This is a genomic window from Halobacillus sp. H74 (genome assembly GCF_052246715.1).
Classification (GTDB): domain Bacteria; phylum Bacillota; class Bacilli; order Bacillales; family Halobacillaceae; genus Halobacillus; species Halobacillus litoralis_A.
In genome coordinates, this window is sequence record NZ_JBQQCI010000011.1 from 1 (window position 1) to 103,091 (window position 103,091).

The following is a 103,091-nucleotide window of genomic DNA, read 5'->3' on the forward strand; positions in this document are numbered from 1 at the left end:
AATGAAAGTGAAGAAGCCCGGTTTTTTATACGGATTCGCGATCCCTGAGGCTGTGGTCGGGCTTCCTTTCACCTCTCACTATATCTTAAAAAAGAAATAGTGGGTAACGTCACCCGTCGATGACATTACCCACTAATCTTAGTATGTTTGTTATTCCGTTTGCATCTTTTGACCGCTTTTTTCTGTTTTGATGAGTTTAAGCACAAGCAATAGGAGAATGACACCGAACACTCCCCCTACAATGTAACTGATGTTCAGGTGGTCTTTCATAAGTAAAGACATTAAAGGAGGCCCTGCTGCTACTCCTATAAAGCGCGAAGAGCTGTAGAAGGATGTGATTGTTCCTCGCTCCTCTTTTTCAATCCCCTCTGTAATGAGAGCATCGAGCGTAGGCAGCATTGCCCCAATCGCTGTTCCAATAATACTCGTAACGATCAGTAACATTATTAACTTTTCACTTACATAGCCTACAAAAACCACACTACCAGCTATCATTATTAAAGCGGTGGTAATCACTTTTTTCATGACAGCTGTCTCTCCTTTGATCTTCTTCCCTGTGATGAAAGAGGCGACACACAGGGTGAACAAAGGAATCGCCAACACAAAGCCTTTTTTCACTCCATCAATACCGTGTCCTTTCTCCAGCACATCAGACATAAAGAATAGGACTGCAAACAAAATCAACATGGCATATACACCGAGAAGAAATACAGGATACAACCATTGTCCTTCTTTGTGAAAAATTTCCTTCGTTTTCTTTACGAATTGTTTCAAAGGTTGAGGCTTCTCCTGCTTCCCTTTAGGTACTTTTATGAAGAAGAAAACCAAGACAATTGAAATCAAACTGAAAAAAGAAATAGAGAAAAACGGTAAAAACCATAAAAAGGCCGCAAATAAAGAACCTAAAATCGGACTCAGCACTTTTCCGAATGTATTGGAAGTTTCGATAATGCCAAGACAGGAACTTGTCTTTTCATCATCATCCTTATAAAGATCTCCGACCAACGGTAATATGATTGGTGTAGCACCGGCGGCTCCGACTCCCTGTAAAACACGCCCGATAATAATCCAGAAGAAAGGGTCATCCACCTTCCAAGAGGCAAACCCAGCGATGATTCCACCTATCAAAGCCAATACCAAACTTGGTAAGATAACAACCTTACGTCCGTACCGGTCCGAAAGATACCCGGCAACAGGAATTAAGAATATGGCTGCCAAAGAATAACTCGTAATGATCGTGCTTGACTGGAATGATGAGATACCTACTTTCTTTTCAAAAATAGGTAAAACCGGAATCAACATAGAATTCCCAAGCGTCATGACGAGAGGGATGGAAGCCATGCTGACTAAACACCAACGACTGACTTTGTTTTCCATACTTACACCTCATTTGCATTCATATAGGTAGAATGTCCAAATCAGGTGGTTTCAACTACACTCTTTAATAAAAATGGATTTGAATTAATTGGAAGTTGGGAAATCAATGTTTAACAAAATTTTTTGATACGAAATACGCGACACTTGCTGAGATAACCATTAAAACGATAGGCATGGCCTCTTGAGCGAATAAAGAGGGGTCTGTGGGGTAAGTGGAGGAACCAGCAGTATAGGAAAGTGTCAAGAGCAGCCCGCTCACAAGTTCCAGTACTCCATAAGTCACTAAGAAAGTAATTATGAAAGTGATATATCCCTTCAACAAAATCACCTCCTCGCTCCTATACGATGTCGAAAGCCTCAAGTTTCAACACCAGAAGATGTAATTAGTGGAAAATGGATGCTCCCTTTTTAGAATGCGGTAGTTTTCACTTTTGCGGGTTGTGATGGAAGTAGAGGTGAGGAAGAAAATAATACGGAGGAACAGAAATCAGCGAAAACTGGGGCGGAATCTTAAGGTTTCTCCACAGCCAATGATCAATAATAACCTTTATGTAAGGCAACAATAGTAGTCAAAGATAACAAATATATTTCAAATCCCGCTCAGAATGAATTCTCTAAGCTTTGTCATGGTTTATTTGTGACTTAAAAAACATTCTTCACTTGATTCGCCACTTTGGACCAGAGACGGTTCGTGATTCTTTATCCATTCTAAGTGAAGATGAACAATTCGGACAAATGACCGCTTGAGTTGGAATCGGCATGCAGCAATAAGGGCATTCTTTTTTTGTCATTGATTGTAAAGGATGCTGGTGCGGCTTTTTCCACCTGTTAATTTGACGCACGACGATAAACACAGCGAAAAGAATAATCATGAACCTGACGGAGGCGGTAACAAACAACCCATAATTAATCGTAGCTGCTCCAGCCTCTTTCGCAGCGGACAAAGACGGGTAGACTGTCCCGTCCAAACTGAAAAACATATTTTCGAAATTCATTTTCATGTACAGCACACCTACGGGAGGTAAGAGAATATCTGTGACAAGAGAATCAATGAACCCACTGAACGCAGCCCCTAACACCATCCCCACTCCCATATCGACAGCATTACCACGGATAGTGAATTGTTTGAACTCATTTAATAACCCCATTGCCCTCCCCCTTCTCATCCATCATTCTATGAGACGATCGGACAAACTATTCGCGGGTACGTCCGGCATGCTTATGCAAACCTTTAAAGGAGCTTATTTCTCCAAAAACTGTTTTATAATTCCCTGAACATGAAAAAAACCTGGTCCTAGTCCCAGGTTTAACATTATAATATAGCTTTTTGACAAACTTCAGGAACCGCACCGAGTAAATCATATGTTAAGCAGACAGGCCGTTTCGTCCTTGGATCCTGTACAACTTCAGCGTCAATTTGAAACACTTCTTTCAAAACCTCTGCTTGTATGACTTGATCAGGAGCCCCTTCCTTGATGACGTTTCCATCTTTCAACGCAATAATATAATCAGCAAACCGGGCTGCATGATTTAAATCATGAATGACCATGACAATCGTACGTCCTTCTTGCCGGTTTAACTGTTCTAATAATTTCAGAACTTCTAATTGGTGTGCCAGATCAAGGTAAGTTGTCGGCTCATCCAGGATTAATAATTCTGTTTCCTGCGCTAGAGCCATCGCAATCCAAACACGCTGTCTCTGCCCACCTGATAAGGAGTCAATCGAGCGATCAGCAAACTCCTCGATTCCTGTAATCTCCATGGCCCATTGAATCGTATCACAATCGTGATCGTTCAGTTTTCCAAAACCTTTCTGGTGTGGGAAACGTCCGTAAGAAACAAGTTCAGAAACCGTTAAGCCGCTTGGAGCTTTTGGTGTTTGGGGTAGTACCCCCATTTTCTTAGCGATTTCTTTAGTTGATTCTTTTTTTATTGCCTTCCCGTCTAAGTAGACGCTTCCTGTTTGTACGGAATGAATTCTCGCTAAAGCTTTCAAGATCGTGGACTTCCCACACCCGTTCGGACCAATGATTGTTGTGATTTGGTTTTCGGGAATGTCTAAATCCAAACCTTGAACGACATGGTGGTCACCATATGAAATACCTACCTGCTCCGTCATTAGCTTAGCCATGCAAGAATCCTCCTAATAAAAAATAAAATTACAAACTCTTCAAAATCCGATAATGAAAATCATTATCATTATATCTGTCTCAACGCAATTTGGCAAGGTGTAGCATACTAGAATTCAGGTGCTTCTTTCAGCTATCATATTAGACAACCATCCTGAAAATTTCAGTATATCAGCTTCCTGTTGATCATGACTGAAGGAAATACGAATAAACGTACGAGCTTGCTCTTTTGTTATCCCCATCGCATGCAGAGTCGCAGATGTCCCTTCACTACGGGATTGACAAGCACTTCCTGTAGAAAAACGATACCCTTTCCGATTGCCTTCTAGCATGAGCCACTGCCCTTCAAAATCATGAACACACAAGCCGATGATGGGTATGGTGTTTACTTTGGAAGCACCGACAAGTGACCAACCATTCCTACTCAACTCGATCCTCCGGAAAAAATTTTCTTTTAATAGGAGAACCCGCTGTTGATTTTCCTGCAATCTCTGAACCATTTTCCCTGCTGCCACAATAAAAGCAGCTATGCCCGGTACGTTGACAGTACCGGCGCGGACTCCTCCCTCGTGTGAGCCTCCTGGAATTCTTGGAGCAAAGGTTAAATCAGGACGTATGTATACAGCGCCCACTCCTTTTGGTCCGTATACCTTGTGGCTGGAAATAGAGAGACTATCCACAAATGGACTCACTTCTTTAATATCCAACTTTCCGAAAGATTGGACACAATCACTATGAAACAAGACATTCTCCTTTCGACAAAGCTGGGAAATTTCCCTAAGCGGCTGAATGGTACCGATATCGGAGTTCACATGCTGAACAGAGACAAGTACTGTGTCCTTTCTGATCTCCTCCTGCAGTCTCGCCATATCCACTTCACCTTTCGACGACACAGGCACCCAGCTCACATCATAACCCTCAGATTGAAGTTTAGATGCCACATTATAAACCGAAGAATGTTCGGCTTCAGAAATAACCAGATGGCGTCCCTCTCCAGCTTTTACTAAAGCGTAAAGGGCAATTTCATTGCTTTCCGTGCCCCCGCTCGTAAAATAGACCCCTTTCATTTCCACTCCCAGAGCCGTTGCCAATTCTGTCCTGCAATGCTCTAATAACTTCTCTGCTTTAGTGCCTTCATCATGGAGACTGTGCGAATTTGCATAGTATTCTTTAGATGCTTGTACATAGGCTTCCAACGCTTCATCATCAATCGGACAAGTCGCCGCATAATCAAAATACATCACTCAGACATCCCCTCTCGTTTTTCACAAAAAACGCTTGTCATAAGCTTAATAGTATGTAAATATAGGTGTCAATACATGTGTATATAACGGAGGTCTGACATGAACAATTCAGATGTCATCATTGTAGGAAGTGGTGTGGCCGCCTTACAACTTGCCCGAAAATTAAGCAGGGATTTAAATGTGATCATTCTCACAAAATCCTTCATGAACCATGGCAATTCAGTTTTGGCTCAAGGGGGAATCGCAGCAGCATGGAAAGATTGTGACCACCCTATTTTCCATTTTATCGATACGATGGAAGCTGGCAGGGAAATGAACCACAGTACAGCAACTTTCCAGCTTACCCAAGAAGCACCCCAAACCATCCTCGATTTAATGAAAAGCGGTTGTGAATTTGATCTTGATGCTGACGGAAACCTTGCACTCGGTGTAGAAGGAGCCCACTCCCAGCACAGAATCGTTCATGGAGGTGGAGACCAGACAGGAAAAATAGTGATGGACTGCTTAAGTAAGAGCCTCCCGCCCAATGTAAAAGTTTTGGAGTACCAATTTGTCTATAAAATTCTTATGGCTGAAAATGGTTGCTGTTTTGGAGTGGAAAGTAGATCGAGTGATGGGGAAATGAACCGTTTTCTTGCCCCGCATATCATTTTATCTACGGGGGGTTGCGGCAACCTTTATTCACATACGTCGAACGCTGATACAGCCACAGGTGATGGAATCACACTCGCCTACTATGCTGGCGCAGAGGTTGCAGACATGGAATTCATTCAATTTCATCCTACCCTTGCCTATATCAATCAAGAATGTAAAGGATTAATATCGGAAGCTGTTCGTGGAGAAGGAGCTGTACTTGTTGATGAACTAGAAAAAGCGATTATGGAAGGGGTCCATCCATTTAAAGACTTAGCTCCAAGACACATTGTCGCGCAAACGATTTTCCATCATCGACAAAAAGGACATGAAATCTATTTAAATATAAGGGGAATTGAAAACTTCTCAGATAAGTTCCCTTCAATTACCAAAATGTGTGAATGGAACAGGATTGATTTAACACGGGGAATGATTCCGGTAACTCCCGGCTGTCATTTTTCAATGGGAGGAGTAAAAACAGACTCTCTCGGCAGAACCACACTGAAAGGGCTATATGCAATTGGAGAAGTCGCTTGCAACGGTGTTCACGGTGCCAACCGCCTAGCAAGTAATTCTTTGTTAGAAGGTCTTGTATTTGGAAGAAGATTAGCTGAACACTTGAATAGTCAATCAGGACTGCCCCGACCACCTTTCAAAAAAGACATGAAGAAAACATCTCCGTCAGCTGTCTCCCTCCCGCCTGTGGAAGAACTCCAAAAAAGGATGATGACTAACGTAGGAATCGCAAGAAAAAAAAGCGCACTTGAAAAACACTTGCAGTGGCTAGAATCCTATAATCTCATCAGCTGTAACCATCTTGACTTCACTTTGCTCACTAACGAACAAATCAAAGTTCTGTTTATGATGAAAACAGGCTGGTTAATTACAAAATCTGCTTTGGAGCGCGAAGAGAGCCGCGGTGGTCATTACCGCGAAGATTTTCCTGAAGAACTTCCTTTATGGCAAAGTAAGCAAATCATTCAGAAAAAAACATATGAAAGGAGGAAAACGAATGAACCGGTTGAAACTTAGACGTAGGATGGAAGCTTTTTTCATTGAAGATATTGGAGACCTAGACTTGAGTAGTGATTTTTTATTCCCAACCACACAAATTGGGAGAGTCGTTTTCACTTGTAAAGCATCCGGGGTTTTTTGCGGGGAGAGCATTATTGAAGAAGGTTACTCGATGATCGATCCAAGTATCCGGATTCATCTGCATAAAGAGGACGGCAATCCCCTCTTACCCGGTGATCCGATAGCAACAATAGAGGGGCCAGTGGCTGCACTTCTTAAAGGGGAAAGAGTTATATTGAATTTAATCCAACGATTAAGCGGGATCGCCACCCTGACCCAGAAGGCTGTGACTTGTTTAAATAGTCATCATACCCGGATTTGTGACACTAGAAAAACAACACCCGGCCTTCGCTTGTTTGAAAAATATGCCGTCAGAACCGGCGGCGGCTTCAATCACCGGAACGGCCTTTCCGATGCAGTCATGTTGAAGGATAACCACATTGAATTTTTTGGTTCGATTCAAGATGCCGTCGCTCAAGTGAAAGACCATGTAGGTCATATGGTGAAAATAGAAGTTGAAACAGAAAGGGAAATCCAGGTGGCCGAAGCGGTAGAAGCAGGTGTCGACTGCATTATGTTCGATAATTGCACCCCGGAACAGATTAAAAACTATTTAAGAATTGTCCCGCCCTTCATCACAACAGAGGCATCTGGAGGAATCACACTCGATACTTTGCAGCAATATCAAGGACTGGACCTTGATTACATCTCCCTTGGTTTCTTGACTCACTCCGCCCGATCTCTTGATATTAGTGCAAATGTGAAACTTTTAAAGGAGGAAATACAATGAACCTTTTTGAAACATTAGAAAAGAAGCATCCAACCTTACCTGCACGTTACCAGAAGATGAATGCAGACGAACTGGAAGAACGTATTAACAAAGTCAAAAAATCTATGGGGCGAAAGCTCTTCCTTCCTGGTCATCACTATCAAAAAGACGAGGTGATCCAATTCGCCGATGCGCGCGGAGATTCTTTAAAACTGGCACAACTTTCAGCTTCCCAGCATGAAGCGGAAGCGATTGTTTTCTGCGGAGTCCATTTCATGGCGGAAACCGCTGATATTTTATCAACAGAGGATCAGCATGTTTACTTGCCTGATATGCGAGCTGGTTGTTCCATGGCGGATATGGCGAACATCACTCAGACAGAAAAGGCATGGCAACAGCTATTGGATATTTTTGATGACACCATCCTCCCCCTTACATACGTCAACTCGACTGCAGCAATCAAAGCATTTGTCGGAAGAAACGGCGGTGCCACTGTAACGTCCTCCAATGCCGCCAAAATGATTCAATGGGCATTTTCTCAAAAGCAGAGAATCCTCTTTTTGCCAGACCAGCACCTGGGAAGGAACACAGCTTATGATTTAGGCATTCCATTAGACCAAATGGCAGTATGGGACCCTATTATGGAAGAACTGATTCACGAGGGGTCTATTGAGGATGTGAAGGTGATTCTATGGAAAGGACATTGCTCTGTCCATGAAAATTTCACTGTGAGAAATGTACAACAGGTACGTGCGGACTACCCTGATATGAAAATAATCGTCCACCCAGAATGCAGCCGGGAAGTCGTGGAGCTTGCGGATGTGGCCGGGTCGACGAACGCTATCATTTCTGCTATAGATCAAGCCCCCGCCGGCAGCTCTTGGGCAGTAGGGACAGAAATGAATCTCGTCAACCGGATCATCCACGAAAACCCGGATCAACACATCATTTCCTTGAATCCAAGCATGTGCCCATGCTTGACCATGAACAGGATCGACCTGCAACACTTAGCCTGGTCATTGGAATCATTGGCTGCAGGCGAACCCACAAATTTAATCAAGGTGGATGCTGGCATGGCTCATGATGCCAAACAAGCGCTGGAACGGATGTTGGATCGAGCATAACCCCTTTTCAAAAGATCCAAAAGTGAGTACACTCATAAATGAGTGTACTCACTTTTAATAGGAGCTGATTGTAATGGATCGGATAAAGAAAAAGCAAAAAACAAGAGAAACAATAATTGCCGTAGCCAAAAGGATTTTTAATCAAAAAGGATTCGAACAAACCACAACCTCCGAAATTGCAGAGCAGGCGAACATCGGGCACGGGACCCTGTTCAATTATTTTGATTCAAAAGCAGACTTGTTAATCGATGTTTTCACAGAGGAGTTCATCGATCGAATCGACAACTTGGATTACCACCTGACAGAAGAGGACCAAACTCGCTGTGCTGATGAAATCGTGTATTTATTTTTATATAGAAGAATTAAAAAGTACCTCCATTTAAGAAAAAGCATGTTCCGTGACATGATGGGGATTGCTCTCACATCTTTCCAGTCCGACCAAGAACGTATGAAACATTTCATAGGTCTTGATTTTATGCTTGTTGACGAGCTGATTGAATTACTGAATCATTTAAAAGAAGAAAAGAAATTAACACATGATTTTGATTCTAATGAAGCGGCCGAAATCATCTACAGCTCACTTGCTTTTGAATTCATCATGTTCCTTTACCAGCATGAGATGACCACAGAGCATTTTTTAACTGGTATCAGAAACAAGTTGAAGTTCATTATCCGCTAGAAAAGCAGTCAGATGTCATCAGTCTTCTCCTGGACACCTTACATGAATACAAATCACCATTTTTGAGAAAATTATATTCACAGAACAAAGGAGGTCTTGAAGAGATGAACAAAGAACGCGCCACAGAAATTTTCAACTCTCCAGAAATGATCAACGTCATGCATCAGGACAGAGAAGTTTATATTGAAGAGGTCATCGAAAGAAATGAAATGGCCCGCATTCACCCGGTGGATCAACCGAATATCGTACAAAAAGTGCCCCTTTACGAGTTAAAAGAGAATGTACACTGATAGAAAAAGACTGGGATAAAAGAATTTTTCCACTAGAAAACCCGAACGAAAAAATCGTTCGGGTTTTCTTTATGAAGCAATAAAGCATAAGCGCTCCGACAACATACTTCTCTTTCCGCTGGAGCCTTCCCCTTCCCCTACAACCCTAGCGATATGGTTTTCCCGAAATCGCTTGAGTGTTAACCTGCACCTTATGGGGTGGATGGCGACCACCCTCCAGCACTGTTCTCCCTCACTAACGCAAGAAGGTCCATCCTTAGTAACGGAAACCTTTATCAGTTATGAATATACTTTTCGAAAATATCCTGAAAATCTTTTCTTACATGCTCTCTGTGCTTCTTCGCAAACCAATCGTAAGCAAAGTTGACGACTTCATCGAACTCCTTAGAAATATCGTTATCATGGAAGCGGTTATCGCGAATTAGTTCTCGTGCTGTACCTATACTATCTTTAGCATACTCCGAGTGCTGCAAGTTTTCCTCTTGAATTTGGGAAATAGCTACAAGTGATTTGTACAAATCCGCAATGGCTTCTCCTTCATCCTTCGCTATATCAATATTCATACTTTTATTGCCCAAATTAAAATTAATCTCAAGATCCAAATCAATTGTCCCTGCTGTTTCAACAGAGACGTCACCAATCGGATGTTTGTAATAATCATAACGATAGATGTTGCGCTTACTACTAGAAGCCTTATCCCCATCAATATGAACAAGAGCTCTGTTCGTGAAGCAATATTCATCACTTTTAGATTTGATCAGGAAATGGATTTCTTCACCATCTTCGGTTAACACGAAATCATCGGACTGAGTCTTATCAAAGTCTTCTTTATTTATAATTTTCCCAATATCACTCAGCCCCAAAGCATCACTAGCTAATTTCTTGAACATAAAAAATACCTCCTCACAAATTTACTTTGTTAATGAATTCGACGAAATTAATGCATCCCCTCCTCTGGACATCATCCAAAATTTAGGTTTTATTAAAAGGGAAAGAACATTTTAGGGAGGTGCAAGAGGAGAACCATCACGGATAAGTACTTTTGATTGATAGTTAGGAGGATGGGATGAAAAAAATCATTTATCTGATATCTTTAATTGCCCTGGTACTCTCGGCATGCACAGAAGCTGAATCTGAAAAGCCGTACACAGTGGAAGATGCTAAAGAAAATGGTGATGTCATAGTACAGCACCAAAGTGAAAACTTCGATCAAATCGCCAAGGGCGCATTGGATGTTGAAAATATCCAACAAATCAACTCTTTAGTAGAAAAAGTAGAGCAGGGAAAAGAAGCTTCCGTCGATATTTCGATTTTCACCCCTAATGGGGATCATTACAAAAATAACATTAGTTTCGATGGCGAGGAAGTCACTTTTGAAAATAACTATGGGGGTTACAAGCAGTCTCCAGAAGGTACTTTTACGTGCAGGTATCTAATAAAAAGAGAACCGATGGTTTACGTAAGCGGCTGCCAGGGAGAGGATGGCACAGAATACACTACTTTACTTGGTTTTGTAGGAACGTTAACTGCCTTTAAGGAAGCAAAATTAGAGGATTCTTAAAGTAGAAAAAAGCGGGTGCAGCCTTTCAGTCTTGATAAGATTGAGCAAACATTTAAAGCGGTTTTATTTTGCTACAATAAAGGGCAGTTGTAAGCTATTTATCCATCACAAGATAACCACAGACGTGCATGTTATAAACTCCAACACCACAAAAAAGGCCTGAGCATCTTCTGCTCAGGCCTCCTTTCTTTATTTCTTAAGAGCAAGCTTCAGTTGGTTTTCACCGACCGTGTACTCTTTCATTGCTTCTTTTTCACCGACCGTAAGCTCTTTCACAAGAACATTTTCTCGGATCAGTCCTTCATTTTGTTTGATTGCTTCTTTTATGTCTGTATCTCCACCAAGAGCGATATCGACACGAAGATCAATCGGAAGGTCTTGTTTTTTACGTTCATCCTGGATGACGCGGATCACTTCACGTGCCAGCCCTTCTAGTCGCAGTTCTTCTGTAATTGTCGTATCAAGGATAACATGGAAGTCCTGGTTCGATCCCATAGATAATCCTGAATCAGCTACACGTTCAACATTTAAAAGGTCCATCGTCACTTCGACCTCTCCATCCCCTGTAGGTACAACGACTTTTTCATCTTGAACGACTTGAGCCGCTTGTTCATCAGAAAGCTTTTCAAGATAGCCTTTTACGGTCCCTACGTTCTTACCAAGCACAGGACCAGCCGCTCGGAAGTTCAGTTTCACTTCGTAACGAACAAGATCATCGGAAGATTGCTTAACGACCACTTCCTTAACGTTGATTTCATCACGAATGATACTGCTGTACTCTTCTAACGCTTTTCCTTGTTCTGGGTTTACCGGGATGACGACGAGCTCAGAAAGCGGTTGTTTCGTCTTGATGGCTTCTGTGTTACGGACGCCACGAGCAAGTTCAACCACTTGCAGGACAGCATCCATATCTTTTTCAAGCTGAGCATTGACTACACCCTCATCAACTTTCGGGAAGTAAGCCAAGTGGACACTTTCACCTGTCAGATTCTGATAGATGTCTTCAGCCAGGAACGGCGTGTATGGCGCCATCAACTGACTAAGCTGTACCAATACTTCATGAAGGGTATGGTAGGCTGCTTTCTTAGACTCTGTCATGCCCTCTTCCCAGAAACGGTCACGAGAGCGGCGGATATACCAGTTACTTACTTCATCCACATATTTCTCTAAAGCTTTTGCTGCTTTTGTGAAGTCGTAATCATCCAAGGCTTCACCCACGACTATGGTTACACTGTTGAGGCGGGAAAGGACCCAGCGATCAAGCAGCGTCTTTTCACCTGTCTCATTCTTATCAAACTTATAACCATCGATGTTGGCATAAAGGGTATAGAAGCCATGTGTGTTGACAAGTGTATCGATGACTTTGGATTTAGCTTCCACAACGACCCGTTCAGAGAAGCGTTTGTTGTTCCAAGGGGCACTATCAGCAAGTAATGCCCAACGGAAAGCATCTGCACCGAATTTACTTACAAGATCTGTCGGGTTCAGGGCGTTCCCTTTACTCTTGGACATCTTGCGGCCTTCCTCATCAAGGATGTGGCCGGTTGATAGGACACGTTTATAAGGAGCTTTTCCAGTAAACAGCGTAGACACAGCAAGCAGGCTGTAGAACCAACCGCGTGTCTGGTCGATTCCTTCACAAATCACATCTGCTGGGAATTGTTTTTCAAACTGATCTTTGTTTTCAAAAGGATAGTGCTGTTGTGCGAAAGGCATGGAACCACTATCGAACCAGACGTCGATGACTTCTGGCACACGGTCCATTGTGCCTTCACACTTCTCACACTGCAGCTGTACACGGTCCACATATGGCTTGTGCAATTCGACATCCCCGACATCACCAATAGCTTTTTCTTGAAGGTCTGCCTGACTATGAGGCGCATATTGGTGATCACAAGAATTACAGATCCAAATTGGGAGCGGTGTGCCCCAGAAACGGTTACGTCCAATATTCCAATCCACCATGTTTTCAAGGAAGTTACCGAAGCGACCGTCCTTGATGTGGCTTGGATGCCAATCAACTTGCTGATTGTTCTCAAGGAACTGATCCTTCAGTTGAGTTGTCTTGATGAACCAGCTCTCGATTGCGTAGTAAAGCAATGGTGAGTCACAACGCCAGCAGTGCGGGTAGCTATGCTCATATTTCTCTTTATGGAAAAGAAGGCCTTCATTAGCCAAATATTTCACGATGTCCACGTCACAATCTTTGACGAAACGTCCTTCAAATGGCGGGATGTCCTCTGTGTATCGACCTTGACCATCAACGACATTGAAGAAGGACAGGTTGTACTCTTTCACTAAGTTATAGTCATCTTCACCATAAGCAGGTGCAATGTGGACGACACCTGTACCACTATCAGCATTGACGAAATCTGCTTCGACAACGAAGTGACCGCGCTCAGGCTTCACGAATGGGAACGGTGCGACGTACTCTACATCTTTGAATTCGCTCCCTTTATGTTTGGAAATGACTTCATATTCTTCACCAAGGTTCTTCTCAGCCAAGGCTTCAGCGACGATAAACACTTCGCCGTCTTTCTTCGCCTTGATGTAATCAAGATCAGCGTGCACCGCTAATGTGACATTTGCCGGCAAAGTCCAGGGAGTTGTCGTCCAGCCAAGGAAAAATTCGTTCTCAGTCCCTTTCACTTTGAACTTCGCCGTTGCAGATAGATCCTTTACGTCCTCATATCCCTGAGCCACTTCGTGGGAACTCAATGTCGTCTGACAGCTCGGGCAATAAGGAGTGACGCGGTGTCCCTTAGACAGAAGATCCCGCTTATGAAGGTCACTTAAGATGTACCAAACACTTTCGATGTAACGATTTTGCAACGTGACATATGGATCATCCATGTCGAGCCAATAACCGATGGATTCTGTGAATTCTCGCCACTCTTTTTCGTAATTAAAAACACTTTCCTTACACTTTTCGATGAACTTTTCTACACCATACTCTTCAATTTGCTGCTTTCCGGAGATGCCAAGCTGCTTCTCTACTTCAAGCTCTACAGGCAGACCATGGGTATCCCAGCCACCCTTACGAAGTACCTGGTAGCCTTGCATCGTCTTGTAACGTCCAACAAAGTCCTTGATTACACGCCCGAGGACATGACCTGCGTGTGGGAGGCCGTTGGCTGTCGGAGGACCTTCATAAAAAACAAAAGTCTCTTTCCCTTCGCGCTCATCCATCGAGCGCTTGAATACGTCTTCTGAATTCCAGTAATCTTTGACACGGTTTTCGCGGTCTAAAGCCGCTTCTTTAGTATTCACACTACGCATTACTTCCACCTCTTACCCTTTTATATTTTTATATTGGCTTTGTACAACCGTTGGGACATATGCATTCCAGTAAGAAACACACTTCCATTATGCTTTTACGCTTGTCGAATCAAGCAAGTGCATTTCAATGCCACATAAATAAAAAAATCCGCCCCTGAAAAATTCAGGGACGGATGTCATTCCGCGGTACCACCCATATTCCGTGCGATAAAAGCACGACACTTGGTTCATAAAACGGATAACGGCCGCCAACCGGTTCTCCCTACTCTAATCATTTCAGCAGAACTTCTCAGAGATGATCTTCAGCAATAAGCTGTCATCGCTTTTCACCAACCAGCGACTCTCTATAGACAGAATTAAAGCATACTCTTCTCGTCAATGAAACTATACGTATCTTCTCCATATCGTACAATGTAATTTGTTGTATGTCAAAGCATTCCTGACTTCATCCTCGCCCATTTTCTGTCGTCCTATACATGATAAATATCCAATTCACTCTTCGAATCACTTTTGATTAAAATATGGTATTATCCCTTATCGCTTTTTATGCTTACAATAATAGTAATTCAATATATAGAAAGCAGGCGATCATATGTCAGAAGATATAAAGCGTGTCGTGAAAGAAGCTTTTTCTAAAAGTAAAGAATCTTATGTACAAAGCTCAACACATAAGAGTCAATCAGACCTAGACTTGATCACTGAATGGCTTGAACCAGAAAACAAATGGCAAGCTCTTGATATCGCAACTGGCGGCGGGCATGTAGCCAAAACTCTTAGTCGATTTGTCGAGACGGTATTTGCAACAGATCTCACTAAAGACATGCTGCAAAACACCGCCCGTCACCTGAAAGAGCAGCATAACATCTATTATGTCGTCGCAGATGCGGAAGAGTTGCCGTTTCTTGATGAAAGTTTTGATGTAGTTACATGTCGGATTGCTCCCCACCACTTCCCTTCTCCATCCAAATTCATAGAAGAAACGCATCGTGTTCTTAAACCAGGTGGACGGTTTTTGATGATTGATAATGTAGCACCAGAAGACGAACAACTCGATAATTTTTACAATACGTTTGAGAAAAGACGTGACCCCAGTCATGTGAGAGCTTTGAAAATTTCAGAATGGCAAAACTATTTAGAGAAACATAACCTTACGATAAATAAACAACTTTCTAGAAAAAAACGGCTCCCTTTCAGAGAATGGGTGACGCGGATTCTTTCTGCCACAGAGGAGCATCAGGCAGTGGAAATCCTTATGCGCCAAGCACCAAATACGTTCAAGACATACTTCTCTATCACCGAAAAGGAAGACTGTATTGAAAGTTTCTCGATTGACGAATGGATGGTCCTCGCCCAAAAAGATTCCTGATCAAGTATAATCCCACTTCACATAGGAAAAATAAGCTAGGTATTGAATTTGCTAGTGAGGTGGAAATCCATGGATATCGTTGTTATGGCCCGCGCCCTGTTTGGAACTTCTCTCGGCTTCCATATCATTTATGCTACTATCGGTGTCGGGTTACCTGTCATGATCATCATAGCAGAAGTCATGCACATGATTAAAAAAGATTCAGATTACGCTTTGATGGCGAAACGATGGACGAAAGGTTTTGCTATTTTGCTAGCTGTGTCTATTGCATCAGGAACCATTGTCGGTGTGATGATCTCCCTTTTATTTCCGGATTTCATGGAGATTGTCGGTCAAGTCATTGCCCTGCCTTTTCAAATGGAGATCTTTGCCTTCCTTATCGAAGCGGTCTTCATGTCCATCTATCTGTATGCTGCCGATCGCCTTCCACCCACCCTGCGTTTGATCAGCATCATTTCTGTAGCGCTGGGAGCGACCGCTTCGGCCATCCTTATCACAGACGTTCACGCTTGGATGAACACCCCTGCCGGCTTCTCAATCACTCCTGACGGGGAAGTGACGGACGTCAATACGTGGGCGGCTTTCTTCAACCCAAGCTTCGGGGTCACAGCTGTCCATGTGACTCTTTCCGCCTATATGACAGTAGCATTTTTGGTTGCTTCCATAGCGGCGCTAAGGCTAATGAAAAGAAGAATCTCCATAGCAGAGCGTAATTATCATAAAAAAGCGCTCACGATCGCTTTATATTTCGGTGCATTGATGTCTTTGGCGACAGCGATCAATGGTCATGAAACGGCCCAGATGCTGCACGAATATAACCCTCGTAAATTAGCAGCTGCTGAAGGACTGTTCGAAACGACCCGCTACGCTCCTCTTTCCATAGGCGGATATACCTCCCTTGAGGATCGGCGGGTCAAATACGCTGTCGAGGTCCCCTCTGGATTGAGTTTTTTAGCGGGTGACCGGTTTGATACAGAAGTGATCGGTTTGAATGAATATCCAGAAGAACTATGGCCTCCCCTTTATATACACATCCTTTTCAATGTGATGGTCGGCATCGGTTCTGTACTGATTCTCGTGGCATTTACAGCCCTGTTTTGGAAGCTTATCTTAAAAAAAGAGCTGCCGAACTGGTTACTCGCTACCCTTGTCGTCAGTGGTCCACTTGCAATGATCGCGATTGAAGCCGGCTGGTGTTTCAGCTGTATCGGACGACAGCCCTGGACAATCAACGACGTACTGCGTACAGAAGATGCCGCCACTAAATCAAATAGTGTGGGCTTCCTCTTCTATTTGTTCATGACTCTTTATATTACGCTATTATTTGTCACCGGATTTGTCATGAAGTACTACTTCAAACGGAACCCCGTGAGCAATGATTTGAGTTCCCAGACCAACTGAGAAAGGACAGACGTCTATGGAAGCATCTACTTTAGCCATCACCATATTATGGAGTTTACTTTTCGTGTACGCGATTCTGGGCTCCCTGGATTTCGGGGCAGGGTTTTGGGGAATGATTTATGGCAAAAACAACGAGACAGGTGCTTCGCAAATCGCTAACCGATTTCTCTCCCCGACATGGGAAGTGACGAACGTTTTCCTTGTTATTTTCGTGGTATCCGTAGTCATGTTTTTCCCCTTTGCAACGACGTTGTTAGGCAGCATCCTCTTAGTGCCGGTCGCCCTTGTCCTACTTTTACTGACGGTTCGGACAACATTCATGGTCTTCCAGCACCATGCTGATAAATATAAAGATACATTGAGGATCACTTCAGGATGCACTGGTTTGATCATCCCCGCCTTACTCGTCAGTATTTTACCTATTACCCTTGGAGGTTTCGTCAGCTTTGAAAACGAGTACCCGCGCTTACAATACGTGGAGCTTCTCACACATCCCACCCTGTATATGCACATCGCATTCGGACTCTCAACAGAGCTGTTCATTTCAGCCGTTTTTTTGATGGATTATGCAAAAGAAGCAGATGATTGGAGCGCATATCACACGTTTCGAAAACATGCCATTTGGCTGGGGCCAGTGAGTATAGCCGTGGCAATGTTGACAATTGGAACATTCCCTTCAGAAGCCTCATGGGTTGTTGAAAACATCCAAGAAAATTGGCTGTTGTTCGGTTTCTCGCTTTTGTTCTTTTTGATCGGCTATGCTTTTCTGTTTATCAAAAAAAAGGACAGGCAGCGGGGACAGGCGCGGATGGCAGTCATCTGCATCATTCTTCAATATGCTGTCGCTATCTATGCTTACGGATCGGCTCACCTTCCATATTTAATCTATCCTGATTTGACGGTGGAAGACGGATTTACAAGCCCGGACATTTTCTATCAAATGTTGATCGTCTATGGAGCAGGATTTGGAATTTTGATTCCTGCATTCATCCTTTTCTGGCGACTCTTCCTGAAAGACCGCCGTTACTTGAAACAAGAATGATTCAAATGTGGAAGCGCCTTGGGCAGCCTCGACAAGCTTAAGAACATTCATACCTTGAAGTGGTTTTTCTTCACGGGATGAATGGAATGTTATAGTTCCCCCAAAGCAGCAAACCCAGAAGAGGTTTGCTGCTTTTGTTATGAAAGTTACACGTACCTTCCAAAAGGGTACATACTACTACCTATTCATACAGGACAATAAGCAAGTGGCTTGCCACTGCGAGGTATTCAAGTAAACCTTTAAAGTGATTTTACGCCAAGATATTCCAGACCAAAATAAAGGAGAGAAACAATGCAGGAATTGACTAATGAATACCTGGAGGAAGCCATTGAAGACAGCAGGCCCTATGCCGCTAACGGGAACGTCAACATGAATATCCCCGAATACGATGAAACCATAAAAGATCATCTAGGCGTCTCTATCATTACGACAAATGGCGAATGCTATGCTGCTGGGGATACAAAACAGTATGTCCCGATGCAGAGCACTTCGAAAATCATCGGGTTGATGCTCGCCTTGCAAGACTTTGGAAAAGACCGGGTGTTTCAAACAGTTGGAATGGAGCCGATGGGCGACTTTTTCAACTCCATCAGCCAACTTGAATCCTACGATACGAGCAAACCATTCAATCCGATGATCAATGCGGGAGCAATTGCAGTGGCGGCGCTCATCAAAGGAAAAGACGTTGAGACACGATTTGAGCGATATATGAACTTTCTTCGGAAAATCACGAATCACGATCAGTTGGAAATAAGTGAAGAAGTTTATAAATCGGAAAAAGCAAATGGTGCGCGAAACCGTTCCCTTGCCTATTTCATGCAAAGTACCGGAACGTTAGTTACTAATGTAGAAGAAGCTCTCGACCTTTACTACCGGATGAATTCCGTCATGATGCGCTGTGAGGATTTCGCCCGTGTCGGCCTATTCCTCGCTAAGGGGGGTTACAATCCGGAAAGTGATGAACGGTTAATTCCCGCACACCATCTGCGTACAGTCAAAGCGATCATGATGTCTTCTGGCATGTACAACTCTTCCGGTCATTATGCGGTCGAAGCGGGTTTCCCTTGTAAAAGCGGAGTTTCTGGAAGCATCATCGGTACAATCCCAGGAAATATGGGTGTCGGCATAGTAGCACCGGCTATTGATGAAAAAGGCAATAGCACAGCAGGCGGTGCTTTAATCAAAAAACTTTCACAGGACTTGGAACTGAATATGTTTGGTCTTGAGAACACGGATGGAAGGTGAACGGAATATGCCTTTTAATTACGATATCGATTTTGAAAATACCGACTTTCGGATAAATCCGGAAAAATACCGAGTCGGCAGAGGAGAACAAGGTGTTTTACTTGTGGAACCCTATAAAAGTGAGATCCTCCCCCATTGGAGATTCAAAACACCTGAAATCGCAAAGGAGTCCTCTGAGAAAATTCATCAAATGTTTCTAGGGTATAAAGAAGAAAATGATTTCGTCGGCATGGACATGGCGCGGAAATTTTTGCAAATGGGGTACACACGTGCGCGCAGGTATGCCAACTATAAAGGCGGAAAAAAATACGATGATCACGGTGAAATCAGGAAGCGGGACATCAATGAAGAAAAAGCTGAATCCGCGTGCATTTTTGAAGAGAAATGGATAAAAGCCCGTGAAGATGACGTGTATTTGAAAAAGAAAAAAGCACACCTAAAACAGTACGGATAAGATTGACATTTTCGGTTTTCAAACGTAGGATAACATTAACCCGAGTGAACTTATCGGAATAATGTTAAACGAGGAGAACATCTTATGAAATCCTTCCCCCTATTCCTAAGTCTTATTTTTATGATCGTCTCCTGGGCAATGGGCTCCTACTTCCTTTCTGTCATCTATACTCCTACTATCATCGTTCCGCTCTTCAATGAATTTATTTGGATGAGAGATTACCAAGGAATGCTCGGTTTGACTACTTTCTTCTCTTTGCTTACAGTTCCTTTAATTACCTACATGTTCAAACAAAGGAACCGTATAACTAAAAGGAGAATGTGGTACAGTATCGCATTCACTACCCACATTTTCTGGCTTGGAACCATAGCTATCCAGTTGAAAACTGTCGCATTCAATTTAGGAATTTGTCATTGATTGGAAGGCATCCCCACTTCCTTATTGAATGTTAATTCAAATAAGGGGGATTCCACATATGACATTTGAAGAGTTCTTTAAAAAATTCAAAGAAAAAGCACGTCGGCAGGATTTGGACTTCTTAAAGGAGACAATCTCTAAAGAATTGAAAGCAAGGGAAATCCGTAGTGGTGAAATTGTTGATTACCATTATAATGATTCCATTGAGGGGTGGCGCCAGGCTTTTGATTATTTTGCCGACAAGGACATGGATTGGATCTATACCGATAACACGATCATTCCATTGAATCAAAATGAATGGCTTGCCTCATTCTGGGTATCGATAAGACTCGATGGTGAACTTTTGGAAACGTCCAACCTGTTCTTCAATACCTTTCAAAATCAAGATGGGAAATGGCAGCTCGTACGCACTTATATTGAAGCTGGTGTCAAAAACCCTGATTCAGCAAAAGTCTGCTCATAACGAGGAGGCTTTTTTACCATTTTCAAAATTATACAAAAAAATTCTTCTGACATATTGTCAAAACATTCTGAGTAGTGTAGAGTAGTCAGCAACATTAAATAAAAACACAATTGAATTTCTTATCAAGAGAGGCAGAGGGACTGGCCCTGTGAAGCCTCAGCAACCACTGGTATACCCAGAAAGGTGCTAACTCCAGCAAGTTGTCGATCAACTTGAAAGATAAGAAGAAGGACCGAAACCACAAAGTCTTCTTCTTAAAGAAGGCTTTTTTTATTTTATTTTTTGAATAATTCAATTTAACAGCCTTAGCTGGAACCACCTTCCTTATTCAACAATCGGGAATTGGTAGAAGCTCAACACTCTGACTCAACTATAAACATGAAGCGAAAAGGAGCATCCATATGTGTCCACATACTGATACGAAATTCGTCCAAACTGGCAATCAACGAGAGGAACCGACGGGGGCGATCAACCCGCCCGTCTATTTTTCCACCCCTTACCGTCACCCAGGGCTTGGTGAATCCACAGGGTTTGACTACACCAGAACAGGTAACCCGACAAGGAAAATACTCGAATCATCTATCGCCGATATTGAAAACGGAGAAGCGGGGTTCGCTTTCAGCTCTGGAATGGCCGCGATACAGACAGCTCTCTCCCTTTTCAAACAAGGCGATGAAATCCTTGTTTCTGAAGATTTATATGGAGGTACCTTCCGTCTTTTTGAACACGTACATGAACGTTATGGGATTGTCTTTCACTACTGTGACAGCAATCAATTACAAAATCTCAAAAACTATATAAATAGTAGAACCAAGGCTGTTTATATTGAAACACCTACAAATCCATTGATGCACACAGCTGATATCCAGGAAATCTCATCATTTGCAAAAGCGCATGACTTACTCCTTCTTGTAGACAACACCCTCTACACTCCAATGCTGCAAAAGCCTATTGAAGAAGGAGCGGATGTGGTGATCCATAGCGCTACAAAATATTTAGCCGGCCATAATGACGTACTGGCAGGATTACTGGTCAGTAAAGGTCAGGAAGTGAACGAAAAACTCGCCTTCCATCAAAATACGTCCGGGGCCGTCCTCTCCCCTTTCGATTCTTGGCTGGTAATGAGGGGAATGAAGACACTCCCGCTGAGGATGAGACAACATGAAAGCAATGCAAAAGCTGTCGTCCAGCACCTTGAAAAGCACCCTGCCATTACAGAAATCTTTTATCCAGGTAAAGGCGGAATGGTTTCTTTCAGGCTTAAGTCTGAAGCCTGGATCGACCCTTTTTTACGAAACTTAAACCTTATCAGCTTTGCAGAAAGTTTAGGAGGCGTGGAAAGTTTCATCACTTATCCGGCTTCTCAAACCCACGCGGATATTCCTGAAGAAATCCGGGTCAGTTACGGAGTATGCAACCGGCTGTTACGTTTTTCTGTAGGAATTGAGCATATCGATGACTTATTGCACGACCTCGATCAGACACTGAGTCAATTACCTAAGGAGGAGTTAGCCCAATGACCGATCATTCTTTGCAAACACGTTTGTTACACAGTGACTACAAGTTCGACCCCCACACAGGAGCCGTGAGTGTTCCGATTCAGCAAGCATCCACGTTCCACCAACAGGATTTTGATAATCCGGGGACTTATGATTACAGCCGGTCTGGCAATCCGACACGAAAAGCTTTGGAAGATACGATTGCCGGGCTTGAAAATGGCACCGACGGGTTCGCTTTCGCTTCAGGAATGGCTGCCATTTCAACTTCTTTCATGCTGCTATCTCAATGGGATCATGTGGTGATTTCAGAAGATGTGTATGGCGGGACATTCCGCATGATCAATGACGTTCTTCAAAGGTTTGGAATCGATCACACATTTGTAGATATGACCGACCTGCATGCTGTAGCGACGTCCATACGGCCGAATACAAAGCTTGTCTACATTGAGACCCCATCCAATCCGACATTAAAAATCACGGATATCAGAGCTGTCTCTAAGCTGGCCAAAGCCAACGACTGTTGGACTTTTGTCGACAACACTTTCATGACGCCAGCTCTGCAGCGTCCTTTGGAACTGGGGGCAGATCTTGTCCTTCACAGTGCAACAAAGTTCATCGCCGGTCACAGCGATGTCGTCGCAGGTTTGGCTGCCACTCATCAACCCGACCTCGCTGAACGACTATCCTTTTTACAAAATTCATTCGGTTCGATTCTTGGGGCACACGATTGTTGGCTCGTGTTACGCGGATTGAAGACATTGCATTGCCGTCTTGCCCAATCCTCCGCCTCTGCAGCGAAAATCGCCGAAGAACTTACCAAACACCCATTGATTGAGGAAGTTTTTTATCCTGGCTTTTCATCACATCCAGGAAACTCGATTCATTCTTATCAATCCGAGGGTGCAGGAGCGATCCTCTCCTTCCGTTTACGGGATGAAGATGCTGTTAGACAGTTCACTAATGCGGTAGAAATTCCTGTTTATGCTGTAAGCTTAGGTGCCGTTGAATCGATTCTCTCTTACCCAGCCCGTATGTCTCATGCTTCTATGCCTAAAGAGGAAAGAGAAAAACGGGGCATTACAGATGGATTACTCCGTTTATCAGTTGGACTGGAAAAACCTGAAGACCTCATCGAAGATTTTCAGCAGGCATTGAAGCAAATCCATCCTTACTCTTTTTTGACGAACAGGAGGGTGAATCATGAACTTACGTGATGCATTACAGCAAAAAACACTGATCGGCGATGGCGCAATGGGGACACTACTCTATTCTTATGGGATCGATCGTTGTTTTGAAGATCTCAACCTTTCCCATTCTGAAGAAGTGTTGAATGTTCACCGTGCCTACGTAAATGCTGGAGCCGATGTCATCCAGACCAACACCTATGGCGCTAATTATATAAAGCTGACCCGCTACGGACTACAAAACCAAGTCAAAGAAATCAACACCCAGGCAGTACGCTTAGCTAAACAGGCAGTGGGCCCCGAGCAATATGTGGTCGGCACGATGGGAGGAGTCCGTGGCATTCAAAAACAAGCAGTGCCCCTGGAAGAAATCAAGCGCAGCTTTCGAGAACAACTCTACTGTTTATTGTTCGAAGAAGTAGACGGGCTGCTGCTCGAAACCTTCTATGATTTAGAAGAAGTAACAACAGTTTTAGAGATTGTGAGAAAAGAAACCGATCTACCCGTCATTGCTCAAGTTTCGATGCATGAAGCAGGTGTGCTGCAAGATGGCACGCCCCTCACAGAAGCTTTGGGGCTTTTAGAGGAAAAAGGAGCGGATGTCGTAGGTGTCAATTGTCGTCTTGGTCCCTATCATATGATCCAATCATTAGAGGAGGTGCCACTCCCCGATAAAGCGGTCTTGTCTGCGTATCCGAATGCAAGTCTGCCAGCTTTCCAGGATGGCAGACTTGTTTATCCGACGGACCCTTCCTATTTTCAAAAGAGCGCGCAATCGCTATATGAACAAGGGGTGCATCTGATCGGGGGATGCTGCGGCACCACGCCCGAACACATCGAAGCAATTGCTGCGAGAGTAAAAGGGAAAAAGCCGATGCAAGAAAAAAAAGTTCCATTGAAAAAGAAAACGGATGTGAATGTTGCAAAGAAAGAAAAACAAACGCCCCACTTGCACGAATTAGCAAGGAAAGGGCGTTCAATTATCGTTGAGCTTGATCCACCAAAGAAATTGAACACCGAGCGTTTTCTAAAGGGCGCAAAAGCTTTGCAGGAAGCGGGCGTCGATTCCATCACCTTAGCCGATAACTCCCTCGCCTCCCCTAGAATAAGCAACTCGACGATGGCTTCCATCATCAAATCAAAATATAACGTCGATCCTCTCGTCCATATCGCCTGCCGTGACCGTAATTTAATCGGCTTACAGTCACATCTGTTAGGATTGCATACGCTGGGCATCCACCAAGTCCTTGCCGTCACAGGTGACCCTACGAAAATCGGAGACTTTCCTGGAGCGACATCTGTGTATGACTTGTCATCATTCGACTTGATCCATTACATCAAACAGCTGAACAAGGGCATTTCCTTTTCTGGGAAATCTTTAGGTGAGAACACTTCTTTCTCAGTAGCCGCCGCTTTTAACCCGAATGTGCGTAACTTGAACAGGGCCGTGGGACGGATGGAGAAAAAAATCAGTTATGGAGCGGATTATTTTATCAGCCAGCCCGTCTTTAACGAAAAACAACTCGTTGAAGTTTATGAAGCTACGAAGCACGTGGATGCGCCAATCTACATCGGAATCATGCCCCTCACCAGCGTACGCAACGCAGAATTTTTACACAATGAAGTACCAGGCATGACACTTTCTGCTGATATACTCGAACGAATGGAACAAGCAGGAGACAATAAAGCACAGGCGCAAGCCGAAGGCATCAGCATTGCCAAATCATTGATTGATACAGCAATGGATTTATTCAACGGAATCTATTTGATCACACCTTTCTTACGTTACGAAATGACCGTTGAACTGACCAACTATATCCATGAGAAAAGTGCATCAAAAGAAAGGAAGTTATCTGATGGGATCCACATTGTTTGATCAACACCTGCAGAAAAGAATCTTGGTTTTGGATGGAGCGATGGGCACGATGCTCCAAGAAGCAGACCTCTCCCCTGCTGATTTCGGTGGAGAAGCTTATGATGGATGTAATGAATACTTAAATTTGACTTACCCCAGTCTGCTGGATTCCATTCATTCCAGTTACTTAGAAGCAGGGGCAGACATCATCGAAACGAATACATTCGGGGCTACCGATCTCGTTCTTAATGATTACGATCTTGGTCATTTAGCAGGAGAAATCAATACCGAAGCTGCCAAAATTGCGAAGCAAGCCGCAGCTCGCTATACCACCGAAAACCGGCCTCGTTTTGTAGCTGGTGCAATGGGACCGACCACTAAAACATTATCCGTCACAGGTGGAACTACTTTTGAAGCTTTAACTCGCGCTTACGAGGAACAAGCAAGGGGATTGATCAAAGGCGAAGTCGATTTGTTATTGTTGGAAACTTCTCAAGACATGCTGAATGTGAAAGCTGCATTTCTCGGTATAACACGTGCGAGTGAAGGTTTACAAAAAAAATTACCCCTCTTCATATCGGGAACTATTGAACCGATGGGGACAACGCTCGCCGGCCAAAGCATCGAAGCATTTTATCTGTCCCTGGAGCATATGGAACCGAGCGCTGTCGGGTTGAACTGCGCAACAGGACCAGAATTCATGCGTGATCACCTCCGTTCTCTCTCTGATTTGGCTACGACAGCAGTGAGCTGTTATCCAAATGCCGGCTTGCCAGATGAAGAGGGTAACTATCATGAAACACCAGAATCGTTAGCTGCCAAAGTCGCCGGCTTTGCTGAAAAAGGCTGGCTGAATGTGGTTGGGGGCTGCTGTGGCACGACTCCCGCTCACATTAAAGCGATCGCAGAAGCAGTGAAGGGATGCCCTCCAAGAAAAGCACCGAAATCACATGCCCACGCAGTAACCGGAATCGAACCATTAATTTACGATGATCCCGGCGACCGTCCGATCCTCATCGGAGAGCGCACAAATGTAATTGGGTCACGGAAGTTCAAACGACTTATTGCAGAAGGAAAATTTGAAGAAGCTTCCGAAATCGCTCGAGCACAAGTGAAGAAAGGTGCACAAGTCATCGATATTTGCCTTGCTGACCCTGACAGGGATGAAGTCACGGATATGGAAGCGTTCATGAAACAAGTCGTCAACAAAGTGAAGGTACCACTCGTCATCGATTCCACAGATATGAATGTTATTGAAAAAGCACTCACTTTCTCTCAAGGGAAAGTGATTATCAACTCCATCAACTTGGAGGATGGAGTTGAGCGCTTCAAAGATGTCCTCCCGCTGGTAAAGCAATACGGAGCAGCACTCGTCGTCGGTACAATCGATGAAGAAGGTATGGCTGTTACAGCTGAGAGGAAGCTGGAGGTGGCTAAGCGGTCACATGACATTCTTGTCTTTGAATATGGTATGAACCCGCAAGATATCATATTCGATCCTCTCGTCTTTCCTGTCGGCACTGGTGATGAACAATATATCGGGTCAGCTGAGGCGACCATTGAAGGCATTCGACTGATTAAAGAACACCTCCCCCTATGTCAGACGGTTCTCGGTGTGAGCAACGTCTCGTTCGGTCTCCCTCCTGTGGGGCGTGAAGTGTTGAACGCGGTTTACCTATATCACTGCACCAAAGCGGGACTTGACTACGCAATTGTCAATACGGAAAAATTGGAGCGTTACGCCTCTATTGATGAAAAAGAAATCAAACAAGCGGACGAACTTTTGTTCAATACAAGTGATCAAACATTGGCTGCATTCACTGCTTTTTATCGTGGTAAGAAAAAAGAGAAAAAAGTACCCACATCGACCATGACTCTAGCTGAACGTCTTGCCCACTACGTTGTCGAGGGTACGAAAGAAGGACTTCTTCCTGATTTAGAAAAGGCCCTTGCTGAATATGACACGCCCCTGTTAATCATCAATGGCCCCTTGATGGACGGAATGGCAGAGGTAGGACGGCTATTCAATGACAATCAATTAATTGTAGCGGAGGTTTTACAAAGCGCCGAAGTAATGAAAGCTTCCGTCGCTTTTCTTGAACCCCATATGGAAAAAGGCGATACGTCCAACAAAAAAGGAAAAGTGCTGTTAGCTACCGTCAAAGGTGACGTCCATGATATAGGTAAAAATCTTGTTGAAATCATTTTAAGCAACAATGGATTTGAGGTGGTCGACCTTGGAATAAAGGTCACTCCTGCCGAACTGATTGCACAAATCAAACAGGAAAACCCGACAATCGTCGGCCTTTCCGGATTGCTCGTCAAATCTGCCCAACAAATGGTGTTGACCGCCCAAGACTTGGCACAGCAGAAAATATCGCTACCGATTCTTGTCGGGGGTGCAGCTTTATCAAGAAAGTTCACCCATACAAAAATATCCCCGGAATATGATGGCCCTGTTTTATATGCAAAAGATGCGATGGATGGTCTATCCATTTCCAACCAGTTAAGCACAGAGGAACAACGCGGCAAGTTTCTAGAAGATCACGCTCAAAAACAAGCGATAGCTTTATCAAGAGCAGCTACTCGAACAGAAGGCGATGGTGCCACGGCGGTAGCGACGAAAGCGAAGTCGAGAGTTTCAACAAAGGTCCCTGTTTTCAAACCTCATGACTTTGAAAAACACGTCATCCGCCGCCACCCTGTCGCCCATATCGAGCCCTATATCAACATGCAAATGCTTATTGGTCATCATTTAGGCTTGAAAGGAAAGTTCACAAAACTCCTTGAGCAGAAAAATGAAAAAGCACTCCATTTGAAAGAAGTGGTGGATGGGCTTATAACTCGGGCAAAAGCAGAGCAATGGGTTCAGCCATCATCCATGTACCGTTTCTTCCCTGCTCAATCGGATGGAGATGATGTCATCATTTACGACCCTGGCGATCATTCGACCATCGTAGAACGGTTCGCTTTTCCAAGACAGAATAAAGAGCCACACCTCTGTTTAGCTGATTATTTGCGCCCAGTTCATAGTGGAGAGATGGACTATGTGGGATTTTTCGCTGTCACTGCTGGAAAAGGCATACGAAAAAGAGCCGTTGAATTGAAAGAACAAGGTCATTACTTAGAAAGCCATGCCTTGCAAGCCTTAGCTTTAGAAACAGCTGAAGGTTTAGCAGAACAGATTCACCAACAAATACGTGATAAATGGGGATTTCCTGACCCTACAGATTTCTCAATGCAAGAACGCTTTTCAGCCAAATACCAGGGACAACGCTACTCTTTCGGTTATCCAGCCTGTCCTGAATTAGACGACCAGAAGAAGTTGTTCCAATTAATTCAACCTGAAGAAATAGGGATTGAGCTTACAGAAGAATGTATGATGGAACCAGAAGCCTCCGTTACAGCCATGGTTTTCGCCCATCCAGAAGCCCGATACTTTAATGTAAGATAAATGAGCGATGGACAGAACCCAGGCCGTTGAACTAGATCATTTTTTATCCGAATCAATGAACACAAAAACCCGAATCCCGGTCAGAATCCAGGGTTCGGGTTACTTCTATATCATTATTCAAGATGTTTATAAATTACTGTGCTGTACACTTGGCCTTTCGCTTTCGGATCAAGAAACACGGCTGCACTATTGACCGCTGCCATCGCCTCATTGAATCCCGAAGCGATCAACATCGTTTTACTTGGATAAATGGCTGCGTCTCCCGCTATAAACATTCCATCAATATTCGAGCACATGTCCGTCCCAACTGGAATCCGGCCTTTTTCTGTCTCCAATCCCCACTGATCATACAAGCTTTTCTCAATATTCAAGCCTTCATAAACAAGAATGTGATCAACTTCCAATTCCATTCCATCCTGTAAGACAACGCCGGTAAGTGTGACCCCATCTCCGACAAGTTCCTCAACCGCCTTGTTTTTATGAATATGGACAGAAGATGCTTCCAATTTCTCTAAATCCTGTTCATATACAGCTTTGAACTCCTTCCCCCTGTTGATGACATGGACTTCTTCTGCGACTTTTTCCAAAGCTAGAGACCAGTCGATTCCAACACGGTTTTGCGAAATGACGGCAACTTTTTTTCCGGTGTACTGCTTCAAGTTCCGAATTGTGTAGTGAATATGCTTCCCATCATAATGTGCACGTCCCAATACTTGTAATGGTTCCATTTCAAACGTTCCCAATCCTGAGGCAATGAGAACCGTCTTCGAAAAATGAGCTTCACCATCATCAGCAGTCAATACAAACGAACCATCATCCAGTTTTTCTATAGACTTGATCTTTTTACCTGTCACCAATTTCGGTTGGACGCTCAATGCTTGTTCTTCAACATTAGCAACCAAGTCCTCCCCTGAGACCCCAGGGAACCCGCCGACATCATAAATCTTTTTCTCAGGGTAGAAAAAGGAGACCTTTCCACCAAAGTCCGGCTGATACTCGATGACCTTTGTCTTTAAATCTCTCATTCCGCTATAAAAGGCAGAGTACAAACCTGTCGTTCCCCCACCAATGATGGTCACATCATACATATCCTTCATATTCGTCCTCCCCTTCTATTGGGTTTTCATAAGTAAGTAGATGAAATATGGCGTACTGACGATGGAGACAACAATTCCTACAGGGATCTCAGCAGGTGCAATGATATTCTTTCCGATCGTATCTGCTGCCAATAAAAACAAAGCGCCAGTCAAAGCTGCGACAGGGAGCATCTGCTCATGTCGCGGTCCAATCAACCTCCTCGCGATGTGTGGAGCGACCAGTCCAAGAAAAGCAATGCCGCCACCTGCAGCTACACATAACCCAGCCAAACCGACAGCTAATAGCAAGAGCGTTCGCCGCTCCTTTTCAACAGCAGCACCAAGTCCGATCGACATCTGATCACCGAGATTCAAAATATTCAATGTTGAAGATTTATAGATGGTATAAAGCATCATCAGAATAATAATCGGGACCACGGCTAAAACAAGATTCCAATTACTCATCCAAATATCCCCGGCCAGCCAAACGAGAGCTTGATTAAAGTCCTGGGGGTTCATTTTGACCTGAAAGATAATCAAGGCAGCACTGAAACCTGCATTGACACCGATCCCCACTAAAATCAACCGAACGGGATTGACCCCTTTTTTCCAAGCCAGCACATAAACGAGAATGGCAGCTACGAACGCGCCGACCAATGCGAAAACAGGAAGAATATAAAGACCTATGCCTGTGACCCTTGCCATCGATTCCTGGAAAAAGAAAATATACAAAATTACGGCAAAGCCTGCACCAGTATTAATACCCAGGATTCCAGGATCAGCCAGATCATTCTGTGCTACGCCTTGAAGGATGGCTCCGGAAATACCCAGACCTGCGCCGATCACTAGAGCGATGATCATTCCTGGGAGACGGAAATCAAACAGAACCAGGTTTTGCTTTTCCGTGCCTTGACCAAAAAATGTCCGCAGTACATCAAGCGGCGCAATCTTTACAACCCCCATATTCAAACTCAAGATGAACACGGTAATAAGGAGAATGATTAAAGCTCCGATTACAATGGGCAATCTTTTTTGATTCATCATATCCCCCTCCCTTCACCACGAGCAAGATAAAGGAAAAAAGGAACCCCGATACATGCCGTGATCGCTCCTACCGGTGTTTCATAAGGCGCATTCACTAACCGTGCTCCTATATCAGAGAGAACAAGTAGCAAGCTCCCGAACACCGCTGATACTGGGATAATCAAACGGTAATCCGTTCCAACGAAGAACCTTGTTACGTGAGGGATCACCAGACCGATGAATCCTACTGTCCCTGCCACAGAGACAGCTGCACCCGTCAAAACAAATACAACAATAATGCCCAGAGACTTAGCGACTAAGGTATTTTGCCCGAGCCCCTTAGAGACGTCCTCTCCTAAACTGAGAATCGTAACAGCACGCGAGATGATGAAAGCAAGGGTCAACCCAACGCCTCCTGCAATCAACAGGATTTTTACAGAAAGCCAATCGGTCGCTGCCAACCCGCCTGCATACCAAAAACTCATTTGCTTCGCCACTTGAAAGTGCAGGGAGATGGCAGATGATAAAGAACTGAGCATCCCGCCTACTGCCACTCCAGCAAGCGCTAACTTCACAGGAGTCAATCCACCTTTAGAAAATGAACCGACAGCAAAAACGAGAATGACACCAAGTCCAGCTCCTATAAATGCAGAAATCGTCATTCCGAAATTGCTGATGGTCGGAAAGAAGACAATGGCCACAATTAAAGCGAAAGCCGCTCCATGTGTCACTCCCATGATTGAAGGGGAAGCAAGTGGATTACGGGTCAATCCTTGCATTACCGCTCCTGACACAGCAAGGAAAGCACCGACAAGAGCAGCCCCCAATGCTCGGGGCAGACGCAGTTCCCAAATCACCTGGTGGTTCGTCAGGCTGGAATCAAAAGCGAAAACCGCTTCCCAAACCGTTTGTAATTGAATATCCGTCACCCCTAGAGAGATGGATACCCCTAATAGAAAGACCACTAAGAAACTGGCTATGATAAAAATGATCGTCGCTCGCAAATAACGGCTCGTTAAGCCTTCTAGTTGTTGTTTTTCGGAATGGTTTGCATGTTCACTCACAGTCAGCTACCCTCTCTTGATTCTTTTATCTATGTAATCATATAAAATGAGAATCATTATCACTACATCAGTATATCTATATATTCCTCATGATTCAAGATTTTAAATCTCGAAGGCTATTGACACTACTATTGAAAATGATTATCATTATCGTACAAACATCATTTTCTAGGGGGATACTTAAGTGTTAAAACAACGTTTTTTTGTTATGATCAGCCTTATATTTATACTTACACTGGCCACCGCTTGTAATAGTAGTGGTTCTGAAAATAGTGAAGATAGCGCAGATGAAAACACAGAAGAATCAAGTGAACGCACCTTAGAGCACGCCATGGGTGAAGTTACCATTCCTGCTGAACCTGATCGCATTTTAGCTCCATACTTAGAAGATTCATTAATCGCCTTAGGAGAGCAGCCTGTCGCTCAATGGTCTATTGGGAATACAGTTCTTGATTATTTACAGCCCCAACTTGAAGGGGTACCGAAAATCGGCTGGGATTTACCCATAGAACAAACGATTGAGCAGAATCCCGAACTGATTATCTTCAGTTCTCCATCCGCTTTACAAAATGGTAGTTATGAGGATTATCAAAGCATTGCTCCTACCTATGTTTTCGAGAAGGAGACTAATGCGGATTGGCGTAAACAATTAACGCAAATGGGTGAAATTTTGAATAAACAGGAAGAAGCAGAAAAAGTTCTTTCTGATTTTGATGAAAAAGTAAAAAAAGCTCAATCCAGTTTAAAAGAAAGCATTGGTGATGAATCGGTTGCTTTCATCTGGACAACTGGCGAACAATTCTACGTTTTTGACAATACGCGCTATGGAGCAGAAATCTTATATAATGAAATGGACGTCACCCAACCTGAATTCATTCAAAATCTGCCAGAGCCAGAAGAACAGTGGAACCCTATTGCCTTGGAGAAACTTGGACAAATGGATGCTGACCATGTTTTCTTAATCGGACTCGAAGGAGAGCCCGGCCTTGAAATTTTGAAAAACAGTTCTGTATGGCAAAATACAAAAGCTGCTCAAAATGATCAAGTCTATGTGATGAATGAACCGAGCCACTGGACAATCGATGGAGTCATCGCCCACGGAATGACCATCGATAAAGTAGTCGAAACACTAACAAAATAGTTGATTTGTAAAGAAACGCGCAGACTTTTGTAAAGTCTGCGCGTTTCTTATTGTATTTTCTTTATTGATATCGTATATTGATATCGAATTTCGATAATGGAGGTGCACATTCATGTTAAGAGATTTCTTCTTAGGTTCTATCAAAATACACATCCTCTATCATGCAAACGTAGAGCCTATTTATGGTGCCTATTTAATAGAGGAATTGGCTTCTCACGGCTATGATATCAGTCCCGGCACATTATATCCCACATTAAGACAGCTGCACTCTACTGGACTCCTTGAGAAATTCGAAGAAAACGTTGATGGTAAAGTACGAAAATACTACACCATCACCCCCAAAGGAAAACAGGTACTAAAAGAAGGAAAACACCAAGTCCGTGAATTGGCAGAAGAAGTTCTCGGAAAAGATTGGAGGAATATCGATCATGAGCAAACCTGAAGGTTCTTTATTAGAAATTTTCAAAGCCTCTACTAAACTCGGACTCACCTCTTTCGGCGGCCCTGTTGCCCACCTGGCTTATTTCAAAGAAGAATACATCGATCGCAAGAAATGGCTAGACGACAAAATGTATGCAGACATCATCGCTCTATGCCAGTTTCTTCCCGGCCCTGCCAGCAGCCAAGTGGGAATCGCCATCGGTATGTTGCGTGGAGGTTTATTAGGGGGGATCGTTTCCTGGATCGGCTTTACGGTCCCATCCATCCTCGTTTTAGTGATATTCGCGTTGTTGTATCAGTCATACGAACTCGGTGATGCAACTTTCATCCATAGCTTGAAGGTTGTCGCAGCAGCTGTCGTCCTTCACGCATTGATTGGTTTAGGAAAGAAGTTGACTCCTGACAAACCGCGGATCGCCATCGCCATGGTCTCTGCATTGATATTATTACTTTACCCCTCTGCGTGGATGCAAATCTTAATCATATTCGCGTGCGGGTTGTTTGGATGGAAGATGTTTTCCAGCCAAGCAGAATCGAAAATCCACCCCTTCCCGGTAACGTTTTCAAAAAAGTCCGGTCTCGCGTCACTCAGTATATTGGTTACGTTGCTTGTTGTGCTTCCGTTGATCGCAAAAAACACGGACAACATCCTTATTCAGTTATTTGACACCTTCTTCCGTGTTGGTTCCCTCGTATTCGGGGGTGGACATGTCGTTTTGCCAATGCTTGAACGTGAAGTCGTACCTACAGGGTGGCTGACGGCTAACGAATTTCTTGGTGGATACGGAATGGCCCAAGCGGTACCAGGACCTTTATTCACATTTTCCAGTTATCTAGGGACGATGATTGAAGGGTTTGGCGGTGCGATGGTCGCCACCGCTGGAATTTTCCTACCCTCCTTCTTATTTTTGATAGCGGCCTTACCTTTCTTAAATGAACTGAGAAAGCGTCCGGCTTTTCAAGGTATGCTTACAGGCGTAAATGCCAGTGTCGTCGGTATCCTGCTTGCTGCTTTCTACGACCCTGTTATAACGAGCTCGATTTTGGAACCGGCAGATTTCGCACTCGCTGCTGTCCTCTTCGCACTTTTACATTTTTTCAAAATCCCTGCATGGGCCATCGTATTGGTTGGTGTGGCAGCAGGTTCACTTCTTAATATCATGTAGAAATATGGAACAAAAGTGATCCTTTTGTTCCATATTTCCTTTTTCATTATAAAAAATTCAGTTCTTTTGCAGGAAGTTCATAATAATAGTCGAACATTATCAAAATATGACATCTGTGGGGGTTTTACAATGGCTGAAGAACAAACCAGATATTCTCGTCTCGCGCATATAACAAAGCTGATCAACACAAAGCTTGATTTACGCGAAGTATTAGAACACGTCGTAACAGCCATATCAGAAGAAATCGTGAGATGTGACTCCGTGGGCATTTATTTGCCCCGTGAAGATGGCACGTATCAAGGGTATGTTGGTAAACCCGCCCTCATTAATGGAATGTCCCTCGACATGCACATCGTCAATCCTCAATTCGACCTTTTAGCTAAAGAAGTCATCGAAACAGGAAAAGCGATTTACATTCCGGATACATCCAAAGATGACCGGCCTGACCAAAGAGCTGTTCAAGCATTCAAAATAAATTCCCTCCTGGTCGCACCTATTTCTTATGGGGACGAACTATATGGGCTTGTATTTTTATTTGATTATGGGGCTCCCATGAATTTGACCACCTCTGAAATAGAATCTGTCAAAGCCTATGTAAATATGGCTGCAGTGGCGATAAGAAACGCGAACAACCTTACGAGGAAGGAAAAGTTGATCTCCGAAAAACAATTATTACTGAATGTCACACGGGATTTGTCTCTCTGCTCTTCTCTCCAGGAAGCACTGGACAAATGTTTTTACTATTTAGGAAAAGTCCTCGACAATCCTGACATCGGCGCCCACTTCATCGACCCTGTTCTGACACACAACCTCACACCCGCCAGTCTCAGTAAGGAAAGCGACTGGTCAGAAGAGGAATGGAAAGAGACACACCAACGTGTAAAGTTCAAATATGAAGAAGACCTTGTTTTTCAGGAAGTCATTGAAACGAAACAATCGATTATGATCCCTGATGTGTATAAGGATCGCCGACCGAATCACGAGATTTGTAAAGATTTTGGTATCCAGGGACTATACATGATCCCTCTCGTGTCTATCGGCAAGGTTCTTGGCGCTGTGGCGATCGTCAACCTGAATAATACCGATCATGTCTACCCCGATTCAAGTCGTCAGCTTGCTGAGTCCATCGTAGATACGACGGCCCCTGTCCTTTTCAACCTTCTTTATATGGAAAAACAAGAAATGATCATCCAAGAACGCACTTCAGAAATCACTCATAAAAATACTGAACTTGAAGGTGCGATCGCTGACCTTAAACAACTCAGTCGTGAAAAGGCACTCATCTTGAATTCTGCGGGTGAAGGTATTTTCGGAATCGACCTGGATGGAGAAATCACTTTCGCCAACCCTTCGGCTACCGGCTTGCTTGGCTATGATAATGAAAAAGAAATCATCGGCTGCTCGTACAAGCAAATTTTCAACTGGGATGACCTGGTTACAGATGAGGATACGTTTATTAAATCCTTTGAACAAGTGCAGCATTATGATGGTAGTGACCATTTCTTCTCCACCAAAGAGGGGGGCTCCTTCCCGGTGGAATATGTCATTACCCCTCAAAAAGAAGATAACTTCACCGTCGGTTATGTGGTTACATTCAAGGATGTGACTTCGCGTAAGCAAATGGAGGAAAAGATTAAATACCACGCCTATTACGACAGTGTCACTAACATTCCGAACCGTGTTTTATTCCAGGATCGTCTAAACCAAGCGTTGAGGTATGCAGAACTGAATCAAAAGCCTGTCGCGATTATGTTCCTGGACCTTGACCGTTTTAAAAAAATCAATGATACATTCGGCCATAGCTTCGGAGATAAAGTATTAAAGATGGTCGCTGAACGCTTGCAACAAGCCATTCCGAAAGAGGCGACTGTATCCAGGCAAGGAGGCGATGAATTCATCATCCTTCTTCCTACAATTCAGCGGAAAGAGCATGCCGTCAACTGCGCGCAGCGTATTTTGCACACTTTTGATGAGCCTTTTACAGTAATGAATCAAGAAGTCGCGATTAAAACATCTATCGGGATCAGCTTATACCCTGAAAATGGAGAAAGTGCCGAAACATTGATCAAGCATGCAGATGTAGCCATGTACAAAGCAAAAGAAATGTCAGGTAACCAGTTCCAACTCTTTTTCCCTGACATTGAAAATAGAGCGGTAGAGCAAATACAGCTGGAAAATGATCTTTTTAAAGCTTTGCAGCACGACTGGGAATTCGAACTTTATTACCAGCCAAAATTTAATGTCCGAACCAATGAATTGATTGGTATGGAATCTTTGATTCGCTGGAATCATCCTCAGCTTGGGACACTTTCCCCCGCTCATTTCATCCCCTTGGCTGAAGAAACCGGATTGATCATCCCACTCGGTGAATGGGTCATCCGCAAAGCATGCTTACAAATGAAGAAATGGTATGAGGATGGGCATAAGAACTTGGTCATCTCCGCTAATTTATCTCCACATCAGTTTAGTCAAAAAAAACTTGTGCCAATGGTTAAAGAAATATTAATAGAAACCGGTCTGCCTCCTTTTCTTCTGGAATTGGAACTGACTGAGAACCTGATCATCCATAATACTGAACAAACATTGAAAACAATCGGGGAGTTGAAGGAATTGGGCGTCCAGATTTCCATAGATGATTTCGGGACTGGGTATTCTTCTTTAGGGTATTTAAAAGACTTCCCTGTAGATACGCTTAAGATCGATAAATCTTTCATCGATGACATCACGACCAATTCCAACAACGCGGCTATTACAAAGACGATCATCACCTTAGCGGATAGCTTACACTTGAATGTGATCGCAGAAGGAGTGGAGAAAGAAGAACAAGCGAAGTTTCTCGCTGATCATGGTTGTCATTGGATCCAAGGCTTTTATTATAGCCGGCCACTTCAGTCCAAAGCATTTGAACATCATTTTTTAAAAAAATTCACTCAAAGGGGCTATTAAAATGAAATCTGTTCGAGCTGTGTTGGACTATCTTGTTTCCGGGGGTGTGTCCTATATTTTTGGGATTCCTGCCGGATCTGTGAATGCTTTCTTCGATGAACTCTATGATACACCTTCCATCACGCCAGTCATCTCCAAACACGAAGGTGCGGCTTCTTATATGGCTGCTTCCTATGCTAAATACTCAAATTCGCTGGGGGTTTGTATTGGAAGTAGCGGTCCAGGGGCCACGAACTTAATAACAGGAGCCGCTAACGCCATGCGTGAACACCTTCCTGTGCTGTTCTTAACGGGATCCGTGCCGGTAAATACAGTCGGCTTGAACGCCTCGCAGGAATTGCATGCAGACCCACTCTATCAATCTGTCACCAAATATAGCCAGAGGGTCGACCATGCAGATGATTTACTTACTGAGGTCCATAAAGCTGTTGAAATTGCCCTGACTGGTGTACCCGGCCCAGTCCATATTGCTATGCCGATCGACGTTCAACTCCAAGACATTCCAGCACCTCCATTCCCCACGTTCCCTGAACGTGCCCCCTTGATTCCGAATGAGGAAGACATATTGGAAGCAGCGGAAAAGCTGGCTCGTTCAGAAAGTGGATATATTTTTGTCGGGCAAGGCACAAGAGGGTCCGTAGAAAGTGTCCTTGAATTAGCGGAAATGTTGAACTGGCCAATCGTAACCACACCACAGGCAAAAGGCTTCATTCCTGATACACATCCATTACTACGAGGGGTCTTCGGCTTTGCTGGACATGAAACAGCCTCTGCATTAATTAATGAGGAAGAAGCAGAAACTGTGCTCATCCTGGGTTCCAGTCTTGGTGAAACAGCCACCAACAACTGGAACCCGAATATTACGAAAAATAAAGAAGTCATCCAGGTCGATTATGATGCCGCCGTTTTCAATCGTAAATACCCTGTAGACCTTGCTCTACATGGAGATATGAATGTTACGGTCCCCTGTTTGATCAAAAGTTTGAACAGCATGGGACTAAACCGGCTGTCCCTCCCTTCTCTCGAACGTAATACACAGGTATTAACAGAAGAGTACAACTCCCACAACGTGCTGCTCGCTCTTCAGGAGAACCTCCCGATAGAAACAAGATTCACCATTGATATCGGGGAGTTCATGGCTTACGTTATTAATCATATGGCTGTCCAAACATCTGACTCTTTTGATATCAACGTCCACTTCGGAGCAATGGGAAGCGGAATCGCCAGCAGCATCGGTGCCAAACTCGCCGATCCTGAACGTCCAACTGTCAGCATAACGGGGGATGGCTGCTTTTTCATGCACGGTATGGAACTTCTGACTGCGAAAGAATATGATATTCCTGTACTGTTTGTCGTCATGAATAACGCCCGTCTTGGGATGGTCCATCATGGCCATTCTCTCCAATATGACCGTGCTCATGAGCGCTTTGCTCAAGAAAGTGTCGACATTTCACAAATGGCAGCAACACTAGGGGTGCCTAATGTGCGTATAAATTCCCTTGAAGACATCAACGATGAAAACCTTTCCGCTGTGCTTACTTCTGCCGGTCCAGCTGTCCTGGAAGTCGCTCTCGTTGATGAGAACATCCCGCCTATGGGCGATCGAGTCAAATTTCTATCTTCATTCGGAAAGTAAATGTGACTAATTGTTTAAACTTGCTTAAAAAGATTGATTCTTTTTCACCCCCTCTTTATGATAGAACTATTAAATCATAAAGGGTGTTTTATTATGAAAATAAGTTGGCTGCTTATTATCAGTCTCGTTCTCGGCAGCGGCTTGGCTGGCTGCTCCTCTCCTCAGGAAGAAGGAGGCCAACAGGACAGCGAAGAATCCCAAACTGAACACGTACATGGCGATATACGGGAAGAAACGGCTTCTCAAGACACATTACCAGCTTTCATGGAAGAAAAACCGGAAGAAATGCAAACACTTTATAAGGCTGTAGCCCAAAATAAAGACTTGTTAGAAAATATCCCTTGTTACTGTGGGTGCGGCGAGAGCGTCGGCCACCGCGATAACTACGATTGCTTTGTCCACGAGAACAAAAAAGATGGAAGCATCGTATGGGATGATCATGGAACGAAATGTGGCGTATGCCTGGAAATTGCTGCCCAATCCATCATTGATTATCAAGAAGGAAAATCCATAGAGCAGATTCGCAGAGATATCGATTCATCTTATGAAAATGGCTATGGTGAACCTACTCCCACTCCAGCTCTATAAACCTATAAAAAAGCAGGACTCATCATCTGAGAGTCCTGCTTTTTATTACGCTGTATAATAGTGCATCATTTCTTTACCGAATTTCCCCTTCATTACCTGTCTGGCACGGTGAAGTCTTGATTTAACAGCTGCTGGGGAAATATTCAGTTCCAGGGCAATTTCTTTTTCCTGCATCTCTCTAATGTAGCTCAATTGAAAGACAGCCCGAAGTTTGGGAGTTAAAGTAATGATTCGCTTTTTGACGTTTTCTTGTAAGTGATGATACTCACAAATCTGTTCTACGTCTGAAGACATATCCTCCCCGTTTGGCACAGGAAGCGGAAGCTCCTCTATAGGCAGAATCACCATCTTCTTCTCTTTCCTCAATAAGTCGATCGCTTTCCGGTGAGCAATCGTAGACAACCACGCTCCGACCTTCCCCACCTCCTGCACTTCATCAAGCTTGTCATAGGCTTTGATGAATGTTTCCTGCAGGATGTCTTCAGCAGAGCAATGGTTCTTGGTCACCTTCAAAGCTGTGTAATAAACACGTTGATAATACTGTTCGTACATATTACAAAAGTCCATGACTCATCCTCTTTCCCTTTATTCGAAATGTTCCTTGATAAAATCAGGGGCTTCTCCTGCATCGAAACTCAAGATTTGGTAATTGTCAGGATTATTTTCATCGAAGAAAAGGGCGATAATATATTCGCCTTCCTGTTGGCCATCTCTCCCCTTCAAGAGTTCTTCCACCTTAGGACTATCTGTTACAGTAAGAGGCTCTACTCCTTCACTTTTCAATTGGTTATAAGCAAAATGAGCACCATTGTGGCGGTACTGTATATCCATTTGCCAACGATATACTTCTGCTACTTCTACATCACCCGCCTGCACCATGAGATCTTCATAAAGCCCTTCACTTTTCAACCAATCCATTGTACGTGTATAGCTTGGATAGATCGAAATGCTTGGATATCCTTCATTCGCTTCGTGACCTTCTACCATGAATGCAACATTTGTATCCAGTCCTCTCGGTGCCACCATTTGGTCATAGGAAAGGTTATACAAATCTGCTTTCAATACTTCCATAAAAGAACCGATTTTTTCTGAATCCAGCACCGTTTGCTCCTGGCCATGATTTATTCTCGGGTGCATCATCACCTTTTGGATCTTTGCCGGATCCAGATTCATTGTTTGGTAGCGAATGTTTTTGTATTCATCCATTTCATAAACCTTTTTAAGAGAGTCCGTAACCTTTTCCCGATCCACTTGATACCTTCGCAGCACTTCTTCGCCATTGTCTAATTGATAGGCAATGAAAAAGGAAGCCCCGTTAGAATCAAGCGAAGATGAGTTTTCAATCAACTCGCCATGTAAGCTGCGGACCGCATCAATAGCTTCGGAGGAAGTAATGAATGAAAGGTCTTCCCCTTCACTCTCTTCTCCCGATTCATATTGATAATAACCATTTCCTACATAGACTTGTTTAATTTCACTTTGCGCTGGAATGTAAGCTTCATAGTTTTGCCAGAATAATGGTAGAATCGCAATTAAAATGCCTGCACCCAGACCATAGACGATCCAACCCTTCAAGTGTCTCCAATTGAATACACGCCATGTTTTTTCCAATAACATGACAGCGATCAAGTAACCGAAGGCACCTCCAATAACATATCCTGCAATCATCCAATCATGAGAATGCTGGGTACTTCCGAAATACATGCCCCAAAATAAAGCGAAACAAAAGGTTACACCATATTTGAAGAAAGGTTGTAAAGCAGTAACCGCAATCGCCTTAGATGCTGCTTCCAGTGGTCGTTTATTATATAAAACGAAAGAAGCGGCATATAAAACTCCAGCTGCTATTCCATAAATAATCAAAGTAGTCGGCTCAACAGGAGCCTCGATGTATTGGCCAAGCTCCCCTCCGCGTGGATATTCCACTACATTAATAAGCGGAGAATATTTCTCAAGGAAACGATTCAGCACAACATCGCCAGAAAAGCCATCGATATAGGAACTGATATGAAAAGCAACCAGTACATAGATACCTGCCGGGAACAGCAAAAATATATATGTCAGGAGGCCCTGTACGGCTGACAATCCAGTTAACGTACCAATGAATACACTGGACATGAAAATGAGAATGGTGATAAAGCTCATCAACCACAACCAATAGCTTAAATCTATGATTGAATAATAATCAGATACGTCCATAGTTATTGCAGAAATTAGTAAGATCAAATAATTCAATAGAATGGGCACCAAAAGCAGTACCAAACCAGCAATGATATGGTGATTGAATAAATTCCCTCTTTTTAATGGAAAGCTGTGGGCAAAATCAGAAGCTCCTCTTACATGCAAATAGCGGAATATGAAGATCGCCATTAACACAGGCAAAAGAAACAGGAATATAATTTGCATATCAAAACCGAATATCCCACCGAACGAGCCTCTATTGTAATTAGATAACTGTGGTTCCATCCGGCTTAAATCCATGAATAGCTGTAAAGGGGCTAAGAAAAAGATGCCAAGGAAGTAAACGATCCCGACCCAGCCGACATTCCTGAAATCCTGCTTGATGATTTCTTTATTAAACGAGGATGTTTTCGAACGCATAGCCGGCACCTCCCATCTCATAGATGAATATTTCTTCTAAAGTCAGTGGAAGGCGATCGTAGACAAGCGGTCTATAGCTATCCACCACTTCTGAAACATCCCCTTCCTTCCCTCTAACAATCAATAAATGAACACTTCCGCGTTTTTCCTGATGAAGGATATCCAACTCACTGTTTTCCACATCGAAAGAGTCCTCTTTGAATGCGACTTGAATTTTGTGGACGTCAGCTTTCAAGTCATCCAAATCCCTTTCCAAAAGAACCTCTCCTTTATGCAGAATACCAACGTGATCACATATATCTTCCACTTCTCTCAAGTTATGTGATGATATCAGGACCGTCATTTCATGATCAGCTACATCCTGGATGATCAAACTTCTTACTTTCTGCCTCATGACAGCATCCAGCCCGTCAAACGGTTCATCCAGAATGAGAACATCCGGCATCGCTGACATCGCTAACCAAAAGGCAACCTGCCGCTGCATCCCTTTGGAGAACTGATTAATCTTCTTCTTCTCATCCAACTGGAAAACGCCTTTTAATTTCTCATAACGTTCTTCATTCCAGTTGTCATACATTTCACGGTAATAATTAGCCATCTGCCTGGTTGTATATTGCGGAAGAAAGTATAGGGTGTCAGGCAGAAAAACAACTTTTTGCTTCACTGACTCATTTTCAAATATCGGTTCTTCTAAGACGCGCACCTGACCATCATTCTCTTGCAATATTCCTGCCAGTATACGCATCAATGTGGTTTTCCCCGCTCCGTTCGATCCTAGCAAACCATAGATCGAACCCTTTTTGACCGTAAAGGTAACATCATTCAAAATCACCGTCTTATCAAAAGATTTGTGAACACCACTCACCTCAATCATCCATCTTACCTCCTTCGACTTCATGGAGAAGAGCAGCGATCTCTTCTGAAGACATCCCAAGGTAAATGGCTTCTGCAAATAGTTTCTTCAACTCTTCTCTCACTTTTTTCAACTCCTCTTGATTATCCACCTTACTTGAAGGATGGACGAAGCTTCCCTTTCCCTTCAATGAATAGATATATCCTAGTGATTCTAATTCCCGGTACGCCTTTTGGATCGTATTCGGGTTAATGGTCAACTGTTGGGCCAGTTCTCTGACGGAAGGCAGTTTTTCGTCTTCCTTCAGGACATCATTGATGATCAGTTGCTTCAGCTTTTCAACCAATTGTTCGTAGATTGGCATTCGGCTCCTGATGTCCAACTCAAACATTCATCCACCTCCAAAGGTGTAGTCATCTGTATTAACTGTATTATTACTACTAATACAGTATTATATAGGAGTACTTTGCATTTGAGAAGACCTTTTTTATTTTTTTCCAAAAGAATAATCTTGCGAGTTCATGAATGAAGGCCGTTATGAATACCTATAGAGAGGATGATTCATAATTCGAGAGGGGATGAAAAGATGAAGCATTACAAAGATGGAGCGACATTCGAGCACCTCTTCTGGTTGCAAATTTTAGGTGATCATGCGCGATTCATTCGTGATTCTCTCTATCCTTCAGAGGTAGAAACGATAAAAAAAGCCAAAGAATACGTAACCTTATGGGACCGAAACCTTCAGAAAGTAAGAGAGGGAAACATACAGGACATGATCACCTTTTCCAAATCGGTAGGAGAAAAAGCCCGAGAATTCCACCGGTTTAAGCTGGATTTAATTGAAAGGTCTTTGTTTGGTAAGGTAAAAATCCACCTGAGTCCAACCTTCATGAACCATATGGTGAATGAACTAGAAGAATATCTGCTCGTGCTGGGCTTCTTAGGAAAAGGTGATCTTCCCCCACTCTTCCATGAACTCCATCATCACATGCTCTGGTTGATGGATGCATCCGGTCATGCAGGGGCTATTCATGATGAACTGGATGCAGTTGAAAAAAGGCTGAAAGAAAAAAGCCACTTATTTGTGAAACATTTCGATCAGTTCTACATAAAGGCCGTCGAAATGAAAGGGTATCTCAGAACGAATCGGCATTCCTTCCCTGCTCTCAACCGTTTCAATGATGAAGTTGAATTAGAGATGAAAATTTTTAAGACCTTTTTGGAAGAATTGGAAGAGATGGAATTGAGCGAAACGGTCCTTGGTACGTTTTCTGCTCTTATGGCGGACCACATGGCCCGAGAGGAATGTTACTATTTATACAAATTGGCAGAAACAACGAACGGGGAATATCCTGAATGCGATCCTACCCAACCCCGTATCGAATGAAAAATAGTCCGATAATAAAGTCATTCCACAAACATGTAGTTATCTGTAAGACGACTTGATTTCGAGATGTTTGTAGGAATTTAGGGGCGCCGGGGAAGGAGTCGTCCAGTTTCCATTGCCCAGACACTCGCGTCATAAGCAGAAATCAAAGGAATGAAAAAGCCGTGGGCTCATTGTGGGCCACACGGCTTTTTATCATTTCGCTAAATCTTCATTAGGGAGTGAGTAAAAGTCACGGATGTAGCTGTAATCCCCCGCCATTCTTCCTACCGGCTTCAACAGATGTGGGTCAACCTTATCGTTTTCTTGATAGATATCTTCTTGAAGGTGATAGCCTATCACCCTCCCTAAAACGAGGTGATTCGATCCAAGTGGCAAGATTCGATCAATCTCACACTCCATATGAACCGGAGAGGCTTTCACACGCGGCGCCTCAACATAAACGCTATCCTCCACTTCCGTTCCTGCCATTTCAAATTCATCGATTTCAGGAGCGTGCCCTTTGCTGCTTTCATGCATTTGATTCGCCAAAGACTCTGAAACGATATTGATTACGAACTGCCCTGTTTCTCTGATGTTCGCAAGTGTATCCTTTTCCCGTTCAGCCCCTCCTACTGAGAAACAAAGGGTAATTGGATCCATCGATGCGACCGTAAAAAAACTGAAGGGCGCTAGATTCCGGGTTCCGCTCTTACTAATTGTTGAGACCCATGCAATGGGACGAGGGACGACAGCCCCTTTAATCAACTTGCTCATACTATGCTTGCTAAATTCTTTTTCATGGATCATCATCTTCAAACTTCCTCCTCTCGACATTCTTACTATGAATGATACGCGAACCAACCTTCTTCTACACAAAAACTGCTCAATATACATAGTTTAACAATCAGTAATAAGGGAATATATGGGTAACTAAGTTAGTGGAAAGGAGCTTACCTATTGGAAGGTTTATGGATCACTTTCAAAGAAGAACTATCTAACGTATCTGACTTTTTATGGACCTACCCTCTCGCCATCATTTTGATTATTGGAGGTATCTTCCTTACATTTAGAATCAAGTTTTTTCAATTCCGATTCTTTGGGCACATCCTTCACCAAACCATCGGACAGATTTTCAAAAAGACGAAACAAAAAGGCACCATTACCCCCTTTCAAGCTTTCACTTCTGCCTTAGCTTCTACAGCTGGTGCGACGAACATCGTCGGTGTTCCTGTTGCCATTTCCCTGGGCGGTCCTGGAGCGCTTTTTTGGATGTGGATTATTGCCCTTATCGGCATGGCAACGAAGTATAGTGAAATTTTGCTCGGCATGAAATACAGGGAGAAAAATGATAAAAATATCTGGGTCGGCGGACCGCAGTATTACATAAAAAAAGCTCTTGGTTGGAAATGGGTATCCGCAGCATTCGCATTTTTCCTGATGATTGAGTTGATTCCGAGCACGATGGTGCAGGCAAACTCAATCGCCACCCAAACTGAAGGTGCATTTGGATGGCCGGTTTATGTTACAGGAGCTGTCATGTGTGCAGCTATAGCATTGGTCGTCTTCGGAGGAATTAAAAGGATTGCCAAGGTGACCGATAAGATGGTCCCTGGCATGGTACTCATTTACCTCACTGTATGTCTTTATGTCATTTTTGCAAATATCGATCAACTTCCAAATGTTTTCGGATTGATTTTCACCCACGCTTTTACGCCTATTTCAGCCGCTGGCGGATTTGCTGGGGCAGGAATAGCTCAAGCACTGCGTTGGGGTGTTGCCAGAGGTCTTTATTCCAATGAAGCTGGTCTGGGTACCGCCCCGATTGCGCACGCCGCGGCCAAAACCGACCACCCTTCCAGACAAGCCCTATGGGGAATCTTCAGTGTTTTTGTTGATACCATTGTCATCTGTACCATTTCAGGATTGACTGTTCTCGTCACAAACGCTTGGAGAGAGGTCGACGGGGAGAATGCTTCCAATATGATCAACGTCGCAATTGGGTCTGAATTCGGAGACGCTTTTGGCAGCAGTTTCATATCAGTCTTTCTACTGTTCTTCGTCATAACGACGATCGGAATCCTCGTGTTTTATGGTGAAAAACAAGCAGAATACCTATACGGTTTGAAAGTAGCAAAAGTCATGAGGGTTGTCTATATCGCCGCCGTTTTCGTCGGATCGATCGGCGGGCTCAAGTTCGTATGGAATTTCTTAGATTTGCTTCTTGCCTTCGTATTGCTCACAAACATCATTCCGTTACTGTTCTTGCATAAAGAAATCGCTTCATTGACTGATGACTATGTGAATCGCGTCATCAAAAAGAAGACTAAGAAACAAAAAGTGCAATTGTTCGATGAAGAAGATGCGAGTTGACCTAGTTTGATGATGAGTCTATTGATCTTTGGATATATTACAAAAAAGAGGGCAGACACTCATACACAAGTGCCTGCCCTCTTTTTTATTGACTTTACTTAACTCAATGTCGACTTTTTCCTATCAGTTCCCTGCTCAATCTTTATCTTAAGAATACGTGATTCCCTATAACAGTAGTCACTTCCTGGCTGCTTAGATAACTGCTTTGGGCTTTATCGGGATTATAGAAGAAGATAGAGCCCCGGTCATATCCTTGATAGGCCAAAGCTTCCTCGACAGCACGTTTGGATTCTTCGCCAGCTGGCTGATGGATCGTTCCATTCAAAACAGGTGAAAACTGATAACCATCATGAATGACACCATACAAGGAATCAGGAAATTGATCGCTTTCCACCCGGTTGAGCACAACGGTAGCTACAGCGACTTTTCCTGCATAACTTTCTCCTTTAGCTTCCGCTTCCACAAGTCGGGAAAGTAAATCTTTTTCTGACTCACCCGCAACCACCGGGAGCTTCAACTGTTCCCCAGGGTAAATATCAGCATTGGATTTATTGTTCATTGCCTCGACTTGTTTTGCTGACACCCCATATTTCATAGCGATTTCATATATAGACTCGCCCTTTTGGACGGTGTGCGTATTTGCATGAGCAGAACTTTGCATTGGAAATGAAAAGGCAAGGGCGCAAAAGACTGCAATTCCTGCCATCCACATCTTTTTAAACACTATTAACCTACCTCCCTGATTATTAATCAATTACAAAGTAACATAGGAGGCGGAATTTTTTCACTATTAATTCTTTCCAACCTTTCCAATACGGTTGATCCCCTCATGAAAGCCACTATCATAGGCGATCCGCTTTATTTATGGTTTGGACCAACTGCCGTGAAGAGTCCCCCTGCTGCTCACAGTTTGAAAAACTATGTTAATAAAGGGTTATTTTCTATATCATATATCTTTTCATAGTTTAATCTTTACATTTCTATATCTACATCCACCTATGCTATCGTCTAAATGGAATCTATTTAGGGTAAAGTATTACTAGACATTATTATCATTTATTAAAGCAGGTGTTATTATTGCTCGATACTCACGCTAGAAAATATGTCCAACCTTCTATTGAAAAAACAGCATCATTTTTTTTGAAAAAGAAGCGCACCCCTGATCAAATTACTATTCTCGCACTTGCAGCTGGCATCACTACGAGCGTTTTCTATGTGCTTGGTTATCCACTGATAGGAGTCCTTTTTTTATGGCTGTCAGGTTACCTGGATGCCGTAGATGGGACGATGGCACGCCATACAAAAACATCACCATTCGGTACCGTAATGGATATCACCTTCGACCGTATCGTTGAAATCGGTATGATCGTTGCCATCGCTTATATTCACCCTGAAGTTATTTGGCCGCTTCTTTTACTAAGTGTCTCGATCATCATTTCTATGACAATTTTTTTAGTTGTAGGAGCTGTATCCGAACACGCAGGTATCAAATCCTTTTATTATCAAGCGGGTCTTGCTGAACGTACAGAAGGGTTCATCCTCTTCACTATAATGTTGCTTTTCCCTGATATTTTAGTATGGTCCACATTGCTTTTCTTTGCGGTTGAACTTTTCACAGGTATCCAGCGGTTCACTGAAGCTAAGCGTATCTTACAATAAAAACCATCCAGGCTCTGTTTCAAGTGCCTGGATGGTTTTTATAAGTTCCTGGATGATAAATAAAAGGACTGCCGAGTTCCCAGACAGTCCTTCTTATTAGATGATTTTTCCTTTACCGCTTATTCATTTCAGATGGTTTTGGACCTTTACGTTCCCCACGATCCAGCTTGTTAATAGCAGCCATATCATCTGCAGTCAAATCGAAATCGAATACATCGAAGTTTTCTTCGATGCGGGAAGGTGTCACTGATTTCGGAATGACCACCGTATCGTTTTGCAAGTGCCAGCGAATGATGACTTGAGCTGACGTTTTGCCATGCTTTTCTGCGATGGATTGAATCGTATCATTTTTCAACACTTCTCCACCTTGCATTAATGGACTCCATGCTTCTAACAGGATTCCATTATCACGGCAAAAGTCCTTCAATTCATTTTGCGCCAAGTATGGATGACATTCAACTTGGTTGACGGCTGGTTTGACCTCACATTCGTCTATGAGGCGCTGCAGGTGATCGATATCAAAGTTACAAACACCAATCGCCTTCACTTTCCCGTCTTTTTGTAGTTGTTCAAGTGCTTTATAAGTTTCTATATATTCATCAAATTCAGGTGTCGGCCAGTGAATCAAATAAAGATCCACATAGTCTAACCCTAATTTATCAAGACTTGTATCGAGAGCTTTGATCGTATTTTCATATCCCTGATCAGAATTCCAGACTTTTGTTGTAATGAATAGTTCATCACGGGCCACACCGCTTTTGCGAATCGCTTCACCGACTTGTTTTTCATTGCCATAAATCGCAGCTGTATCAATGGCTCGGTATCCCGTTTCGATGGCTTTTGTCACAGCAGGAACAGCGTCCTTTTCTTCGACTTGCCATACACCAAACCCTAATTGAGGCATCTCAATCGTTCTATGCAGCGTAACTGTATTCATTATCAATTCTCCTTTTCTTGTAAAGGTTTACAGAATTAGTGTAGCACAATCATTTCTCTACTGGCTTCTATTCTGCTCATCAGTATTTCTCCGCCGTTTCCCGGTAAACTTCGACTGCCCGGTCAAAACCACAATTCATCAGATAAGTATCCTTTTCTTTTCTTATACTCTCACACGTTCTATTGATAATTTCTCCTGCAGCGTAACGATCCCTTCTGGTATCACGTTCATACAAAATATTGTTTCCATCATAGTTCAAAGTTGTATAAAGAGGGGCCCCCTCTGTCGTTCGTTGCACCACCCGAACTTCTGACGATACACCTTTTTCCACATCATCCATGAAAACATCCAATTTCTCTACATTCGTTACCCCCTCATGTCTATCCGGGATAGCATCTGTTTCCACGACCTTTTCGGGTGAATTTGAAGCACATCCTGCAAGGACAGCTAGAAAAAGTAATAATAACCACCGCATGATTTTCTCACCTCTATTTTATTAGTCGCAAGAAGCAATGAATGGTTACGAAAAAAACTTCCCGCCATTCAGCAGGAAGTTATTTATTAAAATGGATTTCCCAATTAGACCCCGTCCGTATGTCGTAAGCTTTTGCAAATGAACCTTGATTGATTGCCACACCTAAATTATCTAATGAGTTCACATAAACGAGAGGTTCCCCTTTATGTGTATCGGCAAATGATCGGCCGAACGTCATGGAATTGTGGTACACTTCCCGACCATTGTGTGAAATCGTAACTTTTAATGTGTCACCATAGCCTATCTCTAACTTTTTAAAAAAGTCCCGTGGGATATTCGTCCATAGATTCCCGAACCGGATATCTAAAATATCGATAATACCTTCAACAGCTTCATAACCAATCGCCGGTTCTTTTACCTGCAATTGTACCAGCGTCTCAGGCTCAATCAATGGACCGACTGTTTCGAAGCTAATAACTCCCGCAGCAAGCCTCGCTCCTGTATATGCATAGATATCGCGGCCATGAAACGTATAAGACTCACCTGATTTCGGCAGTCGATTCACTTTTTCATCAATTTCCCGGACTTCCAAGATACCCTCTGTACGCTGGATGTGCGTAAGAGTCCCATTGTCAGGGGTTATGACGAAGTGACCGGATCCAGTTTTGACACCAATACTTCTTCGTGTAGATCCTACTCCTGGATCGATGACAGACACAAAGACAGTCCCCTCTTTCCAGTAGGTCATCGTCTGCCACAGCCGATAAGAACCTTCCCAAATATTGAAAGGAGGAATATCATGGGTCAAATCGAAAATAGATAAACCAGGTTCCACGGAGTGGGCGACTCCATGCATAGCACTTACCGCCCCATCACTGATGCCGAAGTCTGACTGTAGTACGAGCGCTTGCGTCATAGAAACTCCTCCTCTTTCATTAAATAATGAATATTCTAAATAATTACCAAGAGAAAAGCAAATCTTATGTCATTTTTATTAACAAAAGGCTATGTTAACTTATGCAGCTTAAGCTCTAACCCGGCTTTTTTAACAACAAAAAAGCACCAGCGAAATCAAGGTTTCGTCGGCACTCTCGGGTAAACTACGATCATCCTGTACATGAAAAAAACGAATATCGAAATGAAAATCAGCGCACTGATCCCGTCAGGCACCGTTAGATATTTTAAAATTACACTTAAAATCAAAGGTAAAGTAGTAGTATATGCCGTTAGCTTCCATAATTGTTGATACGCCAACTTTCTTCCTAATGCTTTTCGCATCAGCAGACCACCACCAGCCAGGACCGAAACGCCTACAAGAATCAGGAAAACAATAAGCAATGGATAGAAAACAAGAAACTGGACGATATAACGACCACGGGAAACTTCCGTCAAGTTCGATTCCATATGAATGACAGTGGCAATCATATCCGGCATAAACAATATCAATAGCAAAAGGAACAGATACAGGATCGTATTCGTAATCCCTTTCCTGTTCAAATGGAACATCGCCTCTTTTTTCGGTAAACGCAAGCTATTCACTAGTGAATTAAAAAAGCCCATTTTCTTCTCCTACCTTAATCAGCGTATATCGCTAGTTCTTCTTCAATTTTTGCACGAATTTTTTCTAGAGCTGCTTCCGGTGTTTTAGCGAATACGCGATGGCCATTCACAATGGCATAAGGACGGACCGCGCACATCCCGCAAAAAGATAAACATTCGTTCATGAGTACCGCCACTTCAGGGTATTCGGACTCAATAATGCTTTCGATATCCAATTCATTGATCAAGTTTCCGTCACAAACTTCTACGACTACAATCCCCATGGTGAGTACTCCTTTCTATGATGTCATTTGTCTTATTTATCATAATCCCAAAATCGACCGGGCCTCCCGCTCGTCCTGGTTCATCTGTTCCACAAGCGCGTCCATTCCATCGAAATTCACTTCATCTCTTAAGTGACGCAGAAATTGGACACTGACTTTCCGGTTATAAAGATCGCCCGAAAAATCTAAAAGGTACGCTTCTACTTTATAAGAATCTCCATTTACTGTCGGGCGATAGCCCGCACTGATCAATGTGTAATAATACTCTGGCGCGTCTTGAACAATTTTGACAAGGCCAAGATAAACGGCTGGTTTCACATTAACGTAATCATCAATGTCCCCCATGTTCAATGTTGGAAAACCAAGTTCTCTTCCTAACTGCTCGCCTTTTTCAACTATCCCCGTCAATTCGAAAGGACGACCAAGCATCGCTTGCGCCGCTTCCATTCGTCCCTCCTTCACATGGGTACGTATGTCTGTGCTGCTCACCTTGGCCCCATTCAGCATCACCCCTGGCACAATGGAAACCTCTGCGCCAATTTGAGTGCATAATTCGGCCAACCCTTCTGCATCAGACCCTCTCCCTTTGCCGAAACGGAAGTCCTCACCTACTACGATATGGCGAACATTCAACCGGCTTAAGTGCTCAAGCACAAATTCCTCAGGAGATGTCTTTGCATATTCTTTTGTGAAATGGACGTGATAATAGCGATCTACACCGAAACCTTCGAGGCGTCTTTGTTTATCTTCTTCTTTAGAAAGCATATATTTGAATTCTTCGTCACCTTTTAACACCCACTTTGGATGATCAGAAAAACCGTATACTGCTATTTTATCCTCTGCAGAAGCAAGTCTTTCTGCTTCTCGAAGCAGTGATTGATGTCCTAAGTGTACACCATCCATCTTCCCGATTATCAAAACGAGGGGTTCTTTATTGTGAGGTGGTTGTCCATTAACTTCAATCGTTTCCATATTACAAAGCATCTCCTTCAGCCTGTTGATTAAACCTATTAATTATATAACATCCACCCTTATTTAATCAACCTTGCTTACTTTTTGCAATCATTCTGCCCCTTTCCTTTTTGAAAATGACAGTTATATGGAAGACATGATTTCAAGAGCTTTGTAGGAATCTGGATCGCTTTCCCAGTAACCCATCACCACTTACAAAAGTCTCGAAACAAAAGGTGAGATAAAATCATGGGGACTGACCCAGGCTTTTGGTATGATTAAGAAAAAAGAAAGAGGCGCTGTCTATGTTGGAAAAAGCAAAGGCATTTGCAGAGGATGCTCACAGAGGACAAAAACGAAAAAGTTCTAATGAGGATTATATCGTCCACCCGATCCGCGTAGCTGAAATACTGAAAGAAGCTGGTTATCGGGATGCCGTGATTTGCGCTGGCTATTTGCATGACGTCGCAGAAGATACTGAATTTAGCCTTGATGACATAGAAAATGAATTCGGGGTTACGGTCAAAGAGTTGGTTGCTTCCCACACAGAAGATAAAAGCAAGTCATGGCAGGAAAGGAAGCAACATACCATTGATACAGTGGCAAGTGGCTCCGAAGAAATTAAGGCTTTAATCATCGCGGACAAGCTAGACAACTTGCGTTCACTGAAGAAGGAGATGGACATCCACGGTGAGGTGGTGTGGAATTTTTTTAATGCAGGCTATGATTCACAAAAATGGTACAACGAATCAATAGCAAAAGCTATAGAAACAGGACATTCTAAAAGCGGGGCACCCCTGTTCTACTTTGACTACCGCAAACTTGTTGAACAAACGTTTGATTAAATGTCAGGAATCTACAAAACCACGCATGAAATCCAACCTTTAGATTCAAAAGCGCAAGCGCTTTGGTCAGACTCGACAAGCTTAAGCACCTCCGTATCATGAGGCGCTTTTCCTCCACAATAATGAAAGTCAGTCCCCGGGCGGAGGAGCGCTGACGCTAATATTAGATTCCATAGGGGTTATTTTATAAAGCCGTGGCGAACATTGAAATCCGGGTTCAGCTTATTGCGCCACAGGAGGAAAATGGCTTTCAATTATTTTCTCATCCGAATGGGGGATTTCTTCACCCCTGATAATTTGCGCATTGTTGATACAACCACTCGTCAGAAGGATGATATCCCCTTCCCTACCAAGGGTCATTGAACGGTGCACTCCGTCAGCCCGGCTCAGAGTTGGGTGAATATTAGGCGCATCCGGTTGTTTGAATCCAGTCAGCACTTGATTGACTATGATTTGAGGATCATGGTAGCCAGGATGATCGACAGTGACGATGATCTCATCCGCTTTTCCTTCAATTGCGGCTGCCATCTTCGGCATTTTATTGAAATCACGAATACCGATTCCTGCAATCATAACAATTAAACGGCGGTGTTCCAGTTTCTTCACTTCCTCCAATAAACGATTTAAAGCTACTGGTGTATGAGCATAATCTAAGATGACCTTCTGATCGTCAGGCACCTGGATCACCTGGAAACGACCTTCTGGACCCTCGAGTTCAGGTAGGACAGAAAGAATATGTCCCCATTCAAAGCCCAGGTGCAGGGCGGCAGCAATCGCGGAAAGTACATTCGCGACATTGTACGTGCCATATACAGGGACGAACACCTTCTCAGATTCACCTTTGTACCCCAAGTCGAACACTGATCCATTTTCCAACACATCAATGTTGGAAGCAATCAGGTCGGCATCTGGGTGATCTTCAGTACTATAGGTTAACAATCCCTTGGTCCCCATCTCCAACAGCTCTGCTGCCATTCCTTCATCATCGATATTGACAACACGATGCTCAGCTTGATGGAATAAACGCAATTTACACTCTCGATAATGCTCGACTGTACGGTGATATTCCAAGTGTTCTTCGGAAAAATTGGTGTGGACCGCCACATCAAATTGGATGCCCTCCACTCTACACTGGTCAAGAGCAATTGATGAAACTTCCATGACCATCCCTTGATCTCCGCTAGTTCTCATGTCACGAAAGATTTGGTGTAAATCCAAGGATTCAGGTGTAGTGGGCGTACTTTTTTTATATTCGATTTTTTTGCGGGAAGACCAGATGCCAGTTGTACCAATCGATCCTGTCGGCAAACGCAATAAGGTCAATAGAGATCGTACGTAGGCAGCAACAGTCGTTTTCCCATTCGTTCCTGTAACACCGACCGTTTTCAACTCTTCATCTGCTGACCCAAAGAAGAATTTAGAAAATACAGCCATTGCGGAACGGATATTTTCTACAACAAGAAAAGTAATCCACTCATATCTCGCCTGCAAATGGCTGAATAAAGAACTATCACTGCCAAATATGACCGTGGCACCACGTTCAATCGCTTCGTTCACATATTCGTGCCCATCAAAATTTTCCCCTTTGAGGCAGAAAAAAGCAGCCTTTGGCTCCACTCTCTTCGAATGAAATGCAAGTGATGACACTTCCTGTTCAAGGGGGCCGTATACTTCCTCTATATTAACATTTTGTAATTGATCAAATTGTATATTCATGGCTATTTTCCTCACTCTGTATATATGATTTATCGTCGTCTTTTCATCGTAAAAGTATGTATCTCTTCTCTCTGTGATTAACGGAAACTCAGCCACTATTTACCGTAAAAAGATTAAATCGTACACCCTTTCTTTCCCACTCCTATTACTATGTGAAACAACTCTTCACGCACTTACACAAAAACAGGGTCATCAGACTACTTTTATTCCAAATAAAACCACCTCAGGTCATCCAGAATCTGGATGACCTGAGGTGGTTATTTTTTACATTTAAGAAAGTTCCTGCTGTTATTCATCTTTTATGAGTAGAACGGTCAGACTAATAAGTGTAACGAGAATGGTGGCCCCCATATCGGATAAAATCGCTACCCAAAGTGTCAACCATCCTGGAATGGTCAGCAGCAATGCAATCACCTTTAACCCTAAAGCGATGGAGATGTTCCACTTTACCACTCGATTGACCTGTTTCGCAATTTTGAATGCGTTCGGCAACTTTCCTAAGTGGTCTTGCATAAGGACTATATCAGCCGTTTCAATCGCACTATCGGTGCCTTTCCCCATTGCAATTCCCAAGTCTGCCATCGCAAGAGCAGGTGCATCATTGATTCCATCCCCGATCATGGCCAGCCTGGTTGTTTTTTTCAAATCCGTAACTTTGCTTACTTTCTCATCAGGTAACAACTGGGCGTGGATTTCTGTGACCCCGATCTCGTCCGCAACTTTCCTTGCTGTTTGTTCATGGTCACCTGTCAGCATGATTGTATTCTTGATCCCTAAGGAATGAAGGCGAGATATCAACGAACGGCTTTCCTCACGTACTTCATCCGCAATACCGAACATCCCTAAAATGGTCCGCTCATCTGAGACGACGACTAGAGTGTATCCGGCATTTTTCAAGCCGTCGATATCCTGTCTCTCACCATCTGAAATCTTCAGGTGTGTCAGCGTCTGCTCACTTCCGACAAAGAAAGTTTCTCCATTGATGACAGCACGCACCCCTTTTCCAGGGACAGTATCGACAGAGGAAGGTTCAAGGACTTCTGCCCTCTGGACCTCTTCTTCTTCCAAAATAGCGGTCGCAATCGGGTGTGAAGAATTTTTTTCAACAGACCGGGCAATCGTGTAGAATCGTTCATTATCATATACCTTCACTTCCTGGACTGTCGGTTCGCCTTTCGTCAATGTGCCGGTTTTATCAAAAGCAATGCTTTCTATTCTGCCTAATTGTTCAAGGTAGACGCCGCCTTTGACTAAAATCCCATTGCGGGCATTTTTAGTAATCCCAGACAGAATGGCTATCGGAGACGAGAGAATGAGGGCACATGGACAGCCTACAATCAGAACCGCTAAGCCCTGGTAGAACGAGGCACCCCAGCCGGCTGAGAAGAACAATGGCGGCAACAGGATAACGAGCCCTGCGATTACCATAATCAGTGGTGTATAATATTTGGCGAACCTGTTGATGAACAGCTCTGTCGGTGTCTTCATTTCTTGAGCTTCTTCAACAAGACGGAGAATCTTGGCTAATGAAGAATCCTGGTAAGCTTTCGTGATTTGAATTTTCAGCAGTCCCTCGTTGTTAATGCTTCCGCCAAACAGGGATTCACCCGGTAATTTTTCTACAGGCAGTGACTCACCAGTGATAGCCGCTTCGTTGACAGAACTGGTTCCTGCTACTACAAGGCCATCCGATGGTATTTTTTCCCCTGCTTTAACTAGAACGAGGTCCCCTTCTTCTAAATCCTCAATGGCGACAATCTGCTCGGACCCATCGTCCATTAGTCGAGTCGCTTGTTTTGGTGCCACCTTCAACAGTTTCTCCATAGAACTTCGGGCTTTTTCCATCCCTAAACCTTCAAGATATTCATTCAAACCGAAAAGAATGGCGACAACCGTGGCTTCTTTCCACTCCCCTATAGCTACGGCACCTATCAAGGCGATTGTCATTAATGTATCGATATTGAATTTAAGCTTCACTAAATTTTTCGCACCTTTAATAAAGGTGTGATACCCACTAATTGTAATGGCAGTTATATACATCAAAGTCACCACGAGTGGCGGTAGTATTCCTTGCAGCAGAAGTGTGGCCGCAAAGATGATGGCGGAGATGATCACAAGCAACTTCATGTTCGGTCCATGGTTATGCTCGTGATCATGTTCTTCATCCTCCTTTAAGGATGCCCCTTCCGATTTTAAAATTTTGCGTACCTTCGCTAAATCTACCCCATCATTTACAACCAGTTTGCTTGAGCCGAATTTCAGTTCTGCTTTTTCCCCGTTTTCCAACTTTTTAATTTCCTCTTCCATCTCTGCTGCGCAGTTTGCACATGATAGTCCTTGAAGCTTGTATTCCTTCATTCTCTTTCTCCCCTTTAATGGTGAAGAGCGTGGTTGATTGTCTGTTGTAAGAGATCGATTACGTGTTTGTCATCGTGCGAGTAAAATAGTGTCGTACCTGCTCTTCTATACTTCACCAAACGCAAATTTTTCAAGAAACGCAATTGGTGCGAAACTGTTGATTGGCGAAGTTCTAACGTATCTGCGATTTGATTGACAGACATTTCTCTTTCACAAAGCAAGTGTAAAAGTCGAATCCGTGTCGGATCTGATAACGCTTTGAACGTTTGAGAAACAACAAAAAGTGTTTCCTCATCAAGCTCTTCGATTTCATTTTCTTCCTGTTTTTCTGCCTTATTTTTATCATTTGACATTAAACTGACACCTTCCTTATATGCGCATATATTCATATATACATTTATGGTATGCGGGGAAACCTTTTTTGTCAACAGATTCTTGCCAATGTTTAATTTGGGAATTATCGGGAAAATTTCATATGTGAATTCAGTAATGAGCAGATATTTTGTTTTTCTTAATATCAGGATACTACTATGATTAATATTCACTACTAAAGGAGGAAACAAGAATGTCCAAAAAAGTGTTGATGGTCGTAACAAACCACGAGAAAATCACTGATGAACAACCAACAGGAATTTGGTTATCCGAATTCGGTGAAGCATATAATGAATTCAAACAGCATGGCTATGAGGTTACAGTTGCCAGTCCTCAAGGAGGTCAAGCCCCTGTTGACCCAGGTAGTGTAAGCGAAGATGAGCCACAAGAAATTTTAGATACAAAACCACATTTAGAAAATACAACTCCGATCGCCAGCGTAGAGGCGGAAGAATTTGACGCTATTTTCTTACCAGGCGGTCACGGAACAATGTTTGATTTTCCAGATAATGAAAAACTTCAAAAACTGCTTCGCAACTTTTATGAAGCGGATAAAATCGTCGCTGCTGTCTGTCACGGTCCTGCTGGGCTTGTCGGGGCCACAAGAGCTAATGGTGAACCACTAGTCAAAGGCAAGCGTGTCAATGCGTTCACGGATGCCGAAGAAGTTGAGACTACGTTGGACAAACACATGCCGTTCTTGCTTGAAAGCAAGCTGAACGAACTTGGTGCCACCTTCGTCAGCGGTCCGAACTGGTCCACTCATTATGAAATAGATGGGAACCTGATTACAGGCCAGAACCCACAGTCTACGGAAGCTGTGGCTAAAGAAGTCGTGAAGCAGTTAAGTTAAAGCGCAGTTTTGTATTCTATAAAGAAAAGGTATCCTGAATGGCTTCAGGATACCTTTTTTACGTTATTGGTCATCATCGTTTTTAGAGCCGAACAGGTAGCGATAGATTTTTTGAATGACAATGATATATAAAACGAGCCATAAAAGAAACAGACCAATAACAACCATAGTTTTGAACAACGTCAATCCTGTCAAAATCGTATAGAGGACTGCGCCTATTAAGGCGACAGTCCCAATGATATAAAAAAAGATCGACGAAACTATTTTTAAACTATGACTGAACCAGGCAGGCATAAATCTCACCCCCTGTTCTACCATATGTAATAGAAATAATTCAGCTTGTACTTTTGGTAGAGTTCAATGAAAAAAGGCGGTAATCCCAGCATCATCCAGTTGGTCCTGAGATATATGCCTTATGTTAAAATGAACCAAACGAAACTATAGAGGAGAATGAAGTTGGAGAAAAAATTGGACCATATTGGCGTCGCTGTACGAAATATAGAGGATAGTATCAACTTTTATACGAATGTACTTGGAGGCAAACTCATCGATCGATATAGAAGTGAAGCAGAAGGTGTGGAAAGTGAAATCGCAATTATAGATATAGATGGAGATCGTACGGAATTATTGATGCCTACAAATAATACGACATCACCGATTGCCCGATTTATTAAACAAAAAGGAAAAGGAGTTCACCATGTCGCTTATCATGTCGGCAGTCTGGAACAAGCTTTAGAAGATTTGAAAGAACGTGGAATACGCACTCTTGAAGGGTCGTTAAGAACTAATAAACATGGAAGGCGCTTGATCTATCTGAACCCGGCCGATACAGAAGGGACGATTATCGAGTACTGCGACTATCCTGAACAACCCTAACAAAAGCCCCTTTAGCCTTAGCTGGCTTCAGGGGCTTTTGTTAGGGTTCATAGCACTATGGTTCATGCTTCTCCCCATGCTGGACTTGATTTGAGTGATTGACTTCTGAGATCACAGTTACTTTTAACCAAGTGCTGCAGAAACATCATAGTCGCAAGGGTCAAGCTCCGTTTCCATACCAAGAACTAACCTTGTAAGTTCTGCACCGAGATATGGACCGGAAGTCAATCCCGAAGCTCCTAAACCGTTGGCAGCATATAGCCCTTCCCATCCCGGTATCCCCCCGAATACTGGAAGGAAATCGGGGGTGAAGGGACGGAAACCAACGCGTGTTCCTAAGAAAGTACTATCATATAGACCTGGTGCTACTTCTAAAGCTTTATCAAAAATATAGTGGATTCCACCAACTGTGGTCCGGTAATCATAACCGACTTCGTCTTCATGAGTCGCCCCTGCAACTATGCGTCCGCCGCCGAATGACAACATATATTGGTTATTTGGCGGCATGATGACTGGCCATCCCGATGTGTCAGCTTCTTCAACATGAAAATGAGCGATTTGCGCTTTTTGAGCTGTTACGAGGAAATCGATCCCGAGGGGACGTAGAAGCGGCTTAGCCCAGACCCCTGCGGTTACGATGACATAGTCCGCTTCGTAGGCAACGCCATCCATCTCAATACCGGTCACCTTTTTGTCTTCAAAGGTAACCGTGGCATCTCCCTCCACCTGTTCTGCACCATTTCTTTCAGCGGCACGAAGTAAGGCATTTCTTAAGGAACGTCCATCCACCCGGGCAGCCCCGCTTACGTGGACCGCACCATACTCATCAGATAGAGGAGGGAACATTTTTTTCGTATCCACAGGGGATAGTTTCGTCACTTCCCCCATTTCCGGAGCGTCTTCCCTTCTCTTCAAAGCACGCTCCACCATCTTGTCGAGTTTCTTTTCATCCTTATGAAGGCTGATGGCTCCCACACGTTTATAACCCGTTTCCCGCTCCCCCTCTTTTTCAAGCTGTTGGATCAGTTCAGGATAATACTTCGCTCCGCCTTTCACAAGACTATACCAACGCTTATTACGCCTTTGAGATAACCAGGGACATACGATGCCAGCTGCTGCATCTGTAGCCTGTCCTTCATCTTTTCGGTCGACGATTTTTACATCCACCCCTGTTTTAGCTAAGTGATATGCCGTCGAAGCGCCAAGAATGCCCCCACCGATTACTATATATTTTTTCATAGGATTACAAACACCTTTTCTCATAGAAGTTTTCTATCTAGACCTATTGTATAGAAGATGAACCATGGTCTCAAACCGCGCTCCATTTCATTCCAAAGATATTTTAAAGGTTTCCGTTACTAGAAACGACGAGACTCCCGCGGGAGAAGGGGCGAGGCGAGATCCCACAGGGCGCAGCCCGAGGAAGCTTGCCAGATCCCCCGCAGGAAAGCGAGTTGTTTCCCAACCGCCCCTATGTCTTATACAGTAACGAATAACCCCTATTATCCCAAAATCGATCCTTCATGGATATTGCACGTTTACTGGGTAGCTTTTCCTGAATGTCTATGAAAACCAAGTGCAGTTTAGGTTGCAAAACCATATAAAAAAAGCAGTTCAGTGGAGAAATACAAGTTACGTCATTGTACTCGAACACTGAACTGCTTGGTCCATCAGGACAGCATTTCATTTACTATATTCACATAAGTATTGGTAACATTGCTCTAAGGTACTTACACAATCGTGGATGCCGTCAGATTCGATTTCAATCAATGAGAAACGGTTCTTTGTAATCGTGAACGGAGCTATGCAAACCTTACGATTATCGTTTGTGAGTTTTTGCAACTCCCCGTACACTGGATCACGCTCTTTCTCAACGAAGTCAAACCAACTCGTTTGCTCCATACCGCCACTCCTTCACGAATAATCTTCTAAAACTAACCATTCGATAAAAGGAGAAAAAATCCTCTATTCTGTTACGACTTCCACTTCCCATTGGTCATTAACATACAATCCGATTACATCGATCGGGAAATCCCAGGAATGGATAAGATCCACGGAACTCCTGATTTGCTGCACTTTATCCTCTTTTGGACATGGGTTACCGGCACAGTCGTAATGACCTACAATCGCCACTACACCCGAACCGTGGTTTTCAGCTGAAATGCGAATTTTCGCTTGGACTGAGGAGAGTTGCTCCTCCGAACCCTCAAGCAAAAATTTTGTCGGCCCCGCTTCTGTAATCATATCAATATACTCTGTTCCATATTGTTTTTGCATCCAATGGATGACCGGGAGTTGAGCTCTCCCATCCATACAATTGATAGCTGTTGCAAATGAATGATTTCCCATTACTCTACCTCCTAAAAAATTATATTCTATATTTTATCATAAGAACAAAAATTTCAGCGCATTTGTCTGCATTTCGAATCTTAAAAACCTACCTATCTTAAGGAATATGCCCCTTCAAGGAATCGGGCAATATGAAGATCATGCCTTCCAGGAGTCCTTCGGGCAATTACGAAATCACCCATGGACGACAAAAAAACAGCAGGACAAATGCCCTGCTGCTCTTCATCAATCAATGCCGTCGATTTGCATTGATTCAACGGTAGCCGTGCCGTTATCACGAATTCGTGCCTGCATTTCCACTTGATCGCCTTCTTTTAAAAAGATAGATAGTGGAGCTTTACTTGTATTGACTGTATAAATCGTCGTGTCCCCTTCAAGCAGGAATTGAACCGATTGCCGTGACTCAGTGGAAGTGACCAGGACACGATTAATGACTCCGCTCTTATCCGTCAGGTCAACTTCTTGACTTCCTTCAACACTGCTGGGATCTTGAGCAATTTGTAAACGGTACGCATTCAGCGTCTGTTTTGCTGTATCACCGAAAACAGCAAAATCAGAATCCGCCGCTTTAATGTAAGCATACTGTTTAAACAAGCCATTAGGATCCAGGACGTTCACAATCCACGTCGGGTGGCCATCCACGTTATAAAGAACGGGCATCGTTCCTGTCCAGTTCTTCTCTGGATACTGCTTATTTACAATTTGAACCGCACCTTTACTATCCATAATTCCCTGGTTTTGCTGACCATTATAATACGTCAGCGCACCCGTTCGTGCATTAATCAATGTGTATCCTAAAGCTGAATCAATGTTCTCTTTCGGTGAGGCCATATCTGTGAAATAGAACATCTCTCCACCTTCATTGAAAATAGGAGTCACACTGCTCTCCGTTCCTGATTCATTCGGAATTTTTACATCTTTTTTACCAAAAATGGAATTCAACCAGCCATTCACATATTTACCGAAGTATTCATTTTCAATCGCTGCCAGTTCGGAACTTACAGAACCTTCAATAAATGCCGGCGCTTGATCGGCGTCATAGGTTTCTACATCACCTGTGACAGGGTCTACCACAGCTACTTTGATTTGATCCATGTCGGGACGGTTCGAGAACACCAGTGGTTTATAAATGGTCTGGATGTACCACGGTTTCCCTTCATCATCCACCTCTATTTGTGCTTCTCCACTCTGGATGTGGTCTGGATGCTCGCTGTAAACCGTTCGCTGCACATTGTGGTTGAAGAAACTTGAGTTCGTGTACCTCATCTTATTTTGAATAAATTCAGGCTGAGCATTGATATTTGTCGCAGGGATGGAGAAATACCCTTCGGTTTCTTTACCTCTGAAATATCTCCAAAAACTAGAAAATTCAACAGGGGCTACATAGACAATTTCCCCATCCACTTGTTGGGCCTGCAATTTGCCCAAATCATAAAATTGTGTGTTCGGTACAACGCTCATTGCTTTTTGAACTTTATTTCTCGCTGATTCAGGAGCAACAGAAATCGGTGTATTATCTTCATTCAAAGGCCTTGCTTCTGCTTCCTCTGATTTTGAAATCGAGTCATAGGTATCCTGCAAAGCAAAAATGCTATAGACAAAGACACCGATTACAGCAACTGCCACAGCAAATACGATCACCCCTGTCAATGAACGATGGGCGGTCTGGTATTGTACAGGAATTTTCGATCCTCCATAGACTAAGGGCACAAACAGTATAGCCACCACAATATTCATGATCAGCATATTGGGGATCGTGATTGTAGGCATGAATGTATAAACAACAATTGCCATAACGATGAATCCGAAAATGAAGATGCCCATGGCAGCCTTTAAAATCTTCTTCCTTCGCATGCGGTTTTTATAGTATGCGATGGCGGTCAATATAAGAAATAATAGAAAAGATAAGACCGTCGTCAATAATATTCCAATCATTTTATAGTTTCTCCTCCTTTGTACTAATTCTATTTACGTTTATAATCCTTTTTACGTTTCACTTTTTTATTTGATAATGAACCGTATGTCCATTAAGAATACTTTATGTTACATAAAAAAGCAGAACGCTCATGCTCTGCTTTTCTTTTCAATATAATCTGCCAACCCCATCGCGCAAACCTCAATATCCAATTTCAATATTTCATAGACGGAATGCTCATCCGGAACGTCCTGTTCTCTCAAATAAGCCGTCAACTGCTCATGAAGTCGCTTCTGAATACCACCAAGTCCTTCCCCCATTTCAAGAGCATCTTTAGCTTCACTTACGAAGACCGGCAGCCATTCCATTACTTGATCAAACGCTTGACCAGGTTCTTTGCTTTCTCCAAAATGACCGAAAAAGACACGAGAGGGATTCATTTCCCGAAAACGTCGGATCGATTGCTGCATCGCTTCTGGATCGAACTGATTTGGTGATGTTGTAGGTAAATAAAACGTCAAACCACAGTCTTCCGTCTGATGATATCGGATGCCGGCCGTGTCGCCAGTAAATAACCCATTGCTCCATGAATCATGGATGCCAAGGTGGTGATTGGCATGTCCCGGTGTATCATAGAAAGTCAAGGTGCGCTTTTCAGAGATTTTCAGAATATCACCATCAGTTTTTGAGTGCAGCTTTTCTTCAGGAATAGGCACAATTGGATCAAACAATTGATCAAAAGCCTCTCCATACACGGCTCGGGCACCTTTGATCAGTCTTGATGGATTCGCTAAATGACGCTTCCCTTTTTCATGTACAAATACTTCTGCATTCGGGCAATCTCTTAATAACAATCCCGCTCCCCCAGCGTGATCCAGGTGGATATGGGTCAACACGATGTGCTCGACTTGCTCAGGTGTTATATCAAGAGCGTGCAACCCTTCCAATATTCTAGAAACAGATGGACTCGGACCTGTTTCCACCAGGGTGATCTTCTCACCCATTAATACATATGTACCTGTCCGACCTTCAAAGCCTAAATCGAAACCGTCGATTAGAAATATATCGTTCTCCAACTCAATTGGTGCTTTCTTTTTCATTGTTTCACCTCACCTTTTGGATTACTTTAAGTTTACTAAAAGTTTCCATATAATGATAACGTTTTCTTTTGCTCAGGATTTGTTAAAGCTTGTTTTTGATTTTTCATATGAGAATTATTCAGTTATATGGAAGGCCCGCTTTCGAAAAGTTAGTTGTGGTTTAGGAGCGTAGGGGAAGGGCTCGCTATATGAACTTCTCGAAATCGCTTGAGGGAGAAGATCATACTTAAGCGCTCTACAGCACTGTTCTTAAGGATAAGGAGCTCTTATCACTGAAGCACCGAATCTACTGTTTCCGCTCTCCCGACTAACGCAAGAAGGGCCTGGGAATTGCGAGACTCCTAATCAAAAAAATCAACACTGAAATTTAACAGAGCCTTCGATTAAAGCAACTATTTCTGTAACAAAATTGGGCTGGGTGAATACCATGAATCTTGAGGAGTTGGTTAAAATGACAGAAGAACGAAATATGCACCAACAAGGTCAAATGAAGCCTAACTACAACCAGTGCAACAAATTCAAATATTATCATGTGATGGTAAAAACAGAAGACGGACGGAGCTTTGATGGTATCATCACAGATGTTAATCATGAGAAAATGACAATTCTCATCAGTGAAGATGTCACGGTTGATGAAAATGGAAACAGCACAGATGATCGCCAATATTATGGTGGCTATGGGCGTCGCCGGGCTCGCCGCTTCCGTCGTGAAGTTTTGCCATTAGCAGGTTTGGCCACGTTAGCCTTATTCCCATACCTGACGCCATACCCTTATTACCCGTATCCATCCCCCTACCCTTACTACTATTAAACAAGTAAGAACTCGCCCCTTGACCGGAAGTCTCTTATCTCAATTACATGGAATAAATCCCCACCTCAGGTCATCCAAATTATGGATGACCTGAGGTGGGTTTTTTTAGGTTATTGGGTTGTCTTCCCTCCGATTAACTGAAGACGTTTTTTTCGATTTGTTTCATTTCATAGAAGTAGCCTTGCTTAGCCATCAACTCCTTGTAAGTTCCGGTTTCTACAATACTGCCTTCCTCCATCACGATGATTCGGTCCATCTTCTCAAGCCCTGTCAATCGATGACTGATCAACACTACCGTATCTTCTTTTGCACGGGTGAACAAACGATGGTAGATGTCCCGCTCAGTCAGGGCGTCGACGGAAGAGGTCGGTTCATCCAAAAGCCACAGCTTCTCACCTTTGAGGAATGCGCGGGCAATTGCTAAACGCTGTTTCTCTCCGCCAGATAAATTTTCCCCTTTTTCTAATACGGACTTTTCTAAATCGAAATCAAGCGACACTTCCGCCAAAGCTTTTTCCATTTGTTCATCAGATAATCCATCTTTTGCTAACCCAATATTTTCACGCATGGTTCCATAGAAAAAGTGGTTCTCCTGGAGCACAACGTTACTATGCTCCCACACACTTTCTTCATCAAGGAACTCCAAATCCGTTCCGCCCAATTTCACCGTCCCCAGAGTCGGCCGTTGAAACTTCATCATCAATTGCAGCAATGTGGACTTTCCCGAGCCACTTGGCCCGACAACAGCCGTTTTACTCCTTGAAGGCAGCTTAAACGACACTTCTTTCAACGCTTGTCTGGTTTCGTCCGGAAAACGGTATTCTACATTCTCAAACTCAATAGCGGGTGCTTTCCCTGCATCCAAATGCGCTGTACCCTGATCTGATATCTCATCATCTGCAACAGAAAAAAGACGTGCAGATGCCCGTTTGCTATCCTCCAGGTGACGAGGAAGCACAGCCATCGGAGTTACATTTTCAAAAACGGTTAAAGAAATCATTACAAGCATGGCGAGAAACAGCCCGTTCAGATCACCTTCTGCAACAAGATAAGCCCCTAAACCAAGCACCCCCCAGGAGACAAATAACGTCACGAGAGTGTTCATAGAGTGGTTGGTGAGCATTTGCATTCCTTCTCGTTCTTGTTCTTTAAGATAAGTGACCGAGGACTGGTGGAGAGCCGCTTCTTTATTATCAAGCTGCTGATAGATCTTCAAATCCCTGAATCCATATAAAAACTCAGTAGTATCCGTTGATAAAGCTCCCCGCGCTTTCCTCACGTGAAAGCCCGATTTCCGCTGTTTCACCGTGTACCATGCCGGGATGAGCAAACCTGTAAGGAACAACCCGAGCAGGAGGATGACAGCGATCGCTAAAGAAAATATAGACGTAAACACAAGTGTACCGAGAAATATGATTACAAGGACGACGGGTGGATAATAAACACGGAGGAAGAAGTTTTGCAGGCTTTCTACATCCCCTACGATTCGGGAAAGCAAATCCCCGCTCCGGTATTTTTGGAAAATTCTCGGTGCATGAGGCTCTAGCTTCTTATAAAAGGCCAGGCGAAGATTGCTTAAAATCGTAAATGTCGCCCGGTGGGAAAAATAACGCTCAGCATAACGACCTAAAGCCCTGGCAAAGCCGAACAACTTCAAAAAGGCAATTAAAACGGTCAGGGCATATAAAGGTGGCATTAAAGCCGCACGTGAAATCAAGTAACCACTAGAGGCGAATAAACCTACAGCTGAAAGTCCTGCTAAAAAACCGAAGAATATGGAAAGTACGATATCTTTTTTCTCCACAACAACAAGCTGGATGACTTCTTTCAAGTCCTTCATGCTGAGTCGCCTCCTTGCTGGACGTTTACCATAGCTTTATACTCAGGAACCGTTGTCATAAGACTTTCATGAGTACCTGAACCTTTCAAGTGTCCATTTTCAAGAAACAAAATCTGGTCTGCCTTCTTGATTGTATGCAAACGGTGCGCCACCGTTATAATAGTAGCTGTCCTGGCCAGTTCTTCAATCGAATGCTGTAAAATACGTTCAGTTTTCAAATCGAGACCTGTCGTCGGTTCATCAAAAAGGATAATAGAAGGCTGCTTCAGGAAAGTACGGGCAATTGCAAGACGCTGCTTTTCTCCTCCTGATAACCCTCTCCCCGCTTCTCCGACCGGGGTATCATACCCTTGCTCCAGTGATTCAATTAAAGGAGCAATCCCAGCCTTTTCGGCAGCGGACTGAATTTCCCCAAACGAATGCTGTCCCCGGCCACCGATGGCAATGTTTTCTGCTATCGTTCCAGAAAACAAATAAGGGTGCTGGGATATGTAGCTTACTTGATTGAACCACTCCTTTTCCTGGTAGGAGAATAGCGGGCGGCCATTCACTTTTATCGCGCCTTCTTCAGGTTTGACCAAACCGGCAAAAAGGTGGAGTAAGGTTGTTTTTCCCGCACCACTCTTCCCTACAATTGCAACCTGAGACCGTGATGGTATTTCCGCTTGGATAGATTGTATAGCAAAACCTCCCCCGTATCGGAAACCTACTTGATTCAGCTCGATTTCAGGGGGATCTTGTTCTTCTATGATTCCGTCACCCCAGTGCATTTCCTCATCTTCTTTTTCCAATTCATCTGTCAACTGAGACGCCGCACCAGAGCTTCCTCTTCCTGTATGAAAAGCACTGCCGAATTCTTTCAATGTCAAATAAAACTCGGGAGCCAATACGAGAATGAAAAAGGCTGAGAAAAAGGAGATACTTTCATAGACGACAAGACGAATGGCGATTTCAAGAGCAATCAAACCGATGCTCAGCATGGAAATGAACTCTAACATTAAAGAAGAAACGAAAGCCACTTTCAACACTTCCATTGTGGCATCTCTGAAACCCAGGCTGCTGGTTTCAATTTCAGATTGTTGTTGCTTAGAGCGACCGAACAACTTCAATGTCGTCAGCCCTTGTAGAGTATCCAGGAATTTACCGGAAAAGGCAGAAAGTTTCTCCATCTGTTCTTCAGATTTATTTTTTGTCATGATCCCGATGATGGCCATGAATAAAGGAATGAACGGGGCTGTAATCACCATAATCAGTCCTGAGTAGAGGTGTTCAGTAAAAACAACAATCAGAATCATCAGTGGTATCATAGCTGTTTGAATCATCTGCGGGATATAACTGCTGAAATACCCGTCTATTTCATCCACCGCATCCATCAGCACACTTACTTTGCGTCCTGATTGTCCTTGTAAAGAAGATTGGACCGGGTTACGTGAAAATTTCCGGATGACCAGCCGTCGATAGTGCCGTTTGGCCTTTGTCGCCATTTTTACACCTGTCCGCCCATTCAACCATGTGAAAAGTGTCCGGCCGGCAAGAACTGACAACAGCCCTATTAGAAGCGGTACTATTTCATGAAAGGCTTGTTGGTCGAGAAAGATCCCATCGACTACGGCTACGAAAAAATAAGATTGACCGATGATGGTGGCACCGAGCAGCACGGATGTGAGGACCAGCAGCAAGATGCCTCTTCTGTTTGCAAATGCTTGTTTGCTGAGGTGCTTCATATCTATTCAAAACTCCTTGCAGAACATTTTGTGAAAACATTCACATTACATTCATTATAATAGATACTCCTTAAAAATACTAAAGATAAAACTGAGTATTCTATGAACAATTCTATACCATCGTCTCCTTATTAGATAGTGAACATACGTCAATTGCCATGGAGCAAATAAGGGGTGGTAAACATGGACCGTCCACCGATGCAACCCGATTCTCTGAAATAATCCCGACCTTTGTATTTAAATATCCCTCCTGTATATAAATGCACGGAGACGATATCTACTTTTACAAAGCGATTCATCCTGTTCATACCTGCAGTTAAGCTGTTTTTGCTGCTACTCTATTGCTATATCTCGAGAGGCAATACCAAACGTCAATGCCGTACGAGCAAATGTATGTTAAAATTAAATTTATAAAGAAAAAAATTAATAAAGTGGCTGGATTGGATTTGAGAGGAGGTATTTGATGACAAACAATTATGAAGAGACCCCCCAGCAATCCGTTGAAAATGCGAAAGCGCTAGTCGTTGACTCACTCGCAGAAACAATGGATTTGTACGGGGTGACCCGGAGTGCAGGCACCTTATATGGAACGATGTACTTTGAAGAAGATATGACACTAGACGAAATGCGCGAGAAGCTCGGAATGAGTAAACCGAGTATGAGTACTGGCGTAAAGAAACTTCAAAACTACGACATTGTGAAGCAGACTTTCCGTAAGGGCACACGCAGGCAGACCTTTGTTGCGGAAAAGGATTTCTTCAATTTCTTCTCCAATTTTTTTTCAAAGAAGTGGTTAAGGGAAGCTAAAATCAATATGGATGCAATTAAGCATGCTCAAATGGAATTGAATTCTGTATTGGATTCTTCTGAGGTGGATGAAGAAACGAAACAAGAAGCAGAACAAATCTTTCAACAGCTGGAAGAATCCAAACCTTACTACCTTTGGTTACAGAAGCTGGTCAATGCTATTGAGAGTGGAGAAATTTTCGACCTTCTCCCTATTGATTCCAAAGAATAAAAAAAAGCGCCTCTCTGAATAATGAATTTTGTTATTCATGAGGGGACGTATAGGCTGAATAATTTACATAATTTTCAGAACAACTGCAATCTACCTCACAAATGAAAATATTTGAATAGCTCCGGAATCTTCCTAGGTCATTTTTATGTCATCATTTACGACATCAATGTACGCAGGCGCGGAAAACAGCAGCAGCTATAACTGGTTGGAATTTATTAATTTCCTCGACCAGACCAAAAGGGACCGTGGAGTCATCTCCAGGGACCCTTTCTAGATTAAGTTCAATTGTTCTTTCAAATGCATTCTTAGGTTGTTTATATAACCGGTGACATCCGGGTTCTTTTTCACATTAAAACAGGCAAAGGTCTCTAAAGGAATCAAACCTGCATATTTATGACTCAAATGGATATGAAATAAGATATCGTCAACACTTTTTCCCTCAAAGAAGAGATCAGGGTTTTCAAAAACATGCGCAGGGGCGTTCCACGTCGTTGATAACATATACTTCTTGTCTGTAAGTTTTCCCCCTCCTATTCCATACTCCTCGGCATTTCCACTGAAATACACGCCATATTCATGGGTCATATCGATATATTTCTTGAACAATGCTGGCACACTGTAATTGTACACAGGGGTTTGATAAATGATCGTATCCGCCCATAACACTTTTTCCTGCTCTTCTTTCACATCAAACCCCTCTTGCAGAACGGAGGTTTTTACACAGTGCTGCGGCCTCAGCATTTCCACAATTGTTTGAAACAACGCATCATTCAAGCGTCCTTTTGAATGGGGGTAGTATTCATGACCATTGAGGACCAGGATATTTTCCATGATTCAGACCTCCTTAAAATCGGGCCAAAAACGTATCGATTTCCTTTTTGCTTTTCAGTTGAATCACATCTTTTTGCTGCCCTATATTCTGAAATCCTTGAAATCGCTGCTGCATTTTTTTCTTGCGAGGGTAATAGGTTTTCCAGATGAACTTCAGAAAGTCCGCGTCTAATTTCTCTTCGCAACCTTCTCCCATGTCCGCCCTTGTCTTACCTCTGTATGTAAATCTACGCTTGAACACACGGAATAGACAAACGTGGAGAGGTAACTCCAAGTATATGATCATATCCGCTTTATCTGCTCTGATATCATAAGTATTGCTATAATTGCCTTCGATAATCCATGCTTTTTTCTGCACCACTTCCTGCTGACGCGCTTTAAAGTCCTCTAATGCCGCTTCCTTCCAACCCGGCTCCCAGTAAAAACGATCCAAATGATATACTTCGATATCGAGGAGCCTGCCAAGTTCCTTTGCGAACGTTGATTTTCCTACTCCTGAAGACACCCCTAAGACCATAATCCGCTGCATAATGACGCCCCCTTCATTGCTTTCCTATTGAAAACCCGTCAAAGAACCTTCCGCCATAGGGACGAAGCAAATCATCAACAAGATCGATCACTTTTTCTTTCTTTCCTTTTTCATAAAAAAGAGTGAAACTATCCATTAGACGTGCGGCGAAAGGAGGATCGAAACTTCTCAAAGCACGCATCATCCACTTCGAAGATCCTGACCACTGTCCATGCACTCTAAGGTGAAAGTCACTCGATAACTGTGCTAACGTATTGGCGATGAAAATAGATTCTCCACGATCTGAACACCCAATAAAATCATCTAACGTATCTGTCAGAAAATAGCGTTTCTGCTCAATGGTTTCTTTTGACCATCGAAGTGGTCCCTTTTCCAAAAGAAGGTCAGCTTCCTCTTTGATCGACACTAGTTTATCGTGGTTTTTTATAACCACTCCTTCGGCTACCATCCGTGGCATAGACGGCTGCCCTCTTTCACAATCCAGTTTAAAAAATTCCTTATAAGAAGTCCAACTATGTACAAAGCACTCCACTGGCCAGCTGTTCGCTTGAAAAGATTCACGATAGGACGCCGAAATGTCTGAGTAGAAAAGCACAAGATCAAGGTCTGAAGTGGAAGTCGCTTCTCCTCTCACCACGCTGCCAGCTAACAAAGCTGCATCACACCCCCTGTGATGCCGGTGAATGATCTGCGTTGCTGCTTTGATAGGTGCCTGGCCCATATTACTCTCCATTCCCCGCACCTCCCAACCGGTCCATGATTTCCTTAGCCCTCGTATCGATTGCGTCAGGTAAATCAGTGAAGTATTGTAAATCCAACGTTTCATCGCCCTGCGCCTTCCCTCCACCACTCACTACGAAAGCTTTATAAACAGCAATGACATTATAAACTTCATCACCATTCGGGTAGCGGAAATAAAACCTTTTTCCAGAAAACGTTTCGATATGATCCATCCTTTCTGCATGAAGACCTGTTTCCTCCCATAGTTCTCTTTCAGCCGTTTCCAGTAACGATTCGCCAGGCTCCATCGCCCCTCCCGGCAGCCCCCATTCCTTCGTATCCGCACGGAATTGAAAAAGGACCCCGCCTTCCTCATTTTCCACGATGATCGTCGCGCCTACGATGATGAATGGACGTGAGCCAATAAGGCCTCTGATTTCCAGCACATAATCTTTCAATAGGCTTCCTCCTCCGTAATCCTAAGACTCGATTTTAACATAATCAGGAAAAACACCTTTGACGAATTCTTGCTGTTTTCTTCACCAACAATTGAGCAGACCGTCCCCCTGCTTCTTTTTTATGATAAGGGCAGAGGTGGTTACATGTATAAAATGTTATGGAAAAACAGAAATATTCGCTTTTACTTACTTGGGGGAGGCATTTCGAGATTAGGGGATGTGTTAACAGGAATGGCTTTCCTTTTCCTCGCTTATGAGATGACCAGTTCAAAGTTACATACAACGGGCATCGCTCTCGCTGAAACCATTCCCTATTTATTATTCGGGTTGATCGGTGGCGTGGTTGCTGACACTTTTCCTCGTAAAAAATTGCTCATCTCCCTCGATCTGCTCAGGGTTCCATTGATGCTTGCCGTGATAGCGTTGCATTATTTCAATGCTCTGACCTATCCTGCACTGATTATCATCAGCTTCTTAATCCAAACGATTGGCTGCTTTTTCAACCCTGCCCACCGCGCCGTCCTCCCGATGGTGACAAAGGATGATGAAAGGGCTTCAGCCAACAGTATGTATGACACAGTGACACGAGGTATTACGATCCTCACCCCTGTAATCGCTATATGGTTGTTGAATACATTCGGAGTGATTCACTTTTTCACAGTCGATGCATTTACTTACCTGCTCAGTGTGTGGTGTTTATCAAAGTTGTACTTAATAGAATCACCCGCACGAAAAAAAGCACTAGAAATGATGTTCATCTCTATCTATGAATTCGGTCTTTGGATAAAAAAAGCACCTACGATCCGTATGTTATTCCTTTTCACTTTCTACACCGTATTTTTGAACACCTGGGTGTGGCAGGTAGGACTATTGCTTTCCCTTTCTGAGTTGAGTCTACATAGTGAAGAACTATACAGTGGGATTCAAGGAGTATTCGGGGGAGTCGTCATCCTGACAAACCTTATACTTCCGTCTTTTATTAAGAACTTCAATCTGCGTCATTACTTGGTAGGGGCTCTGATCTGGGGATCCGGCATCTGTTACTATGGACTTTTCTATGAGGTAGAGCATTTTTTCATCGGTTGTATCCTTGTGGGAATCGGCCTCCCGATCGCCAGTCTCTCACGTGTCTATCTGATTCAAAAATACGTTCCTGAAAGCAAAATGGGGAGGGCGTTCAGTACAAATGCTGTCCTTCTTTATGCTTCCAACACCCTCTCATTAGTTTTGTATGGATTGCTTTCTACCTTTATGACCATACGCACGTTAATGATTGGTAGTGGATTGATGATCATGATGATAAGCATCACCTTCCTATTGATTCACCTTATGAAAGTGACGGAACTGCGTCGGCGTTTTATGGTACATTTTCTTAAATAGGTGGTTAAAAGCTGCGACATTAGCAAAACCATGCTTGATAGCAATAGACAAAATTGAATGCTCTGTAAAAATGATTTCCTGTTGACTGCGAAATAGTCTATATACTTGCAGCCATGAATAGGGGGATAATCCGGTCTCTTTTTTGAATGCATGGGCAAACTGGAACTTGTTCATTCGAGCAACCACAGCCATCTCATCTAGTGACCATTGCTGTATGTAACTTTCTTTAAGTGCAGAAACCACTCGATAGACCGGATCACTCCCTGAAGGGATAGGAAGCTCTTTCTGGTGTGAGCCTACCCCGTACTCGATCATGAGAATGGACAGTTGAACAAGACTATTTTCTAGAAAAAGGGCGCTCACTCCTTCTTTTTGCCTTGATAAAAATTCTCTCATGAAGGTCGCCCATTGGATCATCTGCCTATGCCGGTAGGAAACAGTAGAAAACTCTATATGCGTATGATGGATCCCCATTTTCTCGGCAGCTTCCTGTAATAAAGACGGGGTCAATTCTACGAGGAATTTTTCCTGTGTCGCTCTCAACTGTTTATGCTCTACTTTAGGATTCATAATGAAAAATTCCTCCTCACCAATGGACCGGTCACCATGATGGGTCTGGTATTCTCCTTTTCCATAGGGAGAAAAAATCAGTTTAAAACAGTCATCATAACGCCAGTCCCGTTCCCCCAATTGATCATGACGCTGTAAAAATAATCCTTGTTCATTTGTCCAGATCATTTCATCTCCCCCCTTTCTATTCCTGCTCAATGACCCTCCTATTTAAAGAAGGATGCAAATAAATAAAAGATGCTGCCGTTGCTACAGCTCCTCCCGCCCAGATTGTCACACCTGTCCCGATATACTCTCCAATCAACCCGGCAGCGAAAGCAGCAACCGGCATCAAACTCCATGTCATGAAGCGGCTCGTAGCCTGGACCCTTCCCAATAGATAGTCAGGAGTCAAATTTTGCCGTATCGTTACGATGCATGGGCTCTGAATCGCTGCACACATCGTTCCGACTGCGTTCATGATGGCCAGCCAATAAAAGGAATGAGTCAAACTGAACAAAATGATTGAAATTCCGCCAATCACACCCGCATTAAAAAGCAGCTGCCGATAGGAAAATTTTTTTCTAAGAATGGCCGCCATCATAGAACCGACCATCGCTCCTCCGCCACCGATGGATAACACCCAGCCAATTTGGACGGCTGTGAAGGAGACGGTCGATTTCAAGTGGACGACCATCATCGTCAAAAAAAGGGTCGTCCCAAAGATTGAAAAAAACATCCCCAAGTTTGTATATAAAATTGGTTTTTGTTGAATGACATAATTAAAGCCTTCTTTCATATCTTTCATGAGCGAAGGCCTCCCTACCTGTATGCGGGGGCTTTCAATATTCAAGGTCCATACCATCAGAAATCCAACGAAGAAACTGCCACTGTTGATCAACAAAGCAACCCCGGGATTGTACAAACTGACAATCAGGCCCCCTAAACCAGGTGCAAGAAATACGCCCGTATGAAAAATGCCGGTGTTCAATGAATTGACCAGAGGCAAATCTTCGCTGCGCACCAGCTTCGGAATGGAAGCGAACTGAGAAGTGTTATAGACTTGGCCGAGCACACCAACTATGAAGGCCCCGATATAAATGCCCCAAATCGGCAGCATCCCTAACAGGTAAACAACACCAAGGGTGCCTATAATCAAAAACCGGATAAAATCACAAAGCAGAAGAATCCGTTTCCGGTCAAATCGATCAGTCAGGACCCCCATAAGCGGTTGAAGCAAAACCGGAATTCTTTCCAGTGCTGCTACAATTCCCATACTTAACGGCGAACCTGTCAAAGCTAATACCATGAGCGGCAGTGCGATCAAATAAATTTGATCTCCGAAAAAAGAGACCAGATTGCCACCGATGAATCGGAATGCTTGGAAATTCCTTTTGAACGTAGGTTTTCCCTCTTCAGCGTTCACTCTCGCCAGCTCACTCATATCCCATCTCCAAGGTACGAATCCAGTTCTTCCTTAAGATTTTTCCACGAGTGAGGATTCACATGGTAGCGGGAGGCATGGTAAGAAACTAGACGAGCCGATTTCAACACCTTTAAATGATGGTGTACAGTCGTCTTCCCCATTCCGATTTCCTCCGTAACTTCCTGTAAGGTCCGGCTTTTTTCCACTAACATTTTCAGCATCCGCAAACGATTTTCATCCCCGAGAGCCTTATATTTCTGAACAAGCATGTGATCAGGTACATACGGGTCTTCTGGGTGGATGCTTTCATTAGCCACCGGGTAATAAAACACTTTTGCTCCAGCTAAGTCCGCTTCAACATTCCAGGGGCGGTAGATGAATTGAGGTATCATAATCACTTTATGAACACTAGGTTCAGGAAGGTAATTCACCCCATGGGTCGCCCATTCCACAAAAGCTTCCGGAGCTAGTTTCTTTGTCATTTTTCCCTTCGATAGAGCATCTCTTTTCAACATCTCTTCATAAAAGGTTTGATTAGGAAGAATGACACTTTCATACCACCCAGCCATCACTTCCTTCAAGTGCTGCTTCAAATGCTGGGTATTCACCTCGCAAATGTAACCGATGTAGGAGGGGAGAAATGAATTTTCTTCCGTTACTGCCTGGAGCCTTTCGACTGCCTTTCCTTCACCACTGGACGCAAGCTTCCGATCAGATTCATAAGCTTCCCCTAAGTATGGAATAGCTACCCACCTTAATGTCTCTTCTTCCAAATCCTCTACATAAGTAAGAAAAGCATCCAGACAATCGAAATCTTTCTCGTGCAAAAGTTGAAGCAGAGCCTTCCACGTGTTTTTCTTTTGGACATATTCCAAATGGGCCACCATTTCTTCTGAGAGCGAATCATTGATCGCTACCCACTGAGCTTCTGAATACTCCAAGGTATCTCTCAACCTTTGATTCGTGATGGCTGCTATGCCAAGAGCCGCTTCCCAAAGCAATGAGAATTTCACTTCAATTGTGTACGTCTCCCTCTTCTTTGTACCTGTAGAAAATAATTCCATATCATCACCTCTTAGTTTATATTCTATATTTATAGAATATAATATTCAACATATTTATAATTAAATTCAAAAAATTCACCCTCTTCTTTGGAATGGAGTGAATTTCCAAAATATGTTATACCTGAGGTGGGATTAATTGGATTGCATGCCGTAAGTGTAAGCAAGGCATTGGAAACCGAGTTTTTCTAATATGGGGCGACTCATCGGGCGTGCATCCACCGTCAGAAAAGAATAACCGTGCTCCTGTGCTTTCTTAGCTCTTATAGATATAAGTGCACGATAATACCCTTTTCCACGATAGGCCGGTCTTGTAGCCCCTCCCCATAAAGAAGCGAAACACGATTCCCTCTCGAAATACATCCAAGCTCCGCTCACAAGTTCACCCTTGTCATACACACCATAAAGATATAAAGATTCGGGATGATACTGCTTATCACGCCAGAGGCGTTTTCCAAGTTCGGAGTGATCTTCTCCCCAAATGTCATTCATCAAAAAAATGATGTCCTCCACACCAGCTTCTGATTGTATTTCAACGACCTGACTAAAGGGGGGGCTATGTAGTAACCCTGATGAAAGCTCCATCACCATCAATGCCTCTTCTTCCTCTTCCTCAAATCCTGCTTCTAAGAGTAAATCTTTTAATTCCTCCGGTCGATCATAACTGTATAACTTCCACTCGAATGACTGTCCTATTTCTTTAAAATACTCCAGTTCACTCAAAATCACTTCACGTGCGTTTTTCTCATTCAAATGAGAAGCGAGAATGAATCCTCCATCTTCGTATTCGGACACGTGTCTGACTACATACGGTGTAACTTCTCTTCGGAATCCCGTAGTATAGGCGTTCACACGAAGTTCATCATGAAACTTATTTAAAACTATATCCTTATTCATCCCAGGACCTCCCCTATCTAGCTTGTCATCCAAATTTTTTAGAATGAAACCCAGCATTATTCTCATTGAACATTCCAAAAGCTACTTGCTTAACCTCTTACCCCAGTTCGACCTGATTGCTTCAATGACCACTCCAGGTTTATCCCAGTGAAGCATATGGGTGGTTGAGGGCACTGCTTCCACCTTAGCTTTCGCCCTTACTTCGAAAATTTCAGCTGTATGTTTCCTCACTCTCTCCTGATCCACAGGAAGAGTCGCTCTTAATAACACTATAGAGGGCGGCAGCCGGGAATAGATAGTCTCCGTTTCATTTTTATGCATCGCTTTAATAATATTTTTTGCAGTCTCACCTGAAGCATGCCACGACACTCTTCCCTCATTTTCTTTACCTAAGTCTTTGACCGCTCTTTCCAAAAGAGCCGACCATCTCTTGTAAGCGGCCTTTTCTGAATCAAAAAAATCACGCCACGTATTAAACTGATAACCATCAAAATCATTTTCATAATAAGCAAGTTCATCTTCCAGTGACATTGTGCTCAACCGTTTCGTCTGATATCCTCCATCCAGCAGAATGGTACCTCTCACTTTTTCTGAGTGTTTCGCTAAATAAAACAAGGCTAAAAAACTTCCCCATGAATGGGATAAAAAGAAGAACCTTTCCAATCCAAGTTCCCTGATCACCTCATCCAACCAGTCAGCCATGGAAGGCATTTCATAGGAATTCTCTAACAAAAAAAGCTTGGTTTTCCCGTGACCCGGGGCATCGATAGAAATGATCCGATATTCTTCCTGCAGCTCTTCTGCTACTTCAATGAAACTCAGACTCGTGCTCCCTAACCCATGCAAGCAGAAAATAACAGGATTTCTTTCATGACCCCAAACTGTCACATGAACATGACTTTCCCCCACCTTTAAAAAATATCGCTCCACAAACATCTCCCTTTCACATCATTCTCTCCCCCTGCCCTCGTTTCGAAAGCCTTACTGAGGCACCCGCTTAATGTAAGCAAATGAGAAAAGAAAAAATAAGGGTGCCCCCAAAATTTGGTTCCACCATTATTGTAGCATTCATTCTCATTTGAATTGCCAAAAAAACCCACCTTTCATCCCGAAAAGGTGGGTTCTACATTATGATAAATTTTGACTCCAATCAACCGTTGCTTCACCTTCAAGGAAGCGCTCGGAATCCATTGCCGCCATACATCCTGTACCTGCTGCTGTAATCGCCTGGCGATACTTCTGATCCTGAACATCACCACATGCGAAAACACCAGGGATATTTGTATTCGTTGTACCTGGATCGACAAGGATATACCCTTTATCATCCATATCCAACTTCCCTTTAAGAAACTCGGTATTCGGATTATGACCGATAGCAACGAAAATTCCATCTGTCTCGATCAATTCTTCTTCTCCAGATTCATTATCTTTCACTTTAACGCCTGTAATCTTCATTCCATCTGACACCATTTCGACAGGTGTTTTATTCAACGCCCATGTCACTTTGTCATTGCCTTTCGCACGTTCTTGCATAATTTTAGAGGCACGCAGTTCATCGCGGCGGTGGATGACTTGAACTTCACTAGCGAATTTCGTCAGGAAGGTTGCTTCTTCCATCGCAGAATCACCGCCACCGATAATGACGACTTTCTTCCCTCTGAAAAAGAATCCATCACATGTAGCACATGTGCTGACTCCTTTACCCATATTCTCTTTTTCACCAGGGATCCCGAGGAGTTTAGCAGAGGCTCCTGTTGATATGATTAATGTTTCTGTCTCAAGTTCTCCTAACCCGTCTACTTGCAACTTGAATGGACGGCTTTCCACCTCTACATCCGTGACCCAGCCACGTTTGAAGGTGGCACCGAATCGTTCGGCTTGTTTTTTCATGTTATCCATCAATTCCGGTCCCATAATGCCATCTGGGAAACCAGGAAAGTTTTCCACTTCTGTCGTCAATGTCAGTTGGCCTCCAGGTTCCGGACCTTCAATAACGAGGGGCTCCATATTAGCGCGTGCTAAGTAAACGGCTGCAGTTAAACCAGCAGGCCCAGTACCTAGAATGATTGATTTATGTTTCATTGTTGAACCTCCTATTATCTTTACTGTTTGTTTAGTATGGCTTGCTTTTGCCAAGGTATAATCGCGACTTTCGATGCATGAGCGACTGTGCGTTGAACCCACTTGTTTTCAACTTGAGACTTCGCCTTCAACACAGGATCTGAAACAGGGACTACGGAAAGGGACTGATTCATAATCCACCACTTCGGATGCAGGTCGGCACGTTTCAAATCCAATTCCAGGCGTTCAGCTTCATAGACAGGTGTCGCTTCAGGAAGTGTCACAATCAATATATGGGTCTTTTCAGCATCTTTCAAAGCAGGCAGCAAGTTCTTCACGGATTCAGGCACATGCCCTGCACTCCGTTCAATTTCGCGATGTTAGGATAGCGTAGAATCCAACAAAAGCAATGTATGGCCTGTCGGAGCAGTATCAATGACGATATAACCTTCCTCCGAATGCATCACAACATCCGCAAACGACCGAAAGACAGCAATTTCTTCTGTGCAGGGGGAATCCAGATCTTCTTTTAAGTAGTTTAGTTCATCTTCGTTCAGCTCGTGACTCGTTTCTTCTAAAACAGATTCTCTATAAGCTTCCGTTTCTCTTTTCGGATCGATATTCGTCACTCGCAAAAGATCTGAGTGATTCTCAGTGAAAAGCCTACTTAAATGCTCAGCAGGGTCGGTTGTCGTCAAATGCACGCTATACCCTTGTTCGACTAAACTTAAGGCGACAGAGGCAGCCACCGTCGTCTTACCGACACCCCCCTTGCCCATTGTAAACACGAGCCCGCTTCCTTTTTCAGAAAGGTCACCTATAACATCGTCCATTTCGAATCCCTCGGGAGCTACTTCATGTGTATGAACAGCCTCTCTCCCATGCTTACCCGCCAGCCAGCACCTCAACTCACCTACACCGGTTAAAGATAACGTCTCAACTTTTTGTTCAATTATTTCTCTTATATTGCAAACCTTTGAATCCGTGCTTCAATCTCATCACGGACACGCTGGAAGAATGCCCACTTCTCTTCTTCTGTACCTTCTGCTTTAGCCGGGTCATCGAAACCCCAATGAAAACGTGTGACATGTGGAGGTGTCATCGGACACTTGTCGTTCGCGTCTCCACAAAGAGTAATCGCGAATGCAGCATTGTTTAAAGTATCAGGGTCGATGATATCAGACGTATGGTCAGTAATGTCGACATCCACTTCATTCATCGCTTTCACAGCATTCGGATTCAGCCCATGTGCTTCAATACCCGCAGATTTCACCTCATATTTGTCGCCTAGATACTTTTTACCGAACCCTTCAGCCATTTGGCTGCGGCAGGAGTTTCCTGTACATAGAAAGTAGATCACTGGTTTGTTAGACATGTTGAATTTCTCCTTTATTTTGGAATTAGATGATTAATAACCATAGATACAGCCCAACAAGGGTGATGAATAAAGTCGGGACTGTTAGAATGATTCCTATTTTAAAGTAATAGCCCCATGAAATTCGGAACCCTTTCATTGATAACACATGCAGCCACAACAACGTGGCCAATGAGCCGATCGGGGTGATTTTCGGTCCAAGGTCAGATCCGATGACGTTCGCATAAATCAGAGCCTCTCTCATCGTACCCGTGGTGTTCGTCTCAGCAATCGCAAGGGCATCGATCATGACAGTCGGCATATTATTCATGACAGAGGAGAGAATGGCGGCAATAAAGCCCATCGAAACCGTGGCAACGAACAATCCTTGGTCTGCCGTATATTGAATGACGCTCGCCAGGACATCGGTCAAACCGACATTCCGCAAGCCGTAAACAACCACGTACATGCCGATAGAGAAGAATACGATGGCCCACGGTGCACCTTTAATGACATCTCCAGTCTTAACCGCAGCACTTCTCCTTGCCATCAACAAGAAGAAGATCGCAACAATGCCAGCGATGATGGAAACGGGGATTTCTAAAGGCTCACTCGCAAAATAGCCTACCAATAAGACAAAGAGGACCCCCCAGGACATCCGGAACATTTTGTGGTCCTGGATTGCATCTTTCGGCTTTTTCAGCTGAGATAGATCATAATCATTCGGGATGCTCTTTCGGAAAAACAGGAAAAGAACAAGAATGCTTGCACCGAGTGAAAAGAAGTTCGGAATAATCATACGCGAAGCATACTCGATGAACCCAATATCGAAAAAGTCCGCAGATACGATATTCACCAAGTTACTCACAATCAAAGGGAGTGAGGTCGTATCAGCGATGAATCCACTCGCCATGATGAAGGGCAGAATCATAGCTTCCTTGAATTTCAAATTTCTCACCATCGCTAATACGATGGGCGTCAAAATGAGCGCCGCTCCATCATTAGCGAACAGAGCGGCCACAACAGCGCCAAGCAGCGTGACATAGATGAACATCCGCTTCCCATCCCCTTTGGCTACTCGAGCCATATGAAGGGCTGCCCACTCAAAGAATCCAATCTCATCAAGGATTAATGAAATGATGATAATGGCGACAAAGGCTAAAGTCGCGTTCCAGACAATATCGGTTACAGCAACTACATCTTGAAAGTCAACGACACCAAAAATCAATGCTAGAATCGCACCCGCACAAGCGGACCATCCGATTCCTAAATTTTTCGGCTGCCATATGACAAAGACTAGTGTAAGTATGAAAATAAAAGTGGCAATAATAGCTAAACTCAATACAATCCCCCTACATATCGCATTGGATGCGTAAGCCCGCCTTCTCCAACGCGGTTAATTTTTCTTTTTGGTCCGGTATTTGGTCCAGAACCTGCTGAATGATCGGATATGTTTCATGAGAAGTATTCAAAGAGTAGAAAATCCATTGCCCTTTCCTCTGCTCTTTTACAAGTCCAGCATCTCTCAATTTACGCAAGTGCTGACTGATGGAGGGCTGACTCATTTGTAATACTTCCACGAATTCACATACACAACATTCATTATCTTTCAACAACCCTAAAATCGTCAGGCGTGTTTTATCCCCTAGCAGCTTTAAGGTCTGGGCCGCCTGGTCCAATTCGATGATTGTTTTTTCCATATGATCACCTCTCTTCATCATAATATAAGTATATGCTTATATTTGCAAGTGAAAAATATAAAAAGCGACCCCACATCAAGTGGAGCCGCCCTTTATCGTATGTTATGCAATTTGTTTACATGCTTCTGCGCATTCATAACAAGCTTTTGCACAATCCTGGCAATGCTTATGATCATGTTTGTTGCATTCATCTCCACAAGCTTGGCAAATCTTCGCACAAACGCCTGCAAGTTCTGAAGCGAAAGGGGTGTTTCTCACTAATGCTTGCTCTAAGTATGCACAAATATCTGCACATTCACGGTCTAAGCGGATACACCCTGCCATCATCTTTGCATCTTCCTCTTCTAAACACGCATCATAGCAGTGGTTACAAGCGGCCATACAAGCGTGTAACTTTTCGATAAGTGATTGATATTTTTCATGTGCCATTATTAGACCCTCCTTGTAATTAGTTCTATTATTCTTTATCTCACTTATAGATGGTTCAAACCTATTTTAACCCATTTTATTCCTTTTACTCTTAAAGGACTAAGAACTAAGTACTGACCAACCCACTCTCTCTTGGGCGCCTGGATTTATACCAGTGCCAACATAAAATAAATATGATGATGGCATCAATTATATCCCCACCATAATACATAAGCACAGAACCCTTCTCTGCCTCATTTAGAGCCACTCCTGCAGGCGGATGGGCATAGATGAATTTTGACAGGATGCCGTGGGCAGCCAGTGCCAAAATAAGCACAATCGATCTATACATGTAAGATTTCCTATGCGGTATAGGGTCTATATAAATCATGGAAATTGTAAATAAATACCCTGCCAAGAAAACGTGGACATGTACGAAAATGTGAATCCATATGTTCTCATTCATCAGAGCATAAAGGTCTGTTGTATACAGCACCCAAAGACCGCCTACATTCATAATCGAAGCAGTCACCGGATGGGTGAAAAATTGTGAATATCGGCTTCTCAACACCCTTGTGACATACCTTGCACTCGAAACACTTAACGTCCGTAATATAAGAGTCATCGGTGCGGCTAAAGTTAATAGCAAAGGTGCAAGCATTCCCAGCAGCAGATGAGTGACCATATGCATTTCAAAATCTTTATGAGCTAGATCAGCCAAAGGACCAGCAACTGAAACTATAGCTAATAGCATGCCGACAATCCAACAAAGGCTTTTGTGTAACGGCCATTTCTGTGAACGACGTACTGAAAGAAATACCATAATCAAATACGCTATAAGCCCCACTAAAAAAGGGAAACTCAAGAGAGGCTGAGAAATCAAACCTGCCTTCGATTCTGGGTTCATTACATGGATATGTGATAGTAAACCATTGGTAATCAAGACTCTTTCGCTACTTTCCTCTTAACAGGAAAAACGAGTGTCATTCCTATAATGATCATGATAACGGCCAAACCATTCCACACCAGGTCATAAACGATTACATTTTCTACGTAGCGGATTTGATGGAGTCTCATGAGCTTATGTTGGATGATACCATCATAAAATTGGAATCCACCGGCGCCCAGCAGTAATCCGCCCCACCATTTCTTCATCCACAAAGCGGACCGCCTCCGTAAATCGGCAAGCAAAAACAAGCCACCAATAGTCGCAAACCAACTGAAGGCATGGAAAAGTCCATCAGAAATCAATCCGACATCAGTTGTAGACTGATCATAAAAATGGTGCCAACGCAGCAATTGATGAAATACGGTTTCATCAATAAAAGCAGCCAGCCCGATTCCAAACAAAATACTCGACCACAAATTTTTCTTTAACACAGCAGAACCATTTAATTTATTCCACTTGTTTGAGTACATTTGATTCATCGTCACTTGCACCCCTTTCCGTCCTGTTTTATCTATTTTCATCCTTCCCTTCCGTCTCCCAATATAAACGAGGGATACCATTTACTGGTTATCCTCCCCTTCCCTGTGGCTGGATGATTCAATTTCATGCCAGTATTTGATCAAACCTGAATCTGCGACTTTTCTGTTTCTAAGGGGGCTAAGGAAAACGTAGGGTTTAACAAACCGCATTTGCTCCGATAAAATTATGAAACCGTACTGATTGAGAGTTTAAAGGCATTACACTTCAAACCAAGATAGATAACCATACTTGATGGGGGCTTCCTCATATAATAGTAATGATTATACTTCACAATTGGAGGGGAAGGTCATATATAGGAGATGGGATCCTTATCGAAAGCCAGGCTTTTGTATTTTCCCTGGTTATAATTACTGTGGACCTGGATGCAGCGGTCCGGGCGCTCCCGCGAATGCGGTGGATGCCGCATGTAAAGAACACGATGAATGCTACCGGTATTATGGAGATTATTGCGCTTGTGACACAGCATTCATCAAGCAGTTGGAAATGCTGCAGAATCCCTATACAATAGAAGGCAGACATGCTCGAACTATGTATAAGTATATGAAGATGCAGCGTTTTTTCACTTGTGCTTTTTAAAAGAAGGTCCAGCAAAATGTGCCTTCTTTTTTTATGCTTTTGTACGCATTCATAAAATTATCAATTATAATAAGGGTACCTTCACTTTTCAAAAAGGAAATATGTGCTTATAATAGTCAACAGCACGCTTTATTTTCCCTTGCTTTGTCAACACGAGAGGATGTATAACTCAAAATGAAATTCGAAGAAAGGTTTGACTGGCAACTCTTCTTTATTATTTGTTGCTTCATAGCTGTCAGTGCAGTTGCCCTTTTCAGTGCCCAGCAGAGCACTCAATATAATGATAATTTCGTACTTAAACAACTACTTTGGTATGGCCTCGGGGGCATCGTCATTGGCTTCATGCTTTTCGTAGATCCCGAAGACTTCAAAAAGATTAGCTGGTACCTCTATGCATTCGGTATCCTCTTATTGGTTGTCCTTATCTTTGCACCACCATCCATCGCCCCTGTCATCAAAGGGCAGAAAAGTTGGTTCGTCCTTCCTGGACTAGGTTCCCTCCAACCGGCAGAACTGATGAAATTATTCACGATATTGGTGCTCGGTCGAATTGCCGTCAATCATAATGCAAAGCATGCATCGACTTTCAAGGCCGATCTCATGCTCCTCCTGAAATTAGGCGCGGCCACGGCTTTGCCATTGCTGCTGATCATGCAGCAGCCGGATTTAGGGACAGGACTTGTATTTATAGCCATTTTAGCAGGATTTGTTCTCGTATCAGGGGTCCAATGGAAGATCATTTTACCAATATTCACCGTCATATCAGCCGCGGGGACAGGCCTGATATGGCTCGCAATCAAAGCACCGCAATTACTTGATAAATACTTAGGAGTCAAAGAGTATCAGCTTGGACGAATTTATTCCTGGTTCCAGCCAACGAAATATGAAGACTCTTCAGGGTATCATTTAGTCAAAGCCATGAGGGCTATCGGCTCTGGTCAACTTTATGGAAAAGGGTTCGGCGAGCGGGAAGTCTACTTACCTGAAGCACAGACAGACTTCATTTTCAGTATCATAGCTGAAGAATACGGCTTCCTTGGTTCCTGTATCGTCATCTTCCTGTTCTTTTTCTTGATTTACAGGTTCACTACGATCGCTTTCAAGGCAAATAGTCACTACAGTTCTTACGTTATGGTCGGAATCATCGCTATGATCGCCTTCCACGTTTTCCAAAACATCGGTATGAGTGTCCAACTGCTACCGATCACAGGGATTCCGCTCCCTTTCATTAGTTACGGTGGAAGTGCCTTATTAGGGAACTTGATGGCATTAGGTATTGCGTTTTCCATTTCCTATCACCACAGGACTTATATGTTTGGCGAATAGATAGACATCTCAACATGAAAGTCAGAACTAGATGTCTCTTAAGCTGAATTTAAGGAACGCCATATTTGGGGCGTTCCTTTTTTGTATCCTTATAAAAAATACACTCTTTTTCCGGGTATGAAAAACTATGCTGGTAGGACCAAGTGCGTGTGCACCTCGGTAAGCATAAAAAAACGAGCGCTTGGATATTACACCCAAGCGCTCTATTTCCTTATTGACGTATTGAACTGTCAGCCGTTAGTTAAGAGTATTCACTTATTACTTGCTTAGTTTGAATGTTTCAGTATTACCATTCCATTCGACTGTAACTTCAACCTCAGTGTGTTCGGAAACCTTGTAATTCGTAGGATTAGCTGTATCGCTATCTATAATAATACCGTTTTCCTTTAATGTGACGCCACCCCTGCTAAAACTTCCAACACTATCCACTTTGTAAGCAATTGGTCCAGCACCGTTCACATCATCTCCCTTATATTTCAATACAAGGTCATGGGTTTCATAATCATCACTGGTTTGATTAACTTTTAAGTCAGCTGACCAATTTTCCGTCTCGCCAGAAAAATTAAAAAGTCTGCGTGCTACAAGCCCCTAGTAGTAGTAATAAAGATATCAATACTACTGAAAGTCTTCCGGTCATATAACACCCCTCCAAATTTTCAACAAATCTGCTCTGTTAGTAGCAAAATAAATTTTCACTCACATCTCAGTCGTTTTACCATAATATTCAAAAACCTGGGATGAACCCGAAATCTGAACAAAAAAACTGACACCCTCTTTTGGATGTCAGCTTTATTATATTTACTCTACTGTTACACTCTTAGCTAAATTACGAGGCTTATCGACATCACAATCACGGTGGAGAGCAGCATAATACGAAATCAACTGCAATGGAATGACAGAAACAAGGGGAGCCATCAAGTCATGGACTTGTGGAATGACAAAAGCGTCACCTTCCTTGTCTAAGCCTTTCATGCTGATAATCATGCTATTCGCCCCACGCGCTTCTACCTCTTGGACGTTTCCACGAATGGAATAGTTCACATTCTCTTGAGTAGCTAAAGCAACAACTGGTGTACCTTCTTCAATCAAAGCAATGGTACCATGCTTCAGTTCTCCACCAGCAAAACCTTCAGCCTGGATATAAGAAATCTCTTTCAGCTTAAGAGATCCTTCCAACCCTACATAATAATCAATGCCGCGGCCGATAAAGAAGCAATTACGTGTCGTAGAAAGGTAATTACGAGCCAATTCTTCCAGCTGTTCCTTTTGATCGGTCATTGCTTCCATAGTGGTTGCTACGATACCAAGCTCCTGCATTGGATCGAAGTCAAGTTCGATACCTTTTGCACGTGCAGTATCGACAGCTAAAATTGCAAGAACAGCCATTTGAGCTGTATAAGCTTTCGTTGAGGCTACTGCAATCTCAGGGCCTGCATGTAGGTGCATCGTGTAATCAGATTCCCGGGAAAGGGTGGATCCAGGTACGTTTGTAATCGTAAGCGCTGGATGACCAAGTTCTTTTGTTTGAACAAGTACTGACCGGCTGTCTGCTGTTTCGCCACTTTGAGAAATATATACAAATAGTGGTTTGTCAGAAAGAAGCGGCATGTTGTATGAGAATTCACTGGCTACATGTACTTCAACTGGGATGTTCGCCAATTTTTCAATGAACTGTTTACCTAGTAGTCCAGCATGGTAACTTGTGCCCGCCGCAATTATATATATACGGTCACAGTCTTTCATTGCCTGACGAATCTCCGGATCCAGTTTAATCTCATCGTTCTCATTTTGATACTTTTGAATGATTTTACGAATAACAAAAGGCTGTTCATCGATTTCCTTCAGCATGAAGTGGGGGTACGTACCCTTTTCGATGTCGGTCGTATCCAATTCGGCTGTGAATGGATCACGGGAAACCGTAGTACCATCAAGCATTTGGATTTCAACACCATCGCGTTTAACGATTACCGTTTCTTTATCCATCAACTCCAAGAATTGATCCGTTACATGAAGAGCAGCCATTGAGTCACTTGCTACAACGTTGAAGTCGTCTCCAAGACCGATCAGCAATGGACTCTTATTCTTCGCCACATAAATCGTATCTTCATTTTCACGGTCAATCAATGCGATCGCATAAGAGCCTGTCAGAAGTTCAACTGCTTTACGGAAAGCCGCTGCAACATCATTCAACTCATTGTTCAACACTTCGATCAATTGGACGATGATTTCTGTATCTGTTTCACTCTTGAATTCGACCCCGCTCAAATATTCGTCACGTACATCCACGTAGTTCTCGATTACACCGTTGTGGACGATCGTAAAACGGCCTGTTGTGCTTTGATGAGGGTGGGCATTTTCTTCACTCGGAACTCCGTGAGTTGCCCAACGCGTGTGCCCGATTCCCAGTGTCGCTTTTACATTTTCATCTACAGCTTCTCTTAAAGATGCAATACGGCCTTTGACTTTCGTCACTTGAACCCCATCTTTATTAAGCGTGGCAATTCCCGCAGAGTCGTAACCCCTGTATTCGAGCTTTCCTAATCCATTCAATAATATCTCTTTCGTATCATCTTGTCCTATATATCCTACAATTCCACACATTACTGTTGTCCTCCTTAATCTCTGAAAGGCAGGGCAACGAATAAGCCAAATTCTACAGGGGCTATTCATTGCCCCTCTCCCGTTGATTCTCTAATTTTAATCACTTTGTTCGAATGTGTTGTTCAAAGAGTCACCTCTTTGGTTTACATTTGAACGTGCGGTTGAAGTGTAACAACCGGGAGGCATCCGCCGAAAACTCGATGAACCTCCACCTCGTCAACTGTGCAGTATTTCGTCCGATTCACACAGTCCTGGCGCTTTTTTTAAATTAACAACATCGAGCCTCCTAAATCTCTTAAAATAAAGTCCTTTTCTCTTGTTTACCGGATGATAATAGAATTAAACATCCTCTCCCCAAAAAAACAAGGACATTTTCCATTTTACCTGAGTCCTGTGGAAGCGGTCAATAAAAATTAACACCGTCATGGAAATGTAAGGACCCTGTAATAAGATATGCGCAGATCTCAACACTGTGCGACCTGCGCTGTTCCTATCTTATTCTTCCATGCCAAGCTCTTCTTCAACTACTTGTACGACTTTATTGACATACGTTTCGCATTGCTCTTCCGTAGGTGCCTCTACCATTATTCTTACAAGAGGCTCTGTTCCTGATGGTCTAACCAATACTCTTCCACTATCGCCCATTTCCTCTTCTACAGCCTGGATAGCTTCTTGGATTCGGGGGTGCGTTTGCACTCTGTTTTTATCGATGACACGGACATTTTTCAGCACTTGCGGGTATTTCTCCATTTCAGCAGCCAGAACAGACAAAGGTTTGCCTGTTTCTTTAATGACATTTACAAGCTGGAGTGCTGATAACATCCCATCTCCCGTTGTATTATGGTCAAGGAAAATGATATGACCGGATTGCTCCCCACCGAGGTTGAAACCGCCACGGCGCATTTCTTCCATTACATACCGATCACCGACAGCAGTTTTATCACTCTTCATACCATTCGCTTCTACAGCCTTGTAAAACCCGAGGTTACTCATAACTGTTGACACGACAGTAGAGTGATTCAACGTTCTGTTGTCATTCATATGCTTAGCGCAGATGTACATGATTCTGTCCCCATCCACAATGTTTCCTTTTTCATCGACCGCAATTAAACGGTCCCCATCACCATCAAATGCAAGCCCGATATCTGCTTTTTTGTCTTTTACAAGTTCTTGAAGTGCTTCTGGGTGCGTAGAACCTACTCCATCATTTATGTTCAACCCGTCTGGAGATGAACCAATAGAAGAAATATCCGCTTCCAGATCAGCAAACAAGTGGGAAGCTAAGGATGATGTAGCCCCATGAGCGCAGTCAAGAGCTATGTGCAACCCGTCAAAATCGTAGTCGACGGTTTGTTTCAAATGTTGTAAGTACTTCTGACCACCTTCGAAGTAGTCATTGATTTGTCCAAGGTCTGAACCGGATGGACGAGGGAGATTATCTTGTTCGGCATCAATCAATGCTTCAATTTCCTCTTCTTGTGCATCCGACAGCTTAAACCCATCAGGCCCGAAGAATTTAATTCCGTTATCTTCTACCGGGTTGTGAGAAGCAGAAATCATAATCCCGGCTTCTGCTTGAAGTGCTTTTGTCAAAAAGGCGACGCCCGGAGTTGAAATGACTCCAAGACGCATCACTTCTGCACCAATGGAAAGCAACCCTGCTGCTAAAGCCCCTTCCAGCATTTCTCCTGAAATTCGTGTATCGCGACCAATGAGAATTTTAGGTCTCTCTACTCCTTTTGTAACGACATACCCGCCATATCGGCCTAATTTAAATGCTAACTCAGGAGTCAGTTCTTTATTGGCGACACCGCGAACTCCATCTGTTCCGAAATATTTACCCATATTCAAATGACCTCTCTTTCAATTCTGTCCATTTTTTACTTTAAAGTTATTCGGTTCATTTATGGTTGTTCTGTCTCAGTTTCCTGATTACTAGATCCTTCAGCATCAGGTTCATCTACATCTATTTGTACTTCTATTGTTTCCGGACTGACAGAAGTCACTCCTTCCGGTAAGGGGATGTCTACGTTAACGGTTTGATCTTCCGTCACATCAGTGATGTCTACCGGGACTTCAGGCAATTCTTCAATATCCTCAAGAACATCTCGCGGCCCGGAAACAGTTACCCCTTCCGTCTCGGTAGTCACTGACTCTACAAGCACTCCTTCTGGTGCTCCACCTTGAGGGGCGACATTCAATGAGAGCTCCTTCGTTCGTTCTATTACTGGTACCGTAACATTTACAGCAGTAGGGTCAACAAGAACGTTCAATTCATTCCCTTGATTGTCATAGACTTTCACAGGAGCTTCCTGTTGTTCTATGGTCTCTGTAGCAGAACCTACATCGATAATCGCTTTAACCGAAGCGACCCGTTCGATGACAGAAGATGCTCCGGTAATGGAAACCTCTGCTGGACGTACTTCCGGCTCCCCTAATTCCAAGTTATCCTTAAGGCTGCTTTCGTTGATATAATCTATATTAACTTCAAAATTTTCGGTAACTTTTTCTTCGATCGTCACTTCAATCATCTTTGGTTCAAGTGTGACCGCTAATTGATTGGAAATCCCTGAGTGTTGTAGAGAAACCTCATGCGTACCCGGGCCAAGCCCATTCAAGTCTGCAAACACGTTAAAGTTTTTTTGTCGCGCTGCAGGGGCTACAGCTCCAGCAGGACCCTCTACTGTCACAGAAACCTCCTGTGGTATACCACTTACAACATATTCTTCGCTATCAAAGCGAATTTCCAATGGAATGTTCTCCATCACTTCCATATCCGAGGAGGTTTCATTAAAGAACAAAGAATCAGAATCCATGTTATTATCCACGTTCACCGTCACCCAAAGCAATCCAGCTAAAATAAGGGAGATGATCCGTATGAACCACACGCTCTTCAGCCAATTATCCATTCTTTTTCCCCCTCCAGTTCCAGCTCTTCACCGCAGGGGAGGCATAGTCCAATTCTGTACGAAGCATCTCTTCTAATTTAACTTGATCAAGATCGCGGTGGAGTTCGCCGTTTTTTGTACAGGAAATAGCTCCTGTCTCCTCTGACACAACAATCGTCAACGCATCAGTGACCTCACTGATTCCCATGGCAGCCCTGTGCCTAGTCCCGAGTTCCTTGGAAATGAAAGGACTTTCGGAAAGAGGTAAATAACAAGCAGCCGCTACGATTTCATCTTTTTTAAGTATAACCGCCCCATCGTGGAGAGGTGTGTTCGGAATAAATATATTTGTGAGTAGTTCACTCGACAAATGTCCTCCCACACGGATACCTGTTTCTACATAGTCACCCATGCCAGTATCCCGTTCAATCGTAATTAAAGCACCAATTCTACGTTTTGCCATATAATTACAGGATTTAATGATCGCTTGCAAAGATTTTTCCGTATCCTCTTCTTCTGAATTGTTCCTACTGAAGAAACTGCCGCGTCCAAGTTGTTCTAAAGCTCTGCGGAGTTCAGGCTGGAACAAGATGATGATTGCAAGGAAACCCCACGTAATTGCTTGTGACATCAGCCACCTTAATGTGGTCAGTCCAAATAAATTACTCAATAACCAGATTCCTAAAATGACGAAGATCCCTTTCAAGAGTTGAACAGCCTTCGTCCCCTGAATTAGCATGATTAATTTATATACAACAAACCAGACAAGGGCGATATCCACAGTAATTAAAAAGTAATCTAAAACATCCAATCCCCCATCAAGCATGCCTACACTTCCTTTTAAATAAGAATAAAGCCTTGGATAAAAAATTCACCTATTCCATTATATCACACAACTATTTCCTAACATATGAGAAGATTAACCCTGAAAAGAGCCGAAATCACACCCGTCACCCAAATGTTTTGAAAAAGCAGAAGCTTAAGCTGTTCACCCCTTCGTACGAGCGAACTTCAGCCGACAATTCCAATTGCCGGGACACCAAAAAAGCAGGACGACCTGGGTCATCCTGCTGAAATCTTTACTCTTCTGATTCAAAAGAGAAAATATCTGTTACCGTATTCTTCGTATGATACCAAATCCATTCATAGATTTGATTGACTTCTGTCAATTCACCGGAATAAGCACGGAGGTTATTACGGTCCAGTTCGTCATTAAATTCTCCTTCGGGGGTTTCATCAATGATATCTCCATTGATAATCGTAACATCTCCATCGATTTTCCCTTCAATCTTCAAATCACCATTCCGAACGACTAAGTCCCCCGTGACAGTGACCCCTTCAGGAACAATGACAGTGTGATCTCGTATTTCTAAGTTTTCTTGTTTCGACACTGTCATTTGCTGATCCTGATTCCAAGCTGAGAAGATGCCACTGAACATTAAGATGAAAAATATAGCTGCCGCAGTCAGAACCGGATGTCTCTGCAGTTTCCGTATATAGTTCCTTCTTTTCTTCTCTTTCGGCAACTTATCCATGACATTCGCCGTAAATCTAGGCGGAGCTGTCACAGGAGTTGTATTGGTTATAAGCGTCGTCGTCCTTTTCAATTCGTGAAAATGATTCTGGCAGGATATGCAAGTTTGTAAATGGTCTCTCAGTCGTCTCTCTTCTTCTTTATATAATTCCCCATCCAAATACTTATGCATGAGTGTAACAGCTTCTTTATTGCAATTCATTCCCTCTCAACTCCTTCACACATGTCGAAGCCTCTTACGTAATGCTTCTCTGCCACGATGCACCCTCGTCTTCACCGTTCCTACAGGAATATCCAGTATTTCTGCAATTTCCTGAAGAGCCAGCTCATCCAAGTAACGAAGAACAATGACACTCCGATACTTAGGTGGCAGTGCTAAGATCTCTTTATGGATGTATGTCTGCAACTCAAGGCTTTCGACTTCTTCTTCAGGTAAAGCCTGCTCAGCAGCTAATTGAGAATACATATCCAATCCATCCGTTCCACGCACCTCTGCATCCAGATGATAATCCGGTTTTTTCTTCCTGATACGATCGATCGATAAGTTCGTCGCAATTCTATATAACCACGTTGAGAACTTCCGTCGTTCATCAAAAGTATGGAGGTTTGTATACGCACGAATAAAAGCTTCTTGTGCAAGATCCTCTGCTTCATAGGAGTTACCAATCATGCGAAGGCAAATATGATATACCTTATTTTGATAAAAAGAAACTATATCTTCAAATGCAGATTGGTCTCCCTTTTTTACCTCTTTTATTTTTTGCTTAATCATCGTTTCCATCTGCTATACCTCCGCTATACTTGCGGTCGATATCCTTTACGGATGAACTCGCCCAAAAGTTTCAAAAAAATATTTTTTATCTAATATAAGTTTAACTTTTTTTAGTATCGGTTATAAAGCTGTAAATGTAAAAAATTTCATAGGAGGACGAATTAATATGAAGCGAGTGACATCTTTGACGAAAGAAATCGAAGCTTGCCGATTGGAAATGACGCGTTTAGCCCGCCTCCATAAGCTGAGTTCACCTGAAGTCGTCCGTATTAGTGTGAAGCTTGACCATCTGTTGAATGAATACGACGATCTAAAACAAGAAAAACAGCAACCTACCTTAAAAAAGGCAAGTTACTGTTAACCATATAGATTCTTATTTCAAACTTTCTCCAAATAATGAACCCATCAAGCCCACCGCTACACTAGCGGTTTTATTTTTTTCATCTAAGATCGGGTTCACTTCCACAAATTCGGCAGAAGTAATCATTTTAGACTGATATAGCATTTCCATAGCCAAGTGGCTTTCACGATAGCTCAGTCCGCCCATAACAGGTGTCCCTACACCCGGAGCATCGCTTGGATCCAATCCATCCAAATCAAGGCTTAAATGGACTCCATCGGTACGATCTTTCAAGTAATCCATGGTTTCTTCCATTACCTGAGTCATTCCCATGCGATCCACTTCATGCATGGTATAAACCTTGATACCTTTTTCTTCTATCAGAACTCTCTCTCCTTCATCTAAAGAACGCGCTCCGACAATAACAATATTTTCAGGTTTGATCTTCGGTCCGCCTCCAAAAATACCAGTCAGTTTTTCATGGCCAATTCCTAAACTGACTGCTAATGGCATTCCATGGATGTTACCAGATGGGGAACTATCTCCTGTATTTAAATCTCCATGAGCATCATACCAGATGACACCGAGGTTTTCATAATGTTTCGCTATTCCAGCAAGTGTTCCCATAGCAATGCTGTGATCACCGCCAAGGACCAGGGGAAAGCGTTTGCTTTCAACGACTTCATCTACCTTCTCTGCTAAACGGCGGCTGCCCTCAACAATTTCATTCAAGTTCCTTAAATTATCCTGTTTCACTTCCATTTTCTGTTCTGGACGAGGAATCTCAATGTCCCCTAGATCTTCAATATCATATTGTAATTGTTCTAGACGTTCAACCATACCAGCATAGCGAATGGCACTCGGTCCCATATCTACACCTCTGCGCATTTGACCAAGATCCATCGGGACACCAATAACTGAAAGTTGTTTATTCATTAAAGTTCCTCCTTTTTTTCACTACTATAATTGTATCCGTTTTTATGGAGATGACTCAACTGGACATCATTGTGTATATATATACGATATACAGGACGAAAACAGGGCTGTTCATGCATGTTTACAAGCTTTTTCAAAAGGAGCGGAAAATATTATTTAGTTTACATATTAAAAAGTCAGTTACAACAAAAGGAATGCTTATTATATGAGAGCTGCACCTCATTTCCTCATGATCCCCAAGGCATTTTTAAAAATAGCAATACTTCCTGCCTTTGCCTAAACCAAAAACCCTGACATGAGTTCATGTCAGGGTTTTTATCTGTATTGAATTACCAGGTAGTCATAGTGTCATTAATAATATGTATTGGTGGAGCCTAGCGGGATCGAACCGCTGACCTCCTGCGTGCAAAGCAGGCGCTCTCCCAGCTGAGCTAAGGCCCCGTCTGGAGCGGGAGACGGGATTCGAACCCGCGACCCCCACCTTGGCAAGGTGGTGTTCTACCACTGAACTACTCCCGCATATGCAATTATTAAAAGATGAGCCATGAAGGATTCGAACCTTCGACCCTCTGATTAAAAGTCAGATGCTCTACCAACTGAGCTAATGGCTCCTTATATAAATGAGAGGCTGTTAGTTTAATAAAATCATTTCAAATATTTCCTTGAATATCTATCCCAAGGCATAAAAAAATGGCTGGGCCAGCTGGATTCGAACCAGCGCATGACGGTACCAAAAACCGTTGCCTTACCGCTTGGCTATGGCCCAACAGTTACAAAAATAGTATATACCATCTCATTGAGTTTATACACATTTATATTTTATTTCATAAAAATAAGCTGAATATAAGGATATCAGCCGCATATGATCATTTCAAAAATAAAATGGTGGAGGGAGTAGGACTCGAACCTACGAACCCGATGGGAGCGGATTTACAGTCCGCCGCGTTTGGCCAACTTCGCTATCCCTCCACTTTAAAAATTACAGTGGTGCCGGCCAGAGGACTTGAACCCCCAACCTACTGATTACAAATCAGTTGCTCTGCCAGTTGAGCTAGGCCGGCCAATTATGAAATTGATGGTGGAGGATGCAGGGCTCGAACCTGCGACCCCTTGCTTGTAAGGCAAGTGCTCTCCCAGCTGAGCTAATCCTCCATGTAAGTGGTGACCCGTACGGGATTCGAACCCGTGTTACCGCCGTGAAAGGGCGGTGTCTTAACCACTTGACCAACGGGCCAATATGTAGCTTTTTGTCGTTTTTTTGTTTCTTTTCAATCTGACAAATATCATTATATACAATATACCAGCAAATTGTAAAGGGAAATCTTAAAGTCTATATTTTCAAACTATTCGTTTCATAGAATTCATTAAAATGACCCGCCAAAATTAATTTGGCGGGCTTTTAAAATTTATTCCTGGTTAATATATAGCTTACCTTCAGCGGCTTCTTCAGCCACATTACCAAAAGCATCTTCTGCCTTCACTACGATTTCAGCTCCTTCAACCTCTAAATTAGAAGTCGCCGTCCAATATCCTACATAATGTCCTTCTCCCATCTCCATCATAGGAAGCTCTGTAGCTTGATCAGAGAAAATAGAGAAATTGGTCAAAGGCATCTTAATATAGAATGTGGCATCCAATCCAGGTTCAGAGTCAAATTCAATCATTACACTCTCACCAGACTGTAAAGATTGATCCTGTTCCGGATTCAACGCTGTAATCTCGGGTGCTGAATAATCCGCTTCAATAGTGAGCTCTTCTATCATATTGTTACCGGCTTCATCTAAGGCTTCTACTTCTATAATGTTTTCACCTTCATTTACAATCAAACGTTTACTGAAGGTTCCATCTTCACTAACGTCTGCCTCCTGACCATTAACCAGCACTTGATCAAGAAATTCTTCGTTTACCATCCCTTCTACCGTTGTTACTTCTTTGTTGATTTTTTCTCCATCTTCTGGAGAAGTAATCGTAAGTTCAGGGTTCATTTGATCCAATGTGATTACAACAGGTGCTGAAGGGTCGGTATTACCATTATCCGTTACAGTTATGGTAGTAAGTTCATTCGCACCTTCATCCAGCTCGATGTCAGCAGCAAATTTCCCTTCTTCCGTTACTTCGACCTCAGCCACTTCATCTTCCCCGTTGTATATGACAACAGAAGTTGACGGAGAACCGCTGCCTTCCACTGTTACCGTTTCTTCATTCGTGAATGATCCATCCGCTGGTGATTCAATAACAGGCGCTTCTGCCTCATAATCTACAGTAGCACGAATCATATAGTTCCCTTCTTCACTTGGAGAAGGGCTCCACGTTCCGCCTACCTGTTGCCAGCTCCGGCCTGCATTCTCCCCATTTTCATCTGTTGCAAGAGCTGGGGTGTTCGGATTCGCATGTGTTTGAATATAAACCATGTAGAAATCGTCATCCACGACAATCCCTTCATTGGATAGGTCCACATCTGTCCATTCTCCATTACGAAGTGCTTCCGCCTCAATCGGTCCCGCCAACTGTTCCCCTGGCGCCCCATCTGTACCGCTTGAGTCATACACAGCTACTGCAAACTCTGTACCCCCTGGTACTGGAAAGTCTTCTCCCCAAAATCTGAATAATCCTCCTGTTACTAATGCTGAAGACTGCCCCTCAGCTAAGGACATTTTTACGGCCCATGCATTACCAGCGTCGTAGAAAGCACGAGCATTTTCAGCTGTACCGTCGTCATAACCAATTTCTCCAGGGAAGCCAATGAATGGTTCTAACTCAACATCCACCGTAGCTGTTTCATTTCCTACTACAGTTACGGTTGCTTCCGCTCCTTTATAATTGGGAGCCCTTACCTCTAGAGTATAGTCACCTTCATAGGCTGTCAGTGAATATACACCATCTTCATCTGTCACAGCCGGAGTGACGGCAGCATCTTCCTCAACATAGACAGTTGCTCCTTCTATAGGTTCCCCTGTTCTTTCATTCGTCACTGTACCTGTGACTTCCCCAGAAGGTGTAGGTTCCAGGGTGAAGTTAGCGTTAACCCGTCCATCTTCAGGAACTTCAACCTCCTCAGTACTTGACTCGTATCCATAAGCTGAAGCTTCTAAAGTAAAGTCACCTGCTGCAGTTAAAATTCGGTAACTTCCATCTGATGGATCTGTTGTTACTGATTTTTCTGTTTCCAGAACAGTTACAGTTGCTTCAAGTGGTAAAACATTTGGACTAATAGGTGAAGTATCTACTTTTCCTGTTTGCATCAACGGCCCCTCGACGTTTTCAAAGGTACCTGGGAAAAGACTCTTAGACTTCACTGCTTTTTTCTTATTCTTTGATTTAGAATCCTTAGCATCTGCTTTTGCTCCTGCCTTCTTGTCAGCTTTTTTCTCATTGGACTTATGAAGTTTTGCAGAGCTGTCTGAAGAGTGGTCTGTAATAGCAACATCATCAATATACCAGCCATCTTTCACTACGCTCAGGTCTGTTTCAACATGAAAACCAACATAAACGGTTTGACCCGCATATTCGGATAATTCAACTTGTGAATCCACCCAATCGCCTGACTCATTATTAAACTCGGCCAATTGTTCCCAGTTTTCATTATCAGTGGAAACAACCACATGTCCATAATCATAATTTCTTTCTAATTGATACCACGTCTTAAATTGAAGGAAAGATTCGCCTTCTGGGACTTCAACTGGCGGAAGTCTTAACGTCATATCGGCATCTGATTCGTAGGTGCCATCAAGATTTGTAGCATAAACTTTTTCACCTGAAGCTGCTCCCTCAGGTCCGGATACAGGTACTCCCCATTCCCAGGAATTACTTTCGCCAAAAGATACCCAGCCAGCAGGTGTTGTCTCAAAGTCTTGTGAATAACCGACTGTGATCCCATCTTCCAATGTTACGCTATAAATATCTGACTCCACTTCATTGCCACCGAAATCAGTGACAAAAAGTTTATACTCAAGCATATCACCATTTAAGTCTTCACCTGGTATGGAAGCTTGATATGTCCCACTCTCATAGCTGCCCTCGATCAATTCTCCATCGACTGATTGCCATTCTTGACCATCCAGGCTGTATTGAACTTCGACATTGTCAACACTTACGTTATCAGAAACGTCAGCCACAATCGGCAGCTCCAGCCCCTTATAAGACTGTTCTACTGGCTCATGTTCAATCACCGGGGCTTCTGTATCCTCCCCGTCTTGATAGACATTTCCTGTAATCTCACCAATGCCTGATACAACAGCAGAAACAGCTGTATAAGCGTTGGCAACCCCATGACCAAACCCTTCATTAGGATCCTCAGGGTATTCATCACTTGTAGTAGCATCCGCCGTTTCATACAACAACTCTTCGATTCGGTCTACGGACAAAGACTGGTCGGCTTCTAATAACAAAGCTATTGTACCAGCCACATGAGGTCCGGCCATTGAAGTTCCACTATAAGTATCCTCATACTCACTTCCTGGAACGGTGGAGTTGATATTAACCCCTGGCGCAGAAATATCCGGCTTAATCTCCCCATCATAAGGGGAAGGTCCCACAGATGAAAAGTAAGCTAATCCATCATTACTATCAGTAGCTCCAACAGCAATTGATTCAGGATAGTTCGCTGGGGCTGCAATGCTCCCATCACCTAACTCTCCATCATTACCAGCTGAGAAAACGGGAACTATACCTGCATTTCTCCAGTTTTGCACCATTTCACGATACCATTCATCAAGTCCCGGGCCACCGCCCCATGAATTGTTGATGATATCTGGTGATTTTTCTGGATGAGGGTTTCCTTCTTCATCTTTAGGTGCTAATAACCACTCAGCGGCATCTAATAAATCCACATCTGTACCACCAGCAGCAGTAAATGCTTTAACTGCTATCCACGTCGCACCTGGTGCTACACCTACTTGATTGGACCCATCTGCTTCAGAACCGACCATAGTCCCCATCGTATGAGTTCCGTGGCCCTGGTCATCATAAGGTTCTGATGTATCAGCGGTAGCGTCAAACCAATTAAACTCATGGTCTACTTCTTCAGGGCTCGCTGCATTAAACCCTCGATACTTCTCAAGTAAACCAGGGTGGTCCCACTGTACACCAGTATCGATATTAGCTACTACCACGCCTGAGCCATCTATTCCTGTTTCGTTCCAAACTTGTTCGGCACCTATTCGGTCTATCCCCCATGAATCCACATCCAGAATTTCTGCCTTGGCCTTTTCTTTAGGCATATCCAGTGGTTGGTAGATTTCCCTCGTACGGTTTGGCAAAAGTTTTTCAACTTCTGCAAAAGCTGCGATTTCTTGCATCACCTTTTCATTACTAGTTACAGAAACAGCATTCACAATATAATAAGGATCAAAGGACTTGACATCCCCCTGTTCCTTCGCCTTCTCTAAGTATTGATCCAGTTGGGACTGTGTTTGTTTTGCGGTTGCGCGTAACTCATTCACAACAGCGGATGTTTTTACACGCTTCTTTTCTTTAGCGGAAACGGCTGCTTTACTCTTTTCCAATTTTGCCATAGCTTCATTTGCCGCTTTTTTTGTATCCGCCTGCTCTTTCATTTTTACCAAATACGTGATTTGATCATTTTCTTTGAAAGATGAAGAGAGATCTTCATTAATTTTATTCTTCACCTGTTTACTGTCATTCATTGCTACACTGTTCGCTTTTTGGGCAGAAACACCTGCCGTCACATTAAACAGAGAAAGAATCATGACAGTAATCAACAGAACACTGACCGACCTAAGTCTAGCTCTCTTTTTCCTCAATATTTTCGCCCCTTTTTAATAGATTTCCTTTCATTCATACTAACTACGGCCTCCCCTCTCATGTGGATTCTGAGTGGACGATTCTCAAGGTGTTACAAACACTCTATCTTACAGTGACAAAATCTTCTAGATTTCTTGTTGAAATAAGGACGTATATACTCTGCTCCTTTTTGATCCCTGCTCACTTTGGACTAAACGAACAAAAAAATGATAAATATTTACAAAAAAGACGCATCTATAATCTTTTTACCTAGAACAATAGGTTCGGTAGGATCGTAAAAAAAATGAAAAATCACTGAAAACTTGGGAAAGGTACAGCGAAATTTCAGCTTCTACCTTCAAAGTAGAACTTATAACGGCATTCATTTTCTATAATTGGGAAAGTATAGGTTATGATTGAATAGTAAGACCTGATTTTCACCATTTTCAGTTAATCTTTGTTGAATATTTAGAAATCCTGGAGGTATATGAGACGGAGGACCCGTGAAGGAGAGCATTCTACATCCATAAAAGCGTATCATTCGACATTAGGCGGTATTTGGAAGTGAGAGAGGGATGGTCGCAAGGACCTATGAAGGTATAGAGCAGTGATATGAAATGCAAACCACAATTCCAAAATATCAACAGGCAGTGAGTTTACAATTTCAAGACGACAAAAAAAGCTTCCACTCCTTTTCAAGAGCGAAAGCTTCATATATGTATCTTTATTGGTTAATTGAAAATTCAGTCACACTCATTCAGAGCTTCCAGCCGGATTTGAACCGGCGACCCCTTCCTTACCATGGAAGTGCTCTACCACTGAGCTATGGAAGCAAGTGGCTCCAACGGTAGGATTCGAACCTACGACCGATCGGTTAACAGCCGATTGCTCTACCACTGAGCTACGTTGGAATAATTAAAAGTCTTCTTTAAGTATCAATAAGGAAAGAGAATCAATGTGGCGGCGTCCTACTCTCACGGGGATCGACCCGACTACCATCGGCGCTGAAGAGCTTAACTGCTGTGTTCGGCATGGGAACAGGTGTGACCTCTTCGCCTTCACCACCACATCAATATAA

At 43.2% G+C, this 103,091-nt stretch carries 93 protein-coding genes, 10 tRNA genes, 1 rRNA gene, 1 pseudogene, 1 riboswitch and 1 other annotated feature; of the genes and pseudogenes, 35 read left to right on the forward strand and 70 right to left on the reverse strand.

All coding sequences use genetic code 11. From position 1 onward, the window contains the following. Positions 1 to 150: 150 nt before the first annotated feature. The 5 genes from ACTWPX_RS18930 to ACTWPX_RS18950 form a co-directional block, all read right to left on the reverse strand. The gene (locus tag ACTWPX_RS18930) at positions 151 to 1,377 is read right to left on the reverse strand and encodes an MFS transporter (protein WP_443121061.1); all 1,227 of its coding nucleotides are present in this window, start codon (positions 1,375 to 1,377) and stop codon (positions 151 to 153) included. Between the two features lie 103 nt (positions 1,378 to 1,480). Continuing rightward, the gene (locus ACTWPX_RS18935) at positions 1,481 to 1,696 is read right to left on the reverse strand and encodes a hypothetical protein (protein WP_443121062.1); all 216 of its coding nucleotides are present in this window, start codon (positions 1,694 to 1,696) and stop codon (positions 1,481 to 1,483) included. A gap of 337 nt (positions 1,697 to 2,033) precedes the next feature. Beyond that, the gene (gene mscL / locus ACTWPX_RS18940) at positions 2,034 to 2,525 is read right to left on the reverse strand and encodes a large conductance mechanosensitive channel protein MscL (RefSeq protein WP_443121063.1); all 492 of its coding nucleotides are present in this window, start codon (positions 2,523 to 2,525) and stop codon (positions 2,034 to 2,036) included. Between the two features lie 164 nt (positions 2,526 to 2,689). Beyond that, on the reverse strand, positions 2,690 to 3,508 hold the full coding sequence (locus ACTWPX_RS18945; RefSeq protein WP_443121064.1) for an ABC transporter ATP-binding protein: 819 nt from the start codon (positions 3,506 to 3,508) through the stop codon (positions 2,690 to 2,692). A 114-nt stretch (positions 3,509 to 3,622) separates the two neighbouring features. Then, positions 3,623 to 4,747, reverse strand: coding sequence for an IscS subfamily cysteine desulfurase (locus tag ACTWPX_RS18950; RefSeq protein WP_443121143.1), 1,125 nt, complete (start codon positions 4,745 to 4,747; stop codon positions 3,623 to 3,625). A 102-nt stretch (positions 4,748 to 4,849) separates the two neighbouring features. Here ACTWPX_RS18950 and nadB point away from each other — a divergent pair, with 102 nt between their 5' ends. The 5 genes from nadB (at position 4,850) to ACTWPX_RS18975 (ending at position 9,319) form a co-directional block, all read left to right on the forward strand. Further along, a complete protein-coding gene (gene nadB, locus ACTWPX_RS18955; RefSeq protein WP_443121065.1) occupies positions 4,850 to 6,415 on the forward strand; it encodes an L-aspartate oxidase in 1,566 nt (521 codons plus the stop codon). After that, positions 6,396 to 7,247 (forward strand): carboxylating nicotinate-nucleotide diphosphorylase, encoded by an 852-nt coding sequence (gene nadC, locus ACTWPX_RS18960; protein ID WP_443121066.1) that lies wholly within the window; start codon positions 6,396 to 6,398, stop codon positions 7,245 to 7,247. The genes nadB and nadC overlap by 20 nt, the downstream gene beginning before the upstream one ends. Then, positions 7,244 to 8,350, forward strand: a complete 1,107-nt coding sequence (gene nadA / locus ACTWPX_RS18965; protein ID WP_443121067.1) for a quinolinate synthase NadA — start codon at positions 7,244 to 7,246, stop codon at positions 8,348 to 8,350. The genes nadC and nadA overlap by 4 nt, the downstream gene beginning before the upstream one ends. Before the next feature lie 73 nt (positions 8,351 to 8,423). Continuing rightward, positions 8,424 to 9,029, forward strand: a complete 606-nt coding sequence (locus tag ACTWPX_RS18970; RefSeq protein WP_443121068.1) for a TetR/AcrR family transcriptional regulator — start codon at positions 8,424 to 8,426, stop codon at positions 9,027 to 9,029. A gap of 104 nt (positions 9,030 to 9,133) precedes the next feature. Then, the gene (locus ACTWPX_RS18975) at positions 9,134 to 9,319 is read left to right on the forward strand and encodes an H-type small acid-soluble spore protein (protein ID WP_128524846.1); all 186 of its coding nucleotides are present in this window, start codon (positions 9,134 to 9,136) and stop codon (positions 9,317 to 9,319) included. Between the two features lie 275 nt (positions 9,320 to 9,594). On the opposite strand, the gene ACTWPX_RS18980 is transcribed toward ACTWPX_RS18975, so the two are convergent. Then, entirely contained in the window at positions 9,595 to 10,209 is a 615-nt protein-coding gene (locus ACTWPX_RS18980; RefSeq protein WP_443121069.1) for a PH domain-containing protein, read from the reverse strand. 176 nt (positions 10,210 to 10,385) lie between these two features. On the opposite strand from ACTWPX_RS18980, the gene ACTWPX_RS18985 reads away from it, so the two are divergent. Further along, on the forward strand, positions 10,386 to 10,880 hold the full coding sequence (locus ACTWPX_RS18985) for a hypothetical protein (protein ID WP_443121070.1): 495 nt from the start codon (positions 10,386 to 10,388) through the stop codon (positions 10,878 to 10,880). A gap of 189 nt (positions 10,881 to 11,069) precedes the next feature. On the opposite strand, the gene ileS is transcribed toward ACTWPX_RS18985, so the two are convergent. Beyond that, on the reverse strand, positions 11,070 to 14,159 hold the full coding sequence (gene ileS / locus ACTWPX_RS18990; protein WP_443121071.1) for an isoleucine--tRNA ligase: 3,090 nt from the start codon (positions 14,157 to 14,159) through the stop codon (positions 11,070 to 11,072). Positions 14,160 to 14,321: 162 nt separating this feature from the next. Beyond that, positions 14,322 to 14,547 (reverse strand) — a binding site (T-box leader). A gap of 204 nt (positions 14,548 to 14,751) precedes the next feature. Here ileS and ACTWPX_RS18995 point away from each other — a divergent pair. The 11 genes from ACTWPX_RS18995 to metH all read left to right on the forward strand — a co-directional run bounded on the left by ACTWPX_RS18995 (position 14,752) and on the right by metH (position 28,539). Then, entirely contained in the window at positions 14,752 to 15,525 is a 774-nt protein-coding gene (locus tag ACTWPX_RS18995) for a class I SAM-dependent methyltransferase (protein ID WP_443121072.1), read from the forward strand. 69 nt (positions 15,526 to 15,594) lie between these two features. Next, on the forward strand, positions 15,595 to 16,926 hold the full coding sequence (locus ACTWPX_RS19000) for a cytochrome ubiquinol oxidase subunit I (protein WP_443121073.1): 1,332 nt from the start codon (positions 15,595 to 15,597) through the stop codon (positions 16,924 to 16,926). 16 nt (positions 16,927 to 16,942) lie between these two features. Next, a complete protein-coding gene (locus tag ACTWPX_RS19005; protein WP_443121074.1) occupies positions 16,943 to 17,968 on the forward strand; it encodes a cytochrome d ubiquinol oxidase subunit II in 1,026 nt (341 codons plus the stop codon). A gap of 291 nt (positions 17,969 to 18,259) precedes the next feature. Then, a complete protein-coding gene (gene glsA, locus ACTWPX_RS19010; protein ID WP_443121075.1) occupies positions 18,260 to 19,213 on the forward strand; it encodes a glutaminase A in 954 nt (317 codons plus the stop codon). 7 nt (positions 19,214 to 19,220) lie between these two features. Next, the gene (locus ACTWPX_RS19015) at positions 19,221 to 19,667 is read left to right on the forward strand and encodes a DUF4385 domain-containing protein (protein ID WP_443121076.1); all 447 of its coding nucleotides are present in this window, start codon (positions 19,221 to 19,223) and stop codon (positions 19,665 to 19,667) included. A gap of 84 nt (positions 19,668 to 19,751) precedes the next feature. Continuing rightward, a complete protein-coding gene (locus ACTWPX_RS19020; protein WP_443121077.1) occupies positions 19,752 to 20,084 on the forward strand; it encodes a hypothetical protein in 333 nt (110 codons plus the stop codon). Positions 20,085 to 20,142: 58 nt separating this feature from the next. Continuing rightward, positions 20,143 to 20,547, forward strand: coding sequence for a flavoprotein (locus ACTWPX_RS19025; RefSeq protein WP_443121078.1), 405 nt, complete (start codon positions 20,143 to 20,145; stop codon positions 20,545 to 20,547). 116 nt (positions 20,548 to 20,663) lie between these two features. Beyond that, positions 20,664 to 20,773, forward strand: a riboswitch (SAM riboswitch). 175 nt (positions 20,774 to 20,948) lie between these two features. Beyond that, positions 20,949 to 22,067, forward strand: a complete 1,119-nt coding sequence (locus ACTWPX_RS19030; protein ID WP_443121079.1) for a methionine biosynthesis PLP-dependent protein — start codon at positions 20,949 to 20,951, stop codon at positions 22,065 to 22,067. After that, on the forward strand, positions 22,064 to 23,260 hold the full coding sequence (metC, locus tag ACTWPX_RS19035) for a cystathionine beta-lyase (RefSeq protein ID WP_443121080.1): 1,197 nt from the start codon (positions 22,064 to 22,066) through the stop codon (positions 23,258 to 23,260). Before ACTWPX_RS19030 ends, metC begins: the two co-directional genes overlap by 4 nt. Further along, positions 23,247 to 25,106, forward strand: coding sequence for a bifunctional homocysteine S-methyltransferase/methylenetetrahydrofolate reductase (locus ACTWPX_RS19040; protein ID WP_443121081.1), 1,860 nt, complete (start codon positions 23,247 to 23,249; stop codon positions 25,104 to 25,106). The genes metC and ACTWPX_RS19040 overlap by 14 nt, the downstream gene beginning before the upstream one ends. Next, positions 25,087 to 28,539, forward strand: coding sequence for a methionine synthase (gene metH, locus ACTWPX_RS19045; protein WP_443121082.1), 3,453 nt, complete (start codon positions 25,087 to 25,089; stop codon positions 28,537 to 28,539). Before ACTWPX_RS19040 ends, metH begins: the two co-directional genes overlap by 20 nt. A 113-nt stretch (positions 28,540 to 28,652) precedes the next feature. On the opposite strand, the gene ACTWPX_RS19050 is transcribed toward metH, so the two are convergent. From ACTWPX_RS19050 to ACTWPX_RS19060, 3 genes are read right to left on the reverse strand one after another with little or no spacing between them, the layout of a single operon-like run. Continuing rightward, the gene (locus tag ACTWPX_RS19050) at positions 28,653 to 29,636 is read right to left on the reverse strand and encodes an NAD(P)/FAD-dependent oxidoreductase (RefSeq protein ID WP_443121083.1); all 984 of its coding nucleotides are present in this window, start codon (positions 29,634 to 29,636) and stop codon (positions 28,653 to 28,655) included. Positions 29,637 to 29,651: 15 nt separating this feature from the next. Then, positions 29,652 to 30,656 carry a FecCD family ABC transporter permease gene (locus tag ACTWPX_RS19055; protein WP_443121084.1) on the reverse strand — a complete coding sequence of 335 codons (1,005 nt, stop codon included), beginning with the start codon at positions 30,654 to 30,656 and terminating at the stop codon, positions 29,652 to 29,654. Continuing rightward, positions 30,656 to 31,702, reverse strand: a complete 1,047-nt coding sequence (locus ACTWPX_RS19060) for a FecCD family ABC transporter permease (RefSeq protein WP_443121085.1) — start codon at positions 31,700 to 31,702, stop codon at positions 30,656 to 30,658. Before ACTWPX_RS19060 ends, ACTWPX_RS19055 begins: the two co-directional genes overlap by 1 nt. Positions 31,703 to 31,886: 184 nt before the next feature. On the opposite strand from ACTWPX_RS19060, the gene ACTWPX_RS19065 reads away from it, so the two are divergent. From ACTWPX_RS19065 to ACTWPX_RS19090, 6 genes are all read left to right on the forward strand, one after another. Then, entirely contained in the window at positions 31,887 to 32,843 is a 957-nt protein-coding gene (locus ACTWPX_RS19065; RefSeq protein WP_443121086.1) for an ABC transporter substrate-binding protein, read from the forward strand. A 112-nt stretch (positions 32,844 to 32,955) separates the two neighbouring features. Further along, positions 32,956 to 33,285 (forward strand): PadR family transcriptional regulator, encoded by a 330-nt coding sequence (locus ACTWPX_RS19070; RefSeq protein ID WP_443121087.1) that lies wholly within the window; start codon positions 32,956 to 32,958, stop codon positions 33,283 to 33,285. Next, positions 33,272 to 34,450 (forward strand): chromate efflux transporter, encoded by a 1,179-nt coding sequence (chrA, locus tag ACTWPX_RS19075; protein ID WP_443121088.1) that lies wholly within the window; start codon positions 33,272 to 33,274, stop codon positions 34,448 to 34,450. The genes ACTWPX_RS19070 and chrA overlap by 14 nt, the downstream gene beginning before the upstream one ends. A gap of 129 nt (positions 34,451 to 34,579) precedes the next feature. After that, positions 34,580 to 37,396, forward strand: a complete 2,817-nt coding sequence (locus ACTWPX_RS19080; RefSeq protein WP_443121089.1) for an EAL domain-containing protein — start codon at positions 34,580 to 34,582, stop codon at positions 37,394 to 37,396. Position 37,397: 1 nt separating this feature from the next. Then, positions 37,398 to 39,032: a thiamine pyrophosphate-binding protein gene (locus tag ACTWPX_RS19085; protein ID WP_443121090.1), complete on the forward strand. Its 1,635-nt coding sequence runs from the start codon at positions 37,398 to 37,400 to the stop codon at positions 39,030 to 39,032. A 93-nt stretch (positions 39,033 to 39,125) separates the two neighbouring features. Beyond that, positions 39,126 to 39,620 carry a PCYCGC motif-containing (lipo)protein gene (locus ACTWPX_RS19090; protein ID WP_443121091.1) on the forward strand — a complete coding sequence of 165 codons (495 nt, stop codon included), beginning with the start codon at positions 39,126 to 39,128 and terminating at the stop codon, positions 39,618 to 39,620. Positions 39,621 to 39,665: 45 nt separating this feature from the next. Here the strand turns inward: ACTWPX_RS19090 and ACTWPX_RS19095 are convergent, their stop codons facing one another. The 4 genes from ACTWPX_RS19095 to ACTWPX_RS19110 are packed head-to-tail and all read right to left on the reverse strand — an operon-like array spanning position 39,666 to position 43,465. After that, on the reverse strand, positions 39,666 to 40,187 hold the full coding sequence (locus tag ACTWPX_RS19095) for an RNA polymerase sigma factor (protein ID WP_443121092.1): 522 nt from the start codon (positions 40,185 to 40,187) through the stop codon (positions 39,666 to 39,668). A gap of 18 nt (positions 40,188 to 40,205) precedes the next feature. After that, the gene (locus tag ACTWPX_RS19100) at positions 40,206 to 42,221 is read right to left on the reverse strand and encodes a DUF6449 domain-containing protein (RefSeq protein WP_443121093.1); all 2,016 of its coding nucleotides are present in this window, start codon (positions 42,219 to 42,221) and stop codon (positions 40,206 to 40,208) included. Beyond that, positions 42,196 to 43,095: an ABC transporter ATP-binding protein gene (locus ACTWPX_RS19105; RefSeq protein ID WP_443121094.1), complete on the reverse strand. Its 900-nt coding sequence runs from the start codon at positions 43,093 to 43,095 to the stop codon at positions 42,196 to 42,198. The genes ACTWPX_RS19100 and ACTWPX_RS19105 overlap by 26 nt, the downstream gene beginning before the upstream one ends. After that, complete coding sequence (locus ACTWPX_RS19110; protein WP_443121095.1) at positions 43,088 to 43,465, reverse strand: GntR family transcriptional regulator; 378 nt, start codon at positions 43,463 to 43,465, stop codon at positions 43,088 to 43,090. The genes ACTWPX_RS19105 and ACTWPX_RS19110 overlap by 8 nt, the downstream gene beginning before the upstream one ends. Positions 43,466 to 43,660: 195 nt before the next feature. Here ACTWPX_RS19110 and ACTWPX_RS19115 point away from each other — a divergent pair, with 195 nt between their 5' ends. Beyond that, complete coding sequence (locus ACTWPX_RS19115; protein WP_281976153.1) at positions 43,661 to 44,461, forward strand: DUF2935 domain-containing protein; 801 nt, start codon at positions 43,661 to 43,663, stop codon at positions 44,459 to 44,461. A gap of 195 nt (positions 44,462 to 44,656) precedes the next feature. Here the strand turns inward: ACTWPX_RS19115 and ACTWPX_RS19120 are convergent, their stop codons facing one another. Continuing rightward, positions 44,657 to 45,253: a flavin reductase family protein gene (locus ACTWPX_RS19120; protein WP_443121096.1), complete on the reverse strand. Its 597-nt coding sequence runs from the start codon at positions 45,251 to 45,253 to the stop codon at positions 44,657 to 44,659. 147 nt (positions 45,254 to 45,400) lie between these two features. Between ACTWPX_RS19120 and ACTWPX_RS19125 the strand changes: the two genes are divergently transcribed. Then, positions 45,401 to 46,813 carry an alanine/glycine:cation symporter family protein gene (locus ACTWPX_RS19125; protein WP_443121097.1) on the forward strand — a complete coding sequence of 471 codons (1,413 nt, stop codon included), beginning with the start codon at positions 45,401 to 45,403 and terminating at the stop codon, positions 46,811 to 46,813. Positions 46,814 to 46,955: 142 nt separating this feature from the next. Here the strand turns inward: ACTWPX_RS19125 and ACTWPX_RS19130 are convergent, their stop codons facing one another. Continuing rightward, entirely contained in the window at positions 46,956 to 47,537 is a 582-nt protein-coding gene (locus ACTWPX_RS19130) for a cell wall hydrolase (RefSeq protein ID WP_443121098.1), read from the reverse strand. Between the two features lie 353 nt (positions 47,538 to 47,890). Between ACTWPX_RS19130 and ACTWPX_RS19135 the strand changes: the two genes are divergently transcribed. Further along, the gene (locus tag ACTWPX_RS19135; protein WP_443121099.1) at positions 47,891 to 48,472 is read left to right on the forward strand and encodes a CDP-alcohol phosphatidyltransferase family protein; all 582 of its coding nucleotides are present in this window, start codon (positions 47,891 to 47,893) and stop codon (positions 48,470 to 48,472) included. A 112-nt stretch (positions 48,473 to 48,584) separates the two neighbouring features. On the opposite strand, the gene ACTWPX_RS19140 is transcribed toward ACTWPX_RS19135, so the two are convergent. The 6 genes from ACTWPX_RS19140 to ACTWPX_RS19165 form a co-directional block, all read right to left on the reverse strand. Beyond that, positions 48,585 to 49,409, reverse strand: a complete 825-nt coding sequence (locus ACTWPX_RS19140) for an aldo/keto reductase (protein WP_128524876.1) — start codon at positions 49,407 to 49,409, stop codon at positions 48,585 to 48,587. 79 nt (positions 49,410 to 49,488) lie between these two features. Beyond that, on the reverse strand, positions 49,489 to 49,884 hold the full coding sequence (locus ACTWPX_RS19145) for a DUF4362 domain-containing protein (RefSeq protein WP_443121100.1): 396 nt from the start codon (positions 49,882 to 49,884) through the stop codon (positions 49,489 to 49,491). Positions 49,885 to 49,963: 79 nt separating this feature from the next. Then, entirely contained in the window at positions 49,964 to 50,800 is an 837-nt protein-coding gene (locus tag ACTWPX_RS19150; RefSeq protein WP_443121101.1) for an SAM hydrolase/SAM-dependent halogenase family protein, read from the reverse strand. A gap of 155 nt (positions 50,801 to 50,955) precedes the next feature. Beyond that, positions 50,956 to 51,444 carry a DUF1189 family protein gene (locus ACTWPX_RS19155; RefSeq protein ID WP_443121102.1) on the reverse strand — a complete coding sequence of 163 codons (489 nt, stop codon included), beginning with the start codon at positions 51,442 to 51,444 and terminating at the stop codon, positions 50,956 to 50,958. 14 nt (positions 51,445 to 51,458) lie between these two features. Then, positions 51,459 to 51,707 (reverse strand): DUF1450 domain-containing protein, encoded by a 249-nt coding sequence (locus tag ACTWPX_RS19160; RefSeq protein ID WP_443121103.1) that lies wholly within the window; start codon positions 51,705 to 51,707, stop codon positions 51,459 to 51,461. 39 nt (positions 51,708 to 51,746) lie between these two features. After that, positions 51,747 to 52,679: a bifunctional riboflavin kinase/FAD synthetase gene (locus tag ACTWPX_RS19165; protein ID WP_443121104.1), complete on the reverse strand. Its 933-nt coding sequence runs from the start codon at positions 52,677 to 52,679 to the stop codon at positions 51,747 to 51,749. Positions 52,680 to 52,963: 284 nt separating this feature from the next. Here ACTWPX_RS19165 and ACTWPX_RS19170 point away from each other — a divergent pair, with 284 nt between their 5' ends. Continuing rightward, entirely contained in the window at positions 52,964 to 53,503 is a 540-nt protein-coding gene (locus tag ACTWPX_RS19170; RefSeq protein WP_443121105.1) for an HD domain-containing protein, read from the forward strand. Positions 53,504 to 53,725: 222 nt separating this feature from the next. On the opposite strand, the gene ACTWPX_RS19175 is transcribed toward ACTWPX_RS19170, so the two are convergent. The 3 genes from ACTWPX_RS19175 to ACTWPX_RS19185 all read right to left on the reverse strand — a co-directional run bounded on the left by ACTWPX_RS19175 (position 53,726) and on the right by ACTWPX_RS19185 (position 57,930). Further along, positions 53,726 to 55,219: a UDP-N-acetylmuramoyl-L-alanyl-D-glutamate--2,6-diaminopimelate ligase gene (locus tag ACTWPX_RS19175; protein ID WP_443121106.1), complete on the reverse strand. Its 1,494-nt coding sequence runs from the start codon at positions 55,217 to 55,219 to the stop codon at positions 53,726 to 53,728. A gap of 288 nt (positions 55,220 to 55,507) precedes the next feature. Next, positions 55,508 to 57,577 (reverse strand): heavy metal translocating P-type ATPase, encoded by a 2,070-nt coding sequence (locus ACTWPX_RS19180; RefSeq protein ID WP_443121107.1) that lies wholly within the window; start codon positions 57,575 to 57,577, stop codon positions 55,508 to 55,510. Positions 57,578 to 57,591: 14 nt separating this feature from the next. Then, positions 57,592 to 57,930 carry an ArsR/SmtB family transcription factor gene (locus tag ACTWPX_RS19185; RefSeq protein ID WP_443121108.1) on the reverse strand — a complete coding sequence of 113 codons (339 nt, stop codon included), beginning with the start codon at positions 57,928 to 57,930 and terminating at the stop codon, positions 57,592 to 57,594. Positions 57,931 to 58,142: 212 nt separating this feature from the next. Here ACTWPX_RS19185 and ACTWPX_RS19190 point away from each other — a divergent pair, with 212 nt between their 5' ends. Beyond that, complete coding sequence (locus ACTWPX_RS19190; RefSeq protein ID WP_443121109.1) at positions 58,143 to 58,802, forward strand: type 1 glutamine amidotransferase domain-containing protein; 660 nt, start codon at positions 58,143 to 58,145, stop codon at positions 58,800 to 58,802. Between the two features lie 63 nt (positions 58,803 to 58,865). On the opposite strand, the gene ACTWPX_RS19195 is transcribed toward ACTWPX_RS19190, so the two are convergent. After that, positions 58,866 to 59,096 carry a hypothetical protein gene (locus ACTWPX_RS19195; protein ID WP_443121110.1) on the reverse strand — a complete coding sequence of 77 codons (231 nt, stop codon included), beginning with the start codon at positions 59,094 to 59,096 and terminating at the stop codon, positions 58,866 to 58,868. 162 nt (positions 59,097 to 59,258) lie between these two features. Between ACTWPX_RS19195 and ACTWPX_RS19200 the strand changes: the two genes are divergently transcribed. Next, positions 59,259 to 59,678, forward strand: a complete 420-nt coding sequence (locus tag ACTWPX_RS19200) for a VOC family protein (protein ID WP_128524888.1) — start codon at positions 59,259 to 59,261, stop codon at positions 59,676 to 59,678. A 123-nt stretch (positions 59,679 to 59,801) separates the two neighbouring features. Here the strand turns inward: ACTWPX_RS19200 and ACTWPX_RS19205 are convergent, their stop codons facing one another. From ACTWPX_RS19205 to ACTWPX_RS19225, 5 genes are all read right to left on the reverse strand, one after another. Next, positions 59,802 to 60,917, reverse strand: a complete 1,116-nt coding sequence (locus ACTWPX_RS19205; RefSeq protein ID WP_443121111.1) for an NAD(P)/FAD-dependent oxidoreductase — start codon at positions 60,915 to 60,917, stop codon at positions 59,802 to 59,804. A gap of 444 nt (positions 60,918 to 61,361) precedes the next feature. Beyond that, complete coding sequence (locus ACTWPX_RS19210; protein ID WP_443121112.1) at positions 61,362 to 61,580, reverse strand: hypothetical protein; 219 nt, start codon at positions 61,578 to 61,580, stop codon at positions 61,362 to 61,364. A gap of 63 nt (positions 61,581 to 61,643) precedes the next feature. Beyond that, on the reverse strand, positions 61,644 to 62,027 hold the full coding sequence (locus tag ACTWPX_RS19215; RefSeq protein ID WP_443121113.1) for a carbonic anhydrase: 384 nt from the start codon (positions 62,025 to 62,027) through the stop codon (positions 61,644 to 61,646). Positions 62,028 to 62,252: 225 nt separating this feature from the next. After that, the gene (locus ACTWPX_RS19220; RefSeq protein WP_443121114.1) at positions 62,253 to 63,962 is read right to left on the reverse strand and encodes a DNA-binding protein; all 1,710 of its coding nucleotides are present in this window, start codon (positions 63,960 to 63,962) and stop codon (positions 62,253 to 62,255) included. Positions 63,963 to 64,091: 129 nt separating this feature from the next. Continuing rightward, positions 64,092 to 65,042 carry an MBL fold metallo-hydrolase gene (locus ACTWPX_RS19225; protein ID WP_443121115.1) on the reverse strand — a complete coding sequence of 317 codons (951 nt, stop codon included), beginning with the start codon at positions 65,040 to 65,042 and terminating at the stop codon, positions 64,092 to 64,094. Between the two features lie 451 nt (positions 65,043 to 65,493). Between ACTWPX_RS19225 and ACTWPX_RS19230 the strand changes: the two genes are divergently transcribed. Next, complete coding sequence (locus ACTWPX_RS19230; RefSeq protein WP_206659650.1) at positions 65,494 to 65,853, forward strand: hypothetical protein; 360 nt, start codon at positions 65,494 to 65,496, stop codon at positions 65,851 to 65,853. Positions 65,854 to 65,986: 133 nt separating this feature from the next. Here ACTWPX_RS19230 and cydC read toward each other — a convergent pair whose 3' ends face one another. Both cydC and cydD read right to left on the reverse strand, forming a co-directional pair. Next, positions 65,987 to 67,693 (reverse strand): thiol reductant ABC exporter subunit CydC, encoded by a 1,707-nt coding sequence (gene cydC, locus ACTWPX_RS19235; protein ID WP_443121116.1) that lies wholly within the window; start codon positions 67,691 to 67,693, stop codon positions 65,987 to 65,989. Then, positions 67,690 to 69,417: a thiol reductant ABC exporter subunit CydD gene (gene cydD, locus ACTWPX_RS19240; protein WP_443121117.1), complete on the reverse strand. Its 1,728-nt coding sequence runs from the start codon at positions 69,415 to 69,417 to the stop codon at positions 67,690 to 67,692. The genes cydC and cydD overlap by 4 nt, the downstream gene beginning before the upstream one ends. 463 nt (positions 69,418 to 69,880) lie before the next feature. Between cydD and cudC the strand changes: the two genes are divergently transcribed. Next, a complete protein-coding gene (gene cudC, locus ACTWPX_RS19245) occupies positions 69,881 to 70,435 on the forward strand; it encodes a choline uptake/conversion transcriptional regulator CudC (protein ID WP_443121118.1) in 555 nt (184 codons plus the stop codon). Between the two features lie 270 nt (positions 70,436 to 70,705). Here the strand turns inward: cudC and ACTWPX_RS19250 are convergent, their stop codons facing one another. The 4 genes from ACTWPX_RS19250 to ACTWPX_RS19265 are packed head-to-tail and all read right to left on the reverse strand — an operon-like array spanning position 70,706 to position 72,973. Beyond that, positions 70,706 to 71,266, reverse strand: coding sequence for an NAD(P)H-dependent oxidoreductase (locus tag ACTWPX_RS19250; RefSeq protein WP_443121119.1), 561 nt, complete (start codon positions 71,264 to 71,266; stop codon positions 70,706 to 70,708). A gap of 13 nt (positions 71,267 to 71,279) precedes the next feature. Further along, the gene (locus ACTWPX_RS19255) at positions 71,280 to 71,795 is read right to left on the reverse strand and encodes a topology modulation protein (protein WP_443121120.1); all 516 of its coding nucleotides are present in this window, start codon (positions 71,793 to 71,795) and stop codon (positions 71,280 to 71,282) included. Between the two features lie 13 nt (positions 71,796 to 71,808). Beyond that, on the reverse strand, positions 71,809 to 72,528 hold the full coding sequence (locus ACTWPX_RS19260) for a nucleotidyltransferase domain-containing protein (protein ID WP_443121121.1): 720 nt from the start codon (positions 72,526 to 72,528) through the stop codon (positions 71,809 to 71,811). Next, positions 72,518 to 72,973 (reverse strand): NUDIX hydrolase, encoded by a 456-nt coding sequence (locus ACTWPX_RS19265; RefSeq protein WP_443121122.1) that lies wholly within the window; start codon positions 72,971 to 72,973, stop codon positions 72,518 to 72,520. Before ACTWPX_RS19265 ends, ACTWPX_RS19260 begins: the two co-directional genes overlap by 11 nt. A 144-nt stretch (positions 72,974 to 73,117) precedes the next feature. Here ACTWPX_RS19265 and ACTWPX_RS19270 point away from each other — a divergent pair, with 144 nt between their 5' ends. Next, positions 73,118 to 74,353 (forward strand): MFS transporter, encoded by a 1,236-nt coding sequence (locus ACTWPX_RS19270; RefSeq protein WP_443121123.1) that lies wholly within the window; start codon positions 73,118 to 73,120, stop codon positions 74,351 to 74,353. Here ACTWPX_RS19270 and ACTWPX_RS19275 read toward each other — a convergent pair. The 13 genes and pseudogenes from ACTWPX_RS19275 to ACTWPX_RS19335 all read right to left on the reverse strand — a co-directional run bounded on the left by ACTWPX_RS19275 (position 74,288) and on the right by ACTWPX_RS19335 (position 85,228). Next, positions 74,288 to 75,091, reverse strand: coding sequence for a helix-turn-helix transcriptional regulator (locus ACTWPX_RS19275; RefSeq protein ID WP_443121124.1), 804 nt, complete (start codon positions 75,089 to 75,091; stop codon positions 74,288 to 74,290). The genes ACTWPX_RS19270 and ACTWPX_RS19275 overlap by 66 nt on opposite strands. 16 nt (positions 75,092 to 75,107) lie before the next feature. After that, positions 75,108 to 76,346, reverse strand: coding sequence for an MFS transporter (locus tag ACTWPX_RS19280; RefSeq protein WP_443121125.1), 1,239 nt, complete (start codon positions 76,344 to 76,346; stop codon positions 75,108 to 75,110). Then, the gene (locus ACTWPX_RS19285) at positions 76,343 to 77,392 is read right to left on the reverse strand and encodes an ArsR/SmtB family transcription factor (RefSeq protein WP_443121126.1); all 1,050 of its coding nucleotides are present in this window, start codon (positions 77,390 to 77,392) and stop codon (positions 76,343 to 76,345) included. Before ACTWPX_RS19285 ends, ACTWPX_RS19280 begins: the two co-directional genes overlap by 4 nt. A 132-nt stretch (positions 77,393 to 77,524) precedes the next feature. Then, entirely contained in the window at positions 77,525 to 78,286 is a 762-nt protein-coding gene (locus ACTWPX_RS19290) for a GNAT family N-acetyltransferase (RefSeq protein ID WP_443121127.1), read from the reverse strand. Positions 78,287 to 78,367: 81 nt separating this feature from the next. Then, on the reverse strand, positions 78,368 to 79,216 hold the full coding sequence (locus tag ACTWPX_RS19295) for an alpha/beta fold hydrolase (RefSeq protein WP_443121128.1): 849 nt from the start codon (positions 79,214 to 79,216) through the stop codon (positions 78,368 to 78,370). 198 nt (positions 79,217 to 79,414) lie between these two features. After that, the gene (gene trxB / locus ACTWPX_RS19300) at positions 79,415 to 80,368 is read right to left on the reverse strand and encodes a thioredoxin-disulfide reductase (protein WP_443121129.1); all 954 of its coding nucleotides are present in this window, start codon (positions 80,366 to 80,368) and stop codon (positions 79,415 to 79,417) included. A gap of 20 nt (positions 80,369 to 80,388) precedes the next feature. Continuing rightward, positions 80,389 to 81,180 (reverse strand): annotated as a pseudogene (locus ACTWPX_RS19305) (ArsA-related P-loop ATPase). A gap of 128 nt (positions 81,181 to 81,308) precedes the next feature. Further along, on the reverse strand, positions 81,309 to 81,722 hold the full coding sequence (gene arsC, locus ACTWPX_RS19310; protein ID WP_443121130.1) for an arsenate reductase (thioredoxin): 414 nt from the start codon (positions 81,720 to 81,722) through the stop codon (positions 81,309 to 81,311). A 25-nt stretch (positions 81,723 to 81,747) separates the two neighbouring features. Beyond that, on the reverse strand, positions 81,748 to 83,043 hold the full coding sequence (locus ACTWPX_RS19315) for an arsenic transporter (protein WP_443121131.1): 1,296 nt from the start codon (positions 83,041 to 83,043) through the stop codon (positions 81,748 to 81,750). Positions 83,044 to 83,053: 10 nt separating this feature from the next. Then, positions 83,054 to 83,401 (reverse strand): ArsR/SmtB family transcription factor, encoded by a 348-nt coding sequence (locus ACTWPX_RS19320; protein ID WP_443121132.1) that lies wholly within the window; start codon positions 83,399 to 83,401, stop codon positions 83,054 to 83,056. Positions 83,402 to 83,503: 102 nt separating this feature from the next. After that, a complete protein-coding gene (locus ACTWPX_RS19325; RefSeq protein WP_443121133.1) occupies positions 83,504 to 83,830 on the reverse strand; it encodes a four-helix bundle copper-binding protein in 327 nt (108 codons plus the stop codon). 106 nt (positions 83,831 to 83,936) lie between these two features. Then, complete coding sequence (locus tag ACTWPX_RS19330) at positions 83,937 to 84,716, reverse strand: cytochrome c oxidase assembly protein (RefSeq protein ID WP_443121144.1); 780 nt, start codon at positions 84,714 to 84,716, stop codon at positions 83,937 to 83,939. Positions 84,717 to 84,748: 32 nt separating this feature from the next. Next, positions 84,749 to 85,228 (reverse strand): DUF2243 domain-containing protein, encoded by a 480-nt coding sequence (locus tag ACTWPX_RS19335; protein WP_443121145.1) that lies wholly within the window; start codon positions 85,226 to 85,228, stop codon positions 84,749 to 84,751. 301 nt (positions 85,229 to 85,529) lie between these two features. Between ACTWPX_RS19335 and ACTWPX_RS19340 the strand changes: the two genes are divergently transcribed. Continuing rightward, positions 85,530 to 85,874 carry a phospholipase gene (locus ACTWPX_RS19340; protein ID WP_443121134.1) on the forward strand — a complete coding sequence of 115 codons (345 nt, stop codon included), beginning with the start codon at positions 85,530 to 85,532 and terminating at the stop codon, positions 85,872 to 85,874. A 174-nt stretch (positions 85,875 to 86,048) separates the two neighbouring features. After that, positions 86,049 to 87,200, forward strand: a complete 1,152-nt coding sequence (locus ACTWPX_RS19345; protein WP_443121135.1) for an FtsW/RodA/SpoVE family cell cycle protein — start codon at positions 86,049 to 86,051, stop codon at positions 87,198 to 87,200. Between the two features lie 258 nt (positions 87,201 to 87,458). Here ACTWPX_RS19345 and ACTWPX_RS19350 read toward each other — a convergent pair whose 3' ends face one another. From ACTWPX_RS19350 to sigW, 7 genes are all read right to left on the reverse strand, one after another. Then, on the reverse strand, positions 87,459 to 87,659 hold the full coding sequence (locus ACTWPX_RS19350) for a hypothetical protein (protein WP_443121136.1): 201 nt from the start codon (positions 87,657 to 87,659) through the stop codon (positions 87,459 to 87,461). 339 nt (positions 87,660 to 87,998) lie between these two features. Beyond that, a complete protein-coding gene (gene glmS, locus ACTWPX_RS19355) occupies positions 87,999 to 89,801 on the reverse strand; it encodes a glutamine--fructose-6-phosphate transaminase (isomerizing) (protein WP_443121137.1) in 1,803 nt (600 codons plus the stop codon). A 495-nt stretch (positions 89,802 to 90,296) separates the two neighbouring features. Next, positions 90,297 to 91,646: a phosphoglucosamine mutase gene (glmM, locus tag ACTWPX_RS19360; protein WP_443121138.1), complete on the reverse strand. Its 1,350-nt coding sequence runs from the start codon at positions 91,644 to 91,646 to the stop codon at positions 90,297 to 90,299. Positions 91,647 to 91,705: 59 nt separating this feature from the next. Continuing rightward, a complete protein-coding gene (locus ACTWPX_RS19365; RefSeq protein ID WP_443121139.1) occupies positions 91,706 to 92,710 on the reverse strand; it encodes a CdaR family protein in 1,005 nt (334 codons plus the stop codon). After that, positions 92,703 to 93,515, reverse strand: coding sequence for a diadenylate cyclase CdaA (cdaA, locus tag ACTWPX_RS19370; protein WP_128524919.1), 813 nt, complete (start codon positions 93,513 to 93,515; stop codon positions 92,703 to 92,705). The genes ACTWPX_RS19365 and cdaA overlap by 8 nt, the downstream gene beginning before the upstream one ends. 253 nt (positions 93,516 to 93,768) lie before the next feature. After that, complete coding sequence (locus tag ACTWPX_RS19375; protein ID WP_443121140.1) at positions 93,769 to 94,425, reverse strand: zf-HC2 domain-containing protein; 657 nt, start codon at positions 94,423 to 94,425, stop codon at positions 93,769 to 93,771. A gap of 15 nt (positions 94,426 to 94,440) precedes the next feature. Further along, positions 94,441 to 95,004: an RNA polymerase sigma factor SigW gene (gene sigW / locus ACTWPX_RS19380; RefSeq protein ID WP_281976162.1), complete on the reverse strand. Its 564-nt coding sequence runs from the start codon at positions 95,002 to 95,004 to the stop codon at positions 94,441 to 94,443. 157 nt (positions 95,005 to 95,161) lie between these two features. On the opposite strand from sigW, the gene ACTWPX_RS19385 reads away from it, so the two are divergent. Continuing rightward, positions 95,162 to 95,356 (forward strand): aspartyl-phosphate phosphatase Spo0E family protein, encoded by a 195-nt coding sequence (locus ACTWPX_RS19385; protein WP_128524922.1) that lies wholly within the window; start codon positions 95,162 to 95,164, stop codon positions 95,354 to 95,356. A 12-nt stretch (positions 95,357 to 95,368) separates the two neighbouring features. Here ACTWPX_RS19385 and rocF read toward each other — a convergent pair whose 3' ends face one another. The 13 genes from rocF to rrf all read right to left on the reverse strand — a co-directional run bounded on the left by rocF (position 95,369) and on the right by rrf (position 103,082). After that, positions 95,369 to 96,271: an arginase gene (gene rocF / locus ACTWPX_RS19390; RefSeq protein ID WP_443121141.1), complete on the reverse strand. Its 903-nt coding sequence runs from the start codon at positions 96,269 to 96,271 to the stop codon at positions 95,369 to 95,371. 365 nt (positions 96,272 to 96,636) lie between these two features. Further along, positions 96,637 to 96,712 (reverse strand) — tRNA-Ala (locus ACTWPX_RS19395). A 3-nt stretch (positions 96,713 to 96,715) separates the two neighbouring features. Next, positions 96,716 to 96,790: transfer RNA gene (locus ACTWPX_RS19400), tRNA-Gly, on the reverse strand. Between the two features lie 19 nt (positions 96,791 to 96,809). After that, a tRNA-Lys gene (locus ACTWPX_RS19405) sits at positions 96,810 to 96,882 on the reverse strand. A gap of 80 nt (positions 96,883 to 96,962) precedes the next feature. Beyond that, a tRNA-Gln gene (locus ACTWPX_RS19410) sits at positions 96,963 to 97,037 on the reverse strand. Positions 97,038 to 97,154: 117 nt separating this feature from the next. Beyond that, positions 97,155 to 97,240, reverse strand: a tRNA-Tyr gene (locus tag ACTWPX_RS19415). Between the two features lie 16 nt (positions 97,241 to 97,256). Next, positions 97,257 to 97,332, reverse strand: a tRNA-Thr gene (locus ACTWPX_RS19420). Positions 97,333 to 97,347: 15 nt separating this feature from the next. Beyond that, a tRNA-Val gene (locus ACTWPX_RS19425) sits at positions 97,348 to 97,423 on the reverse strand. A gap of 7 nt (positions 97,424 to 97,430) precedes the next feature. Continuing rightward, positions 97,431 to 97,505, reverse strand: a tRNA-Glu gene (locus ACTWPX_RS19430). 172 nt (positions 97,506 to 97,677) lie between these two features. Then, the gene (locus ACTWPX_RS19435; RefSeq protein ID WP_443121142.1) at positions 97,678 to 102,033 is read right to left on the reverse strand and encodes a S8 family serine peptidase; all 4,356 of its coding nucleotides are present in this window, start codon (positions 102,031 to 102,033) and stop codon (positions 97,678 to 97,680) included. A gap of 741 nt (positions 102,034 to 102,774) precedes the next feature. After that, positions 102,775 to 102,846 (reverse strand) — tRNA-Thr (locus ACTWPX_RS19440). A gap of 3 nt (positions 102,847 to 102,849) precedes the next feature. Continuing rightward, a tRNA-Asn gene (locus ACTWPX_RS19445) sits at positions 102,850 to 102,924 on the reverse strand. Between the two features lie 44 nt (positions 102,925 to 102,968). Then, a 5S ribosomal RNA gene (rrf, locus tag ACTWPX_RS19450) occupies positions 102,969 to 103,082 on the reverse strand. Positions 103,083 to 103,091 lie beyond the last annotated feature (9 nt).

Bases quoted from the DNA above. Each gene is read 5' to 3' on its own strand.
- ACTWPX_RS18930 (WP_443121061.1), bottom strand. From the start codon at position 1,377: ATGGAAAACAAAGTCAGTCGTTGGTGTTTAGTCAGCATGGCTTCCATC.
- mscL (WP_443121063.1), bottom strand. From the start codon at position 2,525: ATGGGGTTATTAAATGAGTTCAAACAATTCACTATCCGTGGTAATGCT.
- ACTWPX_RS18945 (WP_443121064.1), bottom strand. From the start codon at position 3,508: ATGGCTAAGCTAATGACGGAGCAGGTAGGTATTTCATATGGTGACCAC.
- ACTWPX_RS18950 (WP_443121143.1), bottom strand. From the start codon at position 4,747: ATGTATTTTGATTATGCGGCGACTTGTCCGATTGATGATGAAGCGTTG.
- nadB (WP_443121065.1), top strand. From the start codon at position 4,850: ATGAACAATTCAGATGTCATCATTGTAGGAAGTGGTGTGGCCGCCTTA.
- nadC (WP_443121066.1), top strand. From the start codon at position 6,396: ATGAACCGGTTGAAACTTAGACGTAGGATGGAAGCTTTTTTCATTGAA.
- nadA (WP_443121067.1), top strand. From the start codon at position 7,244: ATGAACCTTTTTGAAACATTAGAAAAGAAGCATCCAACCTTACCTGCA.
- ACTWPX_RS18970 (WP_443121068.1), top strand. From the start codon at position 8,424: ATGGATCGGATAAAGAAAAAGCAAAAAACAAGAGAAACAATAATTGCC.
- ACTWPX_RS18975 (WP_128524846.1), top strand. From the start codon at position 9,134: ATGAACAAAGAACGCGCCACAGAAATTTTCAACTCTCCAGAAATGATC.
- ACTWPX_RS18980 (WP_443121069.1), bottom strand. From the start codon at position 10,209: ATGTTCAAGAAATTAGCTAGTGATGCTTTGGGGCTGAGTGATATTGGG.
- ACTWPX_RS18985 (WP_443121070.1), top strand. From the start codon at position 10,386: ATGAAAAAAATCATTTATCTGATATCTTTAATTGCCCTGGTACTCTCG.
- ileS (WP_443121071.1), bottom strand. From the start codon at position 14,159: ATGCGTAGTGTGAATACTAAAGAAGCGGCTTTAGACCGCGAAAACCGT.
- ACTWPX_RS18995 (WP_443121072.1), top strand. From the start codon at position 14,752: ATGTCAGAAGATATAAAGCGTGTCGTGAAAGAAGCTTTTTCTAAAAGT.
- ACTWPX_RS19000 (WP_443121073.1), top strand. From the start codon at position 15,595: ATGGATATCGTTGTTATGGCCCGCGCCCTGTTTGGAACTTCTCTCGGC.
- ACTWPX_RS19005 (WP_443121074.1), top strand. From the start codon at position 16,943: ATGGAAGCATCTACTTTAGCCATCACCATATTATGGAGTTTACTTTTC.
- glsA (WP_443121075.1), top strand. From the start codon at position 18,260: ATGCAGGAATTGACTAATGAATACCTGGAGGAAGCCATTGAAGACAGC.
- ACTWPX_RS19015 (WP_443121076.1), top strand. From the start codon at position 19,221: ATGCCTTTTAATTACGATATCGATTTTGAAAATACCGACTTTCGGATA.
- ACTWPX_RS19020 (WP_443121077.1), top strand. From the start codon at position 19,752: ATGAAATCCTTCCCCCTATTCCTAAGTCTTATTTTTATGATCGTCTCC.
- ACTWPX_RS19025 (WP_443121078.1), top strand. From the start codon at position 20,143: ATGACATTTGAAGAGTTCTTTAAAAAATTCAAAGAAAAAGCACGTCGG.
- ACTWPX_RS19030 (WP_443121079.1), top strand. From the start codon at position 20,949: ATGTGTCCACATACTGATACGAAATTCGTCCAAACTGGCAATCAACGA.
- metC (WP_443121080.1), top strand. From the start codon at position 22,064: ATGACCGATCATTCTTTGCAAACACGTTTGTTACACAGTGACTACAAG.
- ACTWPX_RS19040 (WP_443121081.1), top strand. From the start codon at position 23,247: ATGAACTTACGTGATGCATTACAGCAAAAAACACTGATCGGCGATGGC.
- metH (WP_443121082.1), top strand. From the start codon at position 25,087: ATGGGATCCACATTGTTTGATCAACACCTGCAGAAAAGAATCTTGGTT.
- ACTWPX_RS19050 (WP_443121083.1), bottom strand. From the start codon at position 29,636: ATGAAGGATATGTATGATGTGACCATCATTGGTGGGGGAACGACAGGT.
- ACTWPX_RS19055 (WP_443121084.1), bottom strand. From the start codon at position 30,656: ATGAATCAAAAAAGATTGCCCATTGTAATCGGAGCTTTAATCATTCTC.
- ACTWPX_RS19070 (WP_443121087.1), top strand. From the start codon at position 32,956: ATGTTAAGAGATTTCTTCTTAGGTTCTATCAAAATACACATCCTCTAT.
- chrA (WP_443121088.1), top strand. From the start codon at position 33,272: ATGAGCAAACCTGAAGGTTCTTTATTAGAAATTTTCAAAGCCTCTACT.
- ACTWPX_RS19080 (WP_443121089.1), top strand. From the start codon at position 34,580: ATGGCTGAAGAACAAACCAGATATTCTCGTCTCGCGCATATAACAAAG.
- ACTWPX_RS19085 (WP_443121090.1), top strand. From the start codon at position 37,398: ATGAAATCTGTTCGAGCTGTGTTGGACTATCTTGTTTCCGGGGGTGTG.
- ACTWPX_RS19090 (WP_443121091.1), top strand. From the start codon at position 39,126: ATGAAAATAAGTTGGCTGCTTATTATCAGTCTCGTTCTCGGCAGCGGC.
- ACTWPX_RS19095 (WP_443121092.1), bottom strand. From the start codon at position 40,187: ATGGACTTTTGTAATATGTACGAACAGTATTATCAACGTGTTTATTAC.
- ACTWPX_RS19100 (WP_443121093.1), bottom strand. From the start codon at position 42,221: ATGCGTTCGAAAACATCCTCGTTTAATAAAGAAATCATCAAGCAGGAT.
- ACTWPX_RS19105 (WP_443121094.1), bottom strand. From the start codon at position 43,095: ATGATTGAGGTGAGTGGTGTTCACAAATCTTTTGATAAGACGGTGATT.
- ACTWPX_RS19110 (WP_443121095.1), bottom strand. From the start codon at position 43,465: ATGTTTGAGTTGGACATCAGGAGCCGAATGCCAATCTACGAACAATTG.
- ACTWPX_RS19115 (WP_281976153.1), top strand. From the start codon at position 43,661: ATGAAGCATTACAAAGATGGAGCGACATTCGAGCACCTCTTCTGGTTG.
- ACTWPX_RS19120 (WP_443121096.1), bottom strand. From the start codon at position 45,253: ATGATGATCCATGAAAAAGAATTTAGCAAGCATAGTATGAGCAAGTTG.
- ACTWPX_RS19140 (WP_128524876.1), bottom strand. From the start codon at position 49,409: ATGAATACAGTTACGCTGCATAGAACGATTGAGATGCCTCAATTAGGG.
- ACTWPX_RS19145 (WP_443121100.1), bottom strand. From the start codon at position 49,884: ATGCGGTGGTTATTATTACTTTTTCTAGCTGTCCTTGCAGGATGTGCT.
- ACTWPX_RS19150 (WP_443121101.1), bottom strand. From the start codon at position 50,800: ATGACGCAAGCGCTCGTACTACAGTCAGACTTCGGCATCAGTGATGGG.
- ACTWPX_RS19155 (WP_443121102.1), bottom strand. From the start codon at position 51,444: ATGGGCTTTTTTAATTCACTAGTGAATAGCTTGCGTTTACCGAAAAAA.
- ACTWPX_RS19160 (WP_443121103.1), bottom strand. From the start codon at position 51,707: ATGGGGATTGTAGTCGTAGAAGTTTGTGACGGAAACTTGATCAATGAA.
- ACTWPX_RS19165 (WP_443121104.1), bottom strand. From the start codon at position 52,679: ATGGAAACGATTGAAGTTAATGGACAACCACCTCACAATAAAGAACCC.
- ACTWPX_RS19170 (WP_443121105.1), top strand. From the start codon at position 52,964: ATGTTGGAAAAAGCAAAGGCATTTGCAGAGGATGCTCACAGAGGACAA.
- ACTWPX_RS19175 (WP_443121106.1), bottom strand. From the start codon at position 55,219: ATGAATATACAATTTGATCAATTACAAAATGTTAATATAGAGGAAGTA.
- ACTWPX_RS19180 (WP_443121107.1), bottom strand. From the start codon at position 57,577: ATGAAGGAATACAAGCTTCAAGGACTATCATGTGCAAACTGCGCAGCA.
- ACTWPX_RS19185 (WP_443121108.1), bottom strand. From the start codon at position 57,930: ATGTCAAATGATAAAAATAAGGCAGAAAAACAGGAAGAAAATGAAATC.
- ACTWPX_RS19190 (WP_443121109.1), top strand. From the start codon at position 58,143: ATGTCCAAAAAAGTGTTGATGGTCGTAACAAACCACGAGAAAATCACT.
- ACTWPX_RS19195 (WP_443121110.1), bottom strand. From the start codon at position 59,096: ATGCCTGCCTGGTTCAGTCATAGTTTAAAAATAGTTTCGTCGATCTTT.
- ACTWPX_RS19205 (WP_443121111.1), bottom strand. From the start codon at position 60,917: ATGAAAAAATATATAGTAATCGGTGGGGGCATTCTTGGCGCTTCGACG.
- ACTWPX_RS19210 (WP_443121112.1), bottom strand. From the start codon at position 61,580: ATGGAGCAAACGAGTTGGTTTGACTTCGTTGAGAAAGAGCGTGATCCA.
- ACTWPX_RS19215 (WP_443121113.1), bottom strand. From the start codon at position 62,027: ATGGGAAATCATTCATTTGCAACAGCTATCAATTGTATGGATGGGAGA.
- ACTWPX_RS19220 (WP_443121114.1), bottom strand. From the start codon at position 63,962: ATGATTGGAATATTATTGACGACGGTCTTATCTTTTCTATTATTTCTT.
- ACTWPX_RS19225 (WP_443121115.1), bottom strand. From the start codon at position 65,042: ATGAAAAAGAAAGCACCAATTGAGTTGGAGAACGATATATTTCTAATC.
- ACTWPX_RS19230 (WP_206659650.1), top strand. From the start codon at position 65,494: ATGACAGAAGAACGAAATATGCACCAACAAGGTCAAATGAAGCCTAAC.
- cydC (WP_443121116.1), bottom strand. From the start codon at position 67,693: ATGAAGGACTTGAAAGAAGTCATCCAGCTTGTTGTTGTGGAGAAAAAA.
- cydD (WP_443121117.1), bottom strand. From the start codon at position 69,417: ATGAAGCACCTCAGCAAACAAGCATTTGCAAACAGAAGAGGCATCTTG.
- cudC (WP_443121118.1), top strand. From the start codon at position 69,881: ATGACAAACAATTATGAAGAGACCCCCCAGCAATCCGTTGAAAATGCG.
- ACTWPX_RS19250 (WP_443121119.1), bottom strand. From the start codon at position 71,266: ATGGAAAATATCCTGGTCCTCAATGGTCATGAATACTACCCCCATTCA.
- ACTWPX_RS19255 (WP_443121120.1), bottom strand. From the start codon at position 71,795: ATGCAGCGGATTATGGTCTTAGGGGTGTCTTCAGGAGTAGGAAAATCA.
- ACTWPX_RS19260 (WP_443121121.1), bottom strand. From the start codon at position 72,528: ATGGAGAGTAATATGGGCCAGGCACCTATCAAAGCAGCAACGCAGATC.
- ACTWPX_RS19270 (WP_443121123.1), top strand. From the start codon at position 73,118: ATGTATAAAATGTTATGGAAAAACAGAAATATTCGCTTTTACTTACTT.
- ACTWPX_RS19275 (WP_443121124.1), bottom strand. From the start codon at position 75,091: ATGATCTGGACAAATGAACAAGGATTATTTTTACAGCGTCATGATCAA.
- ACTWPX_RS19280 (WP_443121125.1), bottom strand. From the start codon at position 76,346: ATGAGTGAGCTGGCGAGAGTGAACGCTGAAGAGGGAAAACCTACGTTC.
- ACTWPX_RS19285 (WP_443121126.1), bottom strand. From the start codon at position 77,392: ATGGAATTATTTTCTACAGGTACAAAGAAGAGGGAGACGTACACAATT.
- ACTWPX_RS19290 (WP_443121127.1), bottom strand. From the start codon at position 78,286: ATGAATAAGGATATAGTTTTAAATAAGTTTCATGATGAACTTCGTGTG.
- trxB (WP_443121129.1), bottom strand. From the start codon at position 80,368: ATGAAACATAAATCAATCATTCTAGGTACTGGGCCTGCTGGTTTAACT.
- arsC (WP_443121130.1), bottom strand. From the start codon at position 81,722: ATGTCTAACAAACCAGTGATCTACTTTCTATGTACAGGAAACTCCTGC.
- ACTWPX_RS19320 (WP_443121132.1), bottom strand. From the start codon at position 83,401: ATGGAAAAAACAATCATCGAATTGGACCAGGCGGCCCAGACCTTAAAG.
- ACTWPX_RS19325 (WP_443121133.1), bottom strand. From the start codon at position 83,830: ATGGCACATGAAAAATATCAATCACTTATCGAAAAGTTACACGCTTGT.
- ACTWPX_RS19330 (WP_443121144.1), bottom strand. From the start codon at position 84,716: ATGAACCCAGAATCGAAGGCAGGTTTGATTTCTCAGCCTCTCTTGAGT.
- ACTWPX_RS19335 (WP_443121145.1), bottom strand. From the start codon at position 85,228: ATGTACTCAAACAAGTGGAATAAATTAAATGGTTCTGCTGTGTTAAAG.
- ACTWPX_RS19340 (WP_443121134.1), top strand. From the start codon at position 85,530: ATGGGGGCTTCCTCATATAATAGTAATGATTATACTTCACAATTGGAG.
- ACTWPX_RS19345 (WP_443121135.1), top strand. From the start codon at position 86,049: ATGAAATTCGAAGAAAGGTTTGACTGGCAACTCTTCTTTATTATTTGT.
- glmS (WP_443121137.1), bottom strand. From the start codon at position 89,801: ATGTGTGGAATTGTAGGATATATAGGACAAGATGATACGAAAGAGATA.
- glmM (WP_443121138.1), bottom strand. From the start codon at position 91,646: ATGGGTAAATATTTCGGAACAGATGGAGTTCGCGGTGTCGCCAATAAA.
- ACTWPX_RS19365 (WP_443121139.1), bottom strand. From the start codon at position 92,710: ATGGATAATTGGCTGAAGAGCGTGTGGTTCATACGGATCATCTCCCTT.
- cdaA (WP_128524919.1), bottom strand. From the start codon at position 93,515: ATGCTTGATGGGGGATTGGATGTTTTAGATTACTTTTTAATTACTGTG.
- ACTWPX_RS19375 (WP_443121140.1), bottom strand. From the start codon at position 94,425: ATGAATTGCAATAAAGAAGCTGTTACACTCATGCATAAGTATTTGGAT.
- sigW (WP_281976162.1), bottom strand. From the start codon at position 95,004: ATGGAAACGATGATTAAGCAAAAAATAAAAGAGGTAAAAAAGGGAGAC.
- ACTWPX_RS19385 (WP_128524922.1), top strand. From the start codon at position 95,162: ATGAAGCGAGTGACATCTTTGACGAAAGAAATCGAAGCTTGCCGATTG.
- rocF (WP_443121141.1), bottom strand. From the start codon at position 96,271: ATGAATAAACAACTTTCAGTTATTGGTGTCCCGATGGATCTTGGTCAA.